A 111,442-nucleotide genomic window follows, 5' to 3' on the forward strand; every position below is an offset into this window, starting at 1 on the left:
TACAGCGCCGTGAGGCGGTACAGCGCGCCGGAATCCAGATAATGCAGCCCAAGCTGCTGTGCCACCAGGGCAGCCACCGTGCCCTTGCCGGAAGCGGAAGGGCCGTCGATGGTAATGACAGGTTTGAGCGTAGGCATGGCGAAGACCTTGAATCAAAACCGGCAATTGTAGCGCAAGCAGTACAAAAAGAGAGCGTTTGCGTGGCGGCGCACAATACAGGTACAGTCGTTGCCGAGATCACCCGGCGGGGCACCGCCCTGCAGCAAAACAGACAAGAACATCATGGAACAACTACATCTACAAGCCATTGGCCCGCTGGCCGGCACCATCAAACTGCCCGGCTCCAAGAGCATTTCCAACCGCACCCTGCTGCTGGCGGCACTGGCCGACGGCAGCACCCTGGTGCGCGACCTGCTGGACTCCGACGATATCCGCCGCATGCTGGAAGCGCTGGCCACGCTGGGCGTACGTGTCGAGCAGCAAGGCGACAGCCGCGACTTTCTGGTGCACGGCACTGGCGGCGCCTTTAGCGTGAAAGACGCCGACCTGTTTCTGGGCAACGCTGGCACCGCCTTCCGCCCGCTAACCGCCGCGCTGGCGCTAATGCAGGGCCGCTACCACCTGCACGGCGTACCGCGCATGCACGAACGCCCGATTGGCGATCTGGTCGACGCGCTACGCGTAGCCGGTGCCGACATCGACTACCTGGGCAACGACGGCTACCCGCCGCTGCAGATCAAGCCAGCCAGCCTGAACGCCGGCCAGGTCATTCCGGTGAAGGGTAATGTCTCCAGCCAGTTCCTGACTGCCCTGCTGATGGCGCTGCCGCTTACCGGCGAGGACGTCACCATCGAGGTGGTGGGCGAGCTGATTTCCAAACCGTACATCGAAATCACCCTGAACCTGATGGCACGCTTTGGCGTGCAGGTGCAGCGTGACGGCTGGCAGCGTTTCACCATCGCCCGCGGCCAACGTTACATCAGCCCCGGCGAAATCCACGTGGAAGGTGACGCCTCCAGCGCGTCCTACTTCCTGGCAGCCGGTGCGCTGGCCGGTGGCCCGGTACGTGTGGAAGGGGTTGGCCGCAGCAGTATCCAGGGCGACGTAAAGTTTGCCGATGCGCTGGCGCTGATGGGTGCCGAGATCACCCTGGGTGACAACTGGATCGAAGCCCGCGCCCCGGCCGGCGGCCTGCAAGCCATCGACGTAGACTTGAACCACATCCCCGACGCGGCCATGACCATCGCCGTGGCCGCGCTGGCTGCCAAGGGCACCACCACCATCCGTAATGTGGAAAGCTGGCGCGTGAAAGAAACCGATCGCCTGGCCGCCATGGCCACCGAGCTGCGCAAGGTGGGCGCCAGCGTGGTGGAAACGCAGGACAGCATCAGCGTCACCCCGCCCGCGCAGCTGATGGCCAACGCCGAAATCGACACCTACGACGACCACCGCATGGCGATGTGCTTCTCGCTGGTGGCGCTGCTGGGTACGCCAGTGGTGATTAACGACCCGAACTGCGTAGCCAAAACCTTCCCCGACTACTTCGAGGTACTGGGCAAGCTGGCTGCAGGCTGATTGATGGCCTGCTCACACAAAAACCGCTGCCTTACCGCAGCGGTTTTTTTATGCACAGCGGCTTGCCACCATCCAGCCAAAAACACAAAATATGCCACCATCAAAACAAAAATTCACTAGATGATGAGTAATCCGTTTGAGCAGCGTCGTGATTTCATGCAGTGCTTTGACATGCCCGCACCTGACACGCCGGCCTATCGGCCGCAAGAGCTAGCCATGTGGCAAACCATGCTGCAAGAGGAATGGCAGACGTTCCAGACCGCGCTGGCCGACTACCGGGCCATGCCGCAGGCCGACGCCGCCACGCAGCAGCAGTTGCAAGCCGAGCTGACGGCAGAGGGGGTAGACGTGCTGAACGTGTTGTGCAGGCTGCTGCTATCGCAGGGCTTGCCGCTGCAGGCAATGTTCAATGCCATCCATGCGGCCAACCTGGCCAAGTGCGTGGACGGGCAGGTACTGCGCCGCGCCGACGGCAAGATCCTGAAACCGGCGGGCTGGCAGCCGGCTGACAAACTGGGCGTGATCCGCGCCGCAGCCAGCAGCGTGGACGGCACGCTGTCGTAAGGGATAACGGAGGCTTAGCGGCGTGTTGCGGCCAACTTTTGCAACAGCTTGTCCAGCTGGGCGCCAAAGGCCTGGCGATCGCGCTGGCTGAAAGCGGCCGGGCCGCCGGTTTGCACGCCGCTGTCGCGCAGCTCGGTCATGAAATTGCGCAGCGCCAGCGCCTCGCGGATGGTGGCGTCGCTGTACAGCTCGCCGCGCGGGTTCAGCGCCAGCGCGCCTTTGGCCACCACCTGCGCGGCCAGCGGGATATCTGCCGTCACCACGATGTCGCCCGGCTGCGCCTGCTGGGCAATGTGGTTATCGGCTACATCGAAACCGGCCGGCACCTGCACGGCACGGATGTACGGCGACGGCGGCACACGCAGCAGCTGGTTGGCCACCAGAACGGTAGCGGTACTTGTGCGGTCGGCCGCGCGAAACAGGATGTCCTTGATCACCGCCGGACAGGCATCGGCGTCCACCCAGATCGTCATGCGTTGCCCCGGTTGAAGTGTTGTTGCCATTGCTGGCGGGCTTCGCGGGCGCGCTCGAAGCGCGTGGTCATCGCCGCGGCGTCACCTGCCAGCAGCTCCTGGCGCAGCGTGGCCAAGGTGGCCTGGAAGGCATCCAGCTCGGCCAGCAGCGCGTCGCGGTTGGCCAGCGCGATGTCGCGCCACATCTCGGGGTGGCTGCCGGCAATACGGGTGAAGTCGCGAAAACCGGTGGCGGCAAAATCGAAGCAGCGCGCCGCATCGGCCTTGGCCACGATGGTGTCCACGTAGGCAAAGGCCAGCAGGTGCGGCAGGTGGCTCACGGTGGCGAACACCGCGTCGTGCTCGGCGGCGCTCATTTCGTACACACGGGCACCGCAGGCCTGCCACAGCGTGCGCACCAGCGCGGCGGCGGCGGGGCGGGTTTCCGGCAGCGGGGTGACGACGATGCGGCGGTTATCGTACAGGCCGTACTGGGCGGCCGCGGCGCCGGACAGGTCGGAACCGGCAATCGGGTGCGCCGGTACGCAGCTGGCCAGGTGGGCGGGCAGGTGCTGGCGCATCAGCGCCACCACATCGCTTTTGGTGCTGCCACCGTCGGTGACCACGCAGTGCGCTGGCAGGTGCGGGGCGATGTCGGCAAACACGCGGGCCATCTGCCCTACCGGTGTGGCTACCAGTACCACGTCGGCGTGGCGTACCGCGTCGGCGGCGCTGTGGCTGGCCTCGTCGATCACGCCCAGTTCGATAGCACGCTGCAGGTTGGCCGCAGACCGCCCCACACCAATGACCTTCGCCACGCGCCCGGCGCGGCGCAAGGCGAGCGCAAAGGAGCCGCCAATCAGGCCCACGCCTATCACTACCAGGGTCAATCCACCCTCACCCGCCTGCATGCTATCGCCCATCACTGTCTGTTCAGAGCCGTTATCATAACCGCATTTGCGTATCGCCAAGGGGGCCACCATGCAGTGTTCGCTGTATATCTATTACCGCATCCACGGCAATTTCCTGCCATTCCAGCAGTCATCCGCCAGACTAATGGCAGATGTGCATGAAAAATTGCAGATAAAAGGCAGATTATTGCAACGTCGCGATGATGCACTGACCTGGATGGAAATCTACGAGCCAGTCAGCGACAGCGCGGCCCTGCAGCAGGTGTTGGCCGCGGCCGTGGCCAAGGACCCACGCTGGCAGGGCATCAGCAGGCATGAAGAGTGGTTTGTACCGCTGCCAGCTGAAACAGGCCAAACAACCGCTTAGCACCGCGCAGCTTTGCCATGACAATAAACTAAATATTTAATATCAATAACTTGCAGAAAAGTTTTTATTTATTGCCAAGTTGAAATTGCTGCCACTACTCCCTAGCCTGACTGTAAGGACACAGGGAGAAAAACATGTATCAACTCTTCAGCATCCGGCAAAAGCTGCTGGCAGCCTTCGGGCTTATCCTGCTACTGATGGCCTTGATGGCCGGGCTGGTCATGCAAAAACTCAATGTGATCGAGCATGACCTGGAGGAAATCGTAGAGGATCTCAGCCCGGAAATGGTGCTATCGGCCGAGCTGATACAACTGAGCATGGACAACGCGCTACTGGCGCACCGACGCCACCTGCAAGACAGCCCCGCGCTGCAACAGCAAATGCAGCAGCACCGCCAGCAAAGCCTGGCAACGCTGGACAAGCTGAACCAGCTGGAACACCAGGCGGCAGGCAAACAACAGCTACAGCAGCTGCAAAGCCTGCTACAGGCCACTCACGCTAGCCAGCTGCAATTTGACCAGCTGCTGGCCAGCCAGGATGCGGGTGCCGGCCCATGGCTGCTGCAACGGCTGGACCCGCAAACCGAAACATTCGTCACGGCACTCAAGCAGTTCATTGCGCTGCAACGCCAGGAGATGCAGCGCGCCGAGCAAGAAGCGATCACCAGCTACCACCAGGCCGAAACCACGCAGCTCATCGTGGGCCTGACGGCCTTGCTGCTCGGCGCTACCATAGCCTGGCTATTTGCCAGCAAGCTATCCGGCCACCTGGGCAGCATCGTGCGCGAGACCCAGCGCATTGCAGCCGGCGACCTGCGGCCACGCGCCCGCCCCCTACCCGCCGCCAAGCGGGACGAAACGCTGCAGCTGGCACACGCCACAGACAGCATGCGACAGCAGCTTGCCGACACCCTGGGCAGCATCCGCCAATCGTCATTTGCCGTCAGCGATGCCTCGCACGAGCTATCGAGCATGTCGGAACAAGTGGCCATCAGCGTACAGCGCCAAGCCGAAGCCACCGGCGAAGCCAGTGCCACGCTGGAAGAGCTGACGGTGAGCATCAATCACGTATCGGACAATGCCGAAGAAGCCAACCAGCGCTCGCAGCAGGCAGGGCAGCAAGCCGGGCAAGGCGTCACGGCCGTGCAGTCGTCACTGCAGCTGGTGCGCCAGGTTGGCCGCAGCGTGCAACAGACAGGCCAAGCCCTGGGTGAACTGACCCGCGAAGTGCAGGAAATCGACCGCATTGTCACCGTGATCCGCGAGGTAGCCGACCAGACCAACCTGCTAGCGCTCAACGCCAGCATTGAGGCCGCACGCGCCGGGGAAGCCGGGCGCGGCTTTGCCGTGGTGGCCGACGAGGTACGCAAGCTGGCCGAGCGCACCGCCACTGCCACCGGAGACATCGCCGGCATGATTAGCCGTATCCGCCACGGCGTACACGATGTAGAACAGCAGATGGGTCAAAGCGAACAGCAGATGGTACAAGCCGAGCAAGCCACACAAGGAAGCGGCCATACCATACAGGCGGCGCAGCAATTCAGCGCGCAGGCTAGCCAGGCGGTAGGCAGCATCAGCGCCGCGCTGGGCGAACAGCGCGATGCCAGCCAGGTGCTGGCCTGCAGCATGGAGCAGATAGCGCAAATGGCCGAGGAAAACAGCGCCACGGTGGAGGAGCTGGCCACCACCTCCAGCCAGCTGAGCGGGCTGGCAGACAGCATGCAGCAGATGGTAGCGCGCTTCCGGCTAGCCTGATCAGGCGGCAGGCAGGTGCTGCTGCAGCCGGGCAGCCAGCGGCCAGGTCTGCCATGTGCGCGCATCCAGCTGGCGCACCGGCCAGATACCGGCCAGGCTGTTGCAGACCAATACTTCATCGGCGGCCAACAGCTCGGCAGGCAGCACGCGCTGCTCGGCTACCGCCATACCCAGCTGATGCGCGGTATCGATAATGCAGGCGCGCATGGCGCCGGACACACCACAGCGGTCCAGTAGCGGCGTGTACAGCTTACCGCCTCGCACCCAGAACAGATTGCTCATGGTGCCTTCCACCACGGTGCCGTCGCTGTCCAGCATCAGGCCTTCGGCAATGGCCGGGTCGCCCCACTCGCTGCGTGCCAATACGTTCTCCAGCCGGTTCAGGTGTTTGATCCCCGCCAGCAAGGGCTGCAGGCCCAGCTGCGTGCTGCACCAGCGCACGGCGATACCCTGCACGTCGCGTTCGGGCGGGTAGCCCGCCCACGCGGCTGCGCTCACGATACGGGTAGGCTGCACCGTGGCCGGTATGGCGTAGCCACGTTGGCCGCTGCCCCGCGTCAGCACTACCTTGGCCACGGCGCGTGGCAGGCCGGCGCAGACGGTAGCGATTTCTGCCAGCAGCAGCGCCTCGTCCGGGCACGGCAGGCGCAGGGCGGCACAGTCTGCGGCCAACCTTTGCCACTGCCAGTGCCATAGCCGGGGCTGGCCTGCCAGCACTTCCACCGTACGGTACAGGCCGTCGCCGTAGGCCAGGCCGCGGTCACTAGCCGGCAGGCTATCTGCCTGCACACCATTGATCAGCATGTCAGCTCCTTGCCCAGGCAAATGGACGCGCTGCGGCCAACATAATGGCCGTAAGGGGGAATCTCGCGGTAGCCGTGGCGCAGGTAAAACTGCACGGCGCGGGTATTGATGCGGCGGGTAGACAGCCACAGCGCGCGGTAGCCAAAGCCTGCGGCCTGCTGCTCCAGCGCCGCCAGCAGCTGCGCGCCCAGGCCCTGGCTGCCGGGCGCCGCGTACATGCGCTTGAGCTCGGCCACACCCGGCTGCAAGGGGCGCAAGGCGCCGCAGCCATGCGGCTGGCCACTGCCATCGCAGGCCAGCAGGAACACGGCGCCATCGCCACGCACATCGCCAGCCGCAAACGAGGCCTGGCCGCTATCGCCGGTGATGGCCGCCAGCGTGGCGGATAGCGCCGCCTGCATGGCGATAGCCTGCGGCTGCGCCGGGTCGGCGGGGGCAATGCGGTACATGGCGTCTCCGGTGTGGGCGGCCACCCTGGTCACCCGTGGCTCAGGCTTGCTCTACGCCCAGCGCACGCAGTAAGCCGCGTGCCTTGTGGCGGGTTTCCTGCAGCTCGCGCTGCGGGTCGGAGTCGGCCACGATGCCGCCACCGGCACGGAAGCGCAGCTGCTGCCCCTGCTGCATGAAGGTACGAATCAGGATATTCACGTCCAGCGTGCCGTCGCGGTTCAGGTAGCCCAGGCTGCCGGTGTAGGCGCGGCGCGCGCTGTTTTCCAGCTCGCGGATAATCTGCATGGTACGCACTTTGGGGCAGCCGGTAATGGTGCCGCCGGGGAACAGCGCACGGAATACCTCCACGGTATCCACGCCATCACGGATGCGGCCACGCACGTTGGATTCGATATGGTGCACGTAAGCGTAGCTGGCTACGGCCATCAGCTCGTTCACCTCCACCGTGCCGGGCTGGCAGATGCGGCCCAGGTCGTTGCGCTCCAGGTCGATCAGCATCACGTGCTCGGCGCGTTCCTTGATGCTGCTGATCAGCCGCTGCTTCAGTGCGGCGTCTTCGGCAGCGTCGGGCGAGCGCGGGTGGGTGCCGGCAATCGGGCGGGTATCCACCCAGCCGTCGTGCACGCGCACCAGGCGCTCCGGCGACGAGCTGACGATGTAGGCATCGCCCAGGTCGGCCAGCGCCGAGAACGGCGCCGGGTTGGCGCGGCGCAGCGCGGCAAACAGGTCTACCGGGCGCACGCTGTCGTGCAAGGTGGCACGCCAGCCGCGCGAGATGTTCACCTGGAACACGTCGCCTTCGTAGATGTAGTCCTTCAGCCGCACCACGGCGTCGGTATACCAGTGCGGCGGGTCTTCTTCCAGCGCCTGCAGCTGTACCGGGTTGGCCGCAAAAGCGGGCACGTCTTGCAGCGCGGCCTTGAGTGCGGCCAGCTGGGCAGCGGTTTCTGCCATCAGCCAACAGCGGCCGCTGGCGCGGTCCAGCTGGATGGCGGCCGGCACGCGGCACAGCGCCGCCAGCGGGAAGCTGTCGCTGATGGCGGCCGGCACAGTGGGCTCAAACTCGGACAGCAGGTCGTAGCCCATGTACACAAACCAGCCGCCGCTAAACGGCAGGCCGTGCGGGTTGGCCACGCTGTCTTCGCGTGGCAGTGCGCGCACCGCGTCCAGAAAGGCCGCGCCCTCGCCTTCGCCATAGATACGGCGCTGTTCTGGCAGCGCCATCAGGATATCCCAGCCGATGTCGCCGGACGACTGCATCAGGTAGGGAAAACGGCCACGGTCGGCAGCGTGCAGGGCCAGCAGGTCGGGCGTGTGGTTCAGCAGTTCGTAATGCATGGGTGTGGGCACCGCCATGACGGCAGCCGCAAAAGAAAAAGACCGCGCGAGTTTATCGCAGCGGTCTTGGCTGTCAACGTCGCCGGTGCGACGTGTCGGCTTTTATACGCGTTTGAACACCAGTGTGCCGTTAGTACCACCAAACCCGAAGGAGTTGGAGATGGCCACGTCGATCTTCATGTCACGCGCAGTGTTGGCGCAGTAGTCCAGGTCGCAGCCGCCTTCGATGTCCTGCTCGTGCAGGTTGATGGTCGGCGGGGAAACCTGATTGTGCACGGCCAGAATCGAGTAGATGGCTTCTACACCGCCCGCGCCGCCCAGCAAGTGGCCGGTCATGGACTTGGTGGAGTTCACCACCAGCTTTTTGGCGTGGTCGCCAAACGCGATCTTCAGCGCATTGGTTTCGTTGGCATCACCCAGCGGGGTGGAGGTGCCGTGGGCATTCACGTACTGCACCTGGTCCGGGTTCAGGCCGGCGTCGCGCAGGGCGTTCAGCACGCCGCGTGCCGGGCCTTCTGCGCTAGGGGCAGTAATGTGGTGCGCGTCAGAGCTCATGCCGAAACCTACCAGCTCGGCGTAGATTTTGGCGCCGCGTTTTACCGCGTGCTCGTACTCTTCCAGCACCAGCACACCGGCGCCCTCGCCCATCACGAAGCCGTCACGGCCTTTGTCCCACGGGCGGGAGGCGGTGGCCGGGTCGTCGTTACGGGTGGACAGCGCCTTCATGGCAGCAAAACCGCCAACAGCCAGGCTGGAGATAGTGCCTTCGGCGCCACCCGCTACCATCACGTCGGCGTCGCCGTACTGAATCACACGGGCGGCATCGCCAATGCAATGCGCGCCGGTGGTGCAGGCAGACACGATGCCGTAGCTCGGGCCCTGGTAGCCTTTCAGGATGGACACATGGCCCGCTACCATATTGATCAGCGAGCCCGGAATGAAGAACGGGCCGATCTTGCGAATGCCGCCTTCGTGGCGGGCCACGCCGGTTTCCTCGATCAGCGGCAGGCCACCGATACCGGAACCGATATTCACACCCACACGGGTCTTGTCCAGGCCTGCCACATCGTCCAGGCCGGCATCTGCTACCGCTTGCAGCGCGGCGGCAATACCGTAATGAATGAACACGTCCATACGGCGTGCATCCTTGGGCGAAATGTACTGGCTGATGTCGAAGCCTTTAACTTCACCTGCTACCTGGCAGGCGATATCGCTGGCATCAAAGCGGGTGATGTTGGTGATACCACTCTTGCCGGCCAGGAGATTGGCCCAGCCACTGCTCACATCGTTGCCAACCGGGGAAATATGCCCGAGGCCGGTCACTACTACTCTGCGTTTTGACACAGGGTATCTCCGTGAAAAAAGGGAGCGTACTCCCGATAGTCCTGAAACGGTTTACGCGCCCAGTAAATCAAACGCACGTTTCAGGGCCACTACAGCAAAAAGACCTCTGCAGGCGAGCCAAAGCCACCAGCAGAGGTCCAGGCAACCCTTTTATAAAAAAGGATTACTTGTTCAGGTGAGCTGTTACGTAGTCAACAGCCTGCTTAACGGTGGTGATCTTCTCGGCTTCTTCATCCGGAATCTCGCACTCGAACTCTTCTTCCAGAGCCATTACCAGCTCAACGGTGTCCAGAGAGTCAGCGCCCAGATCGTCCACGAACGAGGAGTCGATTTTTACTTCGGCTTCGTTCACGCCCAGTTGCTCGGCAACGATCTTCTTAACGCGCGCTTCGATGTTTTCCATTTGTTTAAACCCTTTACCTTTCTGTGTTCGGGACAACAAAACCCCGACATTCTACAAAAAAAAATTAGAGTAGCCTACCTAGCACAGCAGTTCTTGCTGTTTTTATACGCCAGCAGGCCCTTTAATCCGGTTAAACGCGGGGGCAATGTTGTTTTTACCCCCGCATTTTCCAGCCTTGCGGCCAGAAAAATCACGGCATCAGCATACCGCCATTCACGTGCAGTGTCTGGCCGGTAATGTAAGCTGCCTTGTCCGACGCCAGGAACAGCACGGCATCGGCGATGTCTTGTGCATCGCCCAGGCGGCCCAGGGCAATCTGGCCGACCAGCGCGTCGCGTTGTGCTTCCGGCAGGGCGCGGGTCATATCGGTATCGATAAAGCCCGGTGCCACGCAGTTCACGGTAATGCCACGGCTGCCTACTTCGCGGGCCATGGACTTGGTAAAGCCCATGATGCCGGCCTTGGCCGCCGCATAGTTGGTCTGCCCGGCATTGCCCATGGCACCCACTACCGAGGCAATGTTGATGATGCGGCCGGTACGGGCCTTCATCATGGCGCGCAACACGGCTTTGGACGCTTTGAATACCGACTTCAGGTTGGTATCCATGATGGCATCCCAGTCGTCGTCCTTCATGCGCATCAGCAGGCCGTCGCGGGTAATACCGGCGTTGTTCACCAGGATGGCCACGTCGCCGTGTTCTTTGGCGATGGTGTCGATCAGTGCGTCGATGGCACCCTCTTCACCCACGTTCAGCACCATGCCTACACCACCCCACTGCGCCAGGCGCTCGCCAATGGCGGCCGCGCCGGATTCGGAGGTAGCGGTACCAATCACCTTGGCACCGGCAGCTGCCAGCGTGTCGGCAATGGCGGCACCAATGCCACGGGATGCGCCGGTAACCAGCGCTACTTTACCTTGCAAGCTCATGTATCTCTCCTGCAGTTGGCCGCATGCGGCCAACCTTTCATCTTTACGCCAGCTCGGCGCGGGCGGCTTCCAGCTTGGCAGCGTCGGTCAGTGCGTGGCAGCTGACATTGCCGTCAATACGCTTGGCCAGGCCGGCCAGCACTTTGCCCGGGCCACACTCGGCCATCAGCACGATACCGTCGGCAGCCAGCTGCTGGATGGTTTCGGTCCAGCGTACCGGGCGGTACAGCTGGCGCGTCAGCGCGTCGCGAATCTGTCCGGCGTCGCTGTAGCTGGCCACGTCGGCATTGTGCAGCACCGGCACTTGTGGTGCCTTGATGTCTACAGTGGCCAGCGCAGCGGCCAGGCGCTCGGCCGCCGGCTTCATCAGTGTGCAGTGCGATGGCACCGACACCGGCAGCGGCAGCGCACGCTTGGCGCCGCGCGCCTTGCATAGCTCCATGGCGCGTTCTACGGCAGCCTTGCTACCGGCAATCACCACCTGGCCTGGCGAGTTGAAGTTGACCGGCTCTACTACCTCGCCCTGCGCGGCTTCTTCACACGCAGCACGGATGTCGTCGTCGGACAGGTTAAGGATGGCGGCCATCGCGCCTTCGCCCGCCGGTACGGCTTCTTGCATGGCCTGCGCACGCAGGCGCACCAGGCGAACCGCATCGGCAAAGTCCAGGCTACCGGCAGCCACCAGGGCGCTGTATTCGCCCAGGCTGTGGCCTGCCATGGCAGCAGGTACCGCACCACCTTGCGCCAACCAGGCGCGGTAGGTGGCGACACCGGCAGCCAGCATCAGCGGCTGGGTGTTCACGGTGGCGTTGATCGCGTCAGCGCTGTCAGCCTGCAGCATGGCCCACAGGTCTTCACCCAGGGCGGCGGAGGCTTCGTCAAAAGTCTGTTTTACTACCGGCAGGTCGGCAAAGCCGTCCATCATTTTCAGGCTTTGCGAGCCCTGACCGGGAAAGAGAAAGGCAAACGCCATGTTGGGTCTCCTTTTGAAACGGGGGGAATGATGACTGCTCGCTGCGATTTATGCAAAGAAAACACTCAAACGCTCGTATGATCGACGAAGATCAGCGCGATTTGCCGCCATTCATTGATAAAAATCAAACAAGCCGGCTACATATTGCTACATGGCCGGCTTGCTACAGATCAGAAGCGCAGTAGCAGCGCGCCCCAGGCGAAACCACCGCCAATGCCTTCCATCAGCACGGTCTGGCCACGCTGGATCTTGCCCTGACGCACAGCGTGGTCAAACGCCAGCGGAATAGACGCCGCGGAGGTATTACCCTGCTCCGGCAGGGTAACAATCACTTTTTCCATGGACAGCTGCAGGTGCTTGGCCGTGGCTTCGATAATGCGGATATTGGCCTGGTGCGGCACCAGCCAGTCCACGCTATCTTGCGACACGCCGGCTTCTGCCAGGGTTTTTTCGGCGATATCGGACAGCGCCTTCACGGCAAACTTGAATACGGCCGGGCCATCCATATGCAGATAAGGCGTGCCTTCCACCTCGCCGCCAATGATCTGGGCTTCGGTCTTGAGAATGTCGCGATAGCGGCCGTCTGCGGCCAACTTGGCATGCAGGATGCCCGGCTCGTCGGACGGACCCACCACTACCGCGCCGGCGCCATCGCCAAACAGTACGCAGGTACGGCGGTCTTCCCAGTCCAGCAGGCGGCTCATGACTTCGGCGCCCACAACCAGCACGTTTTTGGCCATACCGCTTTTGATGTAACCGTTGGCCGTAGCCAGGGCGTAGACAAAACCGGCGCACACGGCCTGCACGTCGAATGCCGGTACGCCAGGAATGCCCAGCTTTTCCTGCAAAATACTGGCCGTGCTGGGGAACACCATATCCGGGGTGGTGGTAGCGACGATGATCAAGTCCAGATCGGCAGCCTGCAAGCCGGCACTGTCCAGGGCACGCTGTGCCGCAAGGTAGGCCAGGTCACTGGTTTTCTGGTCTTCTGCCGCGATGTGGCGCGCACGAATGCCAGTGCGAGAGACAATCCACTCGTCACTGGTTTCGATGCGCTCAGCCAGCATCGCATTCGTCATAACAGTTTCCGGCAGGTAGCTGCCGGTACCAAGAATGCGTGAATAGGTCATGAGCTAACTTTAAGCTTCAGACTCGGAACGCTTGAGATTTTGTAGTTGGGAAGCGACCCGGTCTGCGATGTGACCAATTACATTGGCGCGAACTTCCTCGCAAGCCTGCTCCAATGCAATACGGAATCCCAGCGCGTCGGTACCGCCGTGGCTTTTTACCACGATCCCCCGCAGGCCCAGAAAACTGGCGCCATTGTAATAACGGGGGTCAACACGCGCCTTGAACCGCTTGAGCACCGGCATGGCTGCCAGGGCGCACAGCTTGGTCCACCACGTGCTGGCGAACTCTTCGCGCAGGAAGGTAGCAATCATGTGCGCCAGCCCCTCGGAAGCCTTGAGCGCAATGTTGCCGGTAAAACCGTCGCAGACTACCACATCTACTGTTGATTTGAAGATGTCGTTGCCTTCAACGTTACCGTGGAAGTTGAGACCGGATTCGCGCAGCAACTCGGCTGCGCGCTTGATGGAATCTGTGCCCTTGATATCTTCCGAGCCGATGTTCAGCAGGCCTACCGTCGGGTTGGGCTTGTGCGTTAGGCTGGCGGCCAGCTCCGAACCCATGATGCCGAACTGCACCAGCTGTTCTGGCGAGCATTCAACGTTGGCACCGAGGTCCAGCACACAGGTGCTGCCTTTGATACCAGGCATCATTTTGGCAATGGCCGGACGGTCGATACCGGGGATGGTTTTCAGGACAAACTTGGCAGTCGCCATCAGTGCACCGGTATTACCGGCAGACACGGCTGCTTGCGCCTGGCCTTCTTTGACGAGGTTAATCGCCACCCTCATCGACGAATCTTTCTTGTTCTTCAGCGCCAGCTGCGGCGATTCGTCCATGCCTACCACTTCGGTAGCATGTTGAACACGCACACGCGCACGCAAAGATTCCTGCAGGCCATGCAGCTCGGCATCGATTGCCGCACTGTCGCCAACCAGGATCAGATGAATGTCGGGGGTTTCTTGGAGGAATCGGATAGATGCCGGGACGGTGACTTTGAGGCCAACGTCACCGCCCATTGCATCAACCGCTACGGTGATAGTCATCAACGTGAAACGGTAGTAAACCTACCTGTAGTTATGAAGGTAAGAGTGGTCAAGGCGCGGATTACTCGCCTTTAGCCTTCACAACCTGACGGCCACGGTAGAAACCGTTCGGGCTGATGTGGTGACGCAGGTGGGTTTCGCCGGTGGTCGGCTCTTTAGCGAGCGACGGAGCGGTCAGAAAATCGTGTGCGCGGTGCATGCCACGTTTGGACGGGGACTTTTTGTTCTGTTGAACAGCCATGGTCGACTCCTAAGAAATTCAAGTAAAAGTTCAGGACCCGGATTTCTTAAGCGTCGCCAGTACCGCAAAGGGGTTAGGCTTGTCAGCCTTGGCGCGCTCCAGATGCTCCGTACCGCAGTCGTCGTGTTTTGGCGACAGCGGCAAGCCCATAATGATTTCGTCTTCGATCAGCGCGGTCACGTCGAATGTTTCTTCGGCCAGGATGGCGTCCAGTTCATCGTCCACGTTAACGGCAGCTTCCAGTTTCGCCTCGCTGACAAACAGCGTGATGACCCCTTCGCTGACGACTTCCAGCGGCATAGCCGCCAGACAACGCTGACAATTGACCTCGACATTGGCAACAACGCGATAACGCAACGACGGACGCCGCAAGCGGTCACTAAAACCACTAACGGTGAAACGAGCTGCGCCAGCGGTAGAAGCCAGCACCTCGTGCACGCGGACATTCATTGCTGCAACCGGTGTTTCGCTTTCCAGCAAGCCACCATCGCGGGCAAACGCGAGCGGATCAATCAAAATCGGGTTAGACATAAACCTTGGATGATATAATCGCCGCTGCCATTTTGTCAAAACAATCAGGACTTAACCTATCGACACCCTGCCAGTGGCCGTTGTCAAAACGCCCGCAGCAGCTTGCCCACCGGATACACCATGCAGATTGTTCTTGCTTCTACCTCGCCTTACCGGCGTGACATTGTTGCCCGCCTGGGCCTGCCGCTGATCACTGCGGCCCCGATTTGCGACGAAACCCCGCTGCCCGGCGAAAGTGCGCTGGATACCGCCGTACGCCTGGCGCGTACCAAGGCCATGTCGCTGGCCGCACAGTACCCGGACGCGCTGATTATCGGCGGAGACCAGGTTGCCCTGCTGGATGGCCAGCAGATCGGCAAGCCCGGCAGCTTTGAAAACGGCGTGAAAATGCTGCAATGGATGAGCGGCCGCACCGTGGTATTCCATTCTGCGCTGGCACTGTACAACAGCCGTAGCGGCCAACTACAAGAAGATGTCGGCATCACAAAGGTGACGCTGCGCACCCTTACCGAACAGCAAATCCGCCACTACCTTACCCGCGAACCCGACGCCCTGCACTGCGCCGGCAGCGCCAAGAGCGAAACGCTGGGCGGAGCGCTGATGCAAAAGGTAGAAGCCGACGACCCCAACTCGCTGATTGGCGTGCCGCTGTTTGCGCTGGTGACCATGTTGCAAAACGAAGGCCTGGAGATTCTGTAATGGCCGGCACTTTATACCTTATCCCCACCCCGCTGGGTGAAGGCGATACCCCCTGGCTGCCGGAAGGCGAGCGCGCCCGCGTGACCCACCTGACCCATTTTGTGGTGGAAGCCGAAAAAACCGCCCGCAAGCACCTGAAACAGCTGGGCGTCACCACGCCGATACGCGAGCTGGTGATGCACACGCTGAACGAACACACCAAACCGGCCGACGTAGCCGCGCTGCTGGCACCGTTGGCCGCAGGGCAAGACCTGGGCCTGGTATCGGAAGCCGGCTGCCCGGCGGTGGCCGACCCCGGCGCGCAGCTGGTCGCCCTGGCGCACGAAAAAGGCTACCGCGTGGAGCCGCTGATCGGGCCATCGTCCATTTTGCTGGCCATGATGGCTAGCGGCGCCAACGGCCAGTGCTTTGCCTTTCACGGCTACCTGCCGGTAGACGCTGGCGAGCGCGCCAAAGCCATCAAGGCGCTGGAGCTGCGCTCCAAGCAAAACAACGAAACCCAGCTGTTTATCGAAACGCCGTACCGCAACAACGCCCTGTTGCAGCAGCTACGCGAAACGTTGGCCGCCAGCACACGCCTGTGCGTGGCGGCAGACCTTACCGCGCCAACACAAACCATTGTGAGCCGCCGGGTAAAAGACTGGCCACGCGAAGCGCCAGACTTCCACAAACGGCCGGCTATCTTTGTGATTCACGCTGCTTAAATAGCATGCCAGGCTGGCTGCAGTTCACTGTTAAAGCACTACTATAAAGACAGAGACTGCGAAAGCCTGCCATGCCCAACACCTTGCAAACCGACCATATCCAGCAACTACAAACCCTGTATCAGGGCAGCGAGCTACTGGTAGCCCTGTTCGACGCCAGCGACACGCTACGCTACGCCAACCCGGCCTTCCGCCAAGCCTACCACCTGGCGGATAGTGCCATGCCCACCTGGGTACAGCTGATGCGGGATAACTACGCAGGGCAAACCGGCACCCTCATCCGTACCCCGGACTTCGACACCTGGCTGGGCTCGGCGCTATCGCGGCGTGGCAAGCAATCCTATCGCATGCTGGAAAGCGACCTGCACGACGGCCGCTGGATACTGATGACCGAAACGGTCAATGAAGCCGGTTGGATGCTGTGTACAGCGGTAGACATCAGCAAGCTGGCAGCGGGCGAGCGCAGCCTGCGTACCGCGCGCGACCTGGCCCTGCGTGCCGCCAGCACCGACGAGCTGACCGGGCTGAGCAACCGCCGCCACATCCTGGCACTGATGGAAGCCCAGCTGGTACGGCCGGGCACACACTGCGTGGCCATCCTGGATATCGACTTTTTCAAACAGATCAACGATCGCCACGGCCACCCGTTTGGCGACCTGGTCCTAATGGATTTTGCCCGCTACCTGCAAAGCCAGCTGCGTCGTAGCGATGGCGTAGGCCGCCTGGGCGGAGAGGAGTTCATGCTGGTACTGCCGGATACCGCACTGACACAAGCCAGCCAGCTATTACAGCATCTGCTCGGCGGCCTGCTGCAACCGCGGCTTATCGGTGAACAAAGCCATTTCAGCTATAGCTGCTCAGGGGGGCTGACCCAGCTACTGGCTGACGATAGCGTGCAATCCGCCTACCACCGCGCCGATGCCGCGCTGTACCGCGCCAAACAAAACGGCCGGCAACGGCTGGAAACCGGCTAGGTCGCGCCAGGCTCAGCCTGGCCAATCACCTAACCAGCGCCAAGCCCGCTCTCGCGCAATGCACCCAAGACCGATGCATGCTGCGCATCATCCAGCCGCCCTGCCGCCAGACCCAGCGTTGCCGTACCCAGTGCACAATACAGCGCATCCTGCTGCGGGCTCATCACGGCGCGGTGGCGCCTTACCGTGTCGGCATCGCCGCGTGCAATCGGGCCTGTCAGGGCGTTGGCCGGCCCCAGCGCCAGGCTGTTGGCCAGCGTTTTCTGCATCAGGTCACCCAGCAGCACCTGGGCATCCTGCGCGCCAATCCCCGCCCTGCCCGCCAGCTGCTGCGCCAGCGCATGCAGCGTTACCAGGTAGTTTGATGCCACAGCCAAGGCCGCGTGGTACGCCAGCTTGCCACCAGGCGCCAGCAAAAACGGCTGGCCGCCAATGGCTATTGCCAGATCCTGCAGGCAGGCAAAGGTGCGCTCGTCGCCCTCCAGCGCACAGCGCGTACCGGCGAAGCTGGCCACTGCCCGCGCCGGCTCGGCAAACGAAAACGCCGGGTGCAGGCTGGCGCAATACGCCCCGCGTGCGGCCAGCGGGGCTAGCAAAGCCGCCTCGCACGCGCCGCTGGCGTGAAACACCACCTGGCCGGCAGCCACCCGGCCGCTATCCGCCAGCATCGCCGCTACCGGTGCAATCTGCCCGTCAGGCACCGCCAGCAGGGTTAATAGCGCGGGTTGCACGCCGTGCAGGCTGGCCAGCGGTACGCCTTGCCCGATAAAGTCGCACGCCGCCTGAGCCGACGCCTGGCTGCGACAATACACACTGCCAATGCGGTAGCCTGCCTGCGCAGCCAGGCGGCCAATACTCTGGCCCAGACGGCCAGCACCAATAATGTTTAATGTTTGCATCTTGTTTTCCCGGGCTACCCAGTACGCTGGGCAAGATGATTTTGCATAAAGCATAAACCAGCCCGCCAGGTCTCGATAAACCACCATAAGAACCACGCGCTGCGCATCTCCCGCCAGCAGCGCTACAATACGTCGCTGCTGCTCACAGAAAGGTCCAGCCCATGCCGTTTATCCTGTTTATTGCTGCCTGCCTCGTGGTCCTTTTTTACGGGGTCATGCTCTACAACGGCTTGGTACGCCTGAAGCACGAAGTCAGTAAATGCTGGGCCAATATCGATGTACTGCTGAAACAGCGCCACGAGGAGCTCCCCAAGCTGGTAGACGTGTGCCGTCACTACAGCCAGTTTGAGCAAGCCACCCTGACCCAGGTCATGGAAGCCCGCGCCATGCTGTCCGAGGCGGCACGCACGGCCAACGTTGGCCGCATTGGCGAGCTGGAAGGCCAGCTGCGCAGCCTCACCGGCCAGATCTTTGCCGTGGCCGAAGCCTACCCGGCGCTCCAGGCCGACGCCCAGTTCAGCCACCTGGCACAACGCATTACCCAGCTGGAAGACAGCATTGCCGACCGGCGCGAACTCTATAACGAAGCCGTGAACCTGAACAACGTACGCATCGAGCAGTTTCCCGATGTCGTCGTCGCCAGCCTGTTCAGTTTTCGCCCGGCGCGGCCACTACGCTTTGCCGAAGCCGAAAAGCGCGACGTAGACGTGAATGCGCTTTTCCAGCGCTAGCCAGCTGCTATACGGCTGGCACAGCCTGGCGCTCTACCTGCTGGCCGTGCCGCTAGGACAGCTCGCCCCGCCAAGCCAGCCTTGGCTCGCCCCGCTGGCCACCGGCAGCCTGGCCCTGTTGCTGTGGTGGTGGCAGTACCGCCGCTACCGTTTCGTGGCCGACACCCCCACCAGCCGCAGCGCCGCACCGGTACAAGGCTATGGCGAATTCTACGGCCAGGCCCGTGCGCTGGCCGGCACGCCCCTGCTCACCCCCTACGGGCTGATGCGTTGCGTCTGGTACCGCGCCAGCCGCCAGCGCCGTGACGACCGCCACGGCAGCCTGCCAGGCGGCAATCAACGCCATACCAGCCAGAGCGCCCTGCTACTGCAGCTGGATAAAGGCCAGCTGGTGATCGAGCCGGAAGGCGCACACGTCGATGCCCTGCACCAGCGGCAATGGCAAGACGAACAGTACCAATACCAGGAAAGCTGGATCGCAGACGGCGACCCGCTCTACGCCCTGGGCAGTGTCACCACCCACGCCGGCCCGCCCGGCCAACAAGCCTGGCGTGACGACCTGCAGCTGCTGCTCAACGAGTGGAAAGCCGACCGCGCCAGCCTGCTGCAGCGCTTCGACCGCAATGGCAACGGCCAGCTGGAGCCGGACGAATGGGAAGCCGTGCGCCAGGCCGCGCACCACACCATCAACCAGCAGCACCGCGAGCTGGCCGCCATCCCGCCCAGCCACCACCTGCGCCGCCCTGGCGACACACGCCCGTTCATACTGAGCTGGCGCGCCCCTGCCGCGCTGGCCAGACAACAACGCCTGCTCGCCTGGTGCCACGCCGCTATCGCGCTCGCCGCCGGCGTATGGCTGGCACAGCCGGGCTAGCCGCTTACCTGTGCCATGCGCGCCACCGCCTCGGCCAGACGCGCCACCCCGGTGGTGTACGCCACCCGCACATAGCGCCCGGCCTGATGCTGGCCAAAATCCGCCCCCGGCGTAATCGCCACCTGCACCTCATCCAGCACACGCTGGCAGTAGGCAAAGCTGTCATCCGTGACCGCCGACACGTCCGCGTACACATAAAATGCCCCGTCAGGCTGTGCCGGAATGCGCCAGCCCAGCTGCGGCAGCGCCTGCAGCAGATAGTCGCGGCGGCGGCCAAACTCGGCACGACGCGCCTCCAACTCGGCCAGCACCGCTGGTTGAAACGCCGCCAGCGCCGCGTACTGCGCCGCCGATGGCGCACACAAAAACAGGTTCTGCGCCAGGCGCAGTGCCGGCTCCACATAGGCGTCAGGTACCACCAGCCAGCCCAGGCGCCAGCCGGTCATCTGGAAATACTTGGAAAAGCTGTTGATCACAAAAGCATCATCCGCCAGCCCCAGCGCCGTAAACGGCGCCGTGTCGTAGCACAAGCCCTGATAAATCTCGTCCACGATCAGTGCACCGCCGTGCGCACGACACACACCGGCCAATCCGGCCAACTCGTCCGGCCTCAGCATGGTACCCGTCGGGTTGGCCGGCGTGGCCACCATCGCCGCCACCGTATTAGCCTGCCAATGCGCCTCAGCCTGTGCGGCCAACAGCTGGAAGCGCGTCTCTGCCCCCACCGGCACCGCCTGCGGCTGCCCGCCCAGCAGGCTGACAAAATGGCGGTTGCACGGGTAAGTCGGGTCTGCCATCAGCACCCCGTCGCCCTCGTCTACCAGCAACGACAGCGCAATCTGCAGCGCACCGGATGCGCCGGGCGTAACGATAATGCGCTGCGGCGCCACCGTGACACCAAACTGGCTGGCGTAATGGCTGGCAATCGCCTCGCGCAGCTGCGGCAGCCCCTGCGCGGCGGTATAGAAGGTATGGCCACCGGCCAGCGCCGCCCGCCCCGCCTCGACGATTGCCTGCGGGGTGGCAAAATCCGGCTCGCCGATTTCCAGGTGAATCACATCATGCCCCGCTGCCTGCAAGGCGCGGGCCTTTTCCAGGATGGCCATCACCTGAAACGGGGCGATGGCATCCAGCCGTCTGGAGAGTTTCACTACTGCTGTCCCTTTGCATGTACGGGCCTGTACGGCCTCTATCGAACAGGCAGTATGCCGCAGCCACGGCGGCGGCGGCAGGCTTGGCAAAAAAATGCATGGGTAACAGTTGACAGCCCCACAGGCGCTACCTATAATCCGCAGCCTACTGAGTCGGAGAGGTGGCAGAGTGGTCGAATGTACCTGACTCGAAATCAGGCGTACGTGCGAGCGTACCGAGGGTTCGAATCCCTCCCTCTCCGCCAGTACACACAGCTAAGCCCTTGAGAAATCAAGGGCTTTTTTGTTTTTTACCCCATCATTCCTGCTGGCGGCCAGCACAGGCATGGCAGGTTAACAAGCAGCGCCCCTTTGCACCCGCCAGGCGCTGCTAGTGGCCAGACGGCTGCAGCCGACACCCCACCCGCAACCGGCCCTCAGCCCGGCACCATCCAGCCCGTACCTCCAACACGCTCTGTTGGCAAGCGACAAACTTCTTGTTTACTGGATTTGTATTCCCTTATATTGGAATAATGAATCTGGATACCCTGCTAGCCCAACGCATCCGCTCGCTACGTAAGCAGCACGGTTACGCGCTGGACACCCTTGCCGAACTGAGCGGCGTGAGCCGTTCAATGATTTCGCTGATCGAGCGCGCCGAAACCAGCGCCACGGCCATCGTGCTGAACAAGCTGGCCAACGCGCTGGGCGTCAGCCTGGCCTCGCTGTTTGCAGAAGAAAGCGCCGTGCAAGCCGCCTCGCCGCTAGCCCGCCACGACGCACAGCCAGTCTGGCAAGACCCTGCCAGCGGCTACCTGCGCCGCCAGCTGTCACCTCCAGGCGGTGACAGCCCCATCGAGTTGGCCGAGGTGACCTTCATGCCCGGCCAGAGCGTTACCTTTGATAACGCCCTGCGCAGCATGGTTACCTACCAGCAGATCTGGCTGTTATCCGGTGAAATGCACATTACGGCAGCGGGCCAGTGCTGGCAGCTACAGGCTGGCGACTGCCTGGCGATCACGCTGGGCCAGCAGATCGTCTTCCACAACCCCGCGGCCAACCCGGCACGCTATCTGGTTGCGCTGTGCGCGCAACCTTCCGCCACAGGGAAACCATCATGAGTGAGAACAAGCTGGTCAATTGCACTGCCGAGCGCCACGCCGCCGCCATTCTGGACATCTTCAACGAAGCCATCCTGAACTCCACCGCGCTGTACGACTACGCCCCCCGCCCACCTGAAAGCATGGTGAGCTGGTTTGATACCAAGCAAAAAGGCGGCTTTCCGGTGATTGGCGTGGAAGACAGCCAGGGCACACTGCTGGCGTTTGGCAGCTACGGTACCTTCCGCGCCTGGCCGGCGTTCAAGTACTCGGTGGAGCATTCGATTTATGTACACAAGGACCACCGTGGCCAGGGCCTGGGCCGCACCGTGATGCAGGCGTTGATTGCCGCCGCACGGCAAAACAATGTCCACGCCATGATCGGCGGCATCGACGCCAGCAACAGCGGCAGCATTGCCCTGCATGAACAGCTGGGATTCAGGCATGTGGCGACCTTGCCGGAGGTGGGTTTCAAGTTTGGCCGCTGGCTAGACTTGTCTTTCTACCAACTGCTGCTGGATACCCCGCACGCGCCGGTGGATGGCTAGGTGAAAACAGACAGATCCATGGGGAATGAGCCGGACAGATAGCGTCACATGGTCGGCCACCCGATAACACAGGCGACCAAGCCAGTCAGCACATACGTGCTAAAAACACGGTTTTTCAGAGCTGGGCGCGGTCGCTTTCGGCCGCAATTTCGTCCCGCAGCGCTCGTACCCACTGGTAATAGGTGTCGTCGATACGCTGCTCGTACAAGCTGCCATCCTCCCTGGATTGCTGGTAAAGCTCCGCTTCGCGCTGCTGACAAGGACCATAACAACCGCCACTGTAGGACATTTTTTCTACCTGACGCTCTCGCTTGGACCAGCCTAACCCTGTTGACGCAACATAAGACAAACGAAAGCCCTGCCCACGCTGGGCCAGTTGCACGGTAGCACTGCGCCCGCCCTCGCTACGTATCATGCTCACCGTCTCTGGCTGTACCGATGGTAGCACTTGCCAGCCAAGACGCGGTGCTGCTGCCCTGGCCGCCTTGTCCAGAATGGCAAAGGTAATCAGCTCGCCGTCGCTGCGCAGCAGGTTGGCCGCAAACACATCGGCCCAGGTTTGCGCCAAGGCGGCATTACCCGCCAGCTGTAGCTGTCTGGCTAGCGGCATGACCCAACGGTAGTAATGCTCATCAACCTGTTCTACGTACACAACCTGCTGGGCAAGTTGCTTGCGCGATTCTTCCCACGCTCGCCTGCAATAAGAAGAACACCCCGAAGGCATGACTTCATGGGCCGCACTATTGTCCACCACGCGCTCGAAACCCATGCCTTCAGAAGCAAGATAGCTGAGCCGGTACCCGGCGGTATCTTGTGTCATCGCGAGCGTCACCGAGCGATGACCTTCCCGCTTGAATAGCGTTATACGGCCTGGCTGGTTCTCTGTCTGTAACGTCCAGCCTTGTTGCCCGATAGCCAGGCGAGCCGCCCTGGCCAGCATGCCAGCATCGGCAGGCACGGTGCCCGGGTTATGGATAGCAGCCGTTACATCTTTCAGGGTCTGGGTAGCCGCCTGCACCGGTGCAGAGAGCAAGAACACCGCCAACAGGCAAACAGCCGTGCGGCGAAAGTCAAAAAAGGTATGCATGGTTTATCCGGTAGTAAATGGATCGCGCGCGGCTCGTTACTGACACCTTGTGGCAAAATGGGTAAAAATGCGGCAGCATGCAATGATAATGACGTATTACCTTTTGCTTCAAGCAACACGCCGACTGGCCACAAAAGAAAACCCGCCATGGGGTAGCGGGTGTGGCACAAACTGCCGAGTGATGGAGACAACACGAGGAGGATCCTCGCTTTCAGCCTAGATGCCATCTTGCTGCATTGCAACAAATATATCGCCGGCAGGCCCCACCGGCGAAACTTAGCGCCGCCCTGCTACTCCATATCCCTTTGCCTTGCCACCGCCACACACGATGAAACCCGTATTGCCTTTGCTATTGGCGCTATGCGCCACGGCCTGCACCCAAACCCGTGCCCCGGACGCGCTGCCACCACTGGGGCAAGCCGACTTTGCCAGCTATCAGGCGCAAACCCGGCAATGGCTGCAACAGCATCGCCAGTTTGTCACCGCCACCCCGCAAGACGAGCTGGCTTATAACAGCCCGCAGCAGTGGCGGCCAGCCGGCGCGCCGCGTGGTGCCATCCTGCTGGTGCATGGGCTGGGCGATTCGCCGTATTCGTTTAGCGACCTGGGCCCAGGGCTGGCCGCAGCTGGCTACCTGGTACGCAGCGTGCTGCTGCCCGGGCATGGCAGCAAACCGGCCGACCTGATGGCCGCACGCTACGAAGACTGGCAGGCACTGGTAACGCAGCAAACGACGATGTTGCAAAAAGAAGGGATGCCGGTTTACCTGGGCGGCTTTTCCACTGGTGCCAACCTGGTGATGCTGCAGGCGCAGACTGACCGCAATATTGCCGGTGTACTGCTGTTTTCACCGGCGTTCAAATCCGATAGCAGCATAGACTGGCTGGCACCGTGGGTGGCACCGATCAAGCCGTGGCTGCGCCAGCCGAACGAAGGCACACAGCAGACACCCGTGCGTTACCTGAACGTACCCACCCACGGCTTTGGCCTGTTTTACCGCAGCAGCAGCGCCGTACTGGCTGCACTGGCGGCCAAACCCTACGACAAACCGGCCTTCATGGTGTTGGCCGAACACGATTCGGTCGTAGATGTCGGCCAAGCGCGTACGCTGTTCCAGCAGCGCTTTACCCACCCCGCCAGCCGCCTGGTATGGTACGGCCGCCAGGCACCGGCCAGTAGCGATACGCGCCAGCTGTGGCAAAGCGACTACCTGCCGCAACAGCGCATCAGCCAGTTTTCGCACATGAGCGTGCTGTTCTCGCCCGACAACCCGCTGTACGGGCAAGACGGCAGCCTGCGCATGTGCCGAAACGGCCAAGAGGATGCCGAGGTCGCCGCCTGCCAGCGTGGTGCCACCGTGTGGTATAGCGACTGGGGTTACCGCGAACCGGGCAAAGTCCACGCCCGCCTGACGTTCAATCCGTATTTTGACTGGCAGCTGGGCGTCGCCCGTAGCGTGCTGCAGGCCGCCCAGCCTCCCACTCAAACCACCCTGGCGGCTTCGTCCACTAGCCACTGATACAGCTGGCGCACCATCGGTGCGCGCGTGTCACCCTCTGCACGGGCTATCCACCATTGCTGCCAAGGCTGCGCCGGGTAGCCCGCCACCGCCTGCAGCCTGCCGACAGCCATGGCGTCGGCCACCTGCCAGCGCGATAGCCAAGCCACGCCCAGGCCACGCTCGGCGGCGTCCTGCAGCAAGCGGGCATCATCCAGAATCAAGCTACGCTGGAAGCCGGCCAGCATCGCCGGGAGTGCCTCGTGGCCGCTACCGGCCGTCAGTGTGCGCTCCAGACACAGCAGGCTGGCGTGGACGGCGTGCTCGGTCGGCGGCAAACCAGCCAGCCGTTGCGCCAGCGCCGGGCTGGCTACCAGCAGCTGTTCGTCCTGCAACCACGGCAGCTCCAGCAAGCCGGGCTGCTGCAAAGGCCGCGCCACGATATTGATATCCACGTCCAGTTCGTCCACATAGCGCGCCGTCTCATCAGTGGACAACAGCGGACACACGCCTGGCAGTGCCTGCTGCAATGCGGCCAACCTGGGCAATAACCAGCCCTGCTGTAGCGGCGCCGGGCACACCAGCACCACCAGACCTGGGTCAAGATAGGTGCCGATGCGCGCCAGCCCGCTCTTCAGCGCGTCCAGCGAAAGCTGCACGCTACGCAACAGCACCTCTCCCGCCACCGTCAGCTCTACGCCGCGCCCTACCCGGCTAAACAGCGGCTGACCAAGCTGTTCTTCCAGCTGCTGTATCTGGTGGCTAATAGCGGACTGCGACAGGTACAGCTCTTCGGCCGCACGGGAAAAACTACCCAGCCTGGCTGCAGCCTCGAAGCCGCTAAGCAGACGTAACGACGGAATACGTGGCTTGTTCATATGAGAAAACCTGGTCAATACCCGCAATAAACATCAATTTTTCTAAATTCATGCTAGCGCCACAATACGCCCATCACAACAGGAGGCAAAGCAGATGGGACGTTTTGATGCACGCGTACAGGGCTACCGCATGCCCGCCGAATGGGAAACCCAGCACACCACCTGGCTGGGCTGGCCGATGCTAGCCGACCGCGAAGAATTGTGGGGCGAACACTACGCCCAGGTAGTGGCCGAGTTTGCACTGACCGCCCGCACCATTGCCCGCTACCAGCGCTGCGTGGTGACTGCGCATCACAGCCTGGCAGCGCAAGCGCGCGAGCTGTGCGGCCCCACGGTGACGGTGCTGCCGGTGGCGGCTGAGGACAACTGGGTACGCGACTGCGGACCCGTGTTTTTGCAAGGCAAGGGCGGGCAGTTGGCTGCAGCGGCGTTCCGCTTCAACGCCTGGGGCAACAAATACCAGCCCTACGACGGGTGCCAACAGCTGGCGCAGGACATCGCCCGCCACGCCGGCGCCACGCTGTTCAACAGCGACATGATCCTGGAAGGCGGCTCGTTCTACGTGGACGGTGAAGGCACGCTGCTGACCACCGAAAGCTGCCTGCTGCACCCCAACCGCAACCCCGGTATGCGCCGCGCCGAGATCGAAGAAGAGCTGGGCCGCATGCTGGGCATCCGCAAGGTGATCTGGCTGCCGGGCAACCCGATGGAGGTGGAAACCAACGGCCATGTGGACGGCATCGCCTCCTTCGTGGCACCCGGCCGTGTGCTGTGCCAGGGCGCCACACCAGACCAGGGCGACTACTACTACATCCTGCGCGAAAACCGCCGTGCGCTGGAACTGGCTACCGACGCCCGCGGCCGCGCGTTCAGCTTTCTGGCGCTGCCGTCGCCCGAGGTGACCCAGCGTTACGACAGCGAACGCTACTGCGACTGCTACGCCAACTACATCCTGGTCAACGGCGCGGTCATCAGTACCGCCTTTGGCGTGGCAGAAGACGACGCCGCCCGCGCGGTATTCGCGCAGGCCTTTCCCGATCGAGAGGTGGTGCTGCTGCCGGTGACCGCCATTTCCATCGGCGGCGGCAGCCTGCACTGCTCCACCCAGCAACAGCCGGCCGTCTGAGCCTGGCGCTACACAACACACCAAGGAGAACCCCATGAGCCGCACCCTTACCGTCGCTGCCGTCCAGATGGCCTCCGGCAGCTGGCAGACAGAAGACAATATGGACCGCGCCGAGCGGCTGATCCGCCAGGCCGCCGCCGCTGGCGCACAGCTGGTGCTGTACCCGGAGCTATTCATGCAGCCCTACTTCTGCATCGACCAGCACGTAGACCACCTGCAGCTGGCGCAGCCGTTCGAAGGCCACCCCGGTATTGCCCGCTTTGCCCGCCTGGCCGGCGAGCTGGGCGTGGTCATTCCCATCGGCTTTTTCGAGCGCGCCGGCAACGCCGCCTACAACAGCATTGCCGTGGCCGACAGCGACGGCAGCGTGCTGGGCGTGTACCGCAAGACGCACATTCCGGACGGGCCGGGCTACACCGAAAAGTTCTACTTCACCCCCGGTGACACCGGCTTCAAGGTGTGGGACACCCGCGTCGGCAAGATCGGCATCGGCATCTGCTGGGACCAGTGGTACCCGGAAACCGCGCGCAGCCTGGCGCTGATGGGTGCCGAAGTGCTGTGCTTCCCCACCATTATCGGTAGCGAGCCGTTCAGCGCCAACTACGACTCGTCCGGCCACTGGCAGCGCACCATGCAGGGCCACGCTGCGGCCAATATGGTGCCGGTGGTAGCGGCCAACCGCATCGGCAGCGAAACCGGCATCGGCAACGGCAACCCGCGCCAACAGGGGCTGACCGCCACCTTCTACGGCAGCAGCTTTATTGCCGACCACACCGGCAGCAAGGTGCAGCAAGCTGGCTGCACCGAAGAAACCATTTTGCTGCACACCTTCGACCTGGACGCCATCCGCGCCGAGCGCCAGAGCTGGGGCTTTTTCCGCGACCGCCGCCCCGAGATGTACCGCACCCTGCTCACCAGCGATGGCGTCACCTCCTGCTACCAGGGAGCCCGCGCATGAGCCAGCGCCATACCTTGCTGGCTGCCGCACTGGCGCTGGCGTGCGCCGGCAGCCACGCCGCCGAAGAAAAAATCCTGTACCTGTTCAACTGGGCCGACTATTTCGCCCCGGACACCCTCAGCCAGTTTGAAAAGGAAACCGGCATCAAGGTGCGGCTGGACGTGTACGACAGCGACGAAACCCTGCAAGCCAAGCTGCTGACCGGCGATAGCGGCTACGACGTGGTATGGCCCAGCAACGACTTCATGGCCAAGCAGATCCAGGCCGGTGTGTACCGCCCGCTGGACAAAAGCAAACTGCCCAACCTGAAGCACCTGGACCCGCGGCTGATGAACATCATCGCCCAGTCCGACCCCGGCCACCGCTACGGCGTGCCGTACATGTGGGGCACCGTCGGCGTGGGTTACGACAAGGTCAAAGTGGAAAAGCTGCTGGGCAAGGTACCCGCCAACAGCATGGACCTGCTGTTCGCCCCCGCCACCAGCGGCAAGTTGGCCGCAGGCGGCTGCCGCATCGGGCTGCAAGACTCGGCCAGCGCCATGCTGCCGCTGGCCCTGCGCTACATCGGCCGCGACCCGGTCAACCCCGCCAAAGCCGACTTTGACGCCGCACTGGCCATGCTGAAAAAAGTGCGCAAACACATCAGCCTGTTTGTCGGCTCGCCCAATGCCAGCGAGCTGATAAGCGGCGAGCTGTGCGTGTTTACCGGCTACTCCGGTGCCATCAACCTGGCCACCGAAAAAGTACGCGAACAGGGTGGCAAGCGCAGCATCGTGTACGACATCCCCAGCATGGGCAGCCTGATGTGGTTCGACGGCATGCTGATCCCCAAAACCGCCCGCCACCCCGACAACGCCCATGCCTTCATCAACTACATCCTGCGCCCCGACGTAGTCGCCAAGATCAGCAACGCCACCCGCTACGCCAACGCCAACCTGGGCGCGCTCAAGCTGATGGACCGGACGCTGGTGGGCAACCCCGCCATTTATCTGAGCGACGAGCGCAAGAAAACGCTGTTCCTGCAAAAAGTGCAAAGCAGCGACACCACGCGGCTGGAAGGCCGCACCTGGATGAGCTTCAAACGAGGCTGATCCACCACCGCCCCACCCGGCAACAGACCGGGGGGGCCTTTCCCACGAGGCATAGCATGCATAACAGAAGACAATTCATACAAATGGGCAGCATCACCCTGGCCACACTGGGCGGCAGCCTGCTGGCCGGTTGTGGCGGCGGAGGCGGTAGCAGCGCACCGGCTGCAGGTAATAACAGTGTTACCTGGAGCATGCGCGACGAAGCCGACCCGCACGCCGCCACCTGGATGGCCTTTACCGGCAGCAGTGCCATATGGGATGGCGACCTGCCGAATGTTCAACAGGCATTGGCGCGCATTGCCAACGCCATCGTCGCCTACGAACCCGTAAAAATGCTGGTGCGCCCTGCAGATAAAGCCCGTGCCGCGCAGCTGTGCGATGCACGCGTCACCTTGCTCGAAGCCGAATTCGACGATCTGTGGGCACGCGATACCGGCAGCGTGTTCGTGGTGGGCAGTAACGGCGAAAAAGGCGCGGTAGATTTCAACTTCAATGGCTGGGGCAATAAACAGGCCCACACCAACGACAAGAAAGTGGCCAGTTTCATGGCCAGCCAGACCGGTGCCACCCGCCTGACAAGCAGCCTGGTGCTGGAAGGCGGGGGTATCGAGGTAGACGGCAAAGGCACCGCCATCATCACCGAGAGCTGCGTGCTCAACAGCAACCGCAACCCCGGCGTCAGCAAAGCCGCCTGCGAGGCCGAGCTCAAACGCCTGCTGGGTATCCGCAAGGTCATCTGGCTACCCGGCATTGCCGGGCAAGACATCACCGACGGCCATACCGACTTCTACGCCCGCTTCACCAGCCCTGGCGTGGTGGTAGCTGGCTATGACGGCGACCCGGCCTCCTATGACCACACCGTGACCCAACAACACCTGACCATCCTGCGTGCCGCCACCGATGCCAGCGGCCAAGCCCTGACCGTACACGTACTGAATGCCCCCACGACGAACCGCCAGCCCGCCAACAAAAACTTCGCCGCCGGCTACATCAATTTCTACGTGTGCAACAGTGCCGTCATCATGCCGCAGTTTGGTGACGCCACCGCGGATGCCGCAGCACGTAGCAAACTGCAAGAACTGTACCCTGGGCGTACCGTCGTTCAGCTGGACATCGACCCGATCGCCGCCGGCGGTGGCGGCATCCATTGCACCACCCAGCAAGAACCCCGCTATTAAACCTGCCAGGCCATTGCCACACGGTAGTGGTGTATCCGGCACAGCTCACACGCTACCCCGCGACATGGAACCGGCACTCCTCGACGCCATCGCCGACCGCAGCGTTAGCCGCTATGGCACCACCCCGCAACAGCCGACCCGGGCATGCAGCCGGTATTGGTTAAACCGTTACTGCCACCTATGGTAAGAACACCCCAGCGGCCAACCCTGGCCCCAGCGAGAAAGGCACATCATGTTTACACGCAGACACTTCATGGCCAGCTCCGGCCTGGCCCTGCTAGGCAGCAGCCTGGCGCTGCCCACCCACGCCGCTGGCAGCAGCTGGCACATGCCCGATGAAGGCGAACGCCACAGCGCTACCTGGATGGCCTTTGGCCCCAGTGCCGAGGTATTGGAAGATTTGCGCCGCCCCGCGCAGGAAGCACTGGGCCGCATCGCCCGCGCCATCGTGGCGTACGAGCCGGTCAACATGCTAGTACGCGAAGAAGACCACGATACCGCCAGCCGCCTGTGCGGCCCCAAGGTCAAGCTGATCGTGCAAGACCTGGACGACCTGTGGATGCGCGACACCGGCCCGGTATTTGTGAAAAACAGCCGTGGCCAGCTGGCTGGCGTGGATTTCAACTTCAACGGCTGGGGCGACAAGCAGCAGCACGACGCTGACGCGGCCGTGGCCGGTTTTGTGTGCGAACACAGCGGGGTAAGCCGGCTGGAAACCCGGCTGGTGCTGGAAGGCGGCGGCATAGAAGTAGACGGCCAGGGCACCGCCATCATTACCGAAAGCTGCGTACTGAACCCCAACCGCAACCCGGGCGTGAGCAAGGCAGCATGCGAAGCCGAACTGAAACGCCTGCTGGGCCTGCAGAAAATCATCTGGCTACCCGGTATTGCCGGGCGCGACATTACCGATGGTCATACCGACTTTTACGCCCGCTTTACCCAGCCGGGCGTGGTGGTAGCCGGGCTGGATACCGACCCGCAATCCTACGACCACGCAGTCACCAAGCGCCATCTGGAGATACTGAATAGCGCCACCGATGCCCGCGGGCGCAAGCTGAAAGTGGTGGTGCTTCCCGGCCCTGGCGAGGTACGCCCGCGCTACCGCAATGACGACTTTGCCGCTGGCTATATTAATTTTTACGTGTGCAACGGCGCGGTGATCGCCCCGCAATTTGGCGATACACGCGCCGACCGCCACTGCCACGCCATCCTGCGCGAGCAGTTCCCCGGCCGTGACATCGTCCAGCTAGATATCGACGCCATCGCGGCGGGCGGCGGCGGCATACACTGCACGACGCAGCAGCAACCCGCCTGAGCCCCTGCGGCCAACTGTCCCACCACCCCGCCCGGCACCTGGCCGGGCTGTTACGGAGTACGCCATGAGCACACCCGACCCCGACATGAACCATGACATGAAGGACTTCCGCCAGCCCATGGTGACCTCACTGGGCATCATCCTGGGTTTCATGCTGAACTTTCTCGGCCAGTGGGCCATACAGGACGACGGCGAAATTGCCGTCACCACCGCTGCGGACACCGTGGTGGCAGTAGGCCTGATCGTCGCTATCGCGATGATGCTGTGGGTGCTGTTCCGCCTGCTGAACAACCGCTACCCGCTGCAACAGGCCGGCCACTACTACCACGCCACTTTCCGTGCCTACATGCTGGCCATCCTGCTGGCTTTTGGCGCCGTGACAGCGGCTTTGTTCGTGTAGCGGCTAGGCGGCTGCCAGCCGGTAGCCCACGCCGGTTTCGGTCAGCAGAAAGCGCGGTTGGGCGGGGTCTTGTTCCAGTTTCTGGCGCAGGTGGGCCATGTAGATGCGCAGGTAGTGGTTGTGCTCGATATGTGCCGGGCCCCACACCTCTTTCAGCAGCTGACGGTGGGTCAGCACCTTGCCGCGCTGCGCGATCAGCGCCACCAGCAGGCGGTATTCCAGCTGCGTCAGGTGCAGCGGCTCGCCGGCGCGGCTAACGCTGCGCAGGCCCAGGTCCACCACCACGTCGCCCAGGGTGACTTTGTCGCTTTCGCTGGCGGCGCTGCTGCCACGGCGGCGCAGCTGGGCGCGCACGCGGGCTTGCAGCTCGCCGGTGCCAAACGGTTTGGTGAGGTAGTCATCGGCGCCCGCATCCAGCGCGGCGATCTTGTCGCCCTCGTCCACCCGTGCCGACAGCACGATCACCGGCACGCTGCTCCAGCTGCGCAGGTCCAGCAGCAGCGCCACGCCGTCGCCGTCGGGCAGGCCCAGGTCCAGCACCACCAGGTCGGGCTTGCGGGTACCGGCCTCGATCAAGCCGCGCGCCACGCTGTCCGCCTCGTACACACGGTGGCCGTCTTCTTCCAGCGCCGCTTTCACAAAGCGGCGGATCACCGCCTCGTCTTCAATGACCAGAATGCTGGGGGCGTTGCTCACTGCAGGTTCTCCGGGTCGAAATCCAGCGCGGGCTGGGGGGCCAGCGGCAGGGTAAGGGTAAAGCAGGCACCACCGGCGGGCAGGTTGGCCGCAGCGATGCGCCCGCCGTGCACGTCGGCAATGGTGCGGCAGATGGCCAGGCCTAGGCCCACGCCGCTAATGGCCGACTCGCGCTCGCCACGGGTAAAGGCGGTAAACAGCGCGTCGGGGTCGCCCGGCGGCAGGCCGCGCCCCTGGTCGGCCACGCTCAGCACAATGTGCTGCGCGCTGGCCGTAGCCGTGAGGGTGATGGTGCTGCCGACGGGGCTGTATTTGAGCGCATTTTCCAGCAGGTTGACTAGCAGCCGCTCCAGCAAGATGGGGTCGGCGTACAGCATGGGGCAGCTCAGGGGGGCATTCACCTGCAGGCGGTGGCTGGCGGTAGCACCACCCAGCGCGGCGATGGCGCTGCCAAACAGCTCTTGCGGCGGCAGCCAGTCGCGGCGCAGCGTCACGCCACCGGCCTGCAACCTGGCCATTTCCAGCAGGTTGGTTACCAGCCGCGAGATACGCTGGCTCTGCGCCTGCAGCGTGGCCGCCTGTGCGGCGTGCGGTGATGCCTCGCGGGCAAGCTGGCGCTGCAGGGTTTCGGCCTGGCCGGTGAGCGCGGTGAGCGGCGTGCGCAGGTCGTGCGACAGCGCGGCCAATAGCGAGTGGCGCAGGCGTTCCGATTCCATGGCCACCAGCGTTTGCTGCGCCACGGCAATGTAATGCAGCCGTTCCAGCGTTTGCGCCGCCAGCGCCGCCACCGCCTCGGCCAGGCGGCGGTTATCGGGTTCGGCCAGCGTAACGGGCTCGGCCACCCGCAATACCAGCACGCCACGGGTGCGCATCGGCGCTTTTAGCGGCAGGTACAGGCACGGCGCCTGCGGCAGGGTGTGGGTGGCGATGCCGGCCGGCGCGGCGTGGTCGTAGCACCAGCGCACGATGGCGGCATCTTCGCCAAGCGCGTCACCGGCCTGCGGCTGCAGCGCGCCGTCTTCATCGTCCGGCGGCAGCCACAGCCGCACATTGGCGCCCAGGCTGGCGTACAAAAAGCGCTGGCTGATCTCGCCCACCTGCTCCGGCAGCAGGGCCACGCCCAGCTCGCGCGCCATCTCGTACAGCGTACGGGTGTGCGCCTCGCGCTGGCGCGCCTGCGCGGCGCTGTGGCGCTGGCTGGCCACCAGCTGGCCGGCTACCAGGCCCACGATCAGCATCACCGCGAAGGTAATCAGGTACTGCACGTCGGACACGGCAAACGAGAAATGCGGCTGCACGAAGAAAAAGTCGAACAGCGCCACCGATAGCACCGCGCTCAGCGCCGCCGGGCCGCGCCCGTAGCGCACCGCCACCCACAGCACGCCCAGCAGGTAAAACATCACCAGGTTGGTGGGCTCCAGCACACCGTGCAGCGGGCTGGCCAGCACGGTGATGGCGACGCACAGCAGGTTGGCCGCCAGCCAGCCCTGGCGCGATAGCTGCCACTGCGGCCAACGTAGCCAGGATCGCGCGCCGGTAGCCGGTGCCGGCCCGGACAGCAACAGCAGGTCGAGGTCGGCCGCGTGCACCTGCAGGGCGCGCTGCAGGCGCGGCCGTGCCTGCGGCGCAGCCATGGCCAGCAGCGACAGGTTGTGGCGGCGGGCATAGTCGGCCAGCAGGCGCGCCACCGAGCCGCCACTCAACACCAGCGTGGTGGCGCCCTGCTCGGCCGCCTGTTGCAAGGCGGCCAGCGCGGCGGCGCGGGATGCCGCGCTGCTGCGGCCGTCGTCCACCCACACCGCGTGCCAGGCGGCGTCCAGCTGCCGCGCCAGGCGTTGGCTCTGGCGTACGCTGTCGGCGCCAAAGCGGCCATCCACCAGCAGCAGCAAGCCATGACGGGTGGCCCACACCGGCGCCGCCTGTTGCGTGGCGCGCTGCGCCTTGACCTGGCCATCGACACGGTCGGCCATGCGCCGCAGCGCCAGTTCGCGCAGCGCGATCAGGTTGCCTTTACGGAAGAAGTTGGCCGCCGCGCGCTCGGCCACCTCGGGCAGGTAAACCTTGCCTGCGGCCAGCCTTTGCAGCAGATCGTCCGGCGGCAGGTCCACTAGCCGCACTTCGTCGGCCTGGTCGAACACGTGGTCGGGCACCGTTTCGGCCACTTCCACGCCGGTCACGCGGCTGACGATGTCGCGCAGGCTGTACAGGTGCTGCACGTTCATCGCGCTGTACACGTCGATGCCGCTGGCCAGCAGCTCTTCCACGTCCTGCCAGCGTTTGGGGTGGCGGCTGCCGGCGGCGTTGCTGTGCGGCAGCTCGTCCACCACCACCAGCGCCGGGCGGCGCGCCAGGATGGCGTCGATATCCAGCGCTGCCACCGCCTTGCTGCGGTGGTCGAGCTGGCGGCGCGGCAACACGGCCAGGCCGTGCAGCATGGCTTCGGTATCGGCGCGGCCGTGGGTATCCACCCAGCCCACCAGCACGTCCAGGCCCTGGGCGCGTTTTTCCTGCGCCTCGGCCAGCATGGCGTAGGTTTTGCCCACGCCGGGCGCGGCGCCGAAAAACAGCTTCAGCCGGCCACGCGGGCGCGGCAGGCTGGCCAGCAAGGCGTCGGGGTCGGGGCGACGGTCGGGGTCGGTCATGGTTGGGGTGTGTCTTGATCAGTTACGGGAAACCGTTGCAGGGTTGGCCGCATGCGGCCAACCCTGCAAGGTCAAATGGCACGCCGATGGTATCAGCTGCGCGCCAGCGCTAGGTTCAGCTGTAGCACATTCACCCGTGCTGTGGCGTCGCTGCCGAACCACGCCTGCTCGGCCTGCTGGCGTACCCGCTGTGCCAGTTTAGCGGCGTCCAGCTGGCGGGCGGCAGCCACGCGCGGTACCTGGTACAGCGCAGCGGCCAGGCTGATGTGCGGGTCCAGCCCGCTGGCAGATGCGGTGACCAGGTCAGCCGGTACCGGCTCCGCAGGCAGCGGGCCGGTGGCTTTCAGCGCGGCGATGCGCTCGGCCACCGCCTTGGCCAGCGCCGGGTTGGCCGGGCCCAGGTTGCTGCCGCCGGAGCCGGCACCGTTATACGGGGTGCTGGCGGTGGCGGACGGGCGGCCCCAGAACTCGCCCGGTTTGCTGAACGCCTGGCCCACCAGCGCCGAGCCCACCACGCGGCCTTGCTGTTGCAGCAGCGAGCCCTGCGCCTGCGCCGGAAACAGCCACTGCGCCAGGCCGGTGACGGCCAGCGGGTACACCAGGCCCAACAGCAGGGTTAGGCCCAGCAAGAGGCGGGCGGCGGGCCACCACAGTGCGCTGGCGGCGGGTTGGGCAGCCTGGGTGTCACTGCCGGAAAGTGCGTGTTGCATGATGCTTCCTTTCAAGGTGTGTTGCTTACACCAGCCCCAGCAGGGCCAGCAGCATGTCGATCAGCTTGATGCCGGCAAAAGGCAGCAGCAGGCCGCCCAGGCCGTACACCAGCAGGTTGCGGCGCAGCAGCGCCTCGGCGCCCAGCGCACGGTAGCGCACGCCTTTCAGTGCCAGCGGAATCAGCACCACGATGATCAGCGCGTTGAAGATCACCGCCGACAGCAGCGCCGAGGCCGGGCTGGCCAGCTGCATCACGTTCAGCAAGCCCAGCTGCGGGTAGGTGCCGGCAAACGCCGCCGGGATGATGGCGAAGTACTTGGCCACGTCGTTGGCCAGGCTGAAGGTAGTCAGCGCGCCGCGCGTCATCAGCATCTGTTTGCCGATTTCCACTACCTGGATCAGCTTGGTGGGGCTGGAGTCGAGGTCCACCATATTGGCGGCCTCGCGCGCGGCCTGGGTGCCGCTGTTCATCGCCACCGCCACGTCGGCCTGGGCCAGCGCCGGGGCGTCGTTGGTGCCGTCGCCGGTCATGGCCACCAGTTGGCCGCGCTGCTGGTAATCGCGGATCAGCGCCAGCTTGTTTTCCGGCGTGGCCTCGGCCAGGAAATCGTCCACGCCTGCTTCGGCGGCGATGGCGGCGGCGGTCAGGCGGTTGTCGCCGGTCACCATCACCGTTTTGATGCCCATCTGCCGCAGCTGGGCAAAGCGCTGCTTGATGCCCGGCTTCACCACGTCTTTCAGTTCCACCACACCCAGTACGCGGGCGCCCTCGGCCACCACCAGCGGCGTGCTGCCACGGCTGGCAATGCCGTCCACCTGCTGTTGCAGGGCCGGGCTAAAGCTGCCGCCCAGCTGCAGCACGTGGCGGCGGATGGCGTCGGCCGCGCCCTTGCGGATCTGGCGCTCGCCCAGGTTGACGCCGGACATGCGCGACTGCGCGGTAAACGGCACAAAGGTGGCGCCAGCGGGGATCACGCCCAGGTGCAGCGCCTGCAGCGTGCTGCGGCCCAGCAGGCTTTCGCTCTGCACGCCATCGTGGTGGCCGGCGGGTGCTCGGGTATGCTGCTGCGCCAGCACCACGATGCTCTTGCCTTCCGGCGTGTCGTCGGCCAGCGAGGCCAGCCAGGCCGCCTCGGCCAGCGCCGCTGGCGTGGTGCCGGCAGCGGCGATGAAGGCGGCGGCCTGGCGGTTGCCAAAGGTGATGGTGCCGGTTTTATCCAGCAGCAGCACGTCTACGTCGCCGGCGGCTTCTACCGCACGGCCGCTGGTGGCAATCACGTTGGCCGCCATCAGCCGGCTCATGCCTGCTACGCCAATGGCCGACAGCAGGCCACCGATGGTGGTGGGAATCAGGCACACCAGCAGCGCCAGTAGCACCGGCAGCGAGATCACCTGGCCGCTGCCGGCGGCACCCACGCTGTATACCGAGAACGGCAGCAGCGTGACCGTCACCAACAGGAACACCAGCGTCAGCGCCAGCAGCAGGATGGTGAGCGCAATCTCGTTGGGCGTTTTGCGGCGCTTGGCGCCTTCCACCATGGCGATCATGCGGTCGATGAAGGTTTCACCAGGGTTCACGCTGACGCGCACCACGATCCAGTCCGACAGCACGCGGGTGCCGCCGGTGACCGAGCTGAAATCGCCGCCCGATTCGCGGATCACCGGTGCCGACTCGCCGGTAATGGCCGACTCGTCCACGCTGGCAATGCCCTCGATAATCTCGCCGTCGCAGGGGATCAGGTCGGTGTGCTGCACCAGCACCACGTCGCCCTTGCGCAGGTCGCTGGCGTCCACCACGGTAAAGGCGGCGCCGTAGCGCTGCGGTGCGGCCAACCTTTTGGCGATGGTGGCTTTTTTCAGGCTCTTGAGGCTGGCGGCCTGGGCACGGCTGCGGCCCTCGGCCAGCGCCTCGGCAAAGTTGGCAAACAGCACGGTAAACCACAGCCACACGGCAATGCTGCCGGTCAGCCAGGCCGGTGCGTCGCCCTGCCCTTGCAGCGCCATGACCCATAGCACGCTGCACAGCACGCTGCCCAGGTACACCACGAACATCACCGGGTTTTTCAGCTGCTCGCGCAGCGCCAGCTTGCGTACGCTATCGCGCAGGGCGGGCTTGAGCAGGGCCGGGTCGAACAGCTGCAAGCTTGCTTTTTTGTCAGTCATTTTGGTCTCCTGCTTAACGCGCCCAGATCATCAGGTGCTCGGCCACCGGGCCCAGCGCCAGTGCCGGCAGATAGGTCAATGCGCCCACCAGCAATACGCTGCCAACCAGCAGGCCGATAAACAGGCCGCCATGGGTGGGCATGCTGCCGTTGGTGGTGGCCAGCGTCTTTTTGGCGGCCAGGCTGCCGGCCAGCGCCAGCACCGGCACGATGACGGCAAAGCGGCCCAGCCACATGGCGATGCCCAGCAGCGCGTTGTAATAGGCGGTGTTGGCAGACAGGCCGGCAAAGGCGCTGCCGTTGTTGTTGGCCGCCGAGCTGAACGCGTACAGCACCTCGCTAAAGCCGTGCGCGCCGGGGTTGGCCAGGCCGGCCAGGCCGGGGGCCAGCAGCACGCTGGCGGCGCTGCCGGCCAGCACCAGCGCCGGGGTGGTGAGGATGACCAGCGCCACCATTTTCATGTCGAAGGCTTCGATCTTCTTGCCCAGGTATTCCGGCGTGCGGCCCACCATCAGCCCGGCCACGAACACCGCCAGCACGGCAAACACCAGCATGCCGTACAGGCCGGAGCCCACGCCGCCGAACACCACCTCGCCCAGCTGCATCAGCCACATTGGCAGCATGCCGCCCAGCGCGGTCAGCGAATCGTGCATGGCGTTGACCGCGCCGCAGCTGGCTGCCGTGGTAACGGTAATGAACAGGCTGCTGGCGGCCATGCCAAAGCGCACTTCCTTGCCTTCCCAGTTGCCGCTGCTGCCGTCTGCGCCCAGTGCGGCCAACAGCGGGTTGCCCTGGCTTTCGGCGGCCATCACGCCGATGGCGCAGGCGATAAAGATCACGCTCATGGCCGCGTACAGCGCCCAGCCCTGGCGGCGGTCGCCGGCCAGGCGGCCAAAGGCGTGAGTGAGGCCGGCTGGAATCAGGAAGATGGCCAGCATCTGCAGCAGGTTGGTCAGCTCGGTGGGGTTTTCGAACGGGTGCGCCGAGTTGGCGTTAAAGAAGCCGCCGCCGTTGGTACCCAGCAGCTTGATGGCTTCTTGCGAGGCCACCGGGCCTAGCGCCAGCGTCTGCGCGTGGCCGGCTAGCGCGGTGTAATCGCTATACGCGGCCAACGTTTGCGGTACGCCTTGCTGCACGAATACCAGCGCCAGCAGCAGCGACAGCGGCAGCAGCAGGTAGACCGACACCCGCAGCACGTCGGCCCAGAAGTTGCCCAGGTCGGCGCTTTCGCGGCGGGTAAAGCCGCGCATCAGCGCAAACGCCACGGCGATGCCGGTCGCGGCGGACAGGAAGTTCTGTACCGCCAGCCCGGCCATCTGGGTGAAATAGCTCATGGTGCTTTCACCGGCGTAGCCCTGCCAGTTGGTATTGGTGACAAAGCTGATGGCGGTATTGAACGCCGAGCCGGCCTCTACCGCGCCCATGCCCTGCGGGTTGAACGGCAGCACGCCTTGCAGGCGTTGCAACGCGTACAGCAGCAGCGCGCCCAGCAGGTTGAACACCAGCACCGCCAGCGCGTACTGGCGCCAGCCCATGCCGGTATCGCGGATACCGGCCAGCCGCAGCAGCGCGCTATCGAGTGTTTGCCAGCGCGCTGGCAGCTGGCCTGCGGCCAACGGTGCCAGCCAGGCGCCCATGGGCCGCACCGACAAGGTCAGCAGCAGCATGAATAGCCCCAGCAGGCTGTAGAACTGCAGCAGCATGAATAGCCCCAGCAGGCTGTAGAACTGCAGCATCATGACAGGTCCTCCGCGTGCAGCAGGGCATGCACCAGCCAGCCTGCCAGAAGTACGGCCAGTAAGGCCGCGATCAGGGTCAGCAGGGTCATAGCGCCCCCCTGCCGGACAAAGCGTGATAAACGCGCAGCAGGCCGACCGTGCTGCCAAACAGCAGCACCAGCCCACCCAGCCAGATCAGATCGTGCATGATTTCCTCGATAGTGAATGCAACACTGCCACTGTAGGGAGGCGCGTGGAAAGATCGTGCTAAATGACAAGGGTGCGGTGTAAACGCCGTATAAAAACGCGGCCACGCCGCCCCCTGCGACACTATGTCGCAGGCGCTGCGGCCAACCTTTATCGATAATCCGGCCTTTCATTGTCATCTCCTGCCGGAGCCGCACATGCCTGCCCTTTCCCGCTCTATCCTGCTGGCCACCCTGTGCCTGCTGCCCGCCACCACCCTGCTGGCAAAACCGATCAAGCTCACCGATGTCAGCGGCCGCGAAGTGACCGTGGACGCGCCGGCCAAGCGCGTGGTGCTGGGCTTTCACTTTGAAGAATTCACCGCCATTGCCGGCGCCAAGGCGTGGCAGAACGTGGTGGGCATCAGCAAAACCGGCTGGGCTGGCTGGCGCGCCGGCAACTGGGCACGCTATGTGGAGGTGATTCCGCAGCTGAAAGACATGCCGGACGTGGGCTTTACCGACGACAACAGCTTTAGCGCCGAAAAAGTCATTGCGCTGAAGCCCGACGTACTGATCCTGCCGGAATGGGGCTACAAGGCACTGGGCCCGGCCGCGCAGCAGCTGGGCGCCGCCGGCATCCCCATCGTGGTGGTGGACTACAACGCACAAACGCTGGAGCGCCACCTGGCCAGCACCCGCCTGCTGGGCAAGGTGATGGGCGCCGACAAGCGCGCCGACGAACTGGCCAGCCTGTATCAAAGCAAATACCAGGACGTGATGGCGCGTATCGCCCGCGCCAAGGCCACCGTCAAGCCCAAGGTGTACGTAGAGCTGGGCCGTGACGGTGCCGATACCATCGGCAACACCTACCGCGACACCATGTGGGGCCAGATGCTGGACAACCTGGGCGCCGACAACCTGGCCAATGGCCGCATTAGCGCCAACTGGGGCCCGCTGAACCCCGAAGCGGTGCTGGCGGCCAACCCGGAGCACGTGATCATTGCCGGCTCGTCGTGGCAGAACCGCCCCAAGGCGGTGAAGCTGGGCTATGCCTCGGACGACGCTACCGCGCGCGCCACACTGCTGCCCTATACCAAACGCGCCGGCTGGGACACGCTGAAAGCCGTGCAACAGCAGCATGTCTACACGCTGGACCACGGCCTGGCGCGCACGCTGGTGGACTACACCGCCATGCAGTTCATCGCCAAACAGCTGTACCCGGCGCAGTTTGCAAATGTGAACCCGGTGGCCGAGCTGCGCCAGTTCCACGAACGATACCTGCCGGTGAAGTACAGCGGTAGCTGGATGGTGACGCTGAAACCGTGAGCACCCTGAGTCTGCCCCTGCCCGCCGCTCGCCGGCTGGCGCCCGCGCTGGCCATGCTGTTGCTGATGGCCGGCGTGCTGCTGTTGTCGCTGCTGCTGGACGTGGCCAGCGGCCCGTCGATGCTGCCGCTGCGCGAAGTGGTTGCCGCGCTGAGCGGTAGCGGCGCCGAGCGCGGCAGCGACGTCATCGTGTGGCAGATCCGCCTGCCGGTGGCGCTGATGGCACTGCTGGTGGGTGCCGCGCTGGGCTTGTCCGGCCTGGTGATGCAAACCGTGCTGCACAACCCGCTGGCCAGCAGCTACACGCTGGGCGTATCGGCCGGGGCGGGTTTTGGCGCGGCGCTGGTGATTGTGCTGGGGGCGGCGCTGCCGCTACCGGAAACCATTGCCGTCCCGCTGGCGGCGTTCCTGTTTGCCGGCATCGCCTGCAGCGCGGTGCTGGGCATAGGCCGCGCCAAGGGCGGCCAGGCCGATAGCTATGTGCTGGGCGGCATTGCGCTGTTGTTCCTGTTCCAGGCGCTGCTGTCGCTGCTGCAATACCTGGCCTCGCCCGAGGCGCTGCAGGCCATCGTGTTCTGGCTGTTCGGCAGCCTGTACAAAGCCAGCTGGCCCAAGCTGGGGCTGGTGGCAGCCGTGCTGGCCGTATGCCTGCCGCTGCTGCTGCGCGATGCCTGGCGCTTTACCGCGCTGGGCCTGTCGGACGAGCGGGCGCAAAGCCTGGGTGTCAACGTGACGGCACTGCGCTGGCGCGCGCTGGCCATCGTGTCGCTGCTCACCGGCGCGGCGGTGGCCTTTGTCGGCACCATCGGTTTTGTCGGGCTGATCGCACCGCATATCGCGCGCTTTCTGCTGGGCGAAGACCAGCGCCTGCTGCTGCCGGGCGCCGCGCTGTGCGGGGCGCTGCTGCTGTCGCTGTCGTCGCTGCTGGGCAAATGGCTGTCGCCCGGTGCGCTGATTCCCATCGGTATTGTGACCGCCGCCGTTGGCGTGCCGTTCTTCCTGCTGCTGGTGATGCGCAGCAAACCGGGGGCGTGGTAATGCTGCAGGCACAACAGTTACAGGTGAGTCTGGGGCGGCAGGCCATTTTGCACGATGTGTCGTTCGAGGCGCAGCCGGGGCAGGTCACCGCCCTGCTGGGCCCCAACGGCAGCGGCAAAACCACGCTATTGAAAACGCTGGCCGGCCTGCTGCCGGCACGCGGCCAACTACAGTGGCAGGGCCAGCCACAGCCGCTGCAGCGCGGCGGCCAGCTGCACGCGGCCTGCGGCTACCTGCCGCAAGACTGCAGCACGCGTAGCCGCCTGACGGTGGCCGAGGCGGTGCTGCTGGGGCAACTGGGTACATTGGGCTGGCGTGTCAGTGCCGAACAGCACGCGGCAGTACAGCAGCAGTTGGCCGCACTGGGCCTGGCGGCGCTGGCCGGGCGCCGCCTGTGCGAGCTCAGCGGCGGGCAGCGCCAGATGGTGTTTCTGGCGCAGGTACTGCTGCGCCAGCCCAGCCTGCTGCTGCTGGACGAGCCCATCAGCGCGCTGGACCTGCAGCACCAGGTGCAGGTGATGCGTACCGTGCGCGAGCAAACGCGCGCGCGCCAGCTCACCACCGTGGTGGTGCTGCACGACCTGAACGCCGCGCTGGCCTACGCCGACCGCGTACTACTGCTGCAGCACGGCCGGCTGGTGGCGGCAGGCAACACGGCCGACATCCTTACCCCCGCCGTGCTGGCACCGGTATTCGGCGTGGCCATCCACCAGGCGCACACCGCCACCGGCCATAGCGTGCTGTGCCCGCATAGCGGCTAGCACCGCGCTACCCGCCACCCTCGCCCCAGCCCGGCCTGCAGCGTGCACGCCGGGCTGCTGCTTTTGGCGGCCCCTGCACCCTGCTGTGGTGCGGCAATCCGCACTTGCCAAACAAAATGTTACTGTATAGCATTCCGGCCGATAATAATTCTCGATAAGATCGGACACGACATGCACCCTCTGCGATCCCACCTGTTTGCCGGCAGTTTGCTGCTGGCTATCGGCCTGTCTGCCCAGGCCAAACCGCTCAACCTGATCGGCCCGTGGGAAATCCACAGCCTGGACCCGTCCTCCAGCAGCGGTATCCTGTTTACCCGCATGCAAGTGGCCGAAACCCTGGTCGACGCCGACAACCTGGGCACGCTCAAGCCCGGCCTGGCCAGCCGCTGGCAGGCCAGCAGCGACCAGCTCAGCTGGCGCTTTACACTACGCGACGGCGCACGCTTTCACGATGGCAGCGCCGTGACCGCGGCCAACGTGGTAGCCGCACTGGAAAAAGCGCGCAAGAAACCCGGCATGCTGGAAAACGCCCCCATCAGCGCCATCCGCGCCGACGGCAAAGACGTGGTGGTGCAGCTGAGCAAACCGTTTGCCCCGCTACCGGCGGTATTTGCCCATACCCATACCCAGATCCTGGCGCCGGCGTCATACGCCGCCGACGGCAGCGTAAAAAGCATCATCGGCAGCGGCCCCTACCGCATCAGCCAACTGCAGCAACCGCAGCGCGTCAACGTGCAGGCCTTTGCCAGCTGGCAGGGCAAGAAACCCGCCATCAGCGAGGTGAGCTACCAGGCCATCGGCCGCGCTGAAAGCCGCACCCTGATGGCAGAAAGCGGCCAGGCGGACATCGCCTTCGGCCTGGACCCGGTAAGCATTACGCGGCTGAAAGCCAGCCCGCGTGTGAGCATTGTATCGGCCACGCTGCCACGCGCGATCCAGCTCAAGTTCAACGCCGGACACAAATGGCTGAACAGCCCGGCCATGCGCCAGGCCATCAGCCAGAGCCTGAACCGCCAGGCCATCGCCACTGCGCTGCTGCGCGACCCGGACATGGCCGCCACCCAGCTGTTCCCGCCCAGCATGAAAGCCTGGCACCAGGCCGCGCTGCCCGCGCTGGCCTACCAGCCAGAGCAAGCCCGCCGCAGCTTTGCCGCGCAGGGCTGGAAGCCGGACGCCGACGGCCAGCTGGTACGCAACGGCGAACGCCTGGCGCTAACACTGCGCACCTACCCCGACCGCCCCGAGCTGCCGCTGATTGCCACCGCGCTGCAAGAACAGCTGCGCCAGGCCGGCATTGCCGTGCAGGTGAAGGTGGGCAACTCCAGCGAGATTCCGGCCGGCCACAAAGACGGCACGCTGGAGCTGGCACTGTACGCGCGCAACTACGCACTGGTGCCGGACCCGCTGGTCACGCTGCTGGGCGATTTCACCGACGATGGCGCCGACTGGGGCGTGATGAAATGGCAGAACGCCGTGCTATCGCAACAGTTGGCCGCATTGGGCCAGGGCGGGCTGAAACCGGCGCAGGCCGCCGCCGCACGGCTGAAGGTCGCCACCATCCTGCAACAAGAGCTGCCGGTGCTGCCGGTAGCCTGGTACCGCCAGAGCGCCGCGGTCAGCAAGGCGTTGCGCGGTGTCACGCTCGACCCGCAAGAACGCAGCTACCGCCTGGCCGACATGAGCTGGGGCCGCTAAATGCCCACCCTCACGCAACACGGCCTGGCCCGCGTGTTGGGCCAGCGGCTGATACAGGCGCTGGTGGTATCGCTGCTGGTGGCCACGCTGTGCTTCGTACTGGTACAGCAGCTGCCGGGTGACATGGCGTTTCGCATTGCCGCCGGCCGCTACGGCTACGACTACGTGGACGCCGCCGCTGCCGAGGCGGTACGGCAAGAGCTGGGGCTGGCACGCTCGGCGTGGCAGCAGTTTGCCCACTGGCTACAGCAGCTGGGCCAGGGCCAGCTGGGGCAATCGCTGGTGACCGGTGGCGCGGTGCTGGACGAAATCGGCCACCACCTGGGCGCCACGCTGCAGCTGGCCGCCGCCAGCGTGGTGCTGGCGCTGGGGCTGGGCCTGCCACTGGGGCTGGCCAGCGGCCTGCGCCCGGGCGGCTGGGCCGACCGCCTGACCCTGCTATGGAGCGTGGTACTACGCACGCTGCCGCCGTTTTTGCTGGGCCTGATGCTGATGCTGGGCCTGTCGGTACAGCTGGGCTGGGTACCGGCCGCTGGCCATGGCGACAGCGGCAACCTGCTGCTGCCGGCGCTGACGCTGGGCCTGGGCCTGTCCGGCCTGACCGCGCGCATCGTACGCGACAGCGTGCTGGCCGTGGTGCAGTCCGACTACTACCGCTTTGCGCTCACCAAAGGCCTGTCGCCGTGGCAGGCTTTCTGGCGCCACGGTCTGCGCAATATCGGCGTCACCGTGGTGGCTTACGCCGGGGTGCAGCTGATCCTGCTGATCGAGGGCGTAGTAGTGGTGGAAAGCCTGTTTGCCTGGCCCGGCGTGGGCCACGCGCTGGTGCACGCCGTGTTCTGGCGCGATGTGCCCATGATCCAGGGCTGCACCTTACTGCTGGCCTGGCTATTCGTGCTGCTCAATACCGTTACCGACCTGTTATGCCTGGCCATCGACCCGCGTGGCCCGGCGGAGCCGTAAATGACCTACCTTGCTTTCTTACCCTGGCACCGCCGCCTGGCCTGGCTGCTGCTGGCGCTGGTACTGCTACTGGCCATCGCCGGCCCGTGGCTGTGGCCAGACCCGGCGCGCCAGGACCTGATGCAGTTTCTGGCCAGCCCCAGCCTGGCCGAGCCGCTGGGCCGCGACCAGCTAGGTCGCAGCGTGATGGCGCGCGTGGCCAGCGCCACCCGGCTGTCGCTAGGGTTGGCCGCACTGTGCGTACTGAGCGCTGCCCTGCTGGGCAGCCTGCTGGGCGTGCTGTCCGCCTGGCGCGGCGGCCTCACCGACACCGTGCTGCGCGGCGTGGCCGATGGCGTACTGGCGCTACCGGGGCTGCTGATCGTGCTGATTTTCTCGGCCATGGCCAAAGGCGGCTTTCTCACGCTGTACCTGGGGCTGGCGCTGGCGCAATGGGTGGAATACTTCCGTATGACGCGGGCGCGCAGCCGGCTGGTACTGGCCAGCCCGCACGTGGAAGCCTCGCGCCTGCTGGGCTTTGGCCCGCTATACATCGTGCGCCGCCACCTGTGGCCAGAGCTGTCGCCCATGCTGCTAACCATGGCCAGCTTCGGCATGGCCACCGCCATCCTGGCGCTGTCCACGCTGGGCTATGTCGGCGTGGGCCTGCAGCCGCCCGCCGCCGAGCTGGGCCTGATGATGACCGAAGCGCTGCCGCATTACAGCGAAGCGCCGCGGCTGGTGCTGGCACCGGTGGCCGTGCTGGCGCTCACGCTGGCCGCGCTGGTGCTGCTGCGCCCGCTGGAGGTAACACGATGAGCACCCTGCATCTGGGCGGCGTAGCCGTCTACCAGCAACAGCACTGCCTGCTGCAGCCGCTAGACCTCACCCTCTACCCCGGCGAGGCACTCACCGTGCTGGGCGAAAGCGGCTCCGGCAAATCGCTGCTGGCGCACGCCATCATGGGTACCCTGCCCGCCGGCCTGCGCGCCAGCGGCGAGCTACGCCAGGGCAGCCAGGCCTGGCCGCTGGCCGATGCGGCCAACCGCCGCGCGCTGTGGGGCGGGCAGCTGGCCATCCTGCCGCAAGAGCCCGCCACCGCGCTGGACCCCACCATGCGCGTACTACCACAGGTAGCCGAGGGCTGGCGCGGTGCGGCCAAGCAGGCACACACCGAGGCACACAGCCTGCTGGGCCGCCTGGGGCTGCACGCGGCACAACAGCACTACCCGCACCAGCTGTCGGGCGGCATGGCGCAGCGGGTGGCGTTTGCCGCCGCCACGCTGGGCGGGGCCAGCCTGCTGCTGGCCGACGAACCCAGCAAGGGGCTGGACAGCCAGGCCTGCGCCACGCTGGCGCAACTGCTGCAACAACACCTGGCCAGCAGGCAATGCCTGCTCACCGTCACCCACGACATCGCCCTGGCGCGCGCGCTGGGTGGCCAGGTGCTGGTGATGCGCGGCGGCGAGGTGGTAGAGCACGGCCCGGCCAGCCAGGTATTACAGCAGCCGCAGCACGCCTACACGCAGCAACTACTGGCCGCCGAGCCGCAAGCGTGGCCGGCCATCCCCCACCCGGCGCCGGGCGACTGGCTGCTGCAGGGCCGCAGCCTGGCCAAGGCCTACGGCAGCCAGACGCTGTTCCAGAACGTAGATATCGATATCGCCGCTGGCGAGCGCGTGGCGCTGCTGGCCCATAGCGGCGCCGGCAAAAGCACGCTGGGCAATATCCTGCTGGGGCTAACCCGCGCCGACCACGGCAGTGTGCGCTACCGCGACGGCCTGCCGCGCACCGCCTGGCAAAAGCTGTATCAGGACCCGGTGCAGGCCTTTGCCCCGCACATTAGCCTGCACACCGCCCTGCACGACGTGCTGCAGCGCTGCGGCCAACCTGTCGCCAGCCTGGAAACGCTGCTGCACCGGCTGCGGCTATCGCCCGATCTGCTGGCGCGCAAGCCGTCACAGGTATCCGGCGGTGAGCTGCAAAGGCTGGCGCTGATCCGCACCCTGCTGCTGCAACCGGCGCTGCTGTTTGCCGACGAGCCCACGTCGCGGCTGGACCCGCTCACCCAGCAAGACACCCTGCACTGCCTGCTGGACGAGCTGGCGCGTATCGGCTGCGCGCTGCTGCTGGTTACCCACGACCACGCGCTGGCAGGCAAAGCCACCAGCCGGCAGCTACGCTGGTAAGCCACTGCCCCGTACCGCACCTGCCGTGGTGCGGGGCAGCCCTTCCCCACACCCCCGCCATGGCGCTGCTGCAGCGCCACACACCGCATACGGCAGCCCGCATTTTTGACGCCGCCCCGCCCCCGCACGCACATTGCCGCTGGACTATTTATCATTGCCTGTTAACATTTGGCCGGTATATTCATTACAAAACAATACAAATAGTAAGGTTATTCCTTACCACACACCGACCCACCCAGAGGCGAACACCGGCCGGCACGACAACGGCAGGGCTCGCCCTTTTTCATCTAGAGGCACACCATGTCGTTAAAACAGCGACTTATGCTTTTTGTGGCCATCCTGCTGGCCATTGCCATTGCCTTGCTGTCGGCGCTGGCCTACCAACGCATGCGCAGCGAAATCGTACGCGGCGTAGAACAGGAACTGAACGCCGCCATTACCGGTAACAGCCAGGCACTGGGCCGCTGGGTAGGCCAGCGCGGCGATGCCATCCGCGCCACGGCCAACCGCTTGGGTAAAGAAGACGCCAGCGCGCCGTACGCCAGCCTGGAACAAGGCAAGGAAGCCGGCGGCTTTGACCAGATCTTTGCCGGCTACGAAGACAAAGCCATGCGCTACGACGACCCGAACCGCCCGCCCAAGCCCGGCTACGACCCCACCGCCCGCCCCTGGTACAAGCTGGCCAGCGAAAAACGCAGCGTGGTGCTGACCCAGCCTTATATGTTTGCCAGCCCCGCCAAGCTGGGCGTCACCCTGGCCAGCCCCATCCTGCGTGATGGCCAGCTGGTGGGCGTGGCCGGTGGCGACATCGTGCTGGAAGGCCTCACTGCCGTGGTGAAAGGCATCAAGCTGCGCGGCGACGGCTACGCTTTTCTGGCCACGCGCGAAGGCAATATCGTGGTGCATCCGGCCGAGGGCAGCACGCTCAAACCGGTGAGCGAGGTGATGAAAGGCTTTGACACCAGTTTGCTGACGGCGGCCAACAACACACCACAGCTGCACGAGGTCGATATCGACGGCCACACCTACTACGCCCAGCTGGTACCGGTAGAAGGCACCGACTGGGTGCTGGGTACCGTGGCCGAAAAAGACGTGCTGCTGGCACCGCTGAACCAGATGCTGGTCACGCTGATGCTGGCCGGCCTGGCCGTGGCCGTGGCGGCCATCCTGCTGGCCAATGTGGCGCTTACCCGCCTGCTAGCCAACCTGGTCCGCCTGCGCGATGCGCTGCTGGATGTGGCCAGCGGCCAGGGCGACCTGACCCACCAGCTGCACATCGATAGCCGCGACGAAATCGGCCAGACCGCCCAGGCGTTCAACCGCTTTATTGGCAGCCTGCGCCAGATGTTTGTCGAAGTGCGCGACCACTCGGTCTCGCTGAACGGCGGTATTGACGCGCTTAACGGCATTACGCGCCAGCTGGCCAGCGATTCGCAGCAGCAGGCCGATGCCTCCAGCGCCACCGCCGCCACCATCGAACAGATCACCGTCAGCATCAACCACATCGCCAGCAACGCCGGCAGCGCCGAAGAATCGGTGGTACAAACCGGCCAGACCTCGCGCCAGTCGGCGCAGTCGGTGGGGGCACTGGCCGACAGCATCGAAGGCATTGCCTGTGCCGTGGGCGAGCTGGCTACCACGCTGGGTGGCCTGGGCCAGCGCTCGGCGCAGATGGACCAGATCATCAACGTGATCAAGGATATTGCCGACCAGACCAACCTGCTGGCGCTGAATGCGGCGATTGAAGCCGCCCGCGCCGGTGAAATGGGCCGCGGCTTTGCCGTGGTGGCCGACGAAGTGCGCAAGCTGGCCGAGCGCACTTCCAAAGCCACGGTGGAGATCGGTGGGCTGATTCACGCCACGCACGCCGACGTCAATTCGGCGCTGGCCAATATGAACAGCACGCAGCAGTCTGTGCAGTCCGGCGTGGGCGCTTCGCGCCAGGTGGCGCAGGAGATTGCCGGCATCGAAAGCGAAGTGGGCCGCGTGGTGCAAACCATCCGCGACATCGCCGACGCCACGCGCGAGCAGTCCATTGCCACCACCGAGATGGCGCGTGCGGCCGAGGTGGCCAACCACATGGCCATTGAAACCGACCAGGCAGTACAAACCGCCACGCAAACGGTGAACGAGCTGCACCAGCTGTCCAGCCACCTGCACGGCATGGTGTCGCGCTTCCGCCTGTAAACGGCAGCCCGACAAAAGCACAAGGCCGCAGCATCCGCTGCGGCCTTGTTGTTTTATCCAGCCAGACGATAGACCGAACCAAGCCTAGCCCGCTTGCCAGACCTGGCCTTCGTCTTCCAGCCAGGCGCAGAACCCGGCGCACAGCGGGTCTTCTGCCAGCGCCAGCGGCACCACCCACGAGTAGCCGCGCACCCGCACGGCCGGGGCGGGCAGTGCTACCTGCAGCTTGCCGCTGGCCAGCAGCTCGTCAATCACCGGCCGTGGCCCCAACGTAATGCCCATGCCGTCGACTGCGGCCTGCAGCGCCAGATAGTAGTGGTCGAAATGCTGGTTGGCCGCAGGCTGCAGGCCGGGCACGCCGGCGGCGGCCAGCCAGCGCTCCCACGCCACCGGCCGCGTTTCGGAATGCAGCAAAGTATGTTGCGCCAGCGCGGCCGCATTGGGCAGCGGCTGGCGCGCCAGCAGGGCCGGGCTGGCCACCGGCAGCTCGTGCTCGGTCAGGAATATATGCGAGACAAAGCCGTGCCAGTGGTCGTTGCCACGGCGGATAGCGATATCGAAATCGGCGTTCTGGTTATTGATGATGGCGTCTGAGGTGGCCAGGCGCAGTTCGACTTCGGGGTGGCGGCGCTGGAACTGTGTCAGCCGCGGCAGCAGCCAGTGCATGGCCAGCGTGGGGGCGGCGTTGATACGCAGCAGCCTGGGCTTCTGGCTTGTGAGTTTTTCAGTGGCGTTGGCCAGGCTGTCAAACGCAGCTTGCACCACCGGCAAATACTGGCGCCCGGCGTCGGTAAGCTGCAGCCTGCGGCCAACCCTGTCGAATAATGCCAGGCCCAGCCAGTCTTCCAGCAGCTTTACCTGCCGGCTAACAGCACTGTGGGTAACGTGCAGCTGCTCGGCGGCGGCGGTCAGGCTTTGGTAGCGGGCGGCCATTTCGAAGGCACGCAGCGCGTTAAGCGGGGGGAGCTTGCGGTTCATGCTTGTGAGAATAACGCACAAGCAAAGCCAGAAAAAGCCGTTTGTGCCACGGCGCTGGCCGCCCTACGCTAAGGGGTATGAACACCCTGATCATTCCAGACAAACAAGCCCTGTTTCGCGGCTTTTTTCTTATCGGCCTGAGCGGCTTTGGCGGCGTGCTGCCGCAGGCGCAGCACCAGCTGGTACAGCGCCGCGGCTGGCTTACCGATAGCGAGTTTGCCGAGCTGCTGGCACTGGGCCAAATACTGCCGGGGCCGAATATCGTCAATATGGCGGTGGCCATCGGCAGCCGCTTTCACGGCGTGGCCGGCGCACTGCTGGCGGTGGCCGGCTTGCTGCTGGCGCCGCTGGTGCTCATCCTGCTGCTGGCGACGCTGTACCAGCATTATCAGCAGGCCAGCTGGCTACAGCAGCTGCTGGCCGGGCTGGCACCGGCCGGCATCGGCTTGTTGCTGGGCATGGTGCTGAAGTTGGCGTCACGGCTGCCCCGCCGCCGGCTGCCGTGGCTATTGGCCCTGCTCACCTTTATTGCCGTAGCAGGCGTGCACCTGCCGCTGTGGCTGGTGCTGCTGGTGCTGGCACCGCTGGGCATAGGCCTGGCATGGCACTACCCGCAAGGAGGGCTGTGACATGCTGCTGTTCCTGTTTCTGATGTTTGTACAGTTCTCCCTGCTGGCGGTGGGCGGCGCCAACGCCATCGTGCCGGAGCTGCACCGTGTGGTGGTCACCGAGCTGCACTGGATGAGCGGCCAGGAGTTTGCCGCACTGTTTGCGCTGGCGCAGGCTGCGCCGGGACCGAATGTACTGATAGTGAGCCTGGTAGGCTGGAAGGTAGCGGGCGTGCCCGGCGCCATTGTCAGCCTGATCGGCATCTGCCTGCCGTCGTCGCTGCTCAGCTTCTGGGTGGCGCGCTGGTGGCAGCAGGCGCGCGGCAGCCGGCTGACTACCGCCATCAGCAAGGGGCTGGCGCCGCTGACCGTGGGGCTCATTGCGGCAGGTGTGGCCATGATGGCCGCCAGCCATCCGCCAACCCTGGCTGGCGGCCTGCTGCTGGCTATCTGCGCACTCTTGAGCTGGCGCACACGGCTGAACCCGCTATGGCTGCTGGCGGCAGGCGCTGCCGCCGGGCTGGGCGGGCTGGTGTAAGCCCGCCATCGATAGCCCGCCTGAAGGCGGGCAACAACGCCACATTGCGATAAAACTTGCTATAGAATTGCCGGCCTTTTCCCGCTGTTGTTGCTTGCATGAAAAAGCCGCTTGCCCTGCTACCCCTGCTTGTTGCCCTGCTTTACGCTGCTGTCGAACACTACCAGGCCCCGGCCACCCCTGCTGCGGCCAACCCTGGCCCAGGCGGGCCGCAAGTAGCCACCCGCTTTGCCGACTGCCCGCAGCTGTTCTACCGCAACACCCCGCCAGCCATCCCTGCCGCACAGCAGCACGCCAGCACGCGCGAGCTGTGCTTCGACGATTTTGCCATTCTGTACGACGGCGACCGGCGCACGCCGGTATTTGCCGCCGAAAAGCTGTCTGCCCGCAGCCTGGCCGACGCCGACGAAAAGCGCACCGACCGTTTCTACGAAGAAGCCCGCCTGCGCAGCAGCGAGCGCGCCACGCTGGCCGACTACCGCGGCAGCGGCTACGACCGCGGCCATATGGCGGCAGCGGCGCAGCGCACCACGCCCGAGGCCATGGCGCAAAGCTTTAGCCTGGCCAATATGGTGCCGCAAGTGCCGGAAAATAACCGTGGCGTATGGGCCCGCGCGGTAGAGGCCGCCACGCGCAAATACGTGCAGCGCGCCAGCGGCGATGTGTACGTGTTTACCGGCCCCTATTTCGACATGCAGCAAACCCCGCGCTACGCGGGCAAGGTGCGCGTGCCCGACGCCTTGTACAAGCTGGTATACGACCCCGCCACCGGCAAGTCCTGGGTGTACTGGACCGCCAATGCCGACGTGGCCAAGCCGCAGATGCTGACCTACGCCGAGCTGCAAAGCCGCACCGGCATAAGCTTTCTGCCGCAGTAAGCACCGCACAGCCAGCGGGCACGGTTGGTCACACCAGCATTTTGTCCACGTTTTGTATTGGACAAAAATCGGGCGCATTACTATGATCAGGGCAGTAATGAACCCTGCCTTGGCCCGCCATCATGACCTCCGATACTGCCCCCGCACCTCTGCCCGCCCCGGCCGCCTGGCTGGGCTACGGCGGTGCCTTGCCCTTTATTGCCCTGGCTGCCTTATGCTGGCTAGCCGCTAGCCACGCCGGCTTCTGGTTCGGCCTGCTGCTGGCCTACGGTGCCGTGATTTTGTCGTTTGTCGGCGCGCTGCACTGGGGCTTTGCCATGACGCTGCCGGGGCTGGACACCGCACGCCGTAGCCGCATGATGGCCTGGAGCGTGGTACCAGCGCTGCTGGCCTGGCCGGCGGTGCTGCTACCTGCCGCCCCCGGCGTAGCCACCCTGCTGCTGGGCTATCTGCTGCATTACCTGCAAGACCAGCGCCTGTGCCGCCATGCCGACCTGCCCAGCTGGTACCTGCCGCTGCGCCGCCACCTCAGCCTGGCCGCCGGCACCAGCCTGCTGGCTGGCATGCTGGCACTACAGGGCTAAGCCATGAGCCGCTACTTCAACAAACTGGGCGGTTTCCAGCGCAGCCCCGCCGGGCTGGAAAGCCGCCTGCTGGCGCTGGCGCCGCGCTGTCTGGTTTACGGCACGCTGCTGCTGGGTAGCCCTATCTGCCTGTGGCGGCTGCAGGTCTGGTTGTGGCCCGGCAGCCTTAGCGCACAACAAGCGAGCATGGTGGATATTCTGGCCATCAGCTGGCTGATTCTACTGTGGACGGTGGTGTTTACTGTGGCGCTGGGCGCATGGATCGTGCGCATCATGAAAGGCCCGGCCTACGTGGCCGATGCCTACCCGCTGGCCGACCACCCGCGCCCCGGCAGCCAACCCGCCGCGCCACCACACCATGACTGACAACGCCAAATCCCGTGCTGTACCCGTGGGCCGCCTGTCGCGGCTGGCGCGCCTGGGCACCCTGGCCGGCGGCATAGCCGGTGGCATGGTGGCCGAAGGCGCACGCCGGCTCGCCAGCGGCCAACGCCCGCAATGGCAAGACCTGCTGCTGACCCCGGCCAATGCCACCCGCTTTGCCCACCAGCTATCGCAGATGCGCGGCGCCGCCATGAAGATGGGGCAGCTGTTATCCATGGACGCCGGCGACCTGCTGCCGCCTACCCTGCGCGATATTCTGGCCACGCTGCGCGAAGACGCACACACCATGCCGCTCAGCCAGCTGGCGGACGTACTGGAGCAGGAATGGGGGGAAGACTGGCAAACACGTTTCAAACGCTTTTCTTTTCAGCCGGTGGCGGCGGCGTCCATCGGCCAGGTGCACCGTGCCGAGCTGGCCAGCGGCCAGACGCTAGCCATCAAGGTGCAGTATCCCGGCGTGGCGCGCAGCATCGACAGCGATGTAGACAATGTCGCCAGCCTGCTGCGCCTGAGTGGCCTGCTGCCGCCGGGCTTCGAGCTGGCCCCCCTGCTGACCGAGGCCAAGCGCCAGCTGCACCAGGAAGCCGACTACCAGCAGGAAGCGGCCAACCTGCAGCACTACCGCCAGCTACTGGCAGGCCACGCCGACCTGCTGCTGCCGCAAGCCGTGCCCGAGCTGTGTACGCCGCGCATCCTGGCCATGGACTTTATCGACAGCGTGCCCATCACCACGCTGCAGCAGGCGCCGCAGGCCGAGCGCGACCGCGTGGCCACCCTGCTGTTCGATTTATTGCTGCGCGAAATCTTCGACTTTGCCTGCCTGCAAAGCGACCCGAACTTTGCCAACTACCGCTACCAGCCAGATAGCGGCCGGCTGGTGCTGCTGGACTTTGGCGCCACGCGCCGGCTGCCGGCCGACACAGTGCAGCACTACCGCCGCCTGCTGTTTGCCGCACAGGCGCAAGACCGGCAGGCGCTGGGCGAGGCCGCTACCGCGCTGGGCTACTTTCCGCAGCAGGTATCGGCGCGGCATTACGACGAGGTGATGGCTATCTTTCTGCTGGCCTGCGAGCCGCTACGCCACGCCGGCGCCTACGACTTTGGCAACAGCACGCTGGCCGCCCGCATGCGCGACGCCGGCTGGGCCATGCGCCACGAGCGCGACGCCTGGCACACTCCGCCGGTGGATGCGCTGTTCCTGCACCGCAAGGTTGCCGGGCTGTACCTGCTGGCCGCCCGCCTGCAGGCACGGGTGGACATCGCCAGCCTGTTTGCCCGTTACACCCAGCTATAACGCCAGGCGCGGCACGTCGGCCAGGGCGTACTGGCGGGCTAGTGCCTCGACCACCAGCTCGTGGTCGGCGCGCTGCGCCAGGCCAGACACCCCTACCGAACCGATGCACCCTACGCCAGCCACGCGCAGCGGGAAGCTGCCACCATGGCTGGCGTAATCGCGCTCTGGCAGCGCGCTGCGCTCGGCCAGGGTTTTGCCTTTTAGCTGGCAGGCCAGCCCCACCGCGTAGGAGCTTTGCTGGAAATGCTGCACCACATTGTGTTTGCGCCGCAGCCAGTCGTCGTTGGCGGGCGTGGCGCCGGGCAGCATGCTGAAAAACAGGCGCTGCTGATTCACCGTAATGGCAATGGCCACCGGGGCTTGCTGCGCCAGCGCCAAGGCCCGCAGCGCCGAGCCCAGCTGCCAGGCGTCGTTTTCATCGAAATGCGGCAGTACCAGCATGGTTTCCTGGCGGGCGACCAGCGCCAATTCGTCTTGTAGCAACATGGGGTGTCCTTGAAAGCAGTGTGAGCCAGTATGTGGCAGCACGTGGTCAGGGGCATGGCGGCCGGGCAGCGACGGTAGCGCTCAGGCCGGTACCGCCAGTATCACGCTGGATGCCTTGAACAGCGCACTGACCGGCTGCCCCACCGCCAGCGCCAGCGTATCGCAGCTATCGTTCGTCACTACGGCGGCTACGCTGACACCGCCGGGCAGTGCCACCACCACCTCGGTATTCACCGCCCCCGGCTGAATGCGCGCGATCTCGCCATGCAGCTGGTTGCGCGCCGAAAAGCGGGCGCTGCCGGTGTCGCTTACCAGCATGATGGACGATGCTTTCACCAGCGCCATTGCCTGCGCACCCGGCTGCAAACCCAGGCCCAGCACGCTGTCGTGGGTCACCGTCGCCACGATGCGCTGGCCGGCAGGGGTCAGCAGGGTCACTTCGTCGTTCACGGCGCCTGGTTTGACCACCTCGACGGTACCGGCAAACTGGTTGCGGGCGCTGGTGCGCATGGCCATCTTCCTTATCAGTACATAGTCGTCGGCCAGCGCGGGGGCCTGGCTGGCCAGGCTGTGGACAAAGCGCTGGTGCTCGGCCTGCAGGGTATGAAAGTTGTGCAAAAGCTGCGCGCCACGCGCGGTAAGCTGCGTACCACCACCGCCCTTGCCGCCGGCCAGCCGCGCCACCAGCGGCTCGCCAGCCAGGTTATTCATGGTGTCGATGGCGTCCCAGGCGGCTTTGTAGCTCATGCCTGCTGCCTTGGCTGCCCCGGTAATGGACCCGCAGGCCGCAATGTGCGCCAAGAGGGCCATGCGGTCGGCGCCGCCCAGTGGCTGGCCGTCTATGGTCATCCACAGGCTGCCCTGCAGCTGGATGGTTTTATCTGTCATGGCGGGACGTTGCCTCGGTAAAGATGGCCAGGTTGGCCGCATGGGCCTGGCCATCGCGCAGCTCGAATACCTGCTGGCCAAACAGGGACACGTCTTGTTCGTCGTGGGTAATCAGCAGCAGCGGTATCTGCACCTGTGCCAGCAGGGCCAGCAGCGCCTGGCGCATGTCGTGGCGCAGCGCCGGGTCCAGCGCCGCAAAGGGTTCGTCCAGCAGCAAAGCGCGCGGTTTGGCCACCAGCGCCCGCGCCAGGGCCACACGCTGGCGCTGGCCGCCGGACAGCTCGCCCGGCCGCTGCTGTGCCATGGCCGCCAGGCCAAAGCTGTGCAGCCAGTGCTCTACTTCGTCGTGCTGTGCGCTGGTACGCGGGTTCAGCCAGCCGCGCGCCAGGCCAAAGGCCACGTTTTGCCGCACGGTCAGGTGGGGAAACAGCGCGTAGTCCTGAAACAGATAGCCCAGCTGCCGCGCCTGCGGGGCCAGGTTTACCCCGCCGGGCTGCGAAAACAGCAGCCGCCCGCCCAGGCGGATATGGCCGCTGTCTGGCGTCATCAGCCCGGCAATGGCCTTGAGGGTCAGGCTTTTGCCGGCACCGGACTGGCCAAACAGCACGGTGTGCTGGCTGGCCGATTGCAGCTGTACGTTCAGCTGAAAGCTGCGCTTGCCGGTATGCAGGGTTTTCTGGATGGCAATATCAAGCATGCGGCCCCCTAGCGCTGCGCGACCCGGCCGGGGGCCAGGTAGCCTGCGGCCAACAGTACGCTGATGCACACGGCCGAGATCACGGCCACCAGCAGGTTGGCCACATTGTCTTGCCCGGCCTGCACCGCTTCGTACACGGCTATCGACAGGGTCTGGGTTTTGCCCGGAATGCTGCCCGCCACCATCAGCGTGGCGCCAAACTCGCCCAGCGCACGGGCAAAGGCCAGCAGGATGCCGGCCAGAATACCGCGCCAGGCCAGCGGCAGGGTAATGCGGAAAAACACTGCCAGGCGGCTGATGCCCAGCACCTGCGCCGCCTGCTCCAGCTGGCCGTCTACCGCCTCGAACGCCGCCCGCGCCGGCTTGAACACCAGTGGAAATGCCACCACCGCCGCGGCGATCACCGCGCCCTGCCAGCTGAAAATCAGGTTAATGCCCCACTGCGCCTGCAGCCAGCCGCCCAGCGCGCCCTGCCTGCCCAGCAACACCAGCAGGTAATAGCCCAGCACGGTAGGCGGCAGCACCATGGGCAGCGTCAGCAGCGTGTCCAGCACATCGCGCCCCGGAAAACGCCCGCGTGCCAGCACAAAGCCGGTCGCCACACCCGCTAGCCCCGCCAGCAAGGTGGCCAGACCGGCTACTTTCAGCGACAGCGCCAGGGCAACCCATACGGTATCCATACCCGGTATCACTTAGGGCTTCTGAAAGCCGTAGCGGGCCAGAATGGCCTGCCCGGCGGGTGATAACACATAGTCGATAAAACTCTTGGCCTGCCGCGGGTTGGCCGCAGCGGTGGTGCTAGCAATGGGGTAGCGGATGGCCTCACCCAGCGGCACGGCAAACGCTACTTTTACCTTGTCGGCCATCAGCCGGGCATCGGTGGCGTACACAAAACCGGCATCCACCTCGCCCCGCGCCACGTAGTCCAGCGACTGGCGCACGTTCAGCGTGTTGACCGCCTTGGCACTCACCGCCGGCCATAGCCGGGCCGCTGCCAGCGCGCTCTGGGCATAGCGCCCTACCGGCACGCTGGCCGGGTTGCCTATCGCCACCTTGCCGTAAGCGGGCCGGGCCAGCTCGGCCAGGCTTTTCGGGGCCAGTTTGCTAGCCGCCGGCACCACCAGCACCAGGGTATTACGCGCAAAATCGCGGCGGCTGGCCGACTGGATCAAGCCCTGTTTGGCGGCCTGGTCCAGGGTTTCCTGGTCGGCCGAGGCCAGCACATCCACCGGCGCGCCTTTGGCCAGCTGCTGCAGCAGCGCGCCAGAGGCGGCAAAGTTCAGCAGCACCTTGCTGCCGGGGTGCTGCGCCTCGAAGCCCTGCGCCACCTCTTTGAAAGCATTGCTCAGGCTGGCGGCGGCCGATACCGTTATCTCGCCGGCCAGCGCCATACTGCAGGCCAGGCTCAGGCCCATGCTGGCCACCAGGGTGTGAATGCGCGTCATCTTGCCTTGCTCTGCGTAGGGAAATCGACGCGCTATATAAGCACGTATATAGCGGCAGGCGCAATACGGCAGCATGCGGCCAACTAGCGCTAGGCCTGCGGCCAGATCTGGGCAATATCCGCCACGCACTGCTCGAACAGCGGCTTGCCAAACAGGTAGCCCTGTACCAGATGCACGCCTATCTCTTGCAGGCAGGCCAGCTCCTCGCGCGTTTCCACACCCTCGGCAATCACGCGGATACCCAGCTCGTCGCACATGCGCACCACGCAGGCCACTATCACGCGGCTGGCTTTTTTCTGCTCTATGCCCCGCACCAGCGCCATGTCCAGCTTCACGATATCCGGCTGAAAACTGGCCAGCAGGTTCAGCCCGGCGTAGCCCGCGCCAAAGTCATCAATCGCCGTCATGAAGCCAATGCGCTGGTAGGCGCTAAACACCTTGGCCAGCCAGCTGCCATCGTCGATACGCTCGCTCTCTACCGTCTCGAAAATGATCTGGTCTACCGGAAAACCAAACTGGCGCGCCGCCTGCAGCGTGGTGCGTATGCACACCTCGGGACGGTAAATGGCGTTGGGCAGAAAGTTGATGGACAGCCTGCTGCGCATACCCAGCCGCGCCGCTACCTCGATGGCTTTCACCCGGCAAGCCTGGTCAAAACGGTAGCGGTTGGTGTCGTTCACCTGCGCCAGTACGCTCAGTGCCCCCTCGCCCGCCGGGCCACGCACCAGCGCCTCGTGCGCAAAAATGCTGCCGGCGCGCAGGTCGATAATGGGCTGGAAAGCGTAGCTGAAAGTAAAACCCAAGGGCTCGCCATCGCGGCAGTCACCACAAGGGGGCAAGGCGGCGGTGGAGTCGGTATCAGGGCTGATAGGGATAAGGTTCATGTGCGTACGGCATCACAATGCGTGAAGGGAGATTTATTGCCAGTATAGGGCAGCTTGCAGGTAATACTGTGGCATTGTCTGGCTTGGCCGCCAGATAATCTGTCTGGCCCGTTACAGTCGAAAACACACCCCCTGCCCTGGCAAGGCTTGCAACGGGTCTGTTTCAGTGAGCGTTTTTGCTAGTGTCGAAATCAGCCAGCTTGCCATCAGTCTGCCATGCTCGCTCAGGCAAGGCGACCACCCGAACTGCCATTCAAAAGCATGTCGTGGTGGGAACAGAGTCGTTAGCCAGCCGCCGCTGCGGCAACTCATCGGCCAAAGCAGCCATTAAACTTCCGATGAAAAATGGCTGCTCCTAATCAGGAAGCAGCCATTCAAGAGCTTGTAAATCTATGGGTGATTCACAAAGCCAAATTTGCGGCCCTCTTAAGCGGAGCTAAGAGGGGTCGGGCAAGGTCAAGCCTTCAGGGAGGGCATCAATACCTGAATCAACTGGCCACCTTCTGGAGTGACCCAACTTCCGGCAAGTTCGGCAATCAACTGGTTGGTGCTGGTCAGTGTTACGCCTGCACGCTCCATTCTACGCAGGGCGATGTCGTCAGCCATTTTGGTTGGCGAGCCACCCGCATCGGCAACAACCTGCACCTCGAAGCCCGCCCGTACCAGGCTAAGCGCCGGATAGACCGTGCACACATCGTTGGTGACACCTGCGATGATGATTTTTTGGCGGCCCGTCGCTTTAACCGCGGCGGCGAAGTTTTCGTCGTCCATGGCGTTCACAATGCCAAAACGTTTAACCCGGCCAGCAAATTCGTTCGGGAGGATGGATTCCAGCTCACTTAACAGCGGTCCTTGGGCATACTCTTCCATGCTGGATGTCAGTACCACCGGCATCTTCAGGATGCTAGCAGCTTGTGCCAGCATCAGTGCATTCTGTTTCATCTCTTCAAACGAGATCGACTTTACCCAGCTCATGGTGCCAACCTGGTGGTCAATCAACAGCATGGCGGCATTCGAGCCATTAAAGTTTTCGTAAGTCATTATTTTCTCCTTACAACGTTATTGGGCGAGATGCCCTGAATGAAGGCTAATGACTAGCCCCCATGTGTCAAAGTGAGCCGAATTTCCCACTTTGATAAGCAGCAATGCTTGAGTTCAACGCTTCCACGGATGTCCGCGCTATCGGCCCATGCCAGTACACCGGTTGGCGTAGCGGCGAGCCCGAGAAGAGAACGGCTTTGGCATTACCGTGCTTTGCTTGCAGCACAATTTCACGCGACGTTCCCTGGGCGGGAAGCACCGGCAGACGCGGCTCGCTGGCATCGTAGAGTTGGCCGTCAATCTCCAGTTTCCCGAAGATCGGCATGATAAAAACGCTGTTACCCGCAGAGATAGGCACTGACAGGCTGGCTTCCTCATCAAGCGAGATATCGAGCAGGGAAACCTCCGTCGGCGGACGTAGCGGAGAACGAGCCTCAGCAAAGTCACCTAGTGGTACCCGAACTTTCACACCGGGAAAGTGCACAACTGGCACGTCTTGAGGTTCAAGGCTTAACGCAAATGGTTCCGCTTCTTGTCGATCAACGGCCAGATTGACGAAGATTTGCAGCATATGGACGGTCTTGCCTATTTCGGCAGGCACCTCCTCATGAACGATCCCACGCCCAGCAGCCGTCCAGTGAAGACCTCCCGGGCGAATGAGATTACGCATCCCCTGCGAATCACGGTTATTGATACCGGTTTCCGAATCAAGAAACAGGTAAGACACGGCAGAGAAGCCCGCATGAGGGTGCGGTGCAAAGGTTGATGCACTCATCCACGCGTGATCGACACCCAGAAAGGGGTCAATCGGTGCTGCCTTCTCACCGCCACGCAGTGAATAAGCACGGAAACCAGCTCCGACGTCCATGCGATGCAACTGGGCGATTTCGCTCATGACAGTGCTCCTCAGCTAGCGCTCATTCCACTCAAGAATGGATAGTCGATGTAGCCCTGAGCGCCTGGTGCATAGAACGTATTTTTGTCAGGCGTATTGAGTGGGGCACCTTGGCGGAAGCGCTCGGGCAAATCAGGGTTGGCCAGGAATGCACCACCAAATACCGCTGCATCGGCTTGGTTATCCGCCAGCACAGTCTCCGCACGGCTTTGGTCAAGGCCGCCCCCCATCAGATAGGCACCATTAAAGCGTGGGCGCAGCAGCGCGTGGTAATCGACCTTGGCCCCGAACAGTGCGACGTGCAGGTACGCCAAATTGAAACGACGCAGTTGCTCTACCAGGTAGGTATACGTTTCCTGGGGGTTAGCATCGACAATGTCATTGAAGTTCATTTCCGGGGAAATCTTGATACCAACACGATCTCCACCAGCCTCAGCGACCATTGCAGCCAGCACATCCAAGACGAAGCGAGCGCGATTCTCTACAGAACCACCATATTGATCCTGGCGCTGGTTGCTGCCGGAAGATAGGAACTGTTCTGGGAGGTAGCCCGATGCAGTGTGCAGTTCGACGCCATCGAAACCGGCCTCCAGAGCACGACGGGTAGCCATGCGATAGTCATCAATGACGCCAGCGATTTCGGACTGACTGAGTTCACGCGGGGTAACAAAATCCTGCAAGCCACTATCGGTCCAGGTTTGACCTGCCGGCTTGATTGCGGAAGGTGCGACCGGTTGAGCGTCATTCGGCAGCAGCGATGGATGCGAGATGCGACCGCAGTGCATAACTTGCATGAAGATTCGACCACCGTTGGCATGAACTGTATCGGTGATTTTTTTCCATGCGGCTACTTGGGCATCACTCTCGATGCCTGGTGTGCGTACATAGCCCTTGCCCATGGCGGAAGGAAAGACCCCTTCGCTAATGATCAGGCCGGCGCTTGAGCGTTGGCCGTAATAGGTGGCAACCAGATCGCTGGGGACGCCTTCGTCGTCAGCGCGCGAGCGGGTCATTGGTGCCATAACGAGGCGGTTGGACAGGGTATGGCGGCCAATGCGAGCAGGGGTAAACAGGGTAGTCATGCTGTGTTTCTCAAGGTTGATTCGGTAGAGCAATCATCCACGAAGACACTGCATGGGATAAAGATGGCAAAATGGAAATTATTGATCCATTTATGGAGCAATTAATCAATGATTGCCGAGTGACATGGCTTTGCACACCACAGTCACCTCAGCAATGGGCGATAGCAAGATAGGGGAGTAAGGACTACTGCTTGCCAAGCAAGGTCGACATAACGTTGACAGTATCGCGGTGCTCGCCCATTACGGCCCAATGGACAGTTTGATCACCCTGCCTGGCTGTCATGGCTAGGGAACGCGGCCCTACTGCCCCAGGTTTTCTCGTAAAAACTCAATGAAGCGCTGCGTCTTTGCCGGTAACAGGCGTGTCTCGGTAATGGCATAGACAGGAACCGGTGTGGCCTGCCACTGGGGTAACACCTGGCGAAGCAGGCCATTCGCCACGTCTTCTGCGGCGATTTTTTCCGGCAGCACGGCAATGCCCAGGTCTTGCGTAGCTAATTGCCTGATCATGCCAACGCTATTGAGCAAGAACCGCCCGCCGACGGCAACCTCAACCGTTTCGGACCCTTGGTATAGTTTCCAGATATGTGCTTTCGCCCTGTGGAGACACAGACACTCGTGCTGAGCCAATTCAGTGGGGTGGTGCGGCTCTCCAGAGAGTTCGAGATAGCGCGGCGAAGCGTAAAGGTAACGTGGCAGGTTGGCGAGTTGACGTGCGATCAGGTTGGAGTTTTGTGGCTCGCCCATGCGGATCGCAACATCAAATGGTTCCGCGACCAGGTCAACTTGCCGAGGCGTGAGGTCGAACTCAAAACTTATACCGGGATAGCGACGGGCGAATTCGGCAATCAGTGGCGCCAAGTAGATATTGGCAAAATCCACCGGCAATGAAGCGCGCAACAAGCCACTTGGTTGCGACAGCATTCCACCAAGCTGCTCGTGTGCCAGCCGAGCCTCATCGACGATGCGTTTGCAACGCTCGAAATAGAGTTGGCCAGCTTCGGTCAGTTCGATCTTGCGTGTTGTCCGGTGCAATAGGCGCAGCCCAATTGCCTTCTCCAAAGCAGTAATGCGCCGGGACAGCGTCGAGTTGGGGATTCCGACGGCCTCCGCCGCACGACGGAAACTCATAACCTTCACGACCTCGACGAACAAGGCCATGTCATTCAGCAACTCCATGAAGATTGCTCCAAAAATGGATCAATATTTTCCATTATCACGTATTTATCCCAATAGGTGTATTCATGGATGATTGCGCTACCGAATCAACCTTGAGCAATACCGCATCAGGTACCAGTCGTTCCCGTCAGCGTAGGCCACGATGTCTGGCTCAACTGCATCGTCATGGCTCCGAACTCGGTTCGTCCAAGCGTTGCTCATTACGGTTGCCCGAACATCGGGTTGGCCGCATGGGTTGAGTGAATATCACTCCAGGCAGTGACCTACTGGCCTCTAAATGACTCTCTCCCTCACGCACCTTAGCCGCACGGCAATCATTGTCGCGACAAAAATACCAGGAGCAAAAATGGCAGAGCACACCCTCGCCACACTTCACCCCGCACGCGGCTTCGGCTCGATTCATGATGCGCCAGGCTTGCCCGCAGGATTCACTGATGTCTTCGATAGCTATTTCGTCGACGGACCAGAAGTGCGTCTGCATGCTGTCATCGGTGGTGACGGCCCCCCACTTTTACTGCTCGCAGGTTGGCCGCAGAACTGGTTTGCCTGGCGCTATTTGATGCTGCCGTTAGCACAGCGTTTTACGGTCATTGCCGCCGACCCCCGCGGGGTTGGACTCTCAGCCAAGCCGAGCACGGGATATGACTCTCGCCGTTTGAGCGAAGACATGTTCGATCTCATGTCAGCACTTGGTTACGAGCAATTCAGCATGGTGGGCCACGATGTCGGAATGTGGACTGGATATGCCATGGCCGCAGATCAGCCGGGGCGCATTGAGCGCCTCGTGCTCGGTGAGGCGCTGATCCCCGGATTGTCGGCATCGCCGCCGTTAATCAGCGATGAGCGGTGGCTGAGTGACCTTCTGTGGCACTTCAACTTCAACCGTGCTCTGGAAATTAACGAGTTGCTGGTTGCCGGACGGGAGGAAATCTATTTCGGTCATCAGTTCCAGACGAAAGCGGGCCATTCCGAGGCCATACCCGACTACGCGCGCAACTACTACGCAAGCCTGCTCAAGGATCCCGATGCACTACGCTGTAGCTTCGAGTATTACCGCGCGCTCGACGCTTCAATCCCACAGAACAGAGGGCGAGTCGCAACGCCTCTGACGATGCCGATCTTGGCCTTTGCCGGTGCTCTTTGCAGTGGCGACATGGTCGAACGGGAACTGCGTACGGTGGCGACAAACGTCCAGTCGCTCATTATCCCGGACTGCGGTCACTACCCGGCCGAAGAGAAACCTAATGAGTTACTGGCCGCACTGCTGGCATTCCTCTAAACCGACCGTTCCATAAGCCGAGTGGTGCTCCGCTATCACTTGAAACCCACCTGATTGCTGCGTTGCTCCTATAGCTGCCGGTTGAACACCGACACGCTGCCTGGACAGCGTCGAGAGAAAAAATGAAGAGAACAACCTTCGTTCGTCGACCCGTGTTGGCACTATTCCCCGTGTTGGGGGCCGCGCTCATGGTGGTTGGCTGTGCTAATTCTGGAGGGGCAATTCCGTCCCAGGCCAGGTTGGCCAACGTCAACTTGCTGAACACGGAAGAAAGCCTGAAAGACCACGTTGTTTCACCGGCAAACTGGCCTCATGCCAATTGGTGGCAGCGCTATGGCGACCCGCAGCTCAACCAAATTGTGGCAGAGGCGCTGGCAGATAGCCCTTCACTTCGTATTGCCCAATCGCGCATGCGGCAGGCCGAGGCCGTGAGTGGGTTGGCCGAAGCAGCCGGAAAGCCGCAAATCAACGCCAGTTTGAAAAGCACTCGGCAGAAGTACAGCGAACATAGCACGGTGCCCAAGTTAATCGCCGAAGACTGGCAGACGTTTAGTGATGCCACACTGGGCTTCAGTTACGAGTTTGATTTCTGGGGTAAGAACGAAGCGAGTGTTCAGGCCGCGTTGGATCGTCTCCATGCAACTGAGGTCGAGACACAAGCGGCTCGTCTGATCCTGACGTCCGGGCTTGTTCAAACCTATTTCCGGTTGGCGCAAAGCCATGAACAGCTGGCGCTCTCTGAGTCCATCCTCAAGCAGCGCGAGAACATTGTGCAGCTGACAAGTCAGCGGGTGGCAGCAGGAATTGACTCCGATGTGGAGTTGAAACAGGCAGAGAGCTTGGTGCCCGCGGCAAAACAGCAGGTGGCGGCCATGAAGGAAATCATTGCCGTCCTCCGCAATCAGCTCGCGGCCTTGTTGGGTAAAGGTCCGGACCGAGGCCTGGCACTGCATCGCCCCAAGCTTGCCCTTGATCAGCCAACCGGGTTGCCATCCGTCCTCCCCGCTGACCTGATCGGGCATCGCCCTGATGTCGTCGCGCAGCGCTGGCGCGTTGAAGTGGCCAGCCAAGAGATCAAGGTGGCGCATAAGCAGTTTTACCCCAGCGTCAGCCTTCTGTCCTTTGTCGGTTTTCAGAGTCTTGGTCTTGATCTGCTGCTGAAATCGGGTAGCCAGACTGCGGGGATCGGACCTGCAGTGTCGCTACCGATCTTCGATGGAGGACGACTACGCAGCAATTTGGGGGTGCGCAATGCCGACTATGACATTGCTGTCGAGCAATACAACCAGACCATCGTTGATGCTTTGCAGGATGTGGTGAACCAGCTCACCTCTATTCAGTGGCTTGCCGAACAGCGCCGTCAGCAAGAGCAGGCGGTTCAAACCGCGCAAACCGCCTACGAGTTAGCCCTTCAACGCTATCGGGCGGGGCTGGGTACCTATTTGCAGGTCTTGGCGACGGGTCTCCAGGTAAACGGGCAGAACAAGTTGCTCATCGATCTTAAGACGCGGGCCTTGCAACTCGATGTCAATCTGATCCGGGCTCTCGGTGGCGGGCTCCTGGAGGCATAGATAGCCACACGCCCATCCACCCAATCTATCCAAGGAAGCTGCAATGACTCAAGTTCCGCCACCTGGCCAAGCACAACCACCGCACACCGCCGCACCAGCAGGTACAAAAACGCACACCCTGCCGACACTTGTTGTGTCGGGAGTCCTTCTCGCCGGCGGTTTGGCCTACGGTGCGTACTGGTTGCTATCGTCCCAATACCGCGAGACAACTGAAGATGCCTACGTTGATGGCAATGTCGTCCAGGTGACGCCCCAGACCAGCGGCACTGTAACCGCCATCAATGCTGATAATACAGACATTGTTCCAGCCGGGACCGTTCTGGTGACGTTGAACCCACTTGATGCCCGCCTGGCTCTCCAGCGGGCCGAGGCTCAGTTGGCCAAGGCTGTGCGTCAGGTACGGGGACAATTCTCTTCTGCATCGCAGATGAAGGCTACTATCGAATTGCGCAAGGCAGACCTTGCCCGCGCTCAGGCCGACATGCAGCGACGTGCGCCATTGGTAAAAACAGGGGCCGTTTCCGCCGAAGATTTCCATCACGCAGAGGAGGCCGTGCAGGCAGCTCAGGCAACCCTTACTGCGACAGAACAGCAGTTTGCCGGCAATCAGGCGCTTGTTGACCAAGTCTCGATTGAGAGCCACCCTGATGTCGTTACAGCAGCAATGCTGGTACGCGACGCCTATGCGGGCATGACCCGAACCGCTCTGCGAGCGCCGACTTCCGGAATGGTTACTAAACGGAATGTTCAGGTAGGACAACGCGTCAGCCCAGGCTCCCCCTTGATGTCCATTGTGCCCCTCGACCACTTGTGGGTCAGCGCGAACTTCAAAGAATCCCAGTTGAAGGGCATCCGGATCGGTCAGCCGGTGAAGGTAACCGCCGATGTCTATGGCAACGCAGTCGAATACACCGGCAAGGTATTGGGTCTCGATGCCGGAACGGGCAGCGCTTTTTCCTTGATGCCGGCACAAAATGCCACCGGAAACTGGATCAAGGTGGTACAGCGCGTTCCCGTACGTATTGCTTTGACCCCAGAGCAACTAGCTGCACATCCTCTGCGCCTAGGCTTGTCAATGAAGGTTGACGTGGATACCCGTCAGCATTCGGGACCACCCTTGGCGATCGCGCCAAACGTTCAGAAACAAACCTATACAACGGCGGTATTCGAGAAAGAGCACGCCGGTGCCGAAGAGATCGTGAGCCGAATCATTCGTGCCAATGTTGCGGCAAAACCGGGCCGAGCCGGGAAAGTGACGCCATGAAGTCACACACCCCCAGACCGCCATTGTCCCTGCTGTTGACGATTCTGCTACTGACTGCGCTTGAATTCCTGCAAGCGGGGATGATTGCCTTTGCGGCCGGTCCAATCATGGGGGAAATTGGTGCGGCCCCCGAAGAGTTCAGCCTGGCCGCCGCCTGCTACGCAAGTGTTGCCATCGTGACGATTTCAAAGCAACGCTGGCTGGTTGAACGTCTGGGATGGCGCAATTTTGTCCTGCTCTCACTAGGGTTCTTCATCTTTGGGAGCATCGTTTGTGCCGGCAGTTCCTCTTACCAGCAGTTCTTGCTGGGACGTGCCGTGATGGGAATAGGGGGCGCTGCCTTCATGACCTCGGGGCGAGTTATCGTCAACTTGATACCGCCAAGCCCGATGCGATTTATCGGCATCAAGTACTTTGCCACCGGTTTGGCTTTAGGCATCGCAATGGCTCCTGGGCTGGCATCCTGGACGGTTGCGCAGGATAGCTGGAATGTCATTTTCATCATTCTGGGTGTTGTAGCCCTGATTACTGGGGTATTTGCAGCAATTTCACTGCCGACAGAGCTGGTCGCAAAAGACCTGCGAACGCAATCGCACCCGATTTTGTTCATGAGCCTAGCCAGCGGCAGCTTCCTGTTGCTCTACACCCTGCAGCGCTCTCAGTATGATTTTTTCAGTGATGCCACTTTGCTGGTGACAGGGGGTGGTGTCGCTGCCTTCGCCTTGTACTACTTCTTCCGGGCGATTTATCGCCATGAGCGCCCATTGCTGGAACTAAAGGCATTAAAGCAGCCAAGATATATTGCCGGCGTTGGGTTATTCACCCTGTGCTATGTGCTTCTGGGCGCCAACAACTACATGCTTCCGGTTTTGATGCAAAGAACCTTGGGGTTCTCTTGGCAGACGGTTGGCAAGTTTCAGACGTTGGGACTGCTATCCGCGCTTGCCGGGTGGTTTGTGATGGCGTGGATGATTCCCAAGTGGCCGGGTGCAAAGAAATTCTTTGTTGTCGGTTTCGGAGCACTCGCCATTTTTGGATGGCAGCTGTCCCGGCTGAATGGCAGTGCTAATCTATGGCTCGATGTTTTGCCCGCGCTGACAGGCAATGGAATCTTTCTGATGTTCGTCATGGCAACAACGGCGATGCAGACGTTCCGGGATGTGCAGCACAATGAAACGGTCTTATCTCATGCCCAGCAACTGAAGAATATGTTGGCCCAGTTTGGTATGGCCCTAGGTGTCGCTCTTGCAACACTGAGCCTGCAGTGGCGAACGACGGAACACTACGCTGTTCTGAATGGTCGGTTTAGTACCGGAGACCCCGCATATGTACATCACGTTCAGCAGCTTGCTGACACGCTGACAACAGGGGTTGGTGGGGCACAATCAATGTCTTTGGCTGTTGTCCAGCTCGCCCAGCAGCTGAGCCAACAAGCCACACTGCTGGCATGCCTGGATTATTTTTCTGCCATTGCATTCATCGGATTGCTTGGCCTTGTGATCATGCAGACCCAAAGGTTGATGAAATGAGCTGTGTACTCCCCCTCAGGTTAATTTCAGAGCCTCTCAGAAGCGACTGATGCAATCAAAATATTTTATTTCGCAACGTCTGCTTTTGACTCGGGAAAAGACGTTGTCGCTAGATCTTGCTAGGTCCGCTTCGGCCGATAGCCGGTCATTCACCATAGGTGCGACACAGAAGCCGGGTATGACTCACCACAGGGCAAACGGCGCATACCTGCCAAGGCTTTACGGATGTTTTCGACTTTATTTGGCCGGAACAACAATCAGCCCCGGCTCCCACCCGAACACCACTAGACTGACCAGTCTATTTGCACTATCATGCACCGCATGGCACGAGAACGACTGCACACCGACACCCGCGAACACATCCTGGCTACTGGCGAGGCGCTGATCCATGGCCGCAGCTTTACGGCGATGGGCTTGACCGAGCTCTTGAACGAGGCCGGGGTGCCGAAGGGGTCGTTTTATCATTACTTCAAGTCGAAAGAAGACTTTGGCGTCGCCATGCTGACCCGCTACTTTGCGGTGTACCGCGAGCGTGTGGGCCTGCTGCTGGCCGATGACAGCATGGGTGATGGCCGTGCCCGGCTGCTGGCTTACTTTCGGCAATGGCTGGACAACCACGCCCGCTGCGAAGCGCACAGCTGCCTGGCGGTCAAGCTGGCTGCCGAGGTGTCCGACCTGTCCGAGCCGATGCGCCTGGCGCTGCACGAGGGCATGGACGCTATCGTGCACAGGTTGGCCGCATGCATCCGCGCTGGCCAGGCCGATGGCAGCATCAAGCCGCAGCTGCCACCCGATGAAACCGCCTACGCGCTGTACAGCTTGTGGCTGGGCGCGGCGCTGATGCAGAAAACGCAGCACAGCCTGGTGCCGCTGCAGGCCGCCATGACGCATACCGAAGGCCAGCTGGCGCCCTGCCGCCCGGCAGCCTGATACGACACATACCGTTTGCCCATGGGCAGGCGGTTTTTTTGAAGCACAATCTAGACGACTGGTCTAATAATTTATTCTTCGGAGCTTGTGATGAACCACGCACTTGAACAGATGCAACAACACCGCAGTATCCGCAGCTACCAGGACAAAGCCGTACCGGCCGAGGTGCTGGACGCGGTGCTGCGCGCCGCCTGGCACGGCCCTACTTCCATCAACGGCCAGCAGGTGTCGCTGGTGGTGGTACAGGATGCCGCCCGCCGTGCGCGCATTGCCGAGATCGCCGGCGGCCAACCCTGGATCGCCCAGGCGCCGGTATTCGTTGCGGTGGTGGCCGACTTCTACAAAACCCGCCTGGGCGTGGCTGCCGCCGGTAGCGAGCAGGTGATCCACGACAGCGTGGAAGGCTTTGCCGTGGCCGCCGTGGACGCCGGCATTACCATGGGCAACCTGATGACCGCCGCCCGCGCCGCCGGCTTGGGCGTGGTGCCGATTGGCGGTATTCGCCGCGACCCGGCTGCCATGATCGAGCTGCTGGGCCTGCCCGAGCTCACCTTCCCGCTGGCCGGTGTGGTACTGGGCTACAGCGCCGACGATAGCGCCGTGAAGCCGCGCCTGCCGTTGGCCACGTTTGCCCATAGCGAGCGCTACGACGCCGCCGCCCTGCCCGGCCACATCGCCGCCTACGACCAGACCCTGCAGCAACACTGGCAAAACCTGGGCCGCGCCGACGGCGAGCCGTGGAGCCAGAGCATTGCCCGTTATTACCAGCAAGTGTATTTCCCGCAAGTGGCCCCGGTAGCACGCGCCCAGGGCTTTGGATTCGACCGCTAAACCGCAAGCAAAGGACACCTCATGCAAGCCGATAAACTGCTGACCCCCGTGCGCCTGGGCGCCGTGACCCTGAATAACCGTGTGCTGATGGCACCGCTGACCCGCCTGCGCAATACCGAGCCGGGCGACGTACCCACCGAGCTGGCCATCGAGTACTACCGCCAGCGCGCCGGTGCCGGCCTGATCATTAACGAAGGTACCCACATCTCCCCTACCGCCAAAGGCTACGCTGGCGCGCCAGGTATCTATAGCGAGGACCAGATCCAGATGTGGCAGCGCGTGAACGACGCCGTGCACGCCGAAGGCGGCAAGATCGCCATCCAGCTATGGCACACCGGCCGCATCTCGCACACCAGCCTGCAGCCGGGCGGCGAAGCCCCGGTGGCGCCGTCTGCCATTGCCGCCGACAGCAATACCAATATCCGTGACGAAAACGGCCAACTGGTACGCGCCCCGGTGTCCACGCCGCGTGCGCTGGAAACCGCTGAAATCGCCGACCTGATCGAAGACTACCGCCGCGCCACCGACAACGCGCGCCGCGCCGGCTTCGACCTGGTGGAAATCCACGGTGCCCACGGCTATCTGCTGGACCAGTTCCTGTCGCCGGTGGCCAACCAGCGTACCGACCAGTACGGCGGCAGCGTGGAAAACCGCGCCCGCATCGTGCTGGAAGTGCTGGACGCGGTGATCGCCGAATGGGACGCCGACCACGTGGGCATCCGCCTGTCGCCACTGGGCGTGTTCAACGGCCTGTCGGAAACCGACCAACAGGAGATGGCGCTCTACCTGATTGGCGAAATCGCCAAGCGTGGTATCGCCTTCCTGCACCTGTCCGAGCCGGACTGGGCCGGCGGCCCGGCCTGGAGCGACGACTTCCGCCAGCGCGTGCGTGCCATCTACCCTGGCAGCATCGTGGCGGCCGGTGGCTACACGCTGGAAAAAGCCGAAAAGCTGATCGGCGCCGGCCTGATCGACGCCGTGGCCTTTGGCCGCAGCTTCATCGCCAACCCGGACCTGCCGGCCCGCCTGGCAGCCGGTGCCGCGCTGAACCCGCCGCGCCCGGAAACCTTCTACGGCGGTGGCGCCGAGGGCTACACCGACTACCCGGTACTGGGCCAGTAAGCCCACGGCCCGGCGCGGGTTTGCCCGTATCGGGCACATCACGACGATATTGCCTGCGGCCAACGTTGGCCGCAGGCCACCACGAGATACACCATGAAAAATGTACTGTTTGTGCTGACCAGCCACGACCAGCTGGGTGATACCGGCCACAAAACCGGCTTTTGGGTAGAAGAATTCGCCGCGCCTTACTACGTGCTGGTCGACGCTGGCATCAACGTGACCCTAGCCTCGCCACTGGGCGGCCAGCCACCCATCGACCCGAAAAGCGCTGACCCGGCATTTGCCACCCCCGCTACCCAGCGCTTTGACGCAGACAGCGCGCTGCAAGCCCGCCTGGCCGCTACCCTGCCGCTGGCCAGCGTGGATGCGGCCAACTACGACGCCGTGTTCTACCCCGGTGGCCACGGCCCGCTGTGGGACCTGGTCGACAATGCCGACTCGCTACGCCTGATCGCCGACACCGTGGCCGCCGGCAAGCCGCTGGGGGCCGTATGCCACGCCAGCGCCGCGCTGGTGAACGCGCTAGCCGCCGATGGCACGCCACTGGTGGCCGGTAAACAGGTGACCGGTTTCAGCAATACCGAAGAAGACGCGGTACAGCTCACCGCCATCGTGCCGCTGCTGGTAGAGGACGCCCTGCAAGCCAAAGGCGGCCTGTATAGCAAAGGCCCGGACTGGGCACCGTTTGTACTGGAAGACGGCCTGCTGATTACCGGGCAGAACCCGGCATCGTCCGAAGGCGTAGCACACGCACTGCTGGCACGCCTGCAAGGCTAAGCTGGCAATCGCTGGCTGAAAAGCAGACAGGGTTGGCCGCGGCCAACCCTGTTTTGTCTGGCGCCGGCACTGCCTTGCCGCCGTAGCAAGGGGGAATCTGCCACGCCGCTTGCCGCGGCCACCAGCCAGCAGGGCATGCCGGTATGGCAAGCGTGTTTGCCTGGCCGGTTACTCAGGCTGACGCTTGCTGCGCGTCCGGTGGCAACACGGTTTGCAGCTCGGTGATGGCCTCGGTCAAGGCATTCTGGAAGTGCTCTTCGGCCAGACGGCCGGTGGCCAGCTCGTCAAAACCATCACGAATCATGGTGACAATGTCGCGCTCCTGGCGCTGCGTCAGCCCCATGGACAGCAGCGCGGCCTCTACCCTGTCCAGCACGCTGTTCAGGTGCAAGGTGGCGTCGGCGCGACTCTGGCGCTGCAGCCGGTCGATATCGCCCAGTACGCGCCCCAGCTGCGCCACGGTGTCGCTGATGGCACTGCCCTGGCGGCGCGATTGCTGCTCGTATTGCAGGGCATGCAAACGCACCTCGGCCGACTCGACCAGCACGGCCAGGTGGTCGCGCAGGCGGCCGCAGCGGGCTTCGTCGTGCAAAGGCATATTGCTGACAATCAGGTGCAGGCACGGATAGCTGATAGACAGGCGGTTCTTGAACTGCACAATGCGCTCCATACCGGCCATGTGGTGTAGCACCGAAATCTCCAGCGGCGATACCTGGCCGTGGCTTTTCAGCGCCAGCGGGGCGGCATCGGCGGGTAGCAGCTGGACCACGCCTTCCACATCGAAAGCCTGCAATGCATCCAGCACGGCCTGCGCCAGTGCCGGGTAATCTGCGCAGTGGTTAAAGTGCTTGAGGGCATCAATCAGCATGCCGGTTTCACTCATGCTGCTCATGGCCACCATGGCGGTACTGGTGGCGTAACCGGCCTGCTGGCGCAGCTGCTGGCGCTCGGCCACGTTGTGCAGCACCCGCTCTACTTTGGCCAGCAACACCTGGGGCTCGACAGGTTTATTGACGAAATCTTCCCCCCCCACCTCGTAACCACGCACGTGTTCGTCTACCCCATCGAGTGCGGACAGGAACATCACCGGCACATCGGCCAGCGCCGGGTCCGCCTTGATGGTTTCGCACAGGGTAAAGCCATCCATGGCCGGCATGCGGACATCAGCCAGCAGCAGCGCGGGGGGCTGCTGCCGCATCATGGCCAGCGCGGTTTCCGGATGGTTGGCAATACGCACCGGGTAATGCTGGCCCAGGGTTTCTTCCATAAAACCCAGCATGAATTCATCGTCATCCACCATCAGGATGGGATGCGTGTGGTCTATCGTCATGTTGTTCTCCTGTTGCCCTGACAGTATAAGCGAACAGCATCACTCTGTATGGCGCACTGCTGATAAATAGCACAAACACTTATTAGCTAAGCTTATCGAGTAACGTAATGAAGCGGGCCTTGCCAGCGGTGCTGCGATAAGCAGCGCCAAGCCCCACCCTTTGAGCATAATGTGCCATGCGCTTGACAGCTGTTGCCTGCCACCTAGAATCGGCCAAAGCGAAATAGCCTGCTTCCCCCACCGGGCCTGCGTACCGCACTGGCCATCGACCCTCGGAGTGCCCATGCAAGACCTGTTCATCCTGGCGCTGGACCAAGGCACCACCAGCTCGCGTGCCATCTTGTTCAACCGTAGCGGCGACATGGTGGCCAGCGCGCAGAAGACGTTCCGCCAGCACTACCCGCAGCCGGGCTGGGTAGAGCACGACCCGATGGAAATCTGGGCCGGCCAGGTAGGCGTAGCGGCCGAAGCACTGGCCCGCGCAGGGGTAACGGGCAGCCAGATCGCTGCGCTGGGCATTACCAACCAGCGCGAAACCACCGTGGTGTGGGACCGCGACACCGGCCAGCCGGTGTACAACGCCATCGTATGGCAAGACCGCCGCACCGCCGGCGTCTGCGACGAGATACGCGCCCGCGGCCTGGCCGACACCATCCGCAACAAAACCGGTCTGCTGGTAGACGCCTATTTTTCGGCCACCAAAATCCGCTGGATTCTGGACAACGTACCGGGTGCGCGCGAACGCGCCCTGGCCGGCAAACTGGCGTTCGGTACCATCGATAGCTGGTTGATCTGGCAGCTGACCCACGGTGCGGTGCACGTCACCGACGTGTCCAACGCCTCGCGCACCATGCTGTACAACATCCACACCCTACAGTGGGACGACGAGCTGCTGGCCATGCTGGGCATACCGGCCAGCCTGCTGCCACAGGTAAAAAGCTCCAGCGAGGTGTACGGCCATACCCACGCCGCGCATCTGGGCGTGGCCATCCCCATCGCCGGTGTGGCCGGCGACCAGCAAGCGGCGCTGTTCGGCCAGCAATGCACCCTGCCTGGCATGGTGAAAAACACCTACGGCACCGGCTGCTTCATGATGATGAACACCGGCAACAAGCCGGTACCGTCGCATAACAAGCTGCTGACCACCATCGCCTGGCAGGTAGGCGAGCAGGTGCAGTATGCGCTGGAAGGCAGCATCTTTATGGGTGGCTCGGTGGTGAAATGGCTGCGTGACGGCCTGGGAATCATCAAGCAATCCAGCGATGTGGGCCCGCTGGCAGCCACGGTAGCAGATAGCGACGGCGTGTATCTGGTACCGGCCTTTGCCGGCCTGGGCGCACCGCACTGGCATGCCCAGGCACGCGGCACGCTATCCGGCATGACGCAAGGCACCAGCGCCGCGCACATCGCCCGTGCCGCGCTGGACAGCATTGCCTTCCAGACCATGGACGTACTCGGGGCGATGCAGGCCGACGCGGGCACCACCATCGCCGAGCTGCGCGTGGATGGCGGCGCCAGCGTTAACAACATGCTGATGCAGTTCCAGAGCGATATTCTGGGCACGGCCGTCGCGCGGCCCAAAATCACCGAGACCACGGCACTGGGCGCGGCCTACCTGGCTGGCCTGGCCGTGCGCTACTGGCAAAGCACCGACGATATCCAGGGTCAATGGCAGCTGGATACACGCTTTACCCCGCAACAAAGCGCCGACACGGTAGCCCGCTACGTGGCCGGCTGGCACCGCGCTACCCGCGCCGCCATTGCCTGGGCCGACGACCAGGGCTAAATGCCTGCGGTGCAAACGGCGCCGCCCTAGAGGGCATGCCGGGTAAACGTGCTGGCCACCCATGACCCAGCACAACAAAACGTCACACCTGGCACAGACACGCCATGTGTGTTCCGGGTGCTACCGCAAGACCTGCCCCGCCTATCTTCGGCATGCCAGCCTTGGGGGTAGCCAACGCAGCGCAAAGGACAGACAGTGGAACAGTACGATTTGCTGGTCATCGGTGGCGGTATCAACGGTGCGGGCATTGCCCGCGATGCAGCAGGGCGCGGCCTGCGCGTACTGCTGTGCGAAAAGGACGACCTGGCCGCGCATACCTCGTCGGCCAGCACCAAGCTGATCCACGGCGGCCTGCGCTATCTGGAGTATTACGCGTTCGGCCTGGTACGCAAGGCGCTACAGGAGCGCGAAGTACTGCTGGACGCGGCCCCGCACATCATGTGGCCGCTGCGCTTCGTAATGCCGCACGACGCCGGGCAGCGCCCGGCATGGCTGATCCGCTGCGGCCTGTTCCTGTACGACCACCTGGCACGACGCCGCCGCCTGGCAGGCAGCCAGCGCATCCGCCTTGACCGCCACCCGGCAGGCCGCCCGCTGCAAGCCCGCTACCCGCAGGGCTTTGTCTATTCCGACGGCTGGGTCAACGACGCCCGCCTGGTAGTACTGAACGCCATCGACGCCGCCGAGCGCGGTGCCACCATCCTCACCCGCACCGCCTGCATCGCCGCCCGCCGCCAAGGTAACGGCTGGCAAGCCACCCTGCAGGGCGCAGGCGGCCAGCAAACCACCGTCAGCGCCCGTGCGGTAGTCAACGCCGCCGGCCCGTGGGTACAGCAGCTGCTGGGCGGCGTGATCCAGGCCCCGGCCCGCCACGCCATCCGCCTGGTGAAAGGCAGCCACATCATCGTGAAGCGCCTGTTCGATCACCCTTATGCCTACCTTTTCCAGAACCCGGACCAGCGCATCATTTTTGCCATCCCCTACGAGCAGGACTTCACCCTGATTGGCACCACCGACGTGGAATACCACGGCGACGCCGCACAGGTAGCCATCGATAGCGACGAAGTGGCCTACCTGCGCCAGATGAGCAACCGCTACTTCACCCAGCAGATCAGCCCGGCCGACGTGGTAGCCACCTACTCTGGCGTGCGCCCGCTGCTGGATGACGACGCGGCCAACGCCAGCGGTGTCACCCGCGACTACGCGCTAGCGCTGGACACCGATGGCGCACCGCTGCTGTCGGTATTCGGCGGCAAAATCACCACCTACCGCAAACTGGCCGAACAAGTGGTAGACCAGCTGGCGCCACTGCTGGGCAACACGCGGCCAACGTGGACGGCTGGCGCGCACCTGCCAGGCGGCCAGCTGCCCGGCGGCGACTTCGACGCCTTCGTGGCAACACTGCAAGCCGACAAGCCATGGCTACCCGCCGCGCTGGCGCTACGCCTGGCCCGCGCCTACGGCAGCCGCGTAGACGCCGTGCTGGGCAACGCCACCACGCTAGCAGGTTTGGGGCAGGAGATTCAGCCCGGCCTGTATGAAGCCGAGCTGCGCTACCTGGTAGAAAAAGAATGGGCCACCTGCGCCGACGACATCCTGTGGCGCCGCAGCAAGCTGCGCCTGCACCTGCCTGAGGGGGCTGACGCGGCGGTGGAGGCCTGGCTGAGCGGCTATCGCGGCGTATCCCCTGCCGCCATGCCCTGAAAGGGCATAAGCTAGACCTCGCCTTCGATACAAGGTTGGCCGCAGTCGTGGCGCACGCGCGCGCCCCGTGGCATACCCTGCCCTATCGCACCGTGGGCAGCCGCAGGGCTTTTGCGCATAATGACCCGTCCACTTCGCGGCGCACTCATCATGGCTACCCCCTCCCGCATCGTCTTCATCCTGCATGGCCGGCACCGCCCGCAAGGCCTGCCCGAGCACCTGCTGGCGCCGCTGCGTGCCGATTTCGACGTAGATGTACTGATGACCAGCAGCGCCGACAGCGCCACCCGCTACGCGCGCGAAGCGGCGCTATCCGGTGCGCGCTGGGTGGTGGCCGTGGGTGGCGACGGCACCGTGCACGAGGTGGTGAACGGCCTGATGAGCGTGCCGGAAGCCGCCCGCCGCGATGTCGCCCTGGCAGTGCTGCCCACCGGCACCGGCAACGACTTTGTGCGCAGCCTGGGCAGCGGCGACAGCCTGGCCGGCCTGATCGGGCTGATGGCAGCCGACCAGGTACACGCGCTGGACCTGATCCGCGTGACACTGGCGAATGGCAGCGTGCGCTGGTGCAACAATATCGGCAGCATCGGCATTACCAGCGACATCGTGCGCCGCGTTAAAGCCATGCCGGCACGGCTGCCGGCCAGCCTGGCGTTTTACAGCGCCGTCACTACCGCGCTGTTGCGCTGGCAGCCGCAACCCATGCGGCTGACGCTGGATGGCGAGCTTATCGAGGGGCGCTTTACCTGCGTGTCGGCGGCCAACGGGCGCTTTTTTGGCAGCGGGCTGGGCATTGCCCCCGAGGCACAGCTGGACGACGGCCTGATGGAAGTGGTGCTGATCGATAATGCCGGCAGCCTGGACTTTATCCGCCTGCTACCGCAGCTGCGCCAGGCACAGCGGCTGGCCGACCCGCGTGTGCGCTACCTGCGCGGTCGCGTGCTGCAGGTAGCGGGCGAGCCGGCACGCTGCCCGCTGGAGCTGGACGGCGAGCTGGCCGGCCACGCCCCGGTGCGCTTCGAGCTGGTACCGGGGGCACTGCGCTGCCTGCGCCGCCTGCCGGGCTGACAACGCCACGCCCGACACCAGCTAGGGTATAATGGCCGGTTTTTCGCGCCGGGTGAGACCGATCCCGTGTGCGTCTATGCTGAATAACCTCGACTGTTTTTCGACGGAACCATGACCAAGACACCTAAAGCCCTTGTCGTTCTTTCTGGCGGCCAGGACTCCACCACCTGCCTGTACTGGGCCCTGCGCGAATTCGGTGCGGCCAACGTAGAAGCCGTGACCTTCGACTACGGCCAGCGCCACCGCGTGGAGCTGGACTGCGCGCGCAAGATTGCCCAGCTGGCCGGCGTGCGCCAGACCGTACTGCCTATCGACACCTTTGCCGCCATCGGCGGTAACGCACTGACCGACGACAGCATTGCGCCGGAAGAAGGCGCCCGTGACGACGCCGACACCGCGCTGCCTAATACCTTCGTGCCCGGCCGCAACCTGGTGTTCCTCAGCTTTGCTGCCGCGCTGGCCTACACCCGCGGCATCGAGCACGTGGTGACCGGTGTGGCGCAAACCGACTACTCCGGCTACCCGGACTGCCGCGAAAACACCCTGAAGGCACTGGAGCTGGCGCTGCGCTTGGGCATGGATAGCCGCGTGACCCTGCACACACCGCTGATGTTCATGAGCAAGGCCGACACCGTGCGCCTGGCACAGGACGTGGGTGCCATGGACGCCATGGCCTGGAGCCACACCTGCTACAACGGCGAAGTGCCGCCCTGCGGCCGCTGCGCCTCGTGCGAGCTGCGCGCCAAAGGCTTTGCCGAGGCCGGCGTGGCCGACCCGCTGGTGGTACGTACCGGAGGTGCCGCATGAACGCCCGCCACCATCTGCTAGGCGCCGGTTTTGAAGCCGCGCGCAGCCTGCCGGGCGTGGGCGAACACGGCCACAGCTTTCGCGTGCAGCTTCGCACCGCCGCGCTGCCGGATACCCTGCCGGCGTTGCAAAACACACTGCAACAAGCGGTAGCGCCGTTTCACTACGGCAATATCAGCCAGCACCTGGCCGATGCTAGCGACCTGTCGCTGGCCCGCCACCTGCTGGCCGCCTGCGGCCAACCTGGCAGCCTGCACCTGGCCAGCGCGCCGGATCGTGGCGTGCTGCTGGGCGAAGATGGCCGCGAGTACGTGTACTTCGATACCCGCTTTGAAGCCGCGCACCAGCTGCCACACGTGCCACCCGGCCACAAATGCGGCCGCCTGCACGGCCACGGCTTTGGCGTGCGCATCGTCGCGGATGCGCGCCATGCCTCGCTGAACGACATCCTGCTGCAAGCCTGGCCACCGCTGTTTGCGCAGTTGAACCACCGCTACCTCAACGACATCCCCGGCCTGGACAACCCCACCAGCGAGGTCATGGCCGCCTGGTTATACCAGCAGCTGCAGCCGCGCTTGGCCGGCCTGGCCTGGGTGGAAGTACGCGAAACGCACACCGCCGGCAGCCAGTTTGATGGCCACACCTACCGCATCTGGAAAGAACAGCACTTTGAAAGCGCCGTGCCGTTTGACGCCGCCGGCAACTACACCGGCCACAGCTACCTGATCCGCTTGATGCTGCAAGGCAGCGTAGACCGCGTGATGGGCTGGGTACTGGACTTTGGCGACGTCAAAGACCGCTTCAAGCCCATCTACCGCCAGCTGGACCACAACCCGCTGGACAAACTCAGCGGCATCCACGCAGCCGACGCCGGCAGCGTGGCCGAATGGGTGCACGGCGAGCTCAAGCCGCTGGTACCAGAGCTATCGCGCATTGACCTGATGGAAACCCCGGAACAAGGCGTCTCGCTGACCTTCCGTGGCGACATGCAGTGGCCGTTGCTGTAAGGGGGTAAATATGGCGAACTACACCGTAAAAGAGATCTTCTACACCCTGCAGGGCGAAGGCCGCCAGGCAGGCCGCGCAGCGGTATTCTGCCGCTTTAGCGGCTGTAACCTGTGGAGCGGGCGCGAAGAAGACCGCAGCAAGGCCATCTGCCAGTTCTGCGATACCGATTTTGTCGGCACCGGCCCCGACGGCGGCAAGTTTGCCACCGCCGCCGAGCTGGCCGCGCGCATTGCCGCCACTTGGCCCACTGGCGCCACCGGCGGCCAACCTTATGTGGTGTTTACCGGCGGCGAGCCGCTGCTGCAGCTGGACGAGCCGCTGATCGACGCGCTGCACGCGCTGGGCTTCGAGGTCGCGGTGGAAACCAACGGCAGCCTGCCCGCCCCGCGCGGCATAGACTGGATCTGCGTGAGCCCCAAAGCCGGCGCCGACTGGGTACAGCGCAGCGGCCACGAGCTGAAGCTGGTCTACCCGCAGCCCACCCTGCTACCAGGCGAACTACCCGCCGACCTGCAGTTCGACCACCTGTACCTGCAGCCGATGGACAGCCCGCTGCAGCGCCAGAACACGCAGGAAGCCATTGCCTGGTGCATGGCCCACCCGGCTTGGCGGCTGTCGGTGCAAACGCACAAGGTCGTCAACATCCGTTAAGCCCGTGTCTGGCCATAGCGGCCAACCCTGCCTGACACCAACCCTGCCAGCTACACAGACAGGGTTTTGTTTTGCCCATCCCTGCCGTTACACAAGCCACACAAAAAGGCACTCGAAAATTTTTTTGCGGCAGTGTGTAATGAACTGCAATGTGGGCCGACTAAAGCTGGTAACGCGATACAACACGCGTTCCAAACCCACTTTCTACACAGGAGAATCACCATGTCCGCTACGTCCAAAACCCTGCTGGTTTCTGCACTGTCCGCTGCCATCGCCATGGCCGCCGTGAGCGCCCCGGCCGCCGCTGCCGACAAGGAAAAATGCTACGGCATCGCCATGGCTGGCAAAAACGACTGTGCCGCCAATGGCCACAGCTGCGCCGGCCAGTCCAAGATGGACAAAGACGGTACCGAGTGGAAATACGTGGCCAAAGGCAGCTGCACCAAGATGAACGGCACGCTGGAACCGATGAAGAAGTAAGCCTGCTGCGGCTTGCTGCATGACGGGGCTGCGGCCCCGTTTCTGTTTCTGCCCGGGTACCCTGCCATGACTGCCACCCTTCCCGCCTGCGCCGGTATCGGCCTGCGCCACCCGCACTACCGCCAGGTACTGGCCCAGCAGCCACCGCTTGGCTGGATAGAGCTGCACAGCGAAAACTTCTTCGACGGCGGCCAGCCGCTGGCCATGCTGCAACAGTTGGCCGCACGCTACCCGCTGTCGCTGCACGGCGTGGGCCTGGGCCTGGGCGCGGCCGCCCGCCCAGACGCCACCCACCTGGCCGCGCTACGGCGCTTGCTGGATGCCGTACCGGCGGTGGCGGTATCCGAGCACCTGTCGTTCAACCACGACGCCAGCCAGCGCTTTGCCAACGACCTGCTGCCCATCCCCTACACCCGCGCCATGCTGGAGGTGGTAGCGGCCAACGTGGCCGAGGCACAAGACGCGCTGGGCCGCCCGCTGCTGATAGAAAACCTGTCCAGCTACCTGGCCTACCCCGGCAACGACATGCACGAGGGCGAATTCTTGGCCGGGCTGGTAGAACGCACCGGCTGCGGCATTCTGCTGGACGTGAACAACCTGTACGTGAACCAGCAAAACCTGGGCACCGACGTGGACGCCTTTCTGGCCGCGCTGCCGCCGGATGCCATTGGCGAAATCCACCTGGCCGGCTACACCGAGCGCAGCTTTGACGACGGCAGCCGACTGCTGGTGGATACCCACAGCCGCCCGGTCTACCCGGCGGTGTGGCAGCTGTACCGTCAGATCATCGCGCGCTTTGGCGTGCGGCCAACCTTGATCGAATGGGATATTGATATCCCGCCGCTGGACACGCTGCTGGCCGAAGCGGCCACCGCGCAGGCCATCCTCGATCAGCACACGGAGGCTGCGCCATGAACGAAACCGCCTGGCAACACGCCCTGCTGGACGCCATCACCACGCCGCAGTGGCAGCCGGACCCGCGCTTTGCCGCCGGTGCGCTGGCGGTGTACCGCAACAACTACCGCGTGGGGCTGATGGAGATGCTGGCGCTGGTGTACCCGATCTGCCGCCAGCTGCTGGGAGACGACTTCTTCGAGGCGCTCAGCCGCGAATACGTGAAGGCCACACCGTCGGCCAGCGGCAACCTGCACCGCTACGGTGAGGGTTTTGCCGGCTTTGTCGCCGCCTTCGAACACACCGCGCACATCGGCTACCTGCCCGACGTGGCACAGCTGGAGTGGGCACTGCACCGTGGCTACTACGCTGCCGATGCCACGCCGCTGGCCATCGACACCCTGGCGGCCATCTCGCAGCAGCAGTGGGGTGAGCTGCGCTTTCGCTGCCACCCGGCCTGCCACGTACTGGACAGCGCATGGCCGCTGGCCAGCATTCACGCCCACCACCAGCCCGCCACGGCCGGCTGCGCCGTCAACCTGCACCAGGCACAGCCGCTGCTGCTATGGCGCAACGGCGACGGCATCATGCAGCTGCAGAAGCTGGCGCCCGGCCAGCCTGCCTTCTGCCTGGCGCTGCTGGGCGGCGCCACACTGGACGCAGCCAGCGCCGCAGGGTTGGCCGCATCGCCGGAGTTTGACCTGCAAGCCGCGCTGCTGCTGGTACTGCAGCACGGCGTCCTGTCTGCCATCAAGGAACCATCATGAACGCTATCACCACCCTGCTGCGCCGCAGCCAGCCTGTCACCCACTGGCTGGACACCTGGTTATTGCCACTGAGCCTGCTGGCGCTACGCCTGTACCTGGCACGGGTGTTCTTTCTGGCAGGTTTGACCAAAATCGAAGACTGGGACACCACGCTGTTCCTGTTTGCCGAGGAATACCGGGTGCCGCTGCTGTCGCCCGCCGTGGCCGCCGTATTGGGCACGGCCGGTGAGCTGCTGCTGCCGCCCCTACTGCTACTGGGCCTGGCCGGGCGCTTTGCCGCGCTGGGCTTGTTTGTGCTGAACATCATGGCGGTGGTGAGCTACTGGCACGCGCTGGAAGGCAGCGCACTGGAGTTCCACCTGCAATGGGGGCTGATGTTGCTGCTACTGCTGGCCACCGGCCCCGGCAAGCTGGCGATGGACGGGCTGATCAAACGCCGGTTTGGCTGAGGGCGTGGCATAATCGCAGGCAGTCTTTCATTACCCTGCTACCCACACCATGAGCGTTCGCCCTACCCTGGTTTTGCAAGCCCCCCATCTGGACACTGCCCGCATCACCGAGCTGGCCATTCTGGCCGGCACCGAGCCGGTGGCACCTGTTGACGGTGTCGCCCGCCTGGCTGCGGCCAACCCCGAGCGCCGCGAGCTGGTGTTGGCCCGCGCCAGTGGCCTGGGCGTGGACGCCAACTACGTGGACAGCCAGCGCCGCTTTGCCGATTTCGGCCTGGTCGTGTCCGACATGGACTCCACGCTGATCACCATCGAGTGCATCGACGAGATCGCCGACATGCAGGGCCTGAAGCCGCAGGTGGCCGCCATTACCGCCCGCTCCATGCGCGGCGAGCTGGATTTTGCGCAGTCGCTGCGCGAGCGCGTGGCGCTGCTGGCGGGGCTGCCGGAAAGCGCGCTGGCCCGTGTGTACGAAGAACGCCTGCAATTGATGGCCGGTGCCCGCGAGCTGCTGGCGGCCTGCCGCGAACACGGCATCAAGTTCATGCTGGTGTCCGGTGGCTTTACCTACTTTACCGAGCGCCTCAAGGCCGAGCTGGGCCTGGACTACACCTACGCCAACCAGCTGGAAATCATCGATGGCAAGCTCACCGGCCGCGTGGTGGGCGATATTGTCGATGCGGAAGCCAAGCGCCGCCTGCTGATAGAAAAACGCAGCGAGCTGGGCCTGGCGCCGGAACAGGTGATCGCCATGGGCGATGGTGCCAACGACCTCCTGATGCTGGCCGAAGCTGGCGTAGGCGTGGCCACCCACGCCAAACCGGTGGTGAAAGCCCAGGCGCAATACAGCCTGAGCGTGAGCGGGCTGGACGGCATCCGCAAGCTGTTCCTGTAAGCCATGTCTGCCCCCCTGCTGCTACCGCTGGACACTGTCAGCTTTGATGCCGAGCTGCCGCTGGCCTACCAGCCACAGGCCGATGCCCAAGCCATTGCCCAAGCCTTGCTGGGCACACGGCTGGCCTTGTCCATTCTGGCCAGCCCGGCAGACAGCACCGAACAAGCCGGCACCCTGCAGCGCCTGGAAGCCAAGCTGGACCTGGCGCTGGAGCTGGCGCTGCAGCAGCGCTACCCGCAGGCCGGCGCACTCACCCCCTGCCGCATCGGGCTGGAAAGCCTGTGCTGGCTGCACCCCGCACCGCTGGCCGTCGGCAGTAGCGGCATTGTCTTGCTGCAGCCGCGTACGCCTTCGGCGCTGACCCTGCAGCTGCCGCTATGCATTGACCTATGCCAGGCGGCGGGCCAAGGCTACGCCATCCAGGCCAGCTGGGCAGACAAGCTGGGCGACGCCCAGGCCGACTGGGAGCGCTGGGTGTTCCGCCGCCACCGCCAGGCCATAGGGCGCCGGGCATGACGCCATCCACCCTCCAACAAGCCGAGCAAAGTGCCCTGCGCATGAGCCGGCTGCTGCCGGTACTGTCGGCGCTGTTTTTATTGCTGCTGTGGTCGGTGGTCGTGGAAACACTCGGCGAGCGGGCCACCTTTGCCCGTCAGCGCATCCATACCGAGCAACACAGCTGGCTAAACCAGGCGGTACGGGGTATCGACACCCGCCTGCAGGCGCTGCGCGAAGACATGTTGCTTTACCGCGAGCCGGGCGACGGGCTGGCACGCCAGGCCAATGGCTTGTACCCGCTGGAAAGTGGCCGCCTGTGGCTGGTAGATGACACCGCGCAAAACCAGCTGCACGGCGAACCGCAAGCACTGGACAACACTGCGCAGGACAATGTGCGCCAGCTGCTGCAGCAGCCGCTGGTAGACGGCAAGCTGCTGATCATCGATGCCAGTACCCCGCGTGACCCCGAGCGCTTGCAGATTGTGGTACCGCAATGTGACCAGGGCGGCTGCCACGCCGCGCTGACCGGCCATGTCCGTTTTAGCGAGCTGCTGGACAGCGACCTGCTGGCCGACGACCCGCATATCGTCCTGACCGACAGCAGTAATAATGCGCTGCTCAACCACGGCAACAGCCCGCAAAAGCTGGAAAGGTATCTGGAAAGCAAGCTGCTGCACACCAGCCAGGCCCAGGCCGAGCTGGCCACCGTTCCCCTGCAGCTCAGTGTGCACCTGCCCCCGGTGCGCTACGCCGAGCCCTTTGTGCTGTTTGCGCTCTACCTTATCGGTGCCGCTACCCTGATGAGCGGGGCACTGGTGGTGATTCTGCTACGGGTTGGCCGCAGGCTGACCTTCATCCTGCAGCGCAGCGAAGAAGTGAACCAGGCCACCCACCTGCTGACCCTCACCAACAACAGCCTGCGCGACCGCCTGCGCAAGCTCATCGAAGAACAGCGCGACCAGCAAACGCTGATCGACACCGTGCAGGTCGGCGTACTGCTGATTGATGCCGAGCACAAGATCGTGATTACCGCCAATGAAGCGGCCAGCCGGCTGCTGGGCTACACCCGCCAGGCACTGTACCGCCGCACGCTGGAAAGCCTGTTTACCTCGCCCTTGCAATACACCCAGCTGCTGGCCCTGCTGCAAGAGCAGCAACAGCTGAACGAGCGCGAAGTGGAGCTGAACACCCGCCACGGCGAGCGGCTATGGAGTGTGCTATCCATGCGTGCGCTGCTGTTTCGCGAGCGCAACGCCTATGTCCTGAGCTTTGTGGACATTACCGAGCGCCTGCTGCACGCCCAACGGCTGGAAGAAGAAAAGCAGGCTACCGAGCGCGCCCTGTCTCAGCTGCAGTCCACCCAGCACGAGCTGTACCAGCGCGCCACCTGCGACGACCTGACCGGTATCGCCAACCGCCGTCATTTACTGTCCGGTGCGGGCAAAGCGCTGGAACTGGCGCGGCTGGACAACCAGCCCTATAGCGTGGCGGTGCTGGATATCGACCATTTCAAATCCATCAACGACCAGTACGGCCACGCCAGCGGTGACATCGCCTTGCAGCGCATGACGCAGTTCATCACCGCCGCCCTGCCAGCCGAAGCGCTGTTTGGCCGTATGGGTGGCGAAGAATTTGCCATTACCCTGCCAGGCTACGGCCTGAACGAAGCGCATGCGCTGATAGACAACATCCGCCAGGGCCTGGCCGCACAAGCGATACAGATCGACAGCTACACGCTGCACATCACCTTTTCGGCAGGCGTGGCCGAACGCAAACGCCACAGCAACCAGCTTTCCGAGCTGCTGAAAATCGCCGATCACGCCATGTACCAGGCCAAGCACAACGGCCGCAACCGCGTGGAAAGCGCTTTGCAGGGCCCCGACGCGCACTGAAGTTGGCCGCATGAAAAAAGCCACCTTGCGGTGGCTTTTTGTTTTGGCGCTGAGCCTGACCTAAGCCAGCGCGGCCAGCAGCTTGCCGTGGATGCCGCCAAAGCCGCCATTGCTCATCACCAGTACCTGGTCGCCTGGGCGGGCTTCGGCCACAATAGCCGCCACCAGCGCGTCGATATCGTCAAAGCAGCGCGCCTTGTCGCCCAGCGGCGCCAGCGCCTCGTCCACGCGCCAGCCTAGGTTGGCCGCACCGTAGCAGAACACCACGTCGGCATCCTGCAGGGAGCCCGGCAGTGCGGCCTTCATGGTGCCCAGCTTCATGGTGTTGGAGCGCGGCTCCAGCACGGCCAGAATACGCGTGCTGCGGCCAACCTTGTGGCGCAGGCCGGCTACCGTGGTGGTAATGGCAGTGGGGTGGTGGGCAAAGTCGTCGTACACGGTGATATCGCGCACGGTGCCTTTTACTTCCATGCGGCGCTTCACGCTCTGGAAGCGCGACAGCGCGTCGATGGCCACCGCAGGCGTAACACCCACATGGCGGGCGGCGGCAATGGCGGCTACGGCGTTGAGGCGGTTGTGTTCGCCCGGCACACCCCACACCACGCGGCCTTGCCGCTGGCCATCGAGCAGCACATCGAAGCTGCCGTCAGCGTCGGCCGCACCGGCTTGCCAGCCGCTGTCGGTACCGAAGGTTTCTACCGGCGTCCAGCAGCCACGGTCCAGCACGCGCTGCAGGCTGGCTTCGCGGCCGTTGGCCACCACCAGGCCCTGGCCGGGCACGGTACGCACCAGGTGGTGGAACTGGGTTTCGATCGCCGCCAGGTCGGCAAAGATATCGGCGTGGTCGTATTCCAAGTTATTCAGCACAGCGGTGCGCGGGCGGTAGTGTACGAACTTGCTGCGCTTGTCGAAGAAGGCGGTGTCGTACTCGTCGGCCTCGATCACAAAGAACGGGCTCTGGCTGGCCCCGTCTTGCGCCGGGGTACCCGGCAGGCGGGCAGAGATGCCAAAGTTTTCCGGTATGCCGCCAATCAGGAAGCCCGGCGCCAGGCCGGCGTCCTGCAGGATCCACGCCAGCATGGAGCTGGTGGTGGTCTTGCCGTGGGTACCGGCCACCGCCAGCACCCATTTGTCGTGCAACACGTTTTCGGCCAGCCACTGCGGGCCGGAAATATACGGCAGGCCACGGTCGAGGATGGCTTCCATCAGCGGCTTGCCGCGTGTCACCACATTACCCACCACAAACACATCGGCGCCGATATCGGCCTGCTCGGCACCAAAGCCTTGCATCAGCTCGATGCCCATGGCTTCCAGCTGGGTGCTCATCGGCGGGTAGACGTTGGCATCGCAGCCGGTCACCTTGTGGCCGGCGGCTTTGGCGATGGCGGCGATACCGCCCATGAAGGTGCCGCAAATACCGAGAATATGGATATGCATGATGTGCTGCAGACAGAAATCGGGAAAGGCAGAAGCATACCGCAAAGCCGCCGTGGCTTGGTGGCCACGGCGGCTTTTACGCGGTGTATCAGAAGAACAGCCAGGTTTGCAGGACGAACAGCGGCAGCAGGAACACCATGGACCACACCATGTAGCCAAAGAAGCTAGGCATCTTGATGCCACGCTGCTCGGCGATGGCTTTCACCATGAAGTTCGGCGCATTACCGATATAGGTGTTGGCACCCATGAAGACTGCGCCCATCGAGATGGCCAGCAGGGTTTGCGACAGCGGGCCCATCAGCGTAGCGGCGTCGCCGGAAGCCAGGTTGAAGAACACCAGGTAGGTCGGTGCATTGTCCAGGAAGCTGGACAGGATACCGGTCATCCAGAAATACATGGCATTCAGCGGGGCACCATCCGGGCCAGTGACCACGCCTACCAGCGGTGCCAGCGCGCCAGCCTGGCCGGCCTGCAGCACAGCGATCACCGGGCCGATGGTGATGAAGATACCGGCAAACAGCTTGGCCACTTCCAGAATCGGGTCCCAGTTGAACTCGTTACCGGCGCGGACCTGATGCGGGGTAATTTTCAGCGAGATGGCGGCAATCAACAGCAGCAGGCCATCGCGCACCAGGTTCTGCAGCGCCACCGGGGTGCCCATCACATCGAAGCTGATGCCCGGCTTCCAGAAGCCCGATAGCAACACCGCAGCGATAATGGCCAGCAGCAGCGGGATATTGCGCAGGCCGTACAGCTTGATGGGCGCATCGGGGGTCTTGTCCTTCGGCTGCACGCCTTCCTTGCGGAAATAGTAACTATCCACGGCGTAGAACACTGCCAGTAGCACCACCACCGACAGCAAGACCGGCAGCGCCATGGCCGACACCGTCCAGAAGAAATCCACGCCTTTCAGGAAGCCCAGAAACAGCGGCGGGTCGCCCAGCGGGGTCAGCCCGCCACCAATATTGGCCACCAGGAAGATAAAGAACACCACCACGTGCACATTATGCTGGCGGTTGTCGTTGGCCTTGATCAGCGGGCGGATCAGCAGCATGGCAGCACCGGTAGTGCCCATCAGCGACGCCAGCACCGTGCCCAGCGCCAACAGGCCGGTATTCAGCGCCGGCGAGCCGTGCAGATTGCCCCACACCAGAATGCCGCCGGACACCGTGTACAGCGCAAACAGCAGCACCACGAAAGGAATGAACTCGGCCAGCAGGGCATGTACCACCAGCGCCGCACTGGTACCGGCACCAAAGCTCAGGGTGAAGGGCAGCAGGAACAGCAGTGTCCAGGCGGCGGTGATCTTGCCGAAATGGTGGTGCCAGAAACCGGGGGCAAAAATGGGAAACAGCGCAATGGACAGCAGGATACCGGCGAAGGGTAGGCCCCAGGCCAGCGATAGCGTGGCGCCATCGAGGCTGGCGGCCTGGGCCAGGCCAGGTAGCAGGCCAAGCAACAATGCAGAGGTAAAACGGGTCATCAGGGCTCCTTGTGCTGGCGGCGTCACAACCGCTCTTTTTTGTAACAGAATGTTTTGTGACCGCAGTTTAAACGATTAATTCCGGAATCGGTTTGCCACAAAAGCAAAAATCGTCACCCCGGCAGCTAGCCGCAGACGCAAAAAAGCCCTTCAGCATAGCAGAAGGGCTGTAGATGACAGCGGCAAGCTCGCCGCCGCGGGCGGGTAGCGCTTAGCGCGTCCCTTTCTGGATGAACTCGATCTTGTAGCCATCCGGGTCTTCCACAAAAGCAATCACGGTGGTGCCGTGCTTCATCGGGCCGGCTTCGCGTACCACCTTGCCGCCCTTGGCGCGTACGGCGTCACAGGCGGCGTAGGCGTCCGCCACTTCTACTGCCAGGTGGCCAAAGGCGTTGCCCAGCTCGTAGCTGTCGGTATCCCAGTTGTGGGTCAGCTCGATCACGCTGTTGCTGTCTTCGTCGCCGTAGCCGACAAAAGCCAGGGTAAAGCGGCCTTCCGGGTAGTCGTGGCGGCGCAGCAGGGTCATGCCCAGCACTTCGGTATAAAAGGCAATGGAACGGTCGAGCTGGCCGACACGGATCATGGTATGCAGCAGGCGCATGGGGTTCTCCGGCAAATAAGTCTGTGCACAGCTGGCATACGGCCAGCGTACAAAGGTGTCAAAGGTTGGCCGCATGGCGGCAAGAACGGGCAGATGGGGGCGCGGTGGCCAAGTTAAAGCCAGCCGGGCAGAACAGGCTGTTCAGCCGTAGCGAAACAGGCTGTCACCATGGGTTTTCAGCCACTGGCGTGCAGGCTGCCAGCCGGGGTACAGGCGCCCGACTTCGGCCCAGAATGCGGGTGAATGGTTCATGTGGCGCAGGTGCGCCAGCTCGTGGGCAATCACGTAATCCAGCACCGCAGGCGGCGCCTGCACCAGGCGCCAGTTCAGCCGGATAATGCCCTGGCTAGTACAGCTGCCCCAGCGCGTGCGCGCCGACGATAGCGCCCAGCCGGACAGCGGCCGTGCCGCGTGCGCTTCCCATGCGGCCAACCTGCTGCAAAATCCCTCGCGAGCCTGTTTTTGCAGCCAGGCCACCACCGCTGCGGCCAACCTGGCAGGCTGCTGCAGGCCGGGGCCCGCCAGGTGCAGCACTTCGCCATCGATGCGGGCGCGGTGCCGCGTGCCCTCTTCCACCACCAGCTGTAGCGTATGCCCGGCCAGCATCACCGTGCCGCGGCTGGCTTCGCGCCGGTGTTCTTCGGCCTGGTGGCGCGCCAGATGCGCCATGATCCAGTCGCGTTTGCTGGCCAGAATATCCTGCAGCGCGGCCAGAGATACCGCAGGCGGGGCGATCAGCTCTACCTCGCCATCGCGTATGCGTATGCCCACGCTCTGCCGCGCGCGGCGCGTGAGCCGCACCGCCAGCGGGCCGTCAGGCAGGGTGAGGCTGAGCGGCGCGTGCTTTGCGTTCATCAGGGTGGGCAAACGGGCCAACGCCGCCAATCTCGCGCTGGCGCGCTTCGATCCAGGTTTCGGCGGCCTTCATCATGGCTTCGGGGCCGGCGTAGTGGGCCGGGAACAGCGCCGGGCCGATCACCACCGTAATTTCCCCCGGGTGTTTCAGAAAAGCGTTGCGCGGCCAGAACTCGCCGGCGTTGTGCGCTACCGGCACCATGGGCATATCAAATTGCACCGCCATGCGCGCAGCACCCAGTTTGTACTTGCCAGCCAGGCCCGGGCGAATGCGCGTGCCTTCCGGGAAGACGCTGATCCAGAAACCGTGCTGTTTGCGGTTCAGGCCTTGCTCCAGCAGGCGACGGTTGGCATTGGCGCGGTCGGAACGATTGATGGTAATGGGGTTGGTCAGCGCCAGGCCCCAGCCAAAAAACGGAATCATCAGCAGCTCGCGCTTGGCGACAAACACCTGTGACGGGAAGATTTCCTGCAGCGACAGGGTTTCCCAGCCGGACTGGTGCTTGGCGCAAATGATGGCCGGCTGATCGATAATGTTTTCCTGGCCGATAACGCGGTAGCGCAGGCCAACCACATGCCACAACAGCCAGGTGAGCACGCGCGCCCAGCTTTCACCCACCAGGTGGCGGCGGCGGCGTGGCAGCGGCGCACACAAAAACAGCACCGCACAGAACAGCGGGGTGAGGATGGCCACCAGCAGCCAGTAGATCAGGTTACGAATCAGCAGCATGACACTTAGTTGTCCAGGTTGATCAGGTAGTCTGCCGCGTCGAACAGGTCGTCGAATACCTGCGTGCCGGCAGGCAGCCCGCCTTTTTCCAGCGTGCGCAGGCCCTTGCCGGTACGCACCAGTAGCGGCAGGCCGCCAACGTCGGCCACGGCCTGCAAATCGCGCAGGCTGTCGCCTACCATGGGCAAGCCGTCGCCGCGCACATTAAAGCGTTCCATCACCTCGTGCACCATGCCGGGCTTGGGTTTGCGGCAGTCACACTGGTCGTCGGCGGTATGCGGGCAGAAGATCACCGCATCGATACGGCCGCCAGCCTGGTTCACCAGACGGTGCATTTTTTCGTGCATGGCGTTCAGCGCGTGCATGTCGAACAGGCCACGGCCGATACCGCTCTGGTTGGTGGCCACCACCACGCGCCAGCCGGCCTGGGTCAGGTTGGCAATGGCTTCCAGGCTGCGTGGCAGCGGCTGCCATTCCATGGTGTTCTTGACGAAGTCGTCGCGATCCTGGTTGATCACGCCGTCGCGGTCGAGGATGACAAGTTTCATGGTGTCCTTTTAGGCCACGAAAATTAAAATGCCTTTTTCGCCACGAAAGCACACAGAAAACACGGAAGCTACCACCCGGCAACGTGCCGTCTTCTGTGCCTTCCGTGTGTGTCCGTGGCGAAAACGAACTTACTCCGCCAGCAGCGAGATATCCGCTACGCGGTTGAACAGCGCGGCCAGGCTGGCCAGCAGGGCAATACGGTTGCCACGCACGGCCAGGTCGTCTGCCATCACCATCACGCCGTCGAAGAAGGCATCCACCGGCGCCCGCAGCGACGCCAGCTGGGTCAGCGCACCGGCAAAATCGTGGGCGGCAAACTTCGCTTCCACGGCCGGGGCCAGCGCCTGGATGGCGTCAAACAGCGCACGCTCGGCATCCTCGGCAAACAGCGCCGGGTTCACCGTGGCGATGTCGCCTTCGGCTTTTTTCAGGATGTTCTTCACGCGCTTGTTGGCCGCAGCCAGAGTAGCGGCTTCCGGCAGCGCCTTGAACTGCGCCACGGCGGCCAGTACGGCGCCCACTTCGTTCAGCTGGGTAGGGGCCAGCGCCAGTACGGCGTCGATCTCGTCAGCTTTGTAGTCGTTGGCCAGGTAGTTCTTCAGTCGTTCCAGCGTGAAGGCGTACACCTCGTCCACCACGTTGGCCGACAACAGGCCGGCCGGGAAAGCAGCGGCAGCGTCGCTAATCAGCGCTTTCAGGTCCAGCGGGGCGGCCAGCACCATGCGCAGCACGCCCAGCGCGGCACGACGCAGCGCGAACGGGTCTTTGTCGCCGGTAGGGATCAGGCCGATACCCCAGATACCCACAATGGTTTCCAGCTTGTCGGCCAGTGCCACGGCGGTGGCGATCGGGCCTTGCGGCAGGCTGTCGCCGGCAAAACGCGGGTGGTAGTGGCCTTCGATGGCGTCAGCCACGGCGGCGTCTTCACCATCCAGGCGCGCGTAGTAGCGGCCCATGATGCCTTGCAGCTCGGGGAACTCGCCCACCATGTCGGACACCAGGTCGGCCTTGGCCAGATAAGCCGCGCGTGCGGCCAAGGTGGCGTCGGCACCCAGCTGGGTGGCAATGGCGGCGGCAATGGTCTGCAGGCGTTCTACCCGCTGCAGCTGGCTGCCGATCTTGTTGTGGTACACCACATTGGCCAGGCGCGGCAGGCGGCTGTCCAGGCGCTGCTTCTGGTCTTGCTCGTAGAAGAACTTGGCGTCGGACAGGCGGGCGCGCAGTACGCGCTCGTTGCCGCCAATGATGTAGCGCGGGTCGTCTGTCTGCAGGTTGGACACCAGCAGGAAGCGGTTCATCAGTTTGCCTTCGCCATCCAGCAGCGGGAAGTACTTCTGGTTCTGCTGCATGGTCAGAATCAGGCATTCCTGTGGCACGTTCAGGAACTCGGCTTCGAAGCCGGCTTCCAGCACCACCGGCCATTCCACCAGACCGGTGACTTCGTCAAACAGCGCATCCGGGGCTGCGATGGTGGCGTTCAGGCGGGCAGCGGCTTCGGCCAGCTTGTGGCGGATCAGCTCGCGGCGGGCGGTAAAGCTGGCAATGACTTTGCCTTCTTCGGCCAGGGTGCGGGCGTAGGCATCGGCGTTGGCCACGGTCACGTCACCAGCCGACAGGAAGCGGTGGCCACGGGTGAGGTTGCGGCTTTGCAGGCCCAGTACCTCGCCGGCGATGACTTGCTCGCCGTGCAGCATCATCAGGCCGTGTACCGGGCGCACGAATTGCAGGTCCAGGTCGGCCCAGCGCATCAGCTTGGGCGCAGGCAGTTTTTTCAGTGCGGAGGCCACAATGCCGGACAGCACGGCGGACAGCGCCTCGCCGGCCTTGGTGGATTCGTAGGCGTACACGTCCTGCTTGCCGTCGTGCACGGTGGTCAGCGCGGCCACGTCTACACCGCAGGAGCGGGCAAAACCGGCCAGCGCGGGCGACGGCTGGCCGTCTTTCATGCCGGCAGACACGGCCGGGCCACGGCGCACGGTGTGCTGGTCGGGCTGGATGGCCGCCACGGCCGGGATCTGCACCGCCAGGCGGCGCGGGCTGGCGTACACGTTGGCCACCGCGTCAGCGGCGGCAAACTGTAGCTTTTTCAGCTCGTCGGTAATGGTGTCGGCAAAGCTGTTGGCCAGCTTTTCCAGTGCTTTTGGCGGCAGCTCTTCGGTGAGCAGCTCAATCAGCAAGGTGGCTTGTTGGGTCATGGTCATTCAATCTTTTCGCTGGGGGCGTTAGGTGCCAGGCGGCAGACAATCTTCAGCATGGTTTCGGCGATGGAGCCCTGCTCCACCGGCACGAAGGTCCAGTTAAAGCGCTGCAGCTGGAACATCTGGGTGTAGACATGCTTGTTGCGCTTGGTCCAGTAGCTGGTGTTCACAAAGGCGTACTGCATGTTCTGGCAATCGGCACGGCCTTCGAGGCGGCGTACCTGGTAGCTGATACCCAGGCTGTCTTCCTGCTTTTTCTCGGCGTAACGCTCCTGGTTGATGAAGCGGACAAGGCCTTCGTTCACATTGGCAATGCTGTCCAGATCGATGGCCAGCTCCAGCGCGTCACCACTTTGGTACACCTGGAAGTTGCCTTCCTGCTGCGGGGCTTCCTGCTGGCTGGCCAGATACCAGGTCAGGCCGGCCAGCACCGCAATCAGGGTGAAAAAGGCTACCGCTGTCTTCATGGCTTAGTCTTTTCTGCACATCGGGAAGCCCAAGGCTTCACGCGCGTCGTAATAAGCCTGGGCCACACCGCGGGACAGGTTGCGGATGCGGCCGATGTAGGCGGCACGCTCGGTGACCGAAATGGCACCACGGGCATCCAGCAGGTTGAAGGTGTGGCCGGCTTTCAGGATGGTTTCGTAGCCCGGCAGCGGCAGGCCGGCTTCCAGCAGGCGTTTGGCTTCGCTTTCGTAGTCGGCAAACTGTTTGAACAGCAGCTCGACATTGCTTTCTTCAAAGGCGTATTTCGATTGCTCGAACTCGTTCTGGAAGAACACGTCGCCGTAAGTCACCACGGTGCCGTCCGGCAGGCGCGTCCATACCAGCTCGTACACGTTTTCGATGTCTTGCAGGTACATGGCCAGGCGTTCCAGGCCGTAGGTGATTTCACCCAGTACCGGCTTGCAATCCAGGCCGCCTACTTGCTGGAAGTAAGTGAACTGGGTCACTTCCATGCCGTTCAGCCAGACTTCCCAGCCCAGACCCCAGGCGCCCAGGGTGGGGTTTTCCCAGTCGTCTTCCACAAAGCGGATGTCGTGAATGGCCGGGTCGATGCCCAGCTCGCGCAGCGAACCCAGATACAGGTCCTGGATATCCGGCGGCGAAGGTTTCAACACCACCTGGAACTGGTGATGCTGGAACAGGCGGTTCGGGTTTTCGCCGTAGCGGCCGTCTTTGGGGCGGCGGCTAGGCTGCACGTAGGCAGCGTGCCACGGTTCCGGGCCCAGGGCGCGCAGGAAAGTGGCAGTGTGCGAGGTGCCTGCGCCCACTTCGGTATCGTAAGGCTGCAACAAAGCGCAGCCCTGACGGTTCCAGTAGTGCTGCAGGGTGAGGATGATTTCCTGGAAAGTGAGCATGTGGCGGAATCTGAATGATTGAAAAACAAAGCCCGATTCTAACCGTATAGGGGAAGGCGGGGAAAGCGTAGCGCGGCGGCAAGCCGGCTGCGGCCAACCTTGGCACGTCACGGGCAAGACATTTGCGGCAGCCCCGGCCATCAGCCGGCTGACCGGCGACCCGTCACACTCTGCATAAAATGCCACAGCAGGCGGCCTGGCCATACAAATTGCATCAAATTAGTGGCAAATCGGCCTTTGTTTCACACAAAATCATAAAATAAGTACATGTTCTATATAAAAAGCTAGCAGATACCCCGCCAGCTACCCGGCTGCGGCCAACCCACGGCCAGCAGACATGCGCGCAGGCGGCATAGCGCACACGCAGGAACACAGGCTCACACCATGATCACACTGCCCGCATACCACCCAGGCAGCCTGCTACACGATAGCGGCACCTCGCTGATCTACCGCAGCCAGCACCGGCAAAGCGGCCAGCCTGTCATCATGAAGGTGTTGCGCAACCCGCAGCCTCAGCCTGCCGACGTGGCACGCTTTCAGGCCGAGTATGCCTGCCTGCAGCGCTTTGCCCACGCCGGTATCGTGCAACCACTGGCCTTGCTGCAGCATCAGCAGCACTGGGTCATGGTGCTGGAAGACTGCGGTGGCGTGGCACTGAGCCAGCTGCTGGCACAAGCCGGCCAGGCGCTGCCGCCCGCCCTGGTGCTGGAAATGGCCCTGCAGCTATGCGACGCACTGGACTGCGTCCACCAGGCACAGCTGGTCCACCGCGACATCAACCCGTCCAATGTGGTGTGGAATGCCGACACGCACCAGCTACAACTGATCGACTTTGGCCTGGCCCAGCCGCCCAGCTACGAGCACCACACCGGCCCGCTGCACGAAGGCACACTCGCCTACAGCTCGCCCGAGCACACCGGCCGCACCAGCCATACGCTGGGCTACCGCGCCGACTACTACTCGCTGGGGGTCACCCTGTACCAGCTGCTCAGCGGCCGGCTGCCATTCGATAGCCAGGACGCCATGGAGCTGGTGCACAGCCACCTGGCACGCAGCCCGGACTTCCAGCTACCCGCCTTCGCCGCCCTGCCGCCACAGCTGGTGGCCGTGGTGCAGCGGCTGCTTGAGAAACATCCGGACCGCCGCTACCAGACCATTGCCCTGCTCAAGAATGACCTGCAGCTGTGCCGCCAGCTACTGGCCGACACCCAGACCGATAGCGGAGAAACCAACGGTGGGCATTCGCGCGGCCAGCTGGTACTCCCCGGCAACCTGTACGGGCGAGCCCCACAGATAACGCAGCTGCTGCAAGCCTTTGCCCGCTGCCGTGGCGCACACAACGAGCTGGTGTTACTGGGTGGCTACGCGGGTGTGGGCAAATCCGCGCTGGCCGACGCGCTGCGCCAGCCTGCCAGCGAACAAGGCAGCTTTTTTGTGACGGGTAAATGCGAGCAGTACAAACGCCACACCCCTTACGCCGCCGTGATCCAGGCGTTTCAGGATTTGCTGCGCCAGCTGCTTACCCTGCCGCAAAGCCAGCTGGCACAGTGGTCGCAGCTACTACGCGACGCACTGGGCGAGCAGGCCGACATCCTGTGCGCCCTGCTACCCGAGCTGGCCCTGCTGCTACCCGCCCGGCACGTCAGCCCGACGCTACCGCCGCAAGAAGCCCAGCACCGCCTGCACCGGCTACTGCTTGCCCTGGCCGCCACCTTTGCCAGCCCCTACCACCCGCTGGTGATTTTTCTGGACGACCTGCAATGGGCAGACCCCGCCACCCTGGGCTTGATAGAACAACTGCTCACCAGCCCGCAAGCCCGACACATCCTGCTGCTGGGAGCCTACCGCGACAACGAAACCGGGCCTGGCCACCCGCTGTCCGGGCTGCAAAGCACCCTGGCACAGCAAGGCGTCGCCATGCAAACCCTGCACATTGCGCCGCTGGGGCAAGAACACATCCGCCAATGGCTGGCAGACACCCTGCAATGCCCGGTAGACAGCATCAGCCCGCTGGCCACGCTATGCCAGCACAAAACGCAGGGCAACCCGTTTTTCCTGCGCCAGTTCCTGCGCAGCCTGTACGACCGCGGCCTGCTGTTCTACCACCCGGCAGAAGCACGCTGGTGCTGGCAACAGCAAGCGCTGGACAACACCGCCTTTACCGACAATGTCGTCGCGCTGATGGTAGACAAGCTGCGCAGCCTGCCCGCCCCGACCCAGGCCCTGCTACAGCTAGCGGCCACGCTGGGCAACCGCTTTACCCTGGGTCAGCTGGCACGTATTGCCGCCCTGCCTGCGGCCAGTGCACGGCTACAGCTCAAACCCGCGCTCGCCCACGAGCTGATACGCCCCGCCAGCCACGACAGCAACGGCGGGCAGGACGACTACCGCTTTGTGCATGACCGCATCCAGCAAGCCGCCTACGCGCTCTACGACGAAGCCGGCCAGCTACAGCAACACCTGAAGGTTGGCCGCAGCCTGCTGGCGCATAGCACCCAGCTGCAAGACGACCTGTACGCCATTCTGGAACAGCTCAACCCGGCCATATCACTGCTGCACGACCCGGCCGAGCGCGAACAGCTGGCCGTGCTGAACTACAAAGCCGGCAAGCTGGCACAAGGCGCAGCCGCCTACCCCGCCGCCCTGCACCACATGCAGCTGGCGCAACAGCTGCTACCTGACGACGCGGCCAGCGATGACCTGCGCCACATCCTGCTGGGCCTGTGCGACGCCGCCAGCCACTGCGGCCAGTTTGCCCTGGCCGACAGCCTCTACCCGCAGCTGCAAGCCCATAGCCCGTGCACCGCCACGCAAATCGAAGGCTATCTGGTGCAGATGCACCAATACCTGCTGCAAGGCCGCTTCCACGATGCCCTGCAGCTACAACGCCACGGCCTGGCCATGCTGGGCATTGGCCTACCTGCCACCCTGGCCGAGCAACAAAGCCAGCTGCACGCACTGGAAAACGAGCTGGGCACCGCGCAGGGCTTGCCCGACTGCGCCGTACTGCACACGCTGGGCCAGATGACTGACCGCACGGCGCAAGCAGCCATGGCCCTGCTGCTTGGCGTCAGTCATGCCGCCTACCTGTCTGGCCAGCAAACGCTGGACGCCCTCGCCATCCTGCACATGACCCGGCTATCGCTCACGCATGGCCACAGCGAGCTGTCGCCCTACGCCTACGCCCTGTACGGCTTTACGCTGGGGCAGCTGCACCAGCATTACCAGGCTGGCGAACACTGGGGCCAGCAGGCACTGGCGCTGTCCAGCAAGCAGCCGCATATCGCCATTCGCGGGAACACCCACTTTCTATACGCCAGCAAGCTGGGGCACTGGCAGCACCCGCTGCGCAGCCTGAACGGCTACTACCAGGAAGCCCTGCACTGGAGCCAGGAAAGTGGCGACCTGCTGAACGAAGGCTACATCCTGACCGTACGCGGTACCGACCGCATCATGCAGGGCCAGTACCTGCCCGCGCTGCTGGAGCTGGGCGAGCAAGACCTGCAGCGCCTGCAAAATCCCAGCCGGCAAGACATGTACGATTGCACCCGCGTCAGCAGCGTGCAGCCGCTGTGCTGCCTGATGGGGCTGAGCTACCACCCGCACAGTTTCGACGACGAATCGTTCAGCGAGCACGACTTCCTGCAGCGCTACCAGCACAGCCCGTTGCACCTGGCCTACTACCACTACAGCAAACTGTTTACCGGCTACCTGCTGCGCAGCCCCGACGCGGTCGCGCTCACCGCCCAGCTGCCGCACATTGCGGCCAACGTAGCCGGCCAGTTCAAGGAAACAGAAGCCACGTTCTACTGCAGCCTGATTCTGGCCCGCGCCCTGCGCGAACAGCCGGCACACCCCGAGCGTGCCAGCTGGCAAGCCACGCTGGCCGCCTGCCTGGCCCGCTACGCCCGCTGGGCCACGCTGTGCGCAGACAATTTTGGCGCCCGCCACCTGCTACTGCAGGCAGAACAAGCCCGGCTGGACGGGCAGCCGCTGGCGGCACAACAGCACTACCAGCAAGCCATAGAACACGCCACACAGCACGGCTTTGTCCACATTGCTGCCATGGCATGCGAAAGCTATGGCGACTACTGGCTAGACGGTGGCCAGACCACCATTGCCCAGCTGTTCCTGAGCCAGGCCTGGCAGGGCTACCAGGCGTGGGGGGCCAGCGGCAAGGCCAGCCAGCTGCAGCAGCACTACCAGGCCCGCGGCCTGCAGCTCACCCTGCCGCCCGCGCAAACCATCCCGCGGCCAGAACGGTCCTCCGGCAACCAACACGCGACAGACAGCGCGACCTCGCTCGACCTGGCCTCCATTCTGAAAGCCACCCGCGCCCTGTCCGGCGAGCTTAGCCTGGAGCGGGTGCTGGCCCGGCTGCTGGACATCGTGCGCGAGAATACCGGCGCGCAGTACGCCCGCCTGCTGCTGCACTACCAGAACCACTGGCTGCTGGAGCAAGGCGACAGCCAGCGCAGCAAGCCCGAACCCGTGCTGCTGGACGCGCGCCAGCACCCGCTGCTACCGCTGTCGCTACTGCGCTACGTGATCCGCACCGGCGAAGCCCTGATAGAAGGCAACCTGGCTGCCTCGCCACGCTTCCACACCGACCCCTACGTAGAACAGCACCAACCCGGCTCGGTACTGTGCCTGCCCATTTTGCGCAAGCAGCAGGTCATCGGCGTGCTGTATCTGGAAAACCGCCTGATCCAGCACGCGTTCAGCCACGAGCGGCTTACCTTCCTGCGCATGCTCACCCTGCAAGCACTGGTCTCCATCGACAACGCCCGGCTATACGACAACCTGGAGCGCCAGGTACAAGAACGCACTGCCCGGCTCAACCAGATACGGCTGGAGCAGCAAGCCATTCTGGACAATGCGCTGGTCGGCATTGCCTTCGTGCGCGACCGCATCTTCCAGCAATGCAACCAGGGGTTTGAGCAGATATTGGGCTACCCGCAAGGCGCGCTGGACAAACAGCCCACCCAGCTGGTTTACCTGAGCGAAAGCGACTACCAGCTCACCGGCCACCTGACCCGCAGCAGCTATCTGGAAACCGATATGGCACTGCGCCGCCAGAACGGTAGCCCAGTATGGTGTGCCATCAGTGCCAAGCTGGTGAACCCCGCCGACCCGGACGCCGGCATGGTGGTGGTGATCATGGATATCAGTGCACGCAAGGCCGCCGAACAAGCCATGGCCGAATCGCGCCAGCGCGCCGAAGACGCCACGCGTACCAAATCGCTGTTTCTGGCCAATATGAGCCACGAAATCCGCACTCCGATGAACGCCATACTGGGCATGGCGCGGCTGGCCCTGCAACGCGACCCCGATCTGCAAGTAGGCCATTACCTGCACAAGATCCTGGCCAATGGCGAGGGCCTGCTGCAAATCCTCAACGACATTCTGGATTTTTCCAAGATAGAAGCCGGCAAGCTCACGCTGGAAAGCGTGCCGTTTGCGCTGGACAATGTGCTGGAACGCGTTACCGACGTCATGGTGCTGCGTATTCAGGGCAAGCCCATCGAGCCCATCTGCCAGTTGGCGGCCAACGTCCCCGGCCGGCTGATAGGCGACCCGCTGCGGCTGGAGCAAATCCTGTGCAACCTGGCCAGCAACGCCGCCAAGTTTACCGAGCGCGGCCAGATTGCCCTGTCGGTGAGTGTGGCCGAGCAAGACACCCACAGTGTCAGCCTGAGCTTCACCATGCAAGACAGCGGTATCGGCATAGAGCCCGCCCTGCGCGAGCAGCTGTTCCACTCCTTTACCCAGGCCGACGGCTCGGTCACCCGGCGCTACGGTGGTACCGGCCTGGGCCTGGCCATCTGCAAACAGCTGGCCAGCCTGATGCAAGGCGAGCTGCTGGTAGACAGCCAGCCCGGCCACGGTAGCCGCTTCACCCTGCGACTCACCCTGCCCTGGCAAACCGACACCGCCCCCGACACCCCGCTGCCCAGCCGCCACGTCCTGGTGGTGGACGACCACCCGCAAGCACGCAGTGCCTTGAGCAATATGCTGTTCAGCCTGGGCATGCAGGTGAGCGAAGCCGGCGATGGCATGGCCGCGCTGGCCCGCTTACACCAGGCCTGCGAACAAGGCCAGCCGGTAGACCTGGTCCTGCTGGACAGCCAGATGCCCGGCTGGAGTGGTGCCGACACCCTGCAACGCCTGCGCGCCGCCAGCCTGCCCCGCGAGCCGGCCGTCGTCATGCTCACCCAGCCTTACAGCGACAGCGAAGACGAGCAGCCAGCCGGCGTGCAAGGCATCTTGGCCAAACCACCGCGCCCCGCCAGCGTGCTGACCCTGCTACAAAGCCTGGCCGGCCACGCCCTGCCCGCCCCGCCTGATGAAAAACAGCGCCTGGCGCTGCAGCTGGCCAGCCTGTCCAGCGTCGCCGGCTGCCGCGTGCTGCTGGTGGACGACAACGCCATTAACCGTGAAGTGGTATTGGGCATGCTGGAAGACAGCGGGCTACTGATCGATATCGCCGAGAATGGCGTCGACGCCGTAGACGCCGTCAACATCGGCCACTACGACCTGGTGCTGATGGATATCCAGATGCCCATGCTGGATGGCTTTGCCGCCACCCGGCAGATCCGCGCCAACCCGGCGCACGCCAGCTTGCCCATCGTGGCACTCAGCGCCCACGCCATGGTGAGCGACCACCAGGCCAGCCTGGCCGCCGGCATGAACGATCACCTGGACAAACCCATCGTACCCGATGAGCTGATTGCCGCCCTGCTGCGCTGGCTACCCGCCCAACAGCCGCGCCGGCCACTCGCCGCCACACCCCGACAAGGCAGCCATAACCTGGCGCAACGCTTGCAATACCACTTTGTCAGCAGCTACCGGCAGCTACCGGCCAAACTGCAGCTACTGCGCGAAGCCGGCGACTGGGCCGCCATCGAATACCACACGCACAGCCTGAAAGCCGCTGCCGCCTACGTGGATGCGCAGCGCCTGGCCCGGCTCGCCAGCGATATCGATGGCGCCCTGCGCGACCACCAGCGCCTGGCCGCCGAAGCGCTGTTGCCCGAGCTGCAGGACGAGCTGGAAAAAACCCTGCACCAGCTACAGGCAAGCACCAGCCCACCCGCGCGCAGCACTGTCACCCCCAAGACACCACTGGAACAAGTGCGTCTTTTGCAACATTTGCAAGATAAGCTCAAACACGCCGACTCCCGTGCCGATGAAGCATTAGCGGCACTTTTTGATGCCATGCCTATCGATTGCCATGAGCATTTGATTAATATCGGTAAATTACTTGATCAGATAGAATATGATCAGGCCTACAGACAGCTGCAAACACTGATCAAGACACTGGACTTGCCCATCGGAAGTACCGCATGAAACAACAACAAAAAATCCTGATCGTGGACGATGTCATCATCAACCTGCACTTGCTGGACGGCCTGCTGAAGGCCGACTACACCGTCCTGATGGCCAAAAACGGCCAGCAAGCCCTGCAGCTGGCGCGCGAGCACCACCCTGATCTGGTATTGCTTGATGTGGTCATGCCGGAGATGGATGGCTTTGCCGTACTGCAAGCCCTGCGCCACGATGCGCGCACCAAGCATATTCCGGTGATCTTCATTACCGGCCAGGACCGGCCGGAAGACGAAGCACAAGGCCTGCTGCGCGGGGCGGTGGACTACATCACCAAACCGCTGAACGAGGTCATCGTCAAGGCACGGGTAGCCACCCACCTGAAGCTGGAACGCCAGCGTCGCATGCTGGAAACCCTGGCCAATATCGATGGCCTGACCGAGCTGCCCAACCGCCGCCAGCTGGACCAGGTGTATCAGGGCGAATGGGAACGCGCCCGCCGCAACCAGCTGCCGCTGTCGGTCGCCATCATCGATGTGGACTGCTTCAAGCAATACAACGACCACTGCGGCCACGCCATGGGCGACCGTGTGCTGCAGCAACTGGCGCAAACCATTGCGGCCAACCTGGGCCGCCCCGGCGATCTGGCTGCACGCTATGGCGGCGAAGAGTTCGTGGTGATTCTGCCGGCCACCCAGAGCCAGGGCGCCTGGCAGCTACTGGAAAGCATGCGCCACACCGTAGAAAGCATGGCCATTCCACACCCGGCATCGCCGGTGAGCCCGGTGGTCACCATCAGTGCCGGTGTCGCCAGCCTGCAGCACGGGGCAGACACCCCGGCTGCGCTGCTCCAGCTGGCCGACCAGCGCCTGTATCACGCCAAACGCAGTGGCCGTAACTGCGTGGTAGGGGAAGCGGGCATCCACATAGAGCTGGGCAACCCGCTGTACAGCCTGGGTTAAACACGACACGTACCCTGGCTACGGCAGCGCGCTCACAACAGGCGGTCGCTGCGGCGGCGGTACCAGCCGGTCACCGACAAGCGCTGCTGCCGCGCCGGCAGCACCTCGTGCCAGAAGCGCTCTGACAGGAATAAAACCAGCGTGCCGGCTTCCGGCTCGATATCGCGGTACTCGCTGCACGCCTCGTCCAGGTAAAGGCGGATCTGCCCGCCCGCGTCCTGCGGCCAACCTTCATTCAGATAAAACACCGTGGTCAGCGTGCGCGCATCGTCGTCCTGAAAACGGTCCAGGTGCTTCTTGTAGAACGCGCCCGCCGGGTAGACGGCAAAGTGCGATTCCAGCTCGGCCAGGCCCAGATACAGGCCGCGGTTCACCGCGTGCATGATGTCGTCCATGGCCGCGTTATACGCCTGCACTGCTGGCTCGGCCGCCACCTGGTCCAGCCACAGTACCGAGTCGCTGCGGATCTCGGCGCGGCGCGCCTGGCCGGTGGCGCGCCCGGTGGCCGCCTCGTGAAACAAGCCCTGCTGCCATACCGACAGGCAGGTGTCGCGCAGGTTGTGCACCAGCGGGGCGGGTAGCGCATGCGGTATCACCACCCAGCCTTGGTCGGCCAGGGTGTCCAGCACGGCGTCCAGATCAAATTGCAAAACAGTCATCGCGGTATCCGGCGAAAAACATCAAGGCGGGCTTTGTACCATGCGCGCAGGCTGACGCCAATGCGCCAGATCAAGCGCCAGGGTGCTCGGCCACACGCTGGTGCTGGCCGGCCAGCCAGGCCAAGACCAGCGGAAAGTGATCGTTGGCCGCATCCGGGTGGGTCAGCAGGCTCACGTGGTCGTAATCGTGGCGGTGGCCGGTGTGGCGTGCCAGCAGGTGTACGCGCGACAGGTGCGCGCCGCTTTCTGCGCGGAAACGCCGCACATCGTCGGGGTGGCCACGGCAGGGGTCGTTCTGGGCGGCAAAATACAGCGCAGGCGGCAGGGTGTGGCGCTGCGCGGCGGCAGCGTAGTCAAAGCCGTCATCGCTATCCACCCAGGGGCGCACCTTGGCCCACTGCTTGCTCTGCCAATGGCTCTTGTTGCTTTCGTCGTCGGCCCCCAGGCCCATGCGCCGCGCCGGCAGGTAACCCACGCTGCGGCACAGCAGCCGCGCCACGCCGTTCCACATCAGGTCGACTTCCAGCAGCTTGTTCAGGTTGCGCACGTGCACGCTGCGCTTGCTGCCGAAATACACCAGGCTGGCCACCTGCGGTATCAGCGCGGGCTGGTACAGCAGCGCACTGCTCATGTGCACCCCGCCCCAGGAGTGCGCCATCCAGTGCACCGCCTGCCCGCCGCTATGCTGGCGCACCGCCGCGTGCAGCGCGGGCAGGTCTTCGCGAATGATCTCGGTCTGGCCGTGGCGGGCATGGCGGCTGATGCGCGGCGTACTGCGCCCGCGCCCGCGCAGGTCGGCCACGTACACGTCGTAGCCCTGGCTAGCCAGGTAATGTGCCAGCCCTTTGCCGCTATCGGAATAAAAAATGCGCCCGTTGGCCATCACTCCGTGCACCATCAGAACCGGCTGGCCGTTGTGCAGCGGGTGGCGAATGCGCTTTACATACAGGGTATCGCTGGCGGTAACGGGCACGAACAGGTCTTCTTCGCGGTTTTTCATGGGGCCTCGGCTGCGGGATGGCAATAATCAAACAAGCGCTTGAATCATGCGCATCCTGCCCGGCGCCGTCAATCGTCATGCCAAGGTCGTGGCGTGATGGCGGTGCTGGTTGCCACCGCGCAAACCCCGTAGACTGCCGCCTTTGCACCTTACCCGGCCCTGCCCATGCCTTTTTCTACCCTGGCGCTCGACGCGGCGCTGCAACGCGCGCTGGCCGACGCCGGCTTTGACACCGCCACCGCTATCCAGCAAGCCGCCATCCCGCCCGTGCTGGCCGGCCACGACGTGCTGGCCACCGCCCGCACCGGTTCGGGCAAAACCGCGGCCTACTGCCTGCCCCTGTTGCAAAAACAGCTGGCCGCTGGCCGTGGCTGCAGCCTGATCCTGCTGCCCACGCGCGAGCTATCACAGCAGGTTGGCGACACCCTGTGGCAGCTGTCTGCCCACCTGCCCCGCCCCAAGATCGTGGTGGTCTACGGCGGCGTATCGATTAACCCGCAGCTGATGGCGCTGCGCGGCGGGGCCGATTTTCTGGTGGCCACGCCAGGCCGCCTGCTGGACCTGATCGCCAATAACGCCGTGCCGCTGGGCAGCATCGACACCCTGGTGCTGGACGAAGCCGACCGCCTGCTGGCGCTGGGCTTTGCCGACGAGCTGGGCCGCATCCTGGCCCTGCTGCCGGCGCAGCGCCAGACGCTGATGTTCTCGGCCACCTTTGCGGCCAACGTACAACAGTTGGCCACACGCCTGCTGCAGCAGCCGCAGCGCGTGGCCATTGCCGACGAAGCCGCGCCGGACATTAGCCAGCGCGCCATCGAGATCAACGCGGCAGACCGCTACGCCGTGCTGCTGGCGCTACTGCGCGAGGCCGCGTGGCCGCAGGTACTGGTGTTCGTCAACAGCAAGCACGACGCCGCCGAGCTGGCGCAATGGCTGCAACGCGAAGGCGTGCGGGCCGCCGCCCTGCACGGCGAGCTGGCTCAGGGCCGGCGCGAGCGCGTGCTGGACAACCTGAAAAACGGCACGCTGCACGTGCTGGTGGCCACTGACCTGGCCGCACGCGGTATCGATATCCCCGCCCTGCCCGCGGTGATCAATGCCGAGCTGCCGCGCTCGCCGCAGGATTACACCCACCGCATCGGCCGTACCGGGCGCGCCGGGCAAGCCGGTGTGGCCATCAGCCTGATCGACGCCGATAGCCGCGCGCACTTTCGCCTGATAGAAAAACGCCTGGGTTTGAAGATCGCCCGCGAGCAGCTCGCCGCCTACCCGGCCAGCGATACACCGGCGGCCAGGTTGGCCGCAGCCGACGATAACGGCGGCATCAAGGGCAAGCGCATGAGCAAGAAAGACAAGCTGCGCGCTGCCGCCGTGCAAGGCAGCAATAAAACCTAGCTGCGGCTATGGGCCGCGGCCAGCCGCTGTTCGAATGCGGCCAGCGGCTGCGGTGCGCCAAACAGATAACCCTGGAAGTGCTGGCAACCACAGGCCAGCAGGCTGTCGTACTGCGCCTGGCTTTCCACGCCCTCGGCCAGCACATCCAGCCGCAGGGTCTGCGCCAACCCCAGCACCGCGCGCACGATGGCGGCATCGGGGCCGTCGTGCTGCATGCCCTGTACAAACGACTGGTCCAGTTTCAGCTGGTCCAGCGGCAGCTTTTTCAGGTAACTAAGCGACGAGTAACCGGTGCCGAAGTCATCCAGCGCCAGGTGCACCCCCAGGCGGCGTATTGCGCGCATCTTGCGGCTACCGCTGCCATCGTCGTCCATCAGCACACTTTCGGTCAGCTCCAGCACCAGCTGCTCAGGTGGTGCACCGGTTTGCGCCAGGATGGCGCGCAGCTGGGCCACAAAATCCGGCTGGCGCAGCTGGCACACACTCACGTTCACCGACAGGCTCAGCCCCGCCGTGTGCGGCTGGGCCGCCCAGCGTGCCAGCTGCCAGCAGGCCTGCTCCAGTACCCATAGGCCGATAGGCACGATCAAGCCGCTCTCTTCGGCCAGCGGCACAAAGCGCTGCGGCGACAAATCGCCCAGCACGCTATCGTGCCAGCGCAGCAGGGCTTCGGCACCGCAGATCTTGCCACTGGCGTCTACCTGCGGCTGGTAATGCAAGCTCAGTTGTTCTTCTGCCAGCACGCGGCGCAGCGCGCTCTCCAGCCTTGCCTGCTCTGCCACGCTGCGCTGTAGCGCCATGTCAAAAAAGCGTACGGTGTTACGCCCTGCTGCCTTGGCGCTGTACAGCGCCATGTCGGCACGCTTCATCAGGTCGTCGCATTGGCGCGGGCCGTCGGCAAACAGCGATATCCCGATACTGGGCGTGCACTGGTAGTCGTGCCCGTTCAGGTCATAGTGGGCGTTCAGCGCCAGGCGCAGGCTTTCACCCAAGCGCTGCGCCACGGCAGCGGCTTCGGCCACATGGCTGCCCAGTGCCGGCAGCAGTACCACGAATTCATCCCCCCCTAGCCGCGCAACCGTGTCGTTCTCGCCGACCCCGGCCTGCAGCCTGCGGCCAACCTGTTGCAACAGCGCATCGCCATGGTCGTGCCCCAAGGTGTCGTTCAGCATCTTGAAGTTGTCGAGGTCGATAAACAATAGCGCGCCCTCGCCTTCCGGGTGCGCCAGCGCCAGCTGCAGGCGCTCCAGCAGCAAGCGGCGGTTGGGCAGGCGGGTGAGCGGGTCGTAGTAAGCCAGCTGCTGGATTTCCTGCTCGGCGGCCTTGCGCTGGGTAATGTCGGTGAGCATGGCCACGTAGTGGCTGACTTCGCCGTGGGCATCCTGCACGGCGGTGATGGTGAGCCATTCGGGGTAGATCTCACCGTTTTTGCGCCGGTTCCAGATTTCGCCGCTCCAGCTGCCGTGGCTCAGCAGCTGGTGCCACAGCTGGGCATAAAACGACCGGTCATGGCGGCCGGAGCTCAGTAGCGCGGGGGTCTGCCCTACCGCCTCGGTCTGGGTGTAGCCGGTAATGCGGGTAAAGGCGCTGTTCACGCGCAGAATCACACTGCGCGTATCGGTAACAAAAATGCCTTCTTGCGAATCGAAGGCGGCGGCGGCGATGCGCAGGTCTTGCTCGTCGCGTGCCCGCGCCCGCGCCAAGCGCTCGAAACGCAGGAAATACAGCGTGGCCACGCCCAGCAGTATCAGCAGCACGCCGGCCACCACCCAGGCCGTGCGCCAGGCTTCCTGCCGCCAGGGGGCCAGCGCCCGCGCTTCGTCCAGGTGTACAGCCAGCACAAAGGGGTACACGCGCGAGGCGCGGTAGGCGGTGAGCACACGCTGGCCATCCGGCCAGGTTTCGCGGTAGCTGTCGGCATCGGTCTGGGCCAGGCGGGCGGCCAGCAAGCGGCTGGGGCCGGGCTGGCCGGGGCGGGCCTGCGGGTCGGTACTGATGATCAGGCTGCCGTCGTAACGCAGCAGCACCACCTGGCCCTGCTGCGGGCTAATGTGGTTGCTGTAGAAGTTCAGGAAATAATCGGTATTGAGCGCGGCCAGCACGGTGACCCAGCGCTGGTCGTCCTGCATCACGTCCAGCGCGACGGGGATAAAGCTGATGCCGCTCTGCGCTGGCTGGCCGGCCAGCGAGCTATCGGCAAAATCGCGCCCGGCGGTGAGCGGGCCGGTGCGCAGCACACCCAGTGGCTCGGTACTTTGCGGCATGAACTGGCTGCGCGGCAGCCGCAGCCCCAGGTTAGCCGCATTGGTACTGGCTTCCACGACCCCCTGGCTGTTTTCCAGCGCGATGGAACGGATATAAGGCGCCTGCTGCAAAAATGCCTTGAGCTTGTCGCTGCGCTGCGGTGTGCTGCCAGACAGCAGCAAGGTGCGCTCCACCACGTTCAGGCTCTGGGTGAGCTGGTCTTCCAGCGCCCGCACGGTCAGGCTGGCCAGGGCAAACTGGCGCGCCAGCGCCTCGCTACGCAAACGCCACTGCACCGAGGCAGTAGCCAGCGCGGTAAACAGCAGCACCAGCACCACCACCATGACAAAGGTCGCGCGCTGATTCAGGCCCAGCCGGGTTTGCAGGCTGCTGTACTGACTCACTGGCTACCCTGCTCTAGCGCTCGGCTACCGGGTCCAGCTTGTGGCGTTTGATCGCCGCAGCCAGGCTGCCATCTTGCCGAGTACGCTCGAGATAACGCGACACCCGTTCATACCAGGCATCGTCACCCTTTTTCATGGCGTAGGCGTAATGGGTCAGGTGGTAAGTAGCAGGCGGGGCCACCAGGCGTGCCCAGTCGGTGGTTTCCAGCATGCGGCGGCTAAACGGGTAGTCGGTCATGAATACGTCGGCACGGCCAGACTCCACCTCTTGCTCGCGCCCTTGCGGCGTATCGGTCACCAGCAGCGTGGCCTGCTTCAGTTTTTCACGCATCACCGGCTCGTGCAGCGTGCCTTTGGCTACCGCCACCACCATGCCAGGCTTGTCGATGTCTTCCCAGCGCTGGATGCGGCGGTTGCTTTTGGTGGTAATGGCGTAGATGTCGCTGATCAGGTGCGGGCGGGTAAAGCGCAGCTTTTCACTACGCGCCGGGTTGATGCCGATGGCAAACATGGCGATATCGCAACGGTTTTGCTGTACGTCGTCGATCAGGCTGGCAAAAGAACTATCAACAAACTTCACCGCCACGCCCAG

At 63.8% G+C, this 111,442-nt stretch carries 104 protein-coding genes and 1 tRNA gene (2 of these 105 cut by a window edge); 57 read left to right on the plus strand and 48 right to left on the minus strand.

Going from position 1 to position 111,442, the window contains the following annotated elements:
• Positions 1–137, minus strand: the 5' portion of a protein-coding gene (cmk, locus tag ACZ9XP_RS13520; protein WP_465188592.1) for a (d)CMP kinase. Its footprint begins 538 nt before the window's first position; 137 of the gene's 675 nt are visible here — the first part of the coding sequence; its start codon is at positions 135–137; its stop codon lies beyond the left edge, outside the window.
• A 145-nt stretch (positions 138–282) separates the two neighbouring features.
• Here cmk and aroA point away from each other — a divergent pair, with 145 nt between their 5' ends.
• A complete protein-coding gene (gene aroA, locus ACZ9XP_RS13525) occupies positions 283–1,575 on the plus strand; it encodes a 3-phosphoshikimate 1-carboxyvinyltransferase (RefSeq protein WP_465188593.1) in 1,293 nt (430 codons plus the stop codon).
• A 156-nt stretch (positions 1,576–1,731) separates the two neighbouring features.
• Positions 1,732–2,139: a pyrophosphohydrolase domain-containing protein gene (locus tag ACZ9XP_RS13530; RefSeq protein WP_465188643.1), complete on the plus strand. Its 408-nt coding sequence runs from the start codon at positions 1,732–1,734 to the stop codon at positions 2,137–2,139.
• A 14-nt stretch (positions 2,140–2,153) separates the two neighbouring features.
• Here the strand turns inward: ACZ9XP_RS13530 and ACZ9XP_RS13535 are convergent, their stop codons facing one another.
• The gene (locus tag ACZ9XP_RS13535) at positions 2,154–2,612 is read right to left on the minus strand and encodes a YaiI/YqxD family protein (protein WP_147689193.1); all 459 of its coding nucleotides are present in this window, start codon (positions 2,610–2,612) and stop codon (positions 2,154–2,156) included.
• Positions 2,609–3,514, minus strand: a complete 906-nt coding sequence (locus ACZ9XP_RS13540; protein ID WP_465188594.1) for a prephenate dehydrogenase — start codon at positions 3,512–3,514, stop codon at positions 2,609–2,611. The genes ACZ9XP_RS13535 and ACZ9XP_RS13540 overlap by 4 nt, the downstream gene beginning before the upstream one ends.
• Positions 3,515–3,572: 58 nt before the next feature.
• On the opposite strand from ACZ9XP_RS13540, the gene ACZ9XP_RS13545 reads away from it, so the two are divergent.
• Positions 3,573–3,869: a DUF4936 family protein gene (locus ACZ9XP_RS13545; protein WP_465188595.1), complete on the plus strand. Its 297-nt coding sequence runs from the start codon at positions 3,573–3,575 to the stop codon at positions 3,867–3,869.
• A 134-nt stretch (positions 3,870–4,003) separates the two neighbouring features.
• Positions 4,004–5,623, plus strand: a complete 1,620-nt coding sequence (locus tag ACZ9XP_RS13550; protein WP_465188596.1) for a methyl-accepting chemotaxis protein — start codon at positions 4,004–4,006, stop codon at positions 5,621–5,623.
• On the opposite strand, the gene pabC is transcribed toward ACZ9XP_RS13550, so the two are convergent.
• From pabC to ACZ9XP_RS13605, 11 genes are all read right to left on the minus strand, one after another.
• A complete protein-coding gene (gene pabC / locus ACZ9XP_RS13555) occupies positions 5,624–6,427 on the minus strand; it encodes an aminodeoxychorismate lyase (protein WP_465188597.1) in 804 nt (267 codons plus the stop codon). It abuts the gene before it with no gap.
• A complete protein-coding gene (locus ACZ9XP_RS13560; RefSeq protein ID WP_465188598.1) occupies positions 6,421–6,876 on the minus strand; it encodes a GNAT family N-acetyltransferase in 456 nt (151 codons plus the stop codon). The genes pabC and ACZ9XP_RS13560 overlap by 7 nt, the downstream gene beginning before the upstream one ends.
• A gap of 40 nt (positions 6,877–6,916) precedes the next feature.
• Entirely contained in the window at positions 6,917–8,215 is a 1,299-nt protein-coding gene (locus tag ACZ9XP_RS13565; RefSeq protein ID WP_147689188.1) for an aminodeoxychorismate synthase component I, read from the minus strand.
• Between the two features lie 102 nt (positions 8,216–8,317).
• A complete protein-coding gene (fabF, locus tag ACZ9XP_RS13570; protein WP_147689187.1) occupies positions 8,318–9,559 on the minus strand; it encodes a beta-ketoacyl-ACP synthase II in 1,242 nt (413 codons plus the stop codon).
• A gap of 163 nt (positions 9,560–9,722) precedes the next feature.
• Positions 9,723–9,962, minus strand: a complete 240-nt coding sequence (gene acpP, locus ACZ9XP_RS13575) for an acyl carrier protein (RefSeq protein ID WP_017509934.1) — start codon at positions 9,960–9,962, stop codon at positions 9,723–9,725.
• Between the two features lie 190 nt (positions 9,963–10,152).
• Positions 10,153–10,890, minus strand: coding sequence for a 3-oxoacyl-ACP reductase FabG (gene fabG / locus ACZ9XP_RS13580; RefSeq protein WP_147689186.1), 738 nt, complete (start codon positions 10,888–10,890; stop codon positions 10,153–10,155).
• Between the two features lie 43 nt (positions 10,891–10,933).
• Positions 10,934–11,863 (minus strand): ACP S-malonyltransferase, encoded by a 930-nt coding sequence (gene fabD / locus ACZ9XP_RS13585; protein ID WP_147689185.1) that lies wholly within the window; start codon positions 11,861–11,863, stop codon positions 10,934–10,936.
• A 170-nt stretch (positions 11,864–12,033) separates the two neighbouring features.
• Complete coding sequence (locus tag ACZ9XP_RS13590; protein WP_147689184.1) at positions 12,034–12,993, minus strand: beta-ketoacyl-ACP synthase III; 960 nt, start codon at positions 12,991–12,993, stop codon at positions 12,034–12,036.
• Positions 12,994–13,002: 9 nt separating this feature from the next.
• The gene (gene plsX / locus ACZ9XP_RS13595) at positions 13,003–14,037 is read right to left on the minus strand and encodes a phosphate acyltransferase PlsX (RefSeq protein ID WP_147689183.1); all 1,035 of its coding nucleotides are present in this window, start codon (positions 14,035–14,037) and stop codon (positions 13,003–13,005) included.
• 61 nt (positions 14,038–14,098) lie between these two features.
• On the minus strand, positions 14,099–14,278 hold the full coding sequence (rpmF, locus tag ACZ9XP_RS13600; RefSeq protein ID WP_017509929.1) for a 50S ribosomal protein L32: 180 nt from the start codon (positions 14,276–14,278) through the stop codon (positions 14,099–14,101).
• 30 nt (positions 14,279–14,308) lie between these two features.
• Complete coding sequence (locus tag ACZ9XP_RS13605; protein WP_147689182.1) at positions 14,309–14,809, minus strand: YceD family protein; 501 nt, start codon at positions 14,807–14,809, stop codon at positions 14,309–14,311.
• A gap of 120 nt (positions 14,810–14,929) precedes the next feature.
• On the opposite strand from ACZ9XP_RS13605, the gene ACZ9XP_RS13610 reads away from it, so the two are divergent.
• The 3 genes from ACZ9XP_RS13610 to ACZ9XP_RS13620 all read left to right on the plus strand — a co-directional run bounded on the left by ACZ9XP_RS13610 (position 14,930) and on the right by ACZ9XP_RS13620 (position 17,186).
• Positions 14,930–15,508 carry a Maf family nucleotide pyrophosphatase gene (locus ACZ9XP_RS13610; RefSeq protein ID WP_147689181.1) on the plus strand — a complete coding sequence of 193 codons (579 nt, stop codon included), beginning with the start codon at positions 14,930–14,932 and terminating at the stop codon, positions 15,506–15,508.
• Positions 15,508–16,212 carry an SAM-dependent methyltransferase gene (locus tag ACZ9XP_RS13615; RefSeq protein WP_147689180.1) on the plus strand — a complete coding sequence of 235 codons (705 nt, stop codon included), beginning with the start codon at positions 15,508–15,510 and terminating at the stop codon, positions 16,210–16,212. Before ACZ9XP_RS13610 ends, ACZ9XP_RS13615 begins: the two co-directional genes overlap by 1 nt.
• A gap of 71 nt (positions 16,213–16,283) precedes the next feature.
• Positions 16,284–17,186 carry a GGDEF domain-containing protein gene (locus tag ACZ9XP_RS13620; protein WP_147689179.1) on the plus strand — a complete coding sequence of 301 codons (903 nt, stop codon included), beginning with the start codon at positions 16,284–16,286 and terminating at the stop codon, positions 17,184–17,186.
• Between the two features lie 29 nt (positions 17,187–17,215).
• On the opposite strand, the gene ACZ9XP_RS13625 is transcribed toward ACZ9XP_RS13620, so the two are convergent.
• Positions 17,216–18,085: a Rossmann-like and DUF2520 domain-containing protein gene (locus ACZ9XP_RS13625; protein ID WP_147689178.1), complete on the minus strand. Its 870-nt coding sequence runs from the start codon at positions 18,083–18,085 to the stop codon at positions 17,216–17,218.
• A 161-nt stretch (positions 18,086–18,246) separates the two neighbouring features.
• On the opposite strand from ACZ9XP_RS13625, the gene ACZ9XP_RS13630 reads away from it, so the two are divergent.
• Together ACZ9XP_RS13630 and ACZ9XP_RS13635 are read left to right on the plus strand one after the other, a co-directional pair.
• On the plus strand, positions 18,247–18,816 hold the full coding sequence (locus ACZ9XP_RS13630) for a LemA family protein (RefSeq protein ID WP_147689177.1): 570 nt from the start codon (positions 18,247–18,249) through the stop codon (positions 18,814–18,816).
• Positions 18,797–19,690, plus strand: coding sequence for a hypothetical protein (locus tag ACZ9XP_RS13635; RefSeq protein ID WP_147689176.1), 894 nt, complete (start codon positions 18,797–18,799; stop codon positions 19,688–19,690). The genes ACZ9XP_RS13630 and ACZ9XP_RS13635 overlap by 20 nt, the downstream gene beginning before the upstream one ends.
• On the opposite strand, the gene ACZ9XP_RS13640 is transcribed toward ACZ9XP_RS13635, so the two are convergent.
• On the minus strand, positions 19,687–20,841 hold the full coding sequence (locus ACZ9XP_RS13640; RefSeq protein ID WP_147689175.1) for a pyridoxal phosphate-dependent aminotransferase: 1,155 nt from the start codon (positions 20,839–20,841) through the stop codon (positions 19,687–19,689). The genes ACZ9XP_RS13635 and ACZ9XP_RS13640 overlap by 4 nt on opposite strands.
• 155 nt (positions 20,842–20,996) lie before the next feature.
• Between ACZ9XP_RS13640 and ACZ9XP_RS13645 the strand changes: the two genes are divergently transcribed.
• From ACZ9XP_RS13645 to ACZ9XP_RS13655, 3 genes are all read left to right on the plus strand, one after another.
• A tRNA-Ser gene (locus ACZ9XP_RS13645) sits at positions 20,997–21,086 on the plus strand.
• 267 nt (positions 21,087–21,353) lie between these two features.
• On the plus strand, positions 21,354–21,941 hold the full coding sequence (locus tag ACZ9XP_RS13650) for a helix-turn-helix domain-containing protein (protein ID WP_147689174.1): 588 nt from the start codon (positions 21,354–21,356) through the stop codon (positions 21,939–21,941).
• The gene (locus ACZ9XP_RS13655; protein ID WP_147689173.1) at positions 21,938–22,468 is read left to right on the plus strand and encodes a GNAT family N-acetyltransferase; all 531 of its coding nucleotides are present in this window, start codon (positions 21,938–21,940) and stop codon (positions 22,466–22,468) included. The genes ACZ9XP_RS13650 and ACZ9XP_RS13655 overlap by 4 nt, the downstream gene beginning before the upstream one ends.
• 115 nt (positions 22,469–22,583) lie before the next feature.
• Here ACZ9XP_RS13655 and ACZ9XP_RS13660 read toward each other — a convergent pair whose 3' ends face one another.
• Positions 22,584–23,555, minus strand: coding sequence for a hypothetical protein (locus tag ACZ9XP_RS13660; RefSeq protein WP_147689172.1), 972 nt, complete (start codon positions 23,553–23,555; stop codon positions 22,584–22,586).
• A gap of 328 nt (positions 23,556–23,883) precedes the next feature.
• On the opposite strand from ACZ9XP_RS13660, the gene ACZ9XP_RS13665 reads away from it, so the two are divergent.
• A complete protein-coding gene (locus ACZ9XP_RS13665) occupies positions 23,884–25,074 on the plus strand; it encodes an alpha/beta fold hydrolase (protein ID WP_170253782.1) in 1,191 nt (396 codons plus the stop codon).
• Here the strand turns inward: ACZ9XP_RS13665 and ACZ9XP_RS13670 are convergent.
• A complete protein-coding gene (locus ACZ9XP_RS13670) occupies positions 25,038–25,931 on the minus strand; it encodes a LysR family transcriptional regulator (protein WP_147689171.1) in 894 nt (297 codons plus the stop codon). The genes ACZ9XP_RS13665 and ACZ9XP_RS13670 overlap by 37 nt on opposite strands.
• A gap of 94 nt (positions 25,932–26,025) precedes the next feature.
• On the opposite strand from ACZ9XP_RS13670, the gene ACZ9XP_RS13675 reads away from it, so the two are divergent.
• The 6 genes from ACZ9XP_RS13675 (at position 26,026) to ACZ9XP_RS13700 (ending at position 31,999) form a co-directional block, all read left to right on the plus strand.
• On the plus strand, positions 26,026–27,057 hold the full coding sequence (locus ACZ9XP_RS13675; protein WP_147689170.1) for an agmatine deiminase family protein: 1,032 nt from the start codon (positions 26,026–26,028) through the stop codon (positions 27,055–27,057).
• A 34-nt stretch (positions 27,058–27,091) separates the two neighbouring features.
• Positions 27,092–28,015, plus strand: a complete 924-nt coding sequence (aguB, locus tag ACZ9XP_RS13680; RefSeq protein WP_465188599.1) for an N-carbamoylputrescine amidase — start codon at positions 27,092–27,094, stop codon at positions 28,013–28,015.
• Positions 28,012–29,106 (plus strand): extracellular solute-binding protein, encoded by a 1,095-nt coding sequence (locus ACZ9XP_RS13685; RefSeq protein WP_465188600.1) that lies wholly within the window; start codon positions 28,012–28,014, stop codon positions 29,104–29,106. Before aguB ends, ACZ9XP_RS13685 begins: the two co-directional genes overlap by 4 nt.
• A 56-nt stretch (positions 29,107–29,162) precedes the next feature.
• The gene (locus tag ACZ9XP_RS13690) at positions 29,163–30,284 is read left to right on the plus strand and encodes an agmatine deiminase family protein (RefSeq protein ID WP_147689167.1); all 1,122 of its coding nucleotides are present in this window, start codon (positions 29,163–29,165) and stop codon (positions 30,282–30,284) included.
• Positions 30,285–30,516: 232 nt separating this feature from the next.
• Positions 30,517–31,599 carry an agmatine deiminase family protein gene (locus ACZ9XP_RS13695; RefSeq protein ID WP_465188601.1) on the plus strand — a complete coding sequence of 361 codons (1,083 nt, stop codon included), beginning with the start codon at positions 30,517–30,519 and terminating at the stop codon, positions 31,597–31,599.
• 64 nt (positions 31,600–31,663) lie between these two features.
• Positions 31,664–31,999, plus strand: a complete 336-nt coding sequence (locus tag ACZ9XP_RS13700; protein WP_147689165.1) for a hypothetical protein — start codon at positions 31,664–31,666, stop codon at positions 31,997–31,999.
• A 3-nt stretch (positions 32,000–32,002) separates the two neighbouring features.
• On the opposite strand, the gene kdpE is transcribed toward ACZ9XP_RS13700, so the two are convergent.
• The 5 genes from kdpE to kdpA form a co-directional block, all read right to left on the minus strand.
• Positions 32,003–32,695 (minus strand): two-component system response regulator KdpE, encoded by a 693-nt coding sequence (kdpE, locus tag ACZ9XP_RS13705; RefSeq protein WP_147689164.1) that lies wholly within the window; start codon positions 32,693–32,695, stop codon positions 32,003–32,005.
• A complete protein-coding gene (locus ACZ9XP_RS13710; protein ID WP_465188602.1) occupies positions 32,692–35,337 on the minus strand; it encodes a DUF4118 domain-containing protein in 2,646 nt (881 codons plus the stop codon). Before ACZ9XP_RS13710 ends, kdpE begins: the two co-directional genes overlap by 4 nt.
• A 92-nt stretch (positions 35,338–35,429) precedes the next feature.
• Positions 35,430–36,047 carry a potassium-transporting ATPase subunit KdpC gene (kdpC, locus tag ACZ9XP_RS13715; protein ID WP_465188603.1) on the minus strand — a complete coding sequence of 206 codons (618 nt, stop codon included), beginning with the start codon at positions 36,045–36,047 and terminating at the stop codon, positions 35,430–35,432.
• A 25-nt stretch (positions 36,048–36,072) separates the two neighbouring features.
• Complete coding sequence (kdpB, locus tag ACZ9XP_RS13720; RefSeq protein ID WP_465188604.1) at positions 36,073–38,211, minus strand: potassium-transporting ATPase subunit KdpB; 2,139 nt, start codon at positions 38,209–38,211, stop codon at positions 36,073–36,075.
• A gap of 13 nt (positions 38,212–38,224) precedes the next feature.
• Positions 38,225–39,949 carry a potassium-transporting ATPase subunit KdpA gene (gene kdpA, locus ACZ9XP_RS13725; protein ID WP_465188605.1) on the minus strand — a complete coding sequence of 575 codons (1,725 nt, stop codon included), beginning with the start codon at positions 39,947–39,949 and terminating at the stop codon, positions 38,225–38,227.
• Between the two features lie 383 nt (positions 39,950–40,332).
• Here kdpA and ACZ9XP_RS13730 point away from each other — a divergent pair, with 383 nt between their 5' ends.
• The 8 genes from ACZ9XP_RS13730 (at position 40,333) to ACZ9XP_RS13765 (ending at position 50,253) form a co-directional block, all read left to right on the plus strand.
• Positions 40,333–41,442, plus strand: coding sequence for an ABC transporter substrate-binding protein (locus ACZ9XP_RS13730; RefSeq protein WP_465188606.1), 1,110 nt, complete (start codon positions 40,333–40,335; stop codon positions 41,440–41,442).
• Entirely contained in the window at positions 41,439–42,479 is a 1,041-nt protein-coding gene (locus ACZ9XP_RS13735; RefSeq protein ID WP_465188607.1) for a FecCD family ABC transporter permease, read from the plus strand. Before ACZ9XP_RS13730 ends, ACZ9XP_RS13735 begins: the two co-directional genes overlap by 4 nt.
• Positions 42,479–43,240 (plus strand): ABC transporter ATP-binding protein, encoded by a 762-nt coding sequence (locus ACZ9XP_RS13740; protein WP_465188608.1) that lies wholly within the window; start codon positions 42,479–42,481, stop codon positions 43,238–43,240. The genes ACZ9XP_RS13735 and ACZ9XP_RS13740 overlap by 1 nt, the downstream gene beginning before the upstream one ends.
• Positions 43,241–43,411: 171 nt before the next feature.
• The gene (locus tag ACZ9XP_RS13745) at positions 43,412–44,935 is read left to right on the plus strand and encodes an ABC transporter substrate-binding protein (RefSeq protein ID WP_147689157.1); all 1,524 of its coding nucleotides are present in this window, start codon (positions 43,412–43,414) and stop codon (positions 44,933–44,935) included.
• On the plus strand, positions 44,936–45,898 hold the full coding sequence (locus ACZ9XP_RS13750) for an ABC transporter permease (protein WP_465188609.1): 963 nt from the start codon (positions 44,936–44,938) through the stop codon (positions 45,896–45,898). It abuts the gene before it with no gap.
• Entirely contained in the window at positions 45,899–46,696 is a 798-nt protein-coding gene (locus ACZ9XP_RS13755) for an ABC transporter permease (RefSeq protein WP_147689155.1), read from the plus strand. It abuts the gene before it with no gap.
• Positions 46,693–48,066 (plus strand): ATP-binding cassette domain-containing protein, encoded by a 1,374-nt coding sequence (locus ACZ9XP_RS13760; RefSeq protein ID WP_147689154.1) that lies wholly within the window; start codon positions 46,693–46,695, stop codon positions 48,064–48,066. The genes ACZ9XP_RS13755 and ACZ9XP_RS13760 overlap by 4 nt, the downstream gene beginning before the upstream one ends.
• Positions 48,067–48,387: 321 nt before the next feature.
• Positions 48,388–50,253 (plus strand): methyl-accepting chemotaxis protein, encoded by a 1,866-nt coding sequence (locus tag ACZ9XP_RS13765; RefSeq protein WP_465188610.1) that lies wholly within the window; start codon positions 48,388–48,390, stop codon positions 50,251–50,253.
• Between the two features lie 84 nt (positions 50,254–50,337).
• On the opposite strand, the gene gcvA is transcribed toward ACZ9XP_RS13765, so the two are convergent.
• Positions 50,338–51,231 (minus strand): transcriptional regulator GcvA, encoded by an 894-nt coding sequence (gene gcvA / locus ACZ9XP_RS13770; protein WP_147689152.1) that lies wholly within the window; start codon positions 51,229–51,231, stop codon positions 50,338–50,340.
• Positions 51,232–51,308: 77 nt separating this feature from the next.
• Here gcvA and ACZ9XP_RS13775 point away from each other — a divergent pair, with 77 nt between their 5' ends.
• The 6 genes from ACZ9XP_RS13775 (at position 51,309) to ACZ9XP_RS13800 (ending at position 55,517) form a co-directional block, all read left to right on the plus strand.
• On the plus strand, positions 51,309–51,860 hold the full coding sequence (locus tag ACZ9XP_RS13775; protein ID WP_147689151.1) for a chromate transporter: 552 nt from the start codon (positions 51,309–51,311) through the stop codon (positions 51,858–51,860).
• A 1-nt stretch (position 51,861) separates the two neighbouring features.
• Positions 51,862–52,377, plus strand: a complete 516-nt coding sequence (locus ACZ9XP_RS13780) for a chromate transporter (RefSeq protein WP_147689150.1) — start codon at positions 51,862–51,864, stop codon at positions 52,375–52,377.
• Between the two features lie 98 nt (positions 52,378–52,475).
• Complete coding sequence (locus ACZ9XP_RS13785) at positions 52,476–53,255, plus strand: DNA/RNA non-specific endonuclease (protein ID WP_147689149.1); 780 nt, start codon at positions 52,476–52,478, stop codon at positions 53,253–53,255.
• A gap of 122 nt (positions 53,256–53,377) precedes the next feature.
• Positions 53,378–53,839: a DUF3429 domain-containing protein gene (locus tag ACZ9XP_RS13790; protein WP_147689148.1), complete on the plus strand. Its 462-nt coding sequence runs from the start codon at positions 53,378–53,380 to the stop codon at positions 53,837–53,839.
• Positions 53,840–53,842: 3 nt separating this feature from the next.
• Positions 53,843–54,205, plus strand: coding sequence for a hypothetical protein (locus tag ACZ9XP_RS13795; protein WP_147689147.1), 363 nt, complete (start codon positions 53,843–53,845; stop codon positions 54,203–54,205).
• A complete protein-coding gene (locus ACZ9XP_RS13800) occupies positions 54,198–55,517 on the plus strand; it encodes an ABC1 kinase family protein (RefSeq protein ID WP_147689146.1) in 1,320 nt (439 codons plus the stop codon). Before ACZ9XP_RS13795 ends, ACZ9XP_RS13800 begins: the two co-directional genes overlap by 8 nt.
• Here the strand turns inward: ACZ9XP_RS13800 and ACZ9XP_RS13805 are convergent.
• The 10 genes from ACZ9XP_RS13805 to ACZ9XP_RS13850 all read right to left on the minus strand — a co-directional run bounded on the left by ACZ9XP_RS13805 (position 55,512) and on the right by ACZ9XP_RS13850 (position 64,114).
• Complete coding sequence (locus ACZ9XP_RS13805; RefSeq protein WP_147689145.1) at positions 55,512–56,003, minus strand: heme-degrading domain-containing protein; 492 nt, start codon at positions 56,001–56,003, stop codon at positions 55,512–55,514. The genes ACZ9XP_RS13800 and ACZ9XP_RS13805 overlap by 6 nt on opposite strands.
• Before the next feature lie 81 nt (positions 56,004–56,084).
• Positions 56,085–56,891: a TOBE domain-containing protein gene (locus ACZ9XP_RS13810; protein ID WP_147689144.1), complete on the minus strand. Its 807-nt coding sequence runs from the start codon at positions 56,889–56,891 to the stop codon at positions 56,085–56,087.
• Positions 56,881–57,588 (minus strand): ATP-binding cassette domain-containing protein, encoded by a 708-nt coding sequence (locus ACZ9XP_RS13815; protein WP_147689143.1) that lies wholly within the window; start codon positions 57,586–57,588, stop codon positions 56,881–56,883. Before ACZ9XP_RS13815 ends, ACZ9XP_RS13810 begins: the two co-directional genes overlap by 11 nt.
• Positions 57,589–57,596: 8 nt before the next feature.
• Entirely contained in the window at positions 57,597–58,268 is a 672-nt protein-coding gene (gene modB / locus ACZ9XP_RS13820; RefSeq protein WP_147689142.1) for a molybdate ABC transporter permease subunit, read from the minus strand.
• 12 nt (positions 58,269–58,280) lie between these two features.
• On the minus strand, positions 58,281–59,033 hold the full coding sequence (gene modA, locus ACZ9XP_RS13825) for a molybdate ABC transporter substrate-binding protein (RefSeq protein WP_147689141.1): 753 nt from the start codon (positions 59,031–59,033) through the stop codon (positions 58,281–58,283).
• 89 nt (positions 59,034–59,122) lie between these two features.
• Positions 59,123–59,917 (minus strand): EAL domain-containing protein, encoded by a 795-nt coding sequence (locus ACZ9XP_RS13830; protein ID WP_147689140.1) that lies wholly within the window; start codon positions 59,915–59,917, stop codon positions 59,123–59,125.
• Between the two features lie 456 nt (positions 59,918–60,373).
• The gene (locus tag ACZ9XP_RS13835) at positions 60,374–60,958 is read right to left on the minus strand and encodes an isochorismatase family protein (protein ID WP_465188611.1); all 585 of its coding nucleotides are present in this window, start codon (positions 60,956–60,958) and stop codon (positions 60,374–60,376) included.
• A 67-nt stretch (positions 60,959–61,025) separates the two neighbouring features.
• Positions 61,026–61,853: a pirin family protein gene (locus tag ACZ9XP_RS13840; RefSeq protein ID WP_465188612.1), complete on the minus strand. Its 828-nt coding sequence runs from the start codon at positions 61,851–61,853 to the stop codon at positions 61,026–61,028.
• Positions 61,854–61,864: 11 nt separating this feature from the next.
• Positions 61,865–62,935 carry an alkene reductase gene (locus tag ACZ9XP_RS13845; protein WP_465188613.1) on the minus strand — a complete coding sequence of 357 codons (1,071 nt, stop codon included), beginning with the start codon at positions 62,933–62,935 and terminating at the stop codon, positions 61,865–61,867.
• Positions 62,936–63,235: 300 nt separating this feature from the next.
• Positions 63,236–64,114 (minus strand): LysR family transcriptional regulator, encoded by an 879-nt coding sequence (locus tag ACZ9XP_RS13850; RefSeq protein WP_465188614.1) that lies wholly within the window; start codon positions 64,112–64,114, stop codon positions 63,236–63,238.
• Positions 64,115–64,460: 346 nt separating this feature from the next.
• Here ACZ9XP_RS13850 and ACZ9XP_RS13855 point away from each other — a divergent pair, with 346 nt between their 5' ends.
• From ACZ9XP_RS13855 to ACZ9XP_RS13890, 8 genes are all read left to right on the plus strand, one after another.
• Positions 64,461–65,393, plus strand: a complete 933-nt coding sequence (locus ACZ9XP_RS13855) for an alpha/beta fold hydrolase (RefSeq protein ID WP_465188615.1) — start codon at positions 64,461–64,463, stop codon at positions 65,391–65,393.
• Between the two features lie 122 nt (positions 65,394–65,515).
• Positions 65,516–66,964 (plus strand): efflux transporter outer membrane subunit, encoded by a 1,449-nt coding sequence (locus ACZ9XP_RS13860; RefSeq protein WP_465188616.1) that lies wholly within the window; start codon positions 65,516–65,518, stop codon positions 66,962–66,964.
• Between the two features lie 43 nt (positions 66,965–67,007).
• Positions 67,008–68,228, plus strand: coding sequence for an EmrA/EmrK family multidrug efflux transporter periplasmic adaptor subunit (locus ACZ9XP_RS13865; RefSeq protein WP_465188617.1), 1,221 nt, complete (start codon positions 67,008–67,010; stop codon positions 68,226–68,228).
• A complete protein-coding gene (locus ACZ9XP_RS13870) occupies positions 68,225–69,757 on the plus strand; it encodes an MFS transporter (RefSeq protein WP_465188618.1) in 1,533 nt (510 codons plus the stop codon). The genes ACZ9XP_RS13865 and ACZ9XP_RS13870 overlap by 4 nt, the downstream gene beginning before the upstream one ends.
• A gap of 321 nt (positions 69,758–70,078) precedes the next feature.
• Complete coding sequence (locus ACZ9XP_RS13875; protein WP_147689137.1) at positions 70,079–70,687, plus strand: TetR/AcrR family transcriptional regulator; 609 nt, start codon at positions 70,079–70,081, stop codon at positions 70,685–70,687.
• Between the two features lie 90 nt (positions 70,688–70,777).
• Positions 70,778–71,518, plus strand: coding sequence for an NADPH-dependent oxidoreductase (locus ACZ9XP_RS13880; RefSeq protein ID WP_147689136.1), 741 nt, complete (start codon positions 70,778–70,780; stop codon positions 71,516–71,518).
• A gap of 21 nt (positions 71,519–71,539) precedes the next feature.
• Positions 71,540–72,640, plus strand: a complete 1,101-nt coding sequence (gene nemA / locus ACZ9XP_RS13885; protein ID WP_147689135.1) for an alkene reductase — start codon at positions 71,540–71,542, stop codon at positions 72,638–72,640.
• Positions 72,641–72,733: 93 nt separating this feature from the next.
• Positions 72,734–73,417, plus strand: a complete 684-nt coding sequence (locus ACZ9XP_RS13890; RefSeq protein ID WP_147689134.1) for a type 1 glutamine amidotransferase domain-containing protein — start codon at positions 72,734–72,736, stop codon at positions 73,415–73,417.
• A 172-nt stretch (positions 73,418–73,589) separates the two neighbouring features.
• Here ACZ9XP_RS13890 and ACZ9XP_RS13895 read toward each other — a convergent pair whose 3' ends face one another.
• On the minus strand, positions 73,590–74,747 hold the full coding sequence (locus ACZ9XP_RS13895) for a response regulator (RefSeq protein WP_147689133.1): 1,158 nt from the start codon (positions 74,745–74,747) through the stop codon (positions 73,590–73,592).
• Between the two features lie 283 nt (positions 74,748–75,030).
• Here ACZ9XP_RS13895 and glpK point away from each other — a divergent pair, with 283 nt between their 5' ends.
• From glpK to ACZ9XP_RS13960, 13 genes are all read left to right on the plus strand, one after another.
• Positions 75,031–76,533, plus strand: a complete 1,503-nt coding sequence (glpK, locus tag ACZ9XP_RS13900) for a glycerol kinase GlpK (protein ID WP_147689132.1) — start codon at positions 75,031–75,033, stop codon at positions 76,531–76,533.
• A 195-nt stretch (positions 76,534–76,728) separates the two neighbouring features.
• Positions 76,729–78,237: a glycerol-3-phosphate dehydrogenase gene (gene glpD, locus ACZ9XP_RS13905; RefSeq protein WP_147689131.1), complete on the plus strand. Its 1,509-nt coding sequence runs from the start codon at positions 76,729–76,731 to the stop codon at positions 78,235–78,237.
• Between the two features lie 150 nt (positions 78,238–78,387).
• Positions 78,388–79,305: a diacylglycerol/lipid kinase family protein gene (locus tag ACZ9XP_RS13910; RefSeq protein WP_170253780.1), complete on the plus strand. Its 918-nt coding sequence runs from the start codon at positions 78,388–78,390 to the stop codon at positions 79,303–79,305.
• Between the two features lie 111 nt (positions 79,306–79,416).
• Complete coding sequence (queC, locus tag ACZ9XP_RS13915; protein ID WP_147689129.1) at positions 79,417–80,112, plus strand: 7-cyano-7-deazaguanine synthase QueC; 696 nt, start codon at positions 79,417–79,419, stop codon at positions 80,110–80,112.
• Positions 80,109–81,119, plus strand: a complete 1,011-nt coding sequence (locus ACZ9XP_RS13920; RefSeq protein WP_147689128.1) for a 6-carboxytetrahydropterin synthase — start codon at positions 80,109–80,111, stop codon at positions 81,117–81,119. Before queC ends, ACZ9XP_RS13920 begins: the two co-directional genes overlap by 4 nt.
• A gap of 10 nt (positions 81,120–81,129) precedes the next feature.
• Positions 81,130–81,771, plus strand: a complete 642-nt coding sequence (queE, locus tag ACZ9XP_RS13925) for a 7-carboxy-7-deazaguanine synthase (protein ID WP_017507205.1) — start codon at positions 81,130–81,132, stop codon at positions 81,769–81,771.
• A 222-nt stretch (positions 81,772–81,993) separates the two neighbouring features.
• On the plus strand, positions 81,994–82,251 hold the full coding sequence (locus tag ACZ9XP_RS13930; RefSeq protein ID WP_017507204.1) for a BufA1 family periplasmic bufferin-type metallophore: 258 nt from the start codon (positions 81,994–81,996) through the stop codon (positions 82,249–82,251).
• A gap of 66 nt (positions 82,252–82,317) precedes the next feature.
• Positions 82,318–83,166, plus strand: coding sequence for an MNIO family bufferin maturase (gene bufB / locus ACZ9XP_RS13935; protein ID WP_147689126.1), 849 nt, complete (start codon positions 82,318–82,320; stop codon positions 83,164–83,166).
• Positions 83,163–83,912: an HvfC/BufC N-terminal domain-containing protein gene (locus ACZ9XP_RS13940; RefSeq protein WP_465188619.1), complete on the plus strand. Its 750-nt coding sequence runs from the start codon at positions 83,163–83,165 to the stop codon at positions 83,910–83,912. The genes bufB and ACZ9XP_RS13940 overlap by 4 nt, the downstream gene beginning before the upstream one ends.
• Positions 83,909–84,361: a DoxX family protein gene (locus ACZ9XP_RS13945; RefSeq protein WP_465188620.1), complete on the plus strand. Its 453-nt coding sequence runs from the start codon at positions 83,909–83,911 to the stop codon at positions 84,359–84,361. Before ACZ9XP_RS13940 ends, ACZ9XP_RS13945 begins: the two co-directional genes overlap by 4 nt.
• Positions 84,362–84,410: 49 nt before the next feature.
• Positions 84,411–85,256: a phosphoserine phosphatase SerB gene (serB, locus tag ACZ9XP_RS13950; RefSeq protein WP_438697317.1), complete on the plus strand. Its 846-nt coding sequence runs from the start codon at positions 84,411–84,413 to the stop codon at positions 85,254–85,256.
• A gap of 3 nt (positions 85,257–85,259) precedes the next feature.
• Positions 85,260–85,772, plus strand: coding sequence for a hypothetical protein (locus ACZ9XP_RS13955; protein WP_465188621.1), 513 nt, complete (start codon positions 85,260–85,262; stop codon positions 85,770–85,772).
• A complete protein-coding gene (locus ACZ9XP_RS13960; RefSeq protein ID WP_465188622.1) occupies positions 85,769–87,646 on the plus strand; it encodes a sensor domain-containing diguanylate cyclase in 1,878 nt (625 codons plus the stop codon). Before ACZ9XP_RS13955 ends, ACZ9XP_RS13960 begins: the two co-directional genes overlap by 4 nt.
• A gap of 60 nt (positions 87,647–87,706) precedes the next feature.
• On the opposite strand, the gene mpl is transcribed toward ACZ9XP_RS13960, so the two are convergent.
• From mpl to glyQ, 9 genes are all read right to left on the minus strand, one after another.
• A complete protein-coding gene (mpl, locus tag ACZ9XP_RS13965) occupies positions 87,707–89,086 on the minus strand; it encodes a UDP-N-acetylmuramate:L-alanyl-gamma-D-glutamyl-meso-diaminopimelate ligase (RefSeq protein WP_465188644.1) in 1,380 nt (459 codons plus the stop codon).
• Between the two features lie 85 nt (positions 89,087–89,171).
• The gene (locus ACZ9XP_RS13970; protein ID WP_147689120.1) at positions 89,172–90,566 is read right to left on the minus strand and encodes a sodium:proton antiporter; all 1,395 of its coding nucleotides are present in this window, start codon (positions 90,564–90,566) and stop codon (positions 89,172–89,174) included.
• Positions 90,567–90,777: 211 nt separating this feature from the next.
• Positions 90,778–91,167, minus strand: coding sequence for a lactoylglutathione lyase (gloA, locus tag ACZ9XP_RS13975; RefSeq protein WP_147689119.1), 390 nt, complete (start codon positions 91,165–91,167; stop codon positions 90,778–90,780).
• Positions 91,168–91,308: 141 nt separating this feature from the next.
• On the minus strand, positions 91,309–92,022 hold the full coding sequence (locus tag ACZ9XP_RS13980) for a YgjP family zinc-dependent metalloprotease (protein WP_147689118.1): 714 nt from the start codon (positions 92,020–92,022) through the stop codon (positions 91,309–91,311).
• Positions 91,982–92,752: a lysophospholipid acyltransferase family protein gene (locus tag ACZ9XP_RS13985; protein WP_147689117.1), complete on the minus strand. Its 771-nt coding sequence runs from the start codon at positions 92,750–92,752 to the stop codon at positions 91,982–91,984. The genes ACZ9XP_RS13980 and ACZ9XP_RS13985 overlap by 41 nt, the downstream gene beginning before the upstream one ends.
• Positions 92,753–92,757: 5 nt before the next feature.
• Entirely contained in the window at positions 92,758–93,300 is a 543-nt protein-coding gene (gmhB, locus tag ACZ9XP_RS13990; protein ID WP_465188623.1) for a D-glycero-beta-D-manno-heptose 1,7-bisphosphate 7-phosphatase, read from the minus strand.
• A 129-nt stretch (positions 93,301–93,429) separates the two neighbouring features.
• Positions 93,430–95,496, minus strand: coding sequence for a glycine--tRNA ligase subunit beta (gene glyS / locus ACZ9XP_RS13995; RefSeq protein ID WP_465188645.1), 2,067 nt, complete (start codon positions 95,494–95,496; stop codon positions 93,430–93,432).
• Between the two features lie 2 nt (positions 95,497–95,498).
• The gene (locus tag ACZ9XP_RS14000; protein ID WP_147689115.1) at positions 95,499–95,966 is read right to left on the minus strand and encodes a surface-adhesin E family protein; all 468 of its coding nucleotides are present in this window, start codon (positions 95,964–95,966) and stop codon (positions 95,499–95,501) included.
• Between the two features lie 3 nt (positions 95,967–95,969).
• Positions 95,970–96,860, minus strand: coding sequence for a glycine--tRNA ligase subunit alpha (gene glyQ, locus ACZ9XP_RS14005; protein ID WP_147689114.1), 891 nt, complete (start codon positions 96,858–96,860; stop codon positions 95,970–95,972).
• 384 nt (positions 96,861–97,244) lie between these two features.
• Between glyQ and ACZ9XP_RS14010 the strand changes: the two genes are divergently transcribed.
• Together ACZ9XP_RS14010 and ACZ9XP_RS14015 are read left to right on the plus strand one after the other, a co-directional pair.
• Positions 97,245–104,210, plus strand: a complete 6,966-nt coding sequence (locus ACZ9XP_RS14010) for a response regulator (protein ID WP_465188624.1) — start codon at positions 97,245–97,247, stop codon at positions 104,208–104,210.
• Positions 104,207–105,148, plus strand: coding sequence for a diguanylate cyclase (locus ACZ9XP_RS14015; RefSeq protein ID WP_465188625.1), 942 nt, complete (start codon positions 104,207–104,209; stop codon positions 105,146–105,148). The genes ACZ9XP_RS14010 and ACZ9XP_RS14015 overlap by 4 nt, the downstream gene beginning before the upstream one ends.
• Before the next feature lie 32 nt (positions 105,149–105,180).
• Here the strand turns inward: ACZ9XP_RS14015 and ACZ9XP_RS14020 are convergent, their stop codons facing one another.
• Together ACZ9XP_RS14020 and ACZ9XP_RS14025 are read right to left on the minus strand one after the other, a co-directional pair.
• Positions 105,181–105,807, minus strand: a complete 627-nt coding sequence (locus ACZ9XP_RS14020) for a 2OG-Fe(II) oxygenase (protein ID WP_147689111.1) — start codon at positions 105,805–105,807, stop codon at positions 105,181–105,183.
• A 70-nt stretch (positions 105,808–105,877) separates the two neighbouring features.
• Positions 105,878–106,807 carry an alpha/beta hydrolase family protein gene (locus ACZ9XP_RS14025; protein ID WP_465188626.1) on the minus strand — a complete coding sequence of 310 codons (930 nt, stop codon included), beginning with the start codon at positions 106,805–106,807 and terminating at the stop codon, positions 105,878–105,880.
• A 165-nt stretch (positions 106,808–106,972) separates the two neighbouring features.
• Between ACZ9XP_RS14025 and ACZ9XP_RS14030 the strand changes: the two genes are divergently transcribed.
• Entirely contained in the window at positions 106,973–108,202 is a 1,230-nt protein-coding gene (locus ACZ9XP_RS14030; RefSeq protein WP_465188627.1) for a DEAD/DEAH box helicase, read from the plus strand.
• Here the strand turns inward: ACZ9XP_RS14030 and ACZ9XP_RS14035 are convergent.
• Complete coding sequence (locus ACZ9XP_RS14035; protein WP_465188628.1) at positions 108,199–110,850, minus strand: bifunctional diguanylate cyclase/phosphodiesterase; 2,652 nt, start codon at positions 110,848–110,850, stop codon at positions 108,199–108,201. The two genes, ACZ9XP_RS14030 and ACZ9XP_RS14035, sit on opposite strands and share 4 nt — an antisense overlap.
• A gap of 13 nt (positions 110,851–110,863) precedes the next feature.
• A protein-coding gene (locus ACZ9XP_RS14040) for an ABC transporter substrate-binding protein (RefSeq protein WP_147689107.1) crosses the window boundary here: on the minus strand, positions 110,864–111,442 show its 3' portion. It continues 201 nt past the right edge of the window; the window shows 579 of its 780 coding nt (coding positions 202–780); its start codon lies beyond the right edge, outside the window — the gene reads right to left on this strand; its stop codon occupies positions 110,864–110,866.

This window comes from Vogesella perlucida (assembly GCF_979366545.1).

Excerpts from the sequence above, each read along its gene's own strand:
- aroA (WP_465188593.1), top strand. The coding sequence starts at position 283 with ATGGAACAACTACATCTACAAGCCATTGGCCCGCTGGCCGGCACCATC.
- ACZ9XP_RS13530 (WP_465188643.1), top strand. The coding sequence starts at position 1,732 with ATGCAGTGCTTTGACATGCCCGCACCTGACACGCCGGCCTATCGGCCG.
- ACZ9XP_RS13535 (WP_147689193.1), bottom strand. The coding sequence starts at position 2,612 with ATGACGATCTGGGTGGACGCCGATGCCTGTCCGGCGGTGATCAAGGAC.
- ACZ9XP_RS13540 (WP_465188594.1), bottom strand. The coding sequence starts at position 3,514 with ATGGGCGATAGCATGCAGGCGGGTGAGGGTGGATTGACCCTGGTAGTG.
- ACZ9XP_RS13545 (WP_465188595.1), top strand. The coding sequence starts at position 3,573 with ATGCAGTGTTCGCTGTATATCTATTACCGCATCCACGGCAATTTCCTG.
- ACZ9XP_RS13550 (WP_465188596.1), top strand. The coding sequence starts at position 4,004 with ATGTATCAACTCTTCAGCATCCGGCAAAAGCTGCTGGCAGCCTTCGGG.
- pabC (WP_465188597.1), bottom strand. The coding sequence starts at position 6,427 with ATGCTGATCAATGGTGTGCAGGCAGATAGCCTGCCGGCTAGTGACCGC.
- ACZ9XP_RS13560 (WP_465188598.1), bottom strand. The coding sequence starts at position 6,876 with ATGTACCGCATTGCCCCCGCCGACCCGGCGCAGCCGCAGGCTATCGCC.
- ACZ9XP_RS13565 (WP_147689188.1), bottom strand. The coding sequence starts at position 8,215 with ATGCATTACGAACTGCTGAACCACACGCCCGACCTGCTGGCCCTGCAC.
- acpP (WP_017509934.1), bottom strand. The coding sequence starts at position 9,962 with ATGGAAAACATCGAAGCGCGCGTTAAGAAGATCGTTGCCGAGCAACTG.
- fabG (WP_147689186.1), bottom strand. The coding sequence starts at position 10,890 with ATGAGCTTGCAAGGTAAAGTAGCGCTGGTTACCGGCGCATCCCGTGGC.
- fabD (WP_147689185.1), bottom strand. The coding sequence starts at position 11,863 with ATGGCGTTTGCCTTTCTCTTTCCCGGTCAGGGCTCGCAAAGCCTGAAA.
- ACZ9XP_RS13590 (WP_147689184.1), bottom strand. The coding sequence starts at position 12,993 with ATGACCTATTCACGCATTCTTGGTACCGGCAGCTACCTGCCGGAAACT.
- plsX (WP_147689183.1), bottom strand. The coding sequence starts at position 14,037 with ATGACTATCACCGTAGCGGTTGATGCAATGGGCGGTGACGTTGGCCTC.
- rpmF (WP_017509929.1), bottom strand. The coding sequence starts at position 14,278 with ATGGCTGTTCAACAGAACAAAAAGTCCCCGTCCAAACGTGGCATGCAC.
- ACZ9XP_RS13605 (WP_147689182.1), bottom strand. The coding sequence starts at position 14,809 with ATGTCTAACCCGATTTTGATTGATCCGCTCGCGTTTGCCCGCGATGGT.
- ACZ9XP_RS13610 (WP_147689181.1), top strand. The coding sequence starts at position 14,930 with ATGCAGATTGTTCTTGCTTCTACCTCGCCTTACCGGCGTGACATTGTT.
- ACZ9XP_RS13615 (WP_147689180.1), top strand. The coding sequence starts at position 15,508 with ATGGCCGGCACTTTATACCTTATCCCCACCCCGCTGGGTGAAGGCGAT.
- ACZ9XP_RS13620 (WP_147689179.1), top strand. The coding sequence starts at position 16,284 with ATGCCCAACACCTTGCAAACCGACCATATCCAGCAACTACAAACCCTG.
- ACZ9XP_RS13625 (WP_147689178.1), bottom strand. The coding sequence starts at position 18,085 with ATGCAAACATTAAACATTATTGGTGCTGGCCGTCTGGGCCAGAGTATT.
- ACZ9XP_RS13630 (WP_147689177.1), top strand. The coding sequence starts at position 18,247 with ATGCCGTTTATCCTGTTTATTGCTGCCTGCCTCGTGGTCCTTTTTTAC.
- ACZ9XP_RS13635 (WP_147689176.1), top strand. The coding sequence starts at position 18,797 with ATGCGCTTTTCCAGCGCTAGCCAGCTGCTATACGGCTGGCACAGCCTG.
- ACZ9XP_RS13650 (WP_147689174.1), top strand. The coding sequence starts at position 21,354 with ATGAATCTGGATACCCTGCTAGCCCAACGCATCCGCTCGCTACGTAAG.
- ACZ9XP_RS13655 (WP_147689173.1), top strand. The coding sequence starts at position 21,938 with ATGAGTGAGAACAAGCTGGTCAATTGCACTGCCGAGCGCCACGCCGCC.
- ACZ9XP_RS13660 (WP_147689172.1), bottom strand. The coding sequence starts at position 23,555 with ATGCATACCTTTTTTGACTTTCGCCGCACGGCTGTTTGCCTGTTGGCG.
- ACZ9XP_RS13665 (WP_170253782.1), top strand. The coding sequence starts at position 23,884 with ATGAAACCCGTATTGCCTTTGCTATTGGCGCTATGCGCCACGGCCTGC.
- ACZ9XP_RS13670 (WP_147689171.1), bottom strand. The coding sequence starts at position 25,931 with ATGAACAAGCCACGTATTCCGTCGTTACGTCTGCTTAGCGGCTTCGAG.
- ACZ9XP_RS13675 (WP_147689170.1), top strand. The coding sequence starts at position 26,026 with ATGGGACGTTTTGATGCACGCGTACAGGGCTACCGCATGCCCGCCGAA.
- aguB (WP_465188599.1), top strand. The coding sequence starts at position 27,092 with ATGAGCCGCACCCTTACCGTCGCTGCCGTCCAGATGGCCTCCGGCAGC.
- ACZ9XP_RS13685 (WP_465188600.1), top strand. The coding sequence starts at position 28,012 with ATGAGCCAGCGCCATACCTTGCTGGCTGCCGCACTGGCGCTGGCGTGC.
- ACZ9XP_RS13690 (WP_147689167.1), top strand. The coding sequence starts at position 29,163 with ATGCATAACAGAAGACAATTCATACAAATGGGCAGCATCACCCTGGCC.
- ACZ9XP_RS13695 (WP_465188601.1), top strand. The coding sequence starts at position 30,517 with ATGTTTACACGCAGACACTTCATGGCCAGCTCCGGCCTGGCCCTGCTA.
- ACZ9XP_RS13700 (WP_147689165.1), top strand. The coding sequence starts at position 31,664 with ATGAGCACACCCGACCCCGACATGAACCATGACATGAAGGACTTCCGC.
- ACZ9XP_RS13710 (WP_465188602.1), bottom strand. The coding sequence starts at position 35,337 with ATGACCGACCCCGACCGTCGCCCCGACCCCGACGCCTTGCTGGCCAGC.
- kdpC (WP_465188603.1), bottom strand. The coding sequence starts at position 36,047 with ATGCAACACGCACTTTCCGGCAGTGACACCCAGGCTGCCCAACCCGCC.
- kdpB (WP_465188604.1), bottom strand. The coding sequence starts at position 38,211 with ATGACTGACAAAAAAGCAAGCTTGCAGCTGTTCGACCCGGCCCTGCTC.
- kdpA (WP_465188605.1), bottom strand. The coding sequence starts at position 39,949 with ATGATGCTGCAGTTCTACAGCCTGCTGGGGCTATTCATGCTGCTGCAG.
- ACZ9XP_RS13730 (WP_465188606.1), top strand. The coding sequence starts at position 40,333 with ATGCCTGCCCTTTCCCGCTCTATCCTGCTGGCCACCCTGTGCCTGCTG.
- ACZ9XP_RS13740 (WP_465188608.1), top strand. The coding sequence starts at position 42,479 with ATGCTGCAGGCACAACAGTTACAGGTGAGTCTGGGGCGGCAGGCCATT.
- ACZ9XP_RS13745 (WP_147689157.1), top strand. The coding sequence starts at position 43,412 with ATGCACCCTCTGCGATCCCACCTGTTTGCCGGCAGTTTGCTGCTGGCT.
- ACZ9XP_RS13750 (WP_465188609.1), top strand. The coding sequence starts at position 44,936 with ATGCCCACCCTCACGCAACACGGCCTGGCCCGCGTGTTGGGCCAGCGG.
- ACZ9XP_RS13755 (WP_147689155.1), top strand. The coding sequence starts at position 45,899 with ATGACCTACCTTGCTTTCTTACCCTGGCACCGCCGCCTGGCCTGGCTG.
- ACZ9XP_RS13760 (WP_147689154.1), top strand. The coding sequence starts at position 46,693 with ATGAGCACCCTGCATCTGGGCGGCGTAGCCGTCTACCAGCAACAGCAC.
- ACZ9XP_RS13765 (WP_465188610.1), top strand. The coding sequence starts at position 48,388 with ATGCTTTTTGTGGCCATCCTGCTGGCCATTGCCATTGCCTTGCTGTCG.
- gcvA (WP_147689152.1), bottom strand. The coding sequence starts at position 51,231 with ATGAACCGCAAGCTCCCCCCGCTTAACGCGCTGCGTGCCTTCGAAATG.
- ACZ9XP_RS13775 (WP_147689151.1), top strand. The coding sequence starts at position 51,309 with ATGAACACCCTGATCATTCCAGACAAACAAGCCCTGTTTCGCGGCTTT.
- ACZ9XP_RS13780 (WP_147689150.1), top strand. The coding sequence starts at position 51,862 with ATGCTGCTGTTCCTGTTTCTGATGTTTGTACAGTTCTCCCTGCTGGCG.
- ACZ9XP_RS13785 (WP_147689149.1), top strand. The coding sequence starts at position 52,476 with ATGAAAAAGCCGCTTGCCCTGCTACCCCTGCTTGTTGCCCTGCTTTAC.
- ACZ9XP_RS13790 (WP_147689148.1), top strand. The coding sequence starts at position 53,378 with ATGACCTCCGATACTGCCCCCGCACCTCTGCCCGCCCCGGCCGCCTGG.
- ACZ9XP_RS13795 (WP_147689147.1), top strand. The coding sequence starts at position 53,843 with ATGAGCCGCTACTTCAACAAACTGGGCGGTTTCCAGCGCAGCCCCGCC.
- ACZ9XP_RS13800 (WP_147689146.1), top strand. The coding sequence starts at position 54,198 with ATGACTGACAACGCCAAATCCCGTGCTGTACCCGTGGGCCGCCTGTCG.
- ACZ9XP_RS13805 (WP_147689145.1), bottom strand. The coding sequence starts at position 56,003 with ATGTTGCTACAAGACGAATTGGCGCTGGTCGCCCGCCAGGAAACCATG.
- ACZ9XP_RS13810 (WP_147689144.1), bottom strand. The coding sequence starts at position 56,891 with ATGACAGATAAAACCATCCAGCTGCAGGGCAGCCTGTGGATGACCATA.
- ACZ9XP_RS13815 (WP_147689143.1), bottom strand. The coding sequence starts at position 57,588 with ATGCTTGATATTGCCATCCAGAAAACCCTGCATACCGGCAAGCGCAGC.
- modB (WP_147689142.1), bottom strand. The coding sequence starts at position 58,268 with ATGGATACCGTATGGGTTGCCCTGGCGCTGTCGCTGAAAGTAGCCGGT.
- modA (WP_147689141.1), bottom strand. The coding sequence starts at position 59,033 with ATGACGCGCATTCACACCCTGGTGGCCAGCATGGGCCTGAGCCTGGCC.
- ACZ9XP_RS13830 (WP_147689140.1), bottom strand. The coding sequence starts at position 59,917 with ATGAACCTTATCCCTATCAGCCCTGATACCGACTCCACCGCCGCCTTG.
- ACZ9XP_RS13835 (WP_465188611.1), bottom strand. The coding sequence starts at position 60,958 with ATGACTTACGAAAACTTTAATGGCTCGAATGCCGCCATGCTGTTGATT.
- ACZ9XP_RS13840 (WP_465188612.1), bottom strand. The coding sequence starts at position 61,853 with ATGAGCGAAATCGCCCAGTTGCATCGCATGGACGTCGGAGCTGGTTTC.
- ACZ9XP_RS13845 (WP_465188613.1), bottom strand. The coding sequence starts at position 62,935 with ATGACTACCCTGTTTACCCCTGCTCGCATTGGCCGCCATACCCTGTCC.
- ACZ9XP_RS13850 (WP_465188614.1), bottom strand. The coding sequence starts at position 64,114 with ATGGAGTTGCTGAATGACATGGCCTTGTTCGTCGAGGTCGTGAAGGTT.
- ACZ9XP_RS13855 (WP_465188615.1), top strand. The coding sequence starts at position 64,461 with ATGGCAGAGCACACCCTCGCCACACTTCACCCCGCACGCGGCTTCGGC.
- ACZ9XP_RS13860 (WP_465188616.1), top strand. The coding sequence starts at position 65,516 with ATGAAGAGAACAACCTTCGTTCGTCGACCCGTGTTGGCACTATTCCCC.
- ACZ9XP_RS13865 (WP_465188617.1), top strand. The coding sequence starts at position 67,008 with ATGACTCAAGTTCCGCCACCTGGCCAAGCACAACCACCGCACACCGCC.
- ACZ9XP_RS13870 (WP_465188618.1), top strand. The coding sequence starts at position 68,225 with ATGAAGTCACACACCCCCAGACCGCCATTGTCCCTGCTGTTGACGATT.
- ACZ9XP_RS13875 (WP_147689137.1), top strand. The coding sequence starts at position 70,079 with ATGGCACGAGAACGACTGCACACCGACACCCGCGAACACATCCTGGCT.
- ACZ9XP_RS13880 (WP_147689136.1), top strand. The coding sequence starts at position 70,778 with ATGAACCACGCACTTGAACAGATGCAACAACACCGCAGTATCCGCAGC.
- nemA (WP_147689135.1), top strand. The coding sequence starts at position 71,540 with ATGCAAGCCGATAAACTGCTGACCCCCGTGCGCCTGGGCGCCGTGACC.
- ACZ9XP_RS13890 (WP_147689134.1), top strand. The coding sequence starts at position 72,734 with ATGAAAAATGTACTGTTTGTGCTGACCAGCCACGACCAGCTGGGTGAT.
- ACZ9XP_RS13895 (WP_147689133.1), bottom strand. The coding sequence starts at position 74,747 with ATGACGATAGACCACACGCATCCCATCCTGATGGTGGATGACGATGAA.
- glpK (WP_147689132.1), top strand. The coding sequence starts at position 75,031 with ATGCAAGACCTGTTCATCCTGGCGCTGGACCAAGGCACCACCAGCTCG.
- ACZ9XP_RS13910 (WP_170253780.1), top strand. The coding sequence starts at position 78,388 with ATGGCTACCCCCTCCCGCATCGTCTTCATCCTGCATGGCCGGCACCGC.
- queC (WP_147689129.1), top strand. The coding sequence starts at position 79,417 with ATGACCAAGACACCTAAAGCCCTTGTCGTTCTTTCTGGCGGCCAGGAC.
- ACZ9XP_RS13920 (WP_147689128.1), top strand. The coding sequence starts at position 80,109 with ATGAACGCCCGCCACCATCTGCTAGGCGCCGGTTTTGAAGCCGCGCGC.
- queE (WP_017507205.1), top strand. The coding sequence starts at position 81,130 with ATGGCGAACTACACCGTAAAAGAGATCTTCTACACCCTGCAGGGCGAA.
- ACZ9XP_RS13930 (WP_017507204.1), top strand. The coding sequence starts at position 81,994 with ATGTCCGCTACGTCCAAAACCCTGCTGGTTTCTGCACTGTCCGCTGCC.
- bufB (WP_147689126.1), top strand. The coding sequence starts at position 82,318 with ATGACTGCCACCCTTCCCGCCTGCGCCGGTATCGGCCTGCGCCACCCG.
- ACZ9XP_RS13940 (WP_465188619.1), top strand. The coding sequence starts at position 83,163 with ATGAACGAAACCGCCTGGCAACACGCCCTGCTGGACGCCATCACCACG.
- ACZ9XP_RS13945 (WP_465188620.1), top strand. The coding sequence starts at position 83,909 with ATGAACGCTATCACCACCCTGCTGCGCCGCAGCCAGCCTGTCACCCAC.
- serB (WP_438697317.1), top strand. The coding sequence starts at position 84,411 with ATGAGCGTTCGCCCTACCCTGGTTTTGCAAGCCCCCCATCTGGACACT.
- ACZ9XP_RS13955 (WP_465188621.1), top strand. The coding sequence starts at position 85,260 with ATGTCTGCCCCCCTGCTGCTACCGCTGGACACTGTCAGCTTTGATGCC.
- ACZ9XP_RS13960 (WP_465188622.1), top strand. The coding sequence starts at position 85,769 with ATGACGCCATCCACCCTCCAACAAGCCGAGCAAAGTGCCCTGCGCATG.
- ACZ9XP_RS13970 (WP_147689120.1), bottom strand. The coding sequence starts at position 90,566 with ATGACCCGTTTTACCTCTGCATTGTTGCTTGGCCTGCTACCTGGCCTG.
- gloA (WP_147689119.1), bottom strand. The coding sequence starts at position 91,167 with ATGCGCCTGCTGCATACCATGATCCGTGTCGGCCAGCTCGACCGTTCC.
- ACZ9XP_RS13980 (WP_147689118.1), bottom strand. The coding sequence starts at position 92,022 with ATGAACGCAAAGCACGCGCCGCTCAGCCTCACCCTGCCTGACGGCCCG.
- ACZ9XP_RS13985 (WP_147689117.1), bottom strand. The coding sequence starts at position 92,752 with ATGCTGCTGATTCGTAACCTGATCTACTGGCTGCTGGTGGCCATCCTC.
- gmhB (WP_465188623.1), bottom strand. The coding sequence starts at position 93,300 with ATGAAACTTGTCATCCTCGACCGCGACGGCGTGATCAACCAGGATCGC.
- glyS (WP_465188645.1), bottom strand. The coding sequence starts at position 95,496 with ATGACCCAACAAGCCACCTTGCTGATTGAGCTGCTCACCGAAGAGCTG.
- ACZ9XP_RS14000 (WP_147689115.1), bottom strand. The coding sequence starts at position 95,966 with ATGAAGACAGCGGTAGCCTTTTTCACCCTGATTGCGGTGCTGGCCGGC.
- glyQ (WP_147689114.1), bottom strand. The coding sequence starts at position 96,860 with ATGCTCACTTTCCAGGAAATCATCCTCACCCTGCAGCACTACTGGAAC.
- ACZ9XP_RS14010 (WP_465188624.1), top strand. The coding sequence starts at position 97,245 with ATGATCACACTGCCCGCATACCACCCAGGCAGCCTGCTACACGATAGC.
- ACZ9XP_RS14015 (WP_465188625.1), top strand. The coding sequence starts at position 104,207 with ATGAAACAACAACAAAAAATCCTGATCGTGGACGATGTCATCATCAAC.
- ACZ9XP_RS14020 (WP_147689111.1), bottom strand. The coding sequence starts at position 105,807 with ATGACTGTTTTGCAATTTGATCTGGACGCCGTGCTGGACACCCTGGCC.
- ACZ9XP_RS14025 (WP_465188626.1), bottom strand. The coding sequence starts at position 106,807 with ATGAAAAACCGCGAAGAAGACCTGTTCGTGCCCGTTACCGCCAGCGAT.
- ACZ9XP_RS14030 (WP_465188627.1), top strand. The coding sequence starts at position 106,973 with ATGCCTTTTTCTACCCTGGCGCTCGACGCGGCGCTGCAACGCGCGCTG.